Origin of the sequence: Rhizorhabdus sp., from assembly GCF_018006725.1 — a bacterium.
Taxonomy (GTDB): domain Bacteria; phylum Pseudomonadota; class Alphaproteobacteria; order Sphingomonadales; family Sphingomonadaceae; genus Rhizorhabdus.
Map to the genome: position 1 here is coordinate 1 of NZ_JAGMXV010000001.1, position 106,292 is coordinate 106,292.

At 65.9% G+C, this 106,292-nt stretch carries 105 protein-coding genes and 1 riboswitch; of the genes, 55 read left to right on the forward strand and 50 right to left on the reverse strand.

The features are described from left to right. Nucleotides 1-69 precede the first annotated feature (69 nt). Nucleotides 70-903 carry a pyruvate, water dikinase regulatory protein gene (locus KAY22_RS00005; protein ID WP_296618537.1) on the reverse strand — a complete coding sequence of 278 codons (834 nt, stop codon included), beginning with the start codon at nt 901-903 and terminating at the stop codon, nt 70-72. Nucleotides 904-1,227: 324 nt separating this feature from the next. On the opposite strand from KAY22_RS00005, the gene hemE reads away from it, so the two are divergent. The 4 genes from hemE (at nt 1,228) to KAY22_RS00025 (ending at nt 5,240) form a co-directional block, all read left to right on the forward strand. Beyond that, nucleotides 1,228-2,262 carry a uroporphyrinogen decarboxylase gene (hemE, locus tag KAY22_RS00010; protein ID WP_296618539.1) on the forward strand — a complete coding sequence of 345 codons (1,035 nt, stop codon included), beginning with the start codon at nt 1,228-1,230 and terminating at the stop codon, nt 2,260-2,262. 11 nt (nt 2,263-2,273) lie between these two features. Continuing rightward, nucleotides 2,274-2,720 (forward strand): CopD family protein, encoded by a 447-nt coding sequence (locus KAY22_RS00015; RefSeq protein ID WP_296618542.1) that lies wholly within the window; start codon nt 2,274-2,276, stop codon nt 2,718-2,720. A gap of 190 nt (nt 2,721-2,910) precedes the next feature. After that, nucleotides 2,911-4,167, forward strand: coding sequence for a transcription termination factor Rho (gene rho, locus KAY22_RS00020; protein ID WP_165323420.1), 1,257 nt, complete (start codon nt 2,911-2,913; stop codon nt 4,165-4,167). Nucleotides 4,168-4,301: 134 nt separating this feature from the next. Beyond that, entirely contained in the window at nt 4,302-5,240 is a 939-nt protein-coding gene (locus tag KAY22_RS00025; RefSeq protein ID WP_296618548.1) for a cyclase family protein, read from the forward strand. A 13-nt stretch (nt 5,241-5,253) separates the two neighbouring features. Here KAY22_RS00025 and KAY22_RS00030 read toward each other — a convergent pair whose 3' ends face one another. After that, nucleotides 5,254-5,763 carry a protein tyrosine phosphatase family protein gene (locus KAY22_RS00030; RefSeq protein WP_296618551.1) on the reverse strand — a complete coding sequence of 170 codons (510 nt, stop codon included), beginning with the start codon at nt 5,761-5,763 and terminating at the stop codon, nt 5,254-5,256. 15 nt (nt 5,764-5,778) lie between these two features. After that, nucleotides 5,779-5,859, reverse strand: a riboswitch (ZMP/ZTP riboswitch). 49 nt (nt 5,860-5,908) lie between these two features. After that, nucleotides 5,909-6,595 (reverse strand): YggS family pyridoxal phosphate-dependent enzyme, encoded by a 687-nt coding sequence (locus KAY22_RS00035; protein ID WP_296618553.1) that lies wholly within the window; start codon nt 6,593-6,595, stop codon nt 5,909-5,911. A gap of 22 nt (nt 6,596-6,617) precedes the next feature. On the opposite strand from KAY22_RS00035, the gene KAY22_RS00040 reads away from it, so the two are divergent. After that, the gene (locus tag KAY22_RS00040; RefSeq protein ID WP_296618556.1) at nt 6,618-7,178 is read left to right on the forward strand and encodes a thiamine phosphate synthase; all 561 of its coding nucleotides are present in this window, start codon (nt 6,618-6,620) and stop codon (nt 7,176-7,178) included. A gap of 9 nt (nt 7,179-7,187) precedes the next feature. Here the strand turns inward: KAY22_RS00040 and KAY22_RS00045 are convergent, their stop codons facing one another. Beyond that, on the reverse strand, nt 7,188-7,925 hold the full coding sequence (locus tag KAY22_RS00045; RefSeq protein ID WP_296618560.1) for a porin: 738 nt from the start codon (nt 7,923-7,925) through the stop codon (nt 7,188-7,190). Nucleotides 7,926-8,223: 298 nt separating this feature from the next. Between KAY22_RS00045 and KAY22_RS00050 the strand changes: the two genes are divergently transcribed. Genes KAY22_RS00050 through holA form a run of 4 tightly spaced genes read left to right on the forward strand, consistent with a single transcriptional unit; the run spans nt 8,224 to nt 12,713 of the window. Next, entirely contained in the window at nt 8,224-8,667 is a 444-nt protein-coding gene (locus KAY22_RS00050) for a DUF3576 domain-containing protein (protein ID WP_296618562.1), read from the forward strand. A 19-nt stretch (nt 8,668-8,686) separates the two neighbouring features. Continuing rightward, nucleotides 8,687-11,194, forward strand: a complete 2,508-nt coding sequence (gene leuS / locus KAY22_RS00055; protein ID WP_296618567.1) for a leucine--tRNA ligase — start codon at nt 8,687-8,689, stop codon at nt 11,192-11,194. Continuing rightward, entirely contained in the window at nt 11,191-11,697 is a 507-nt protein-coding gene (gene lptE, locus KAY22_RS00060) for an LPS assembly lipoprotein LptE (RefSeq protein WP_296618569.1), read from the forward strand. Before leuS ends, lptE begins: the two co-directional genes overlap by 4 nt. Further along, the gene (gene holA, locus KAY22_RS00065; protein ID WP_296618572.1) at nt 11,694-12,713 is read left to right on the forward strand and encodes a DNA polymerase III subunit delta; all 1,020 of its coding nucleotides are present in this window, start codon (nt 11,694-11,696) and stop codon (nt 12,711-12,713) included. Before lptE ends, holA begins: the two co-directional genes overlap by 4 nt. 152 nt (nt 12,714-12,865) lie before the next feature. Here holA and KAY22_RS00070 read toward each other — a convergent pair whose 3' ends face one another. The 6 genes from KAY22_RS00070 to KAY22_RS00095 are packed head-to-tail and all read right to left on the reverse strand — an operon-like array spanning nt 12,866 to nt 18,676. Further along, the gene (locus tag KAY22_RS00070; protein ID WP_296618575.1) at nt 12,866-13,768 is read right to left on the reverse strand and encodes a ParB/RepB/Spo0J family partition protein; all 903 of its coding nucleotides are present in this window, start codon (nt 13,766-13,768) and stop codon (nt 12,866-12,868) included. Then, a complete protein-coding gene (locus KAY22_RS00075) occupies nt 13,765-14,544 on the reverse strand; it encodes an AAA family ATPase (protein ID WP_296618576.1) in 780 nt (259 codons plus the stop codon). Before KAY22_RS00075 ends, KAY22_RS00070 begins: the two co-directional genes overlap by 4 nt. Continuing rightward, nucleotides 14,541-15,203, reverse strand: a complete 663-nt coding sequence (gene rsmG / locus KAY22_RS00080; protein ID WP_296618579.1) for a 16S rRNA (guanine(527)-N(7))-methyltransferase RsmG — start codon at nt 15,201-15,203, stop codon at nt 14,541-14,543. Before rsmG ends, KAY22_RS00075 begins: the two co-directional genes overlap by 4 nt. Beyond that, nucleotides 15,200-17,074, reverse strand: coding sequence for a tRNA uridine-5-carboxymethylaminomethyl(34) synthesis enzyme MnmG (mnmG, locus tag KAY22_RS00085; RefSeq protein ID WP_296618582.1), 1,875 nt, complete (start codon nt 17,072-17,074; stop codon nt 15,200-15,202). The genes rsmG and mnmG overlap by 4 nt, the downstream gene beginning before the upstream one ends. 56 nt (nt 17,075-17,130) lie before the next feature. Continuing rightward, complete coding sequence (gene mnmE, locus KAY22_RS00090) at nt 17,131-18,444, reverse strand: tRNA uridine-5-carboxymethylaminomethyl(34) synthesis GTPase MnmE (RefSeq protein WP_296618584.1); 1,314 nt, start codon at nt 18,442-18,444, stop codon at nt 17,131-17,133. Beyond that, nucleotides 18,434-18,676, reverse strand: a complete 243-nt coding sequence (locus KAY22_RS00095; RefSeq protein ID WP_296618587.1) for a DUF6489 family protein — start codon at nt 18,674-18,676, stop codon at nt 18,434-18,436. The genes mnmE and KAY22_RS00095 overlap by 11 nt, the downstream gene beginning before the upstream one ends. Nucleotides 18,677-18,740: 64 nt before the next feature. Between KAY22_RS00095 and KAY22_RS00100 the strand changes: the two genes are divergently transcribed. Genes KAY22_RS00100 through KAY22_RS00110 form a run of 3 tightly spaced genes read left to right on the forward strand, consistent with a single transcriptional unit; the run spans nt 18,741 to nt 20,907 of the window. Further along, complete coding sequence (locus KAY22_RS00100) at nt 18,741-19,220, forward strand: methylated-DNA--[protein]-cysteine S-methyltransferase (protein WP_296618590.1); 480 nt, start codon at nt 18,741-18,743, stop codon at nt 19,218-19,220. Next, on the forward strand, nt 19,217-19,915 hold the full coding sequence (locus tag KAY22_RS00105) for a dienelactone hydrolase family protein (RefSeq protein ID WP_296618593.1): 699 nt from the start codon (nt 19,217-19,219) through the stop codon (nt 19,913-19,915). The genes KAY22_RS00100 and KAY22_RS00105 overlap by 4 nt, the downstream gene beginning before the upstream one ends. 14 nt (nt 19,916-19,929) lie before the next feature. Further along, a complete protein-coding gene (locus KAY22_RS00110; RefSeq protein WP_296618595.1) occupies nt 19,930-20,907 on the forward strand; it encodes a quinone oxidoreductase in 978 nt (325 codons plus the stop codon). Nucleotides 20,908-20,916: 9 nt separating this feature from the next. On the opposite strand, the gene KAY22_RS00115 is transcribed toward KAY22_RS00110, so the two are convergent. The 4 genes from KAY22_RS00115 to KAY22_RS00130 all read right to left on the reverse strand — a co-directional run bounded on the left by KAY22_RS00115 (nt 20,917) and on the right by KAY22_RS00130 (nt 24,511). Beyond that, a complete protein-coding gene (locus KAY22_RS00115) occupies nt 20,917-21,867 on the reverse strand; it encodes a hypothetical protein (protein WP_296618598.1) in 951 nt (316 codons plus the stop codon). 21 nt (nt 21,868-21,888) lie between these two features. Next, a complete protein-coding gene (locus KAY22_RS00120; protein WP_296618601.1) occupies nt 21,889-22,362 on the reverse strand; it encodes a DUF2383 domain-containing protein in 474 nt (157 codons plus the stop codon). A 145-nt stretch (nt 22,363-22,507) separates the two neighbouring features. Beyond that, nucleotides 22,508-23,572, reverse strand: coding sequence for a choice-of-anchor A family protein (locus tag KAY22_RS00125; protein WP_296618603.1), 1,065 nt, complete (start codon nt 23,570-23,572; stop codon nt 22,508-22,510). Nucleotides 23,573-23,860: 288 nt separating this feature from the next. Then, nucleotides 23,861-24,511, reverse strand: coding sequence for a YjbE family putative metal transport protein (locus KAY22_RS00130; RefSeq protein WP_296618606.1), 651 nt, complete (start codon nt 24,509-24,511; stop codon nt 23,861-23,863). A 121-nt stretch (nt 24,512-24,632) separates the two neighbouring features. On the opposite strand from KAY22_RS00130, the gene KAY22_RS00135 reads away from it, so the two are divergent. Further along, complete coding sequence (locus tag KAY22_RS00135; RefSeq protein ID WP_296618609.1) at nt 24,633-25,793, forward strand: hypothetical protein; 1,161 nt, start codon at nt 24,633-24,635, stop codon at nt 25,791-25,793. 9 nt (nt 25,794-25,802) lie between these two features. Here KAY22_RS00135 and KAY22_RS00140 read toward each other — a convergent pair whose 3' ends face one another. Both KAY22_RS00140 and KAY22_RS00145 read right to left on the reverse strand, forming a co-directional pair. After that, nucleotides 25,803-26,714, reverse strand: a complete 912-nt coding sequence (locus KAY22_RS00140) for a zinc transporter ZntB (RefSeq protein ID WP_296618611.1) — start codon at nt 26,712-26,714, stop codon at nt 25,803-25,805. Beyond that, entirely contained in the window at nt 26,711-27,484 is a 774-nt protein-coding gene (locus tag KAY22_RS00145) for an NAD(P)-dependent oxidoreductase (RefSeq protein ID WP_296618795.1), read from the reverse strand. The genes KAY22_RS00140 and KAY22_RS00145 overlap by 4 nt, the downstream gene beginning before the upstream one ends. A gap of 82 nt (nt 27,485-27,566) precedes the next feature. Here KAY22_RS00145 and KAY22_RS00150 point away from each other — a divergent pair, with 82 nt between their 5' ends. Further along, on the forward strand, nt 27,567-28,562 hold the full coding sequence (locus tag KAY22_RS00150; RefSeq protein WP_296618797.1) for an aldo/keto reductase: 996 nt from the start codon (nt 27,567-27,569) through the stop codon (nt 28,560-28,562). 23 nt (nt 28,563-28,585) lie between these two features. On the opposite strand, the gene galU is transcribed toward KAY22_RS00150, so the two are convergent. The 4 genes from galU to argH all read right to left on the reverse strand — a co-directional run bounded on the left by galU (nt 28,586) and on the right by argH (nt 32,464). Continuing rightward, nucleotides 28,586-29,455, reverse strand: a complete 870-nt coding sequence (gene galU / locus KAY22_RS00155) for a UTP--glucose-1-phosphate uridylyltransferase GalU (protein ID WP_296618614.1) — start codon at nt 29,453-29,455, stop codon at nt 28,586-28,588. Nucleotides 29,456-29,465: 10 nt separating this feature from the next. Continuing rightward, nucleotides 29,466-30,737: a diaminopimelate decarboxylase gene (gene lysA / locus KAY22_RS00160; protein ID WP_296618616.1), complete on the reverse strand. Its 1,272-nt coding sequence runs from the start codon at nt 30,735-30,737 to the stop codon at nt 29,466-29,468. A 99-nt stretch (nt 30,738-30,836) separates the two neighbouring features. Then, nucleotides 30,837-31,091 (reverse strand): hypothetical protein, encoded by a 255-nt coding sequence (locus tag KAY22_RS00165; RefSeq protein WP_296618618.1) that lies wholly within the window; start codon nt 31,089-31,091, stop codon nt 30,837-30,839. Continuing rightward, complete coding sequence (gene argH / locus KAY22_RS00170) at nt 31,088-32,464, reverse strand: argininosuccinate lyase (protein ID WP_296618621.1); 1,377 nt, start codon at nt 32,462-32,464, stop codon at nt 31,088-31,090. The genes KAY22_RS00165 and argH overlap by 4 nt, the downstream gene beginning before the upstream one ends. A gap of 16 nt (nt 32,465-32,480) precedes the next feature. Between argH and KAY22_RS00175 the strand changes: the two genes are divergently transcribed. After that, complete coding sequence (locus KAY22_RS00175) at nt 32,481-33,029, forward strand: TlpA disulfide reductase family protein (protein WP_296618624.1); 549 nt, start codon at nt 32,481-32,483, stop codon at nt 33,027-33,029. A gap of 127 nt (nt 33,030-33,156) precedes the next feature. After that, complete coding sequence (locus KAY22_RS00180; protein WP_296618627.1) at nt 33,157-34,227, forward strand: AI-2E family transporter; 1,071 nt, start codon at nt 33,157-33,159, stop codon at nt 34,225-34,227. Between the two features lie 37 nt (nt 34,228-34,264). On the opposite strand, the gene KAY22_RS00185 is transcribed toward KAY22_RS00180, so the two are convergent. After that, a complete protein-coding gene (locus tag KAY22_RS00185; protein WP_165323448.1) occupies nt 34,265-34,642 on the reverse strand; it encodes a VOC family protein in 378 nt (125 codons plus the stop codon). A gap of 143 nt (nt 34,643-34,785) precedes the next feature. On the opposite strand from KAY22_RS00185, the gene KAY22_RS00190 reads away from it, so the two are divergent. After that, nucleotides 34,786-35,571: a class III extradiol ring-cleavage dioxygenase gene (locus KAY22_RS00190; RefSeq protein ID WP_296618633.1), complete on the forward strand. Its 786-nt coding sequence runs from the start codon at nt 34,786-34,788 to the stop codon at nt 35,569-35,571. A 155-nt stretch (nt 35,572-35,726) separates the two neighbouring features. After that, the gene (locus KAY22_RS00195) at nt 35,727-36,509 is read left to right on the forward strand and encodes a sulfite exporter TauE/SafE family protein (protein ID WP_296618634.1); all 783 of its coding nucleotides are present in this window, start codon (nt 35,727-35,729) and stop codon (nt 36,507-36,509) included. Nucleotides 36,510-36,611: 102 nt separating this feature from the next. Here the strand turns inward: KAY22_RS00195 and KAY22_RS00200 are convergent, their stop codons facing one another. After that, complete coding sequence (locus KAY22_RS00200) at nt 36,612-36,956, reverse strand: PilZ domain-containing protein (RefSeq protein ID WP_296618637.1); 345 nt, start codon at nt 36,954-36,956, stop codon at nt 36,612-36,614. A 383-nt stretch (nt 36,957-37,339) separates the two neighbouring features. On the opposite strand from KAY22_RS00200, the gene KAY22_RS00205 reads away from it, so the two are divergent. Genes KAY22_RS00205 through KAY22_RS00220 form a run of 4 tightly spaced genes read left to right on the forward strand, consistent with a single transcriptional unit; the run spans nt 37,340 to nt 39,509 of the window. Continuing rightward, nucleotides 37,340-37,642 (forward strand): YggT family protein, encoded by a 303-nt coding sequence (locus tag KAY22_RS00205; RefSeq protein ID WP_296618640.1) that lies wholly within the window; start codon nt 37,340-37,342, stop codon nt 37,640-37,642. A 26-nt stretch (nt 37,643-37,668) separates the two neighbouring features. Continuing rightward, nucleotides 37,669-37,956: a DUF167 family protein gene (locus tag KAY22_RS00210; RefSeq protein WP_296618643.1), complete on the forward strand. Its 288-nt coding sequence runs from the start codon at nt 37,669-37,671 to the stop codon at nt 37,954-37,956. Next, entirely contained in the window at nt 37,953-38,846 is an 894-nt protein-coding gene (gene folD / locus KAY22_RS00215; RefSeq protein ID WP_296618646.1) for a bifunctional methylenetetrahydrofolate dehydrogenase/methenyltetrahydrofolate cyclohydrolase FolD, read from the forward strand. Before KAY22_RS00210 ends, folD begins: the two co-directional genes overlap by 4 nt. A gap of 21 nt (nt 38,847-38,867) precedes the next feature. Continuing rightward, nucleotides 38,868-39,509, forward strand: a complete 642-nt coding sequence (locus KAY22_RS00220) for a MarC family protein (RefSeq protein ID WP_296618799.1) — start codon at nt 38,868-38,870, stop codon at nt 39,507-39,509. A 21-nt stretch (nt 39,510-39,530) separates the two neighbouring features. Here the strand turns inward: KAY22_RS00220 and KAY22_RS00225 are convergent, their stop codons facing one another. Continuing rightward, nucleotides 39,531-41,345 (reverse strand): AcrB/AcrD/AcrF family protein, encoded by a 1,815-nt coding sequence (locus tag KAY22_RS00225; RefSeq protein ID WP_296618650.1) that lies wholly within the window; start codon nt 41,343-41,345, stop codon nt 39,531-39,533. Between the two features lie 273 nt (nt 41,346-41,618). Here KAY22_RS00225 and KAY22_RS00230 point away from each other — a divergent pair, with 273 nt between their 5' ends. The 3 genes from KAY22_RS00230 to KAY22_RS00240 are packed head-to-tail and all read left to right on the forward strand — an operon-like array spanning nt 41,619 to nt 43,755. Continuing rightward, nucleotides 41,619-42,035, forward strand: a complete 417-nt coding sequence (locus KAY22_RS00230) for a GtrA family protein (protein WP_296618651.1) — start codon at nt 41,619-41,621, stop codon at nt 42,033-42,035. After that, nucleotides 42,032-43,024: a glycosyltransferase family 2 protein gene (locus KAY22_RS00235; RefSeq protein WP_296618654.1), complete on the forward strand. Its 993-nt coding sequence runs from the start codon at nt 42,032-42,034 to the stop codon at nt 43,022-43,024. Before KAY22_RS00230 ends, KAY22_RS00235 begins: the two co-directional genes overlap by 4 nt. Next, nucleotides 43,024-43,755: a class I SAM-dependent methyltransferase gene (locus tag KAY22_RS00240; protein WP_296618656.1), complete on the forward strand. Its 732-nt coding sequence runs from the start codon at nt 43,024-43,026 to the stop codon at nt 43,753-43,755. Before KAY22_RS00235 ends, KAY22_RS00240 begins: the two co-directional genes overlap by 1 nt. Here KAY22_RS00240 and KAY22_RS00245 read toward each other — a convergent pair. From KAY22_RS00245 to KAY22_RS00260, 4 genes are all read right to left on the reverse strand, one after another. Next, nucleotides 43,683-45,299, reverse strand: coding sequence for a hypothetical protein (locus tag KAY22_RS00245; protein WP_296618659.1), 1,617 nt, complete (start codon nt 45,297-45,299; stop codon nt 43,683-43,685). The genes KAY22_RS00240 and KAY22_RS00245 overlap by 73 nt on opposite strands. Before the next feature lie 72 nt (nt 45,300-45,371). Then, complete coding sequence (locus KAY22_RS00250; protein ID WP_296618661.1) at nt 45,372-47,180, reverse strand: hypothetical protein; 1,809 nt, start codon at nt 47,178-47,180, stop codon at nt 45,372-45,374. Nucleotides 47,181-47,196: 16 nt separating this feature from the next. Continuing rightward, nucleotides 47,197-48,747, reverse strand: coding sequence for an NAD(P)/FAD-dependent oxidoreductase (locus tag KAY22_RS00255; protein WP_296618664.1), 1,551 nt, complete (start codon nt 48,745-48,747; stop codon nt 47,197-47,199). A gap of 76 nt (nt 48,748-48,823) precedes the next feature. Next, complete coding sequence (locus tag KAY22_RS00260; RefSeq protein WP_296618667.1) at nt 48,824-50,452, reverse strand: histidine kinase famiy protein; 1,629 nt, start codon at nt 50,450-50,452, stop codon at nt 48,824-48,826. A gap of 214 nt (nt 50,453-50,666) precedes the next feature. Between KAY22_RS00260 and KAY22_RS00265 the strand changes: the two genes are divergently transcribed. Continuing rightward, a complete protein-coding gene (locus KAY22_RS00265; protein ID WP_296618669.1) occupies nt 50,667-52,967 on the forward strand; it encodes an FdhF/YdeP family oxidoreductase in 2,301 nt (766 codons plus the stop codon). 7 nt (nt 52,968-52,974) lie between these two features. Here KAY22_RS00265 and KAY22_RS00270 read toward each other — a convergent pair whose 3' ends face one another. Together KAY22_RS00270 and KAY22_RS00275 are read right to left on the reverse strand one after the other, a co-directional pair. Then, nucleotides 52,975-55,917, reverse strand: coding sequence for a PAS domain-containing protein (locus KAY22_RS00270; protein WP_296618672.1), 2,943 nt, complete (start codon nt 55,915-55,917; stop codon nt 52,975-52,977). Between the two features lie 215 nt (nt 55,918-56,132). Beyond that, complete coding sequence (locus KAY22_RS00275) at nt 56,133-58,448, reverse strand: TonB-dependent receptor (protein ID WP_296618675.1); 2,316 nt, start codon at nt 58,446-58,448, stop codon at nt 56,133-56,135. 185 nt (nt 58,449-58,633) lie between these two features. On the opposite strand from KAY22_RS00275, the gene KAY22_RS00280 reads away from it, so the two are divergent. After that, on the forward strand, nt 58,634-59,482 hold the full coding sequence (locus KAY22_RS00280; protein ID WP_296618678.1) for an SDR family NAD(P)-dependent oxidoreductase: 849 nt from the start codon (nt 58,634-58,636) through the stop codon (nt 59,480-59,482). Nucleotides 59,483-59,508: 26 nt separating this feature from the next. Here KAY22_RS00280 and KAY22_RS00285 read toward each other — a convergent pair whose 3' ends face one another. Further along, nucleotides 59,509-60,747, reverse strand: a complete 1,239-nt coding sequence (locus KAY22_RS00285; protein WP_296618681.1) for an MFS transporter — start codon at nt 60,745-60,747, stop codon at nt 59,509-59,511. A gap of 159 nt (nt 60,748-60,906) precedes the next feature. Between KAY22_RS00285 and KAY22_RS00290 the strand changes: the two genes are divergently transcribed. Then, nucleotides 60,907-62,463, forward strand: coding sequence for a glycosyltransferase family 39 protein (locus KAY22_RS00290; protein ID WP_296618684.1), 1,557 nt, complete (start codon nt 60,907-60,909; stop codon nt 62,461-62,463). 47 nt (nt 62,464-62,510) lie between these two features. Here KAY22_RS00290 and KAY22_RS00295 read toward each other — a convergent pair whose 3' ends face one another. Next, on the reverse strand, nt 62,511-63,728 hold the full coding sequence (locus tag KAY22_RS00295; RefSeq protein WP_296618687.1) for an argininosuccinate synthase: 1,218 nt from the start codon (nt 63,726-63,728) through the stop codon (nt 62,511-62,513). A 147-nt stretch (nt 63,729-63,875) separates the two neighbouring features. On the opposite strand from KAY22_RS00295, the gene KAY22_RS00300 reads away from it, so the two are divergent. Then, nucleotides 63,876-64,334: a hypothetical protein gene (locus KAY22_RS00300; protein ID WP_296618690.1), complete on the forward strand. Its 459-nt coding sequence runs from the start codon at nt 63,876-63,878 to the stop codon at nt 64,332-64,334. A 196-nt stretch (nt 64,335-64,530) separates the two neighbouring features. Next, a complete protein-coding gene (locus KAY22_RS00305) occupies nt 64,531-65,157 on the forward strand; it encodes an EF-hand domain-containing protein (protein ID WP_296618692.1) in 627 nt (208 codons plus the stop codon). A 55-nt stretch (nt 65,158-65,212) separates the two neighbouring features. On the opposite strand, the gene KAY22_RS00310 is transcribed toward KAY22_RS00305, so the two are convergent. From KAY22_RS00310 to rlmN, 3 genes are all read right to left on the reverse strand, one after another. Further along, complete coding sequence (locus KAY22_RS00310; RefSeq protein ID WP_296618695.1) at nt 65,213-66,439, reverse strand: cyclopropane-fatty-acyl-phospholipid synthase family protein; 1,227 nt, start codon at nt 66,437-66,439, stop codon at nt 65,213-65,215. A gap of 135 nt (nt 66,440-66,574) precedes the next feature. Further along, the gene (locus tag KAY22_RS00315; protein ID WP_165323471.1) at nt 66,575-66,757 is read right to left on the reverse strand and encodes a hypothetical protein; all 183 of its coding nucleotides are present in this window, start codon (nt 66,755-66,757) and stop codon (nt 66,575-66,577) included. Continuing rightward, the gene (rlmN, locus tag KAY22_RS00320; protein WP_296618699.1) at nt 66,757-67,965 is read right to left on the reverse strand and encodes a 23S rRNA (adenine(2503)-C(2))-methyltransferase RlmN; all 1,209 of its coding nucleotides are present in this window, start codon (nt 67,963-67,965) and stop codon (nt 66,757-66,759) included. The genes KAY22_RS00315 and rlmN overlap by 1 nt, the downstream gene beginning before the upstream one ends. A 133-nt stretch (nt 67,966-68,098) precedes the next feature. Between rlmN and KAY22_RS00325 the strand changes: the two genes are divergently transcribed. The 3 genes from KAY22_RS00325 to KAY22_RS00335 all read left to right on the forward strand — a co-directional run bounded on the left by KAY22_RS00325 (nt 68,099) and on the right by KAY22_RS00335 (nt 70,344). After that, nucleotides 68,099-68,278: a hypothetical protein gene (locus KAY22_RS00325; protein WP_296618702.1), complete on the forward strand. Its 180-nt coding sequence runs from the start codon at nt 68,099-68,101 to the stop codon at nt 68,276-68,278. Between the two features lie 101 nt (nt 68,279-68,379). Then, nucleotides 68,380-68,778, forward strand: coding sequence for a hypothetical protein (locus tag KAY22_RS00330; RefSeq protein ID WP_296618706.1), 399 nt, complete (start codon nt 68,380-68,382; stop codon nt 68,776-68,778). A 153-nt stretch (nt 68,779-68,931) separates the two neighbouring features. Further along, nucleotides 68,932-70,344: a methyl-accepting chemotaxis protein gene (locus KAY22_RS00335; RefSeq protein ID WP_296618710.1), complete on the forward strand. Its 1,413-nt coding sequence runs from the start codon at nt 68,932-68,934 to the stop codon at nt 70,342-70,344. Nucleotides 70,345-70,409: 65 nt separating this feature from the next. Here the strand turns inward: KAY22_RS00335 and KAY22_RS00340 are convergent, their stop codons facing one another. From KAY22_RS00340 to KAY22_RS00350, 3 genes are all read right to left on the reverse strand, one after another. Continuing rightward, nucleotides 70,410-70,991 carry a hypothetical protein gene (locus KAY22_RS00340; RefSeq protein WP_296618712.1) on the reverse strand — a complete coding sequence of 194 codons (582 nt, stop codon included), beginning with the start codon at nt 70,989-70,991 and terminating at the stop codon, nt 70,410-70,412. A gap of 17 nt (nt 70,992-71,008) precedes the next feature. After that, complete coding sequence (locus KAY22_RS00345; RefSeq protein WP_296618714.1) at nt 71,009-71,647, reverse strand: hypothetical protein; 639 nt, start codon at nt 71,645-71,647, stop codon at nt 71,009-71,011. A gap of 447 nt (nt 71,648-72,094) precedes the next feature. Further along, on the reverse strand, nt 72,095-72,643 hold the full coding sequence (locus KAY22_RS00350) for a DUF4272 domain-containing protein (protein ID WP_296618717.1): 549 nt from the start codon (nt 72,641-72,643) through the stop codon (nt 72,095-72,097). A gap of 37 nt (nt 72,644-72,680) precedes the next feature. On the opposite strand from KAY22_RS00350, the gene KAY22_RS00355 reads away from it, so the two are divergent. Continuing rightward, nucleotides 72,681-73,142 carry a hypothetical protein gene (locus KAY22_RS00355; RefSeq protein WP_296618719.1) on the forward strand — a complete coding sequence of 154 codons (462 nt, stop codon included), beginning with the start codon at nt 72,681-72,683 and terminating at the stop codon, nt 73,140-73,142. Between the two features lie 96 nt (nt 73,143-73,238). Beyond that, complete coding sequence (locus tag KAY22_RS00360) at nt 73,239-73,829, forward strand: hypothetical protein (RefSeq protein WP_296618721.1); 591 nt, start codon at nt 73,239-73,241, stop codon at nt 73,827-73,829. 46 nt (nt 73,830-73,875) lie between these two features. Here the strand turns inward: KAY22_RS00360 and KAY22_RS00365 are convergent, their stop codons facing one another. The 3 genes from KAY22_RS00365 to KAY22_RS00375 form a co-directional block, all read right to left on the reverse strand. After that, complete coding sequence (locus KAY22_RS00365; RefSeq protein WP_296618722.1) at nt 73,876-75,651, reverse strand: AMP-dependent synthetase/ligase; 1,776 nt, start codon at nt 75,649-75,651, stop codon at nt 73,876-73,878. An 82-nt stretch (nt 75,652-75,733) separates the two neighbouring features. After that, a complete protein-coding gene (ggt, locus tag KAY22_RS00370) occupies nt 75,734-77,440 on the reverse strand; it encodes a gamma-glutamyltransferase (RefSeq protein WP_296618726.1) in 1,707 nt (568 codons plus the stop codon). Between the two features lie 68 nt (nt 77,441-77,508). Further along, nucleotides 77,509-78,543, reverse strand: coding sequence for a quinone-dependent dihydroorotate dehydrogenase (locus tag KAY22_RS00375; protein WP_296618728.1), 1,035 nt, complete (start codon nt 78,541-78,543; stop codon nt 77,509-77,511). 308 nt (nt 78,544-78,851) lie between these two features. Here KAY22_RS00375 and KAY22_RS00380 point away from each other — a divergent pair, with 308 nt between their 5' ends. From KAY22_RS00380 to dapD, 12 genes are all read left to right on the forward strand, one after another. Further along, nucleotides 78,852-79,256: an SUF system Fe-S cluster assembly regulator gene (locus tag KAY22_RS00380; RefSeq protein ID WP_296618729.1), complete on the forward strand. Its 405-nt coding sequence runs from the start codon at nt 78,852-78,854 to the stop codon at nt 79,254-79,256. Nucleotides 79,257-79,260: 4 nt separating this feature from the next. Continuing rightward, on the forward strand, nt 79,261-80,733 hold the full coding sequence (gene sufB / locus KAY22_RS00385; RefSeq protein ID WP_296618732.1) for a Fe-S cluster assembly protein SufB: 1,473 nt from the start codon (nt 79,261-79,263) through the stop codon (nt 80,731-80,733). 276 nt (nt 80,734-81,009) lie between these two features. Then, nucleotides 81,010-81,753 carry a Fe-S cluster assembly ATPase SufC gene (gene sufC, locus KAY22_RS00390; RefSeq protein ID WP_296618734.1) on the forward strand — a complete coding sequence of 248 codons (744 nt, stop codon included), beginning with the start codon at nt 81,010-81,012 and terminating at the stop codon, nt 81,751-81,753. A gap of 157 nt (nt 81,754-81,910) precedes the next feature. After that, nucleotides 81,911-82,993: a SufD family Fe-S cluster assembly protein gene (locus KAY22_RS00395; protein WP_296618736.1), complete on the forward strand. Its 1,083-nt coding sequence runs from the start codon at nt 81,911-81,913 to the stop codon at nt 82,991-82,993. After that, nucleotides 82,990-84,204 carry a cysteine desulfurase gene (locus KAY22_RS00400; RefSeq protein ID WP_296618739.1) on the forward strand — a complete coding sequence of 405 codons (1,215 nt, stop codon included), beginning with the start codon at nt 82,990-82,992 and terminating at the stop codon, nt 84,202-84,204. Before KAY22_RS00395 ends, KAY22_RS00400 begins: the two co-directional genes overlap by 4 nt. Beyond that, entirely contained in the window at nt 84,201-84,710 is a 510-nt protein-coding gene (locus tag KAY22_RS00405) for an SUF system Fe-S cluster assembly protein (protein WP_296618742.1), read from the forward strand. Before KAY22_RS00400 ends, KAY22_RS00405 begins: the two co-directional genes overlap by 4 nt. Before the next feature lie 26 nt (nt 84,711-84,736). Beyond that, nucleotides 84,737-85,099, forward strand: coding sequence for an iron-sulfur cluster assembly accessory protein (locus KAY22_RS00410; RefSeq protein ID WP_296618745.1), 363 nt, complete (start codon nt 84,737-84,739; stop codon nt 85,097-85,099). Nucleotides 85,100-85,235: 136 nt separating this feature from the next. Further along, entirely contained in the window at nt 85,236-85,874 is a 639-nt protein-coding gene (locus KAY22_RS00415; RefSeq protein ID WP_296618749.1) for a cytochrome b/b6 domain-containing protein, read from the forward strand. 9 nt (nt 85,875-85,883) lie between these two features. Then, nucleotides 85,884-86,408 carry a hypothetical protein gene (locus KAY22_RS00420; protein WP_296618751.1) on the forward strand — a complete coding sequence of 175 codons (525 nt, stop codon included), beginning with the start codon at nt 85,884-85,886 and terminating at the stop codon, nt 86,406-86,408. Further along, the gene (locus tag KAY22_RS00425) at nt 86,405-87,097 is read left to right on the forward strand and encodes a VIT family protein (protein WP_296618753.1); all 693 of its coding nucleotides are present in this window, start codon (nt 86,405-86,407) and stop codon (nt 87,095-87,097) included. Before KAY22_RS00420 ends, KAY22_RS00425 begins: the two co-directional genes overlap by 4 nt. A gap of 64 nt (nt 87,098-87,161) precedes the next feature. Then, complete coding sequence (locus tag KAY22_RS00430) at nt 87,162-87,830, forward strand: pyrimidine 5'-nucleotidase (protein WP_296618755.1); 669 nt, start codon at nt 87,162-87,164, stop codon at nt 87,828-87,830. 11 nt (nt 87,831-87,841) lie between these two features. Beyond that, nucleotides 87,842-88,666 carry a 2,3,4,5-tetrahydropyridine-2,6-dicarboxylate N-succinyltransferase gene (dapD, locus tag KAY22_RS00435; RefSeq protein WP_296618758.1) on the forward strand — a complete coding sequence of 275 codons (825 nt, stop codon included), beginning with the start codon at nt 87,842-87,844 and terminating at the stop codon, nt 88,664-88,666. Between the two features lie 120 nt (nt 88,667-88,786). Here dapD and argB read toward each other — a convergent pair whose 3' ends face one another. Together argB and KAY22_RS00445 are read right to left on the reverse strand one after the other, a co-directional pair. Continuing rightward, nucleotides 88,787-89,692: an acetylglutamate kinase gene (gene argB, locus KAY22_RS00440; RefSeq protein ID WP_296618760.1), complete on the reverse strand. Its 906-nt coding sequence runs from the start codon at nt 89,690-89,692 to the stop codon at nt 88,787-88,789. 78 nt (nt 89,693-89,770) lie between these two features. Beyond that, nucleotides 89,771-90,427: a queuosine precursor transporter gene (locus tag KAY22_RS00445; protein ID WP_296618763.1), complete on the reverse strand. Its 657-nt coding sequence runs from the start codon at nt 90,425-90,427 to the stop codon at nt 89,771-89,773. 102 nt (nt 90,428-90,529) lie between these two features. On the opposite strand from KAY22_RS00445, the gene KAY22_RS00450 reads away from it, so the two are divergent. From KAY22_RS00450 to KAY22_RS00460, 3 genes are all read left to right on the forward strand, one after another. Next, nucleotides 90,530-91,786 carry a nucleoside transporter C-terminal domain-containing protein gene (locus KAY22_RS00450; RefSeq protein WP_296618766.1) on the forward strand — a complete coding sequence of 419 codons (1,257 nt, stop codon included), beginning with the start codon at nt 90,530-90,532 and terminating at the stop codon, nt 91,784-91,786. Between the two features lie 63 nt (nt 91,787-91,849). Beyond that, nucleotides 91,850-92,071 (forward strand): hypothetical protein, encoded by a 222-nt coding sequence (locus KAY22_RS00455; RefSeq protein WP_296618769.1) that lies wholly within the window; start codon nt 91,850-91,852, stop codon nt 92,069-92,071. 53 nt (nt 92,072-92,124) lie between these two features. Next, complete coding sequence (locus KAY22_RS00460) at nt 92,125-92,883, forward strand: MerR family transcriptional regulator (protein ID WP_296618771.1); 759 nt, start codon at nt 92,125-92,127, stop codon at nt 92,881-92,883. Between the two features lie 31 nt (nt 92,884-92,914). On the opposite strand, the gene rpoN is transcribed toward KAY22_RS00460, so the two are convergent. The 6 genes from rpoN to KAY22_RS00490 all read right to left on the reverse strand — a co-directional run bounded on the left by rpoN (nt 92,915) and on the right by KAY22_RS00490 (nt 98,080). Then, on the reverse strand, nt 92,915-94,453 hold the full coding sequence (rpoN, locus tag KAY22_RS00465; protein WP_296618773.1) for an RNA polymerase factor sigma-54: 1,539 nt from the start codon (nt 94,451-94,453) through the stop codon (nt 92,915-92,917). 23 nt (nt 94,454-94,476) lie between these two features. Then, nucleotides 94,477-95,253 carry an LPS export ABC transporter ATP-binding protein gene (gene lptB, locus KAY22_RS00470; RefSeq protein WP_296618775.1) on the reverse strand — a complete coding sequence of 259 codons (777 nt, stop codon included), beginning with the start codon at nt 95,251-95,253 and terminating at the stop codon, nt 94,477-94,479. A 158-nt stretch (nt 95,254-95,411) separates the two neighbouring features. Beyond that, nucleotides 95,412-95,924: an LptA/OstA family protein gene (locus KAY22_RS00475; RefSeq protein WP_296618777.1), complete on the reverse strand. Its 513-nt coding sequence runs from the start codon at nt 95,922-95,924 to the stop codon at nt 95,412-95,414. Nucleotides 95,925-95,944: 20 nt separating this feature from the next. Beyond that, nucleotides 95,945-96,622 carry an LPS export ABC transporter periplasmic protein LptC gene (gene lptC / locus KAY22_RS00480; protein WP_296618779.1) on the reverse strand — a complete coding sequence of 226 codons (678 nt, stop codon included), beginning with the start codon at nt 96,620-96,622 and terminating at the stop codon, nt 95,945-95,947. A 42-nt stretch (nt 96,623-96,664) separates the two neighbouring features. Then, entirely contained in the window at nt 96,665-97,282 is a 618-nt protein-coding gene (locus KAY22_RS00485; protein WP_296618780.1) for a ribonuclease D, read from the reverse strand. A 36-nt stretch (nt 97,283-97,318) separates the two neighbouring features. Then, nucleotides 97,319-98,080 carry a TerC family protein gene (locus tag KAY22_RS00490; RefSeq protein WP_296618782.1) on the reverse strand — a complete coding sequence of 254 codons (762 nt, stop codon included), beginning with the start codon at nt 98,078-98,080 and terminating at the stop codon, nt 97,319-97,321. Nucleotides 98,081-98,456: 376 nt separating this feature from the next. Here KAY22_RS00490 and KAY22_RS00495 point away from each other — a divergent pair, with 376 nt between their 5' ends. Beyond that, the gene (locus tag KAY22_RS00495; protein WP_296618784.1) at nt 98,457-99,269 is read left to right on the forward strand and encodes a cold-shock protein; all 813 of its coding nucleotides are present in this window, start codon (nt 98,457-98,459) and stop codon (nt 99,267-99,269) included. A gap of 94 nt (nt 99,270-99,363) precedes the next feature. On the opposite strand, the gene msrB is transcribed toward KAY22_RS00495, so the two are convergent. Further along, a complete protein-coding gene (msrB, locus tag KAY22_RS00500) occupies nt 99,364-99,852 on the reverse strand; it encodes a peptide-methionine (R)-S-oxide reductase MsrB (protein WP_296618801.1) in 489 nt (162 codons plus the stop codon). A gap of 86 nt (nt 99,853-99,938) precedes the next feature. Here msrB and queG point away from each other — a divergent pair, with 86 nt between their 5' ends. Both queG and KAY22_RS00510 read left to right on the forward strand, forming a co-directional pair. Then, entirely contained in the window at nt 99,939-101,087 is a 1,149-nt protein-coding gene (queG, locus tag KAY22_RS00505; RefSeq protein WP_296618787.1) for a tRNA epoxyqueuosine(34) reductase QueG, read from the forward strand. 37 nt (nt 101,088-101,124) lie between these two features. Beyond that, the gene (locus KAY22_RS00510) at nt 101,125-101,997 is read left to right on the forward strand and encodes a 3-hydroxyacyl-CoA dehydrogenase NAD-binding domain-containing protein (protein WP_206335947.1); all 873 of its coding nucleotides are present in this window, start codon (nt 101,125-101,127) and stop codon (nt 101,995-101,997) included. 34 nt (nt 101,998-102,031) lie between these two features. Here KAY22_RS00510 and KAY22_RS00515 read toward each other — a convergent pair whose 3' ends face one another. Continuing rightward, a complete protein-coding gene (locus KAY22_RS00515) occupies nt 102,032-103,450 on the reverse strand; it encodes a short-chain fatty acyl-CoA regulator family protein (protein WP_296618789.1) in 1,419 nt (472 codons plus the stop codon). A 133-nt stretch (nt 103,451-103,583) separates the two neighbouring features. Between KAY22_RS00515 and KAY22_RS00520 the strand changes: the two genes are divergently transcribed. Together KAY22_RS00520 and bktB are read left to right on the forward strand one after the other, a co-directional pair. After that, complete coding sequence (locus tag KAY22_RS00520; RefSeq protein WP_296618790.1) at nt 103,584-105,116, forward strand: acyl-CoA carboxylase subunit beta; 1,533 nt, start codon at nt 103,584-103,586, stop codon at nt 105,114-105,116. 30 nt (nt 105,117-105,146) lie between these two features. Further along, on the forward strand, nt 105,147-106,292 hold a 1,146-nt coding region (bktB, locus tag KAY22_RS00525), incomplete at its 3' end, for a beta-ketothiolase BktB (RefSeq protein WP_296618793.1).

A 106,292-nucleotide genomic window follows, 5' to 3' on the forward strand; every position in this document is an offset into this window, starting at 1 on the left:
CGCCGGCCGCAGACAGCATGGCGCGACGCGAGGTCGACTGGGAGGCGAGGATCAGACGGGGCGGGGCCATCAGGCGTCCTTGACCTGATCGCGCTTGGCTGCCCGATCATTGGCAAGGTTGATGATCGCGGCGGCGGTTTCCTCGATCGATCGCCGGGTGACGTCGATCACGGGCCATCCCTGATCGGAGAATATGCGCCGTGCGAAGGCCAGTTCGGCGACGACCTTCTCATGGTCGACATAGGCCGTCTCGGGCGACTGGTTGAGCGACAGCAGCCGGTTGCGGCGAATCTGGATGAGTCTATCGGGGCTGGTGGTCAGCCCAACGATCAGCGGATGGACAAGCGAATAGAGCGAGGGCGGCGGCGGGGATTCGACGACCAGCGGGACGTTAGCCACCTTGTAGCCGCGATTGGCGAGGTAGATCGAGGTCGGGGTCTTCGACGAACGCGATACGCCGGTCAGGATGATATCGGCTTCTTCCCAGTCTTCAGGGATCAGGCCGTCGTCATGCGCGATCGTGTACTGGATCGCCTCGACCCGCGCGAAATAGGCGGCGTCGAGCATGTGCTGGCGTCCGGGCCGGGCGAGCGCTTCCTGCCCCAGCAGCTGCGAGAGCGCCTCGATCACCGGGTCGAGCGCCGACACACTCGGCAGACCAAGGGCATGGCAGCGCGATTCCAGCCGCTTGCGGATGTCGTTGTTGACCAGGGTGAAGATCACCAGTCCCGGCCGCTGCGCGATTTCGAGCAGGATCCGATCGAGATGCCCCTGACTGCGCACCATCGGCCAGAAATGCTTGATCGTCTCGACTCCCTCGAACTGGGCGAGCCCCGCCTTGGCGATGTTCTCGAGCGTCTCGCCGGTCGAATCCGACAGAAGATGGAGATGGAGGCGGATCATGATCCGCGCCGCCGGGAAGCGAAGCGGAAAGGATCGGGGACGAGTCTGTGGAAAAGCATGAGGATCGGGCTAGCGGAAGGCTGGGGACGCTTTCAAGCGCTGCGTTCATCCCCGCTGACCGGGCGATCGTCCCTTGATTCATCCACAGCATCCGCAATCCCGGTGGTCCCTGTGGATAACGGGCATGGCGCGAATGACTCGCGGACTCGGCGCGAGTCCCTGTGAGTCAAGCTGTTGGCAATTGCAGCGGTTGTGAATAAACCCCGGATCACACGCCCCTACAACAGCTTCAATTTCTCTTTAAAAGAATCAGAAAGTAATAAGATGGCCGCCCAGCCTGCCGAAACGCGCCCCCTGCTCTCCGTGCTGCGCGGCGAACGTCGTGACCCGCCGCCGGTCTGGCTGATGCGGCAAGCGGGACGCTATCTGCCCGAATATCGCGAACTGCGTGCGACGAAGGGCGGATTTCTGGCACTCGCCTACGACAGCGACGCGGCAGCCGAGATCACGCTGCAGCCGATCCGCCGCTTCGGATTCGACGGCGCGATCCTCTTTTCCGACATTCTCGTGATTCCCCATGCCCTGGGACAGGATCTGCGCTTCGAGGCCGGCGAAGGACCGCGGCTGTCGCCGACGCTGCTGGACACGACGCTGGACGCGCTGACCGAGGCCCCGGAACGTCTGCTGCCGATCTATGGCACGATCGAGCGCGTGCGCAGGCAACTGCCCGCCGAGACGACCTTTCTCGGTTTCGCGGGCAGCCCATGGACGGTCGCGACCTATATGGTTGCCGGCCAGGGCAGCAAGGAGCAGGCCGAGGCACGGCGTTTCGCCTATCGCGATCCGTTGGCCTTTGCCGCGATCATCGACAGGCTCGTCGAGGCAACGACCGACTATCTGTCGCGCCAGATCGAAGCCGGCGTGGATGCCGTGCAGTTGTTCGACAGCTGGTCCGGGAGTCTCGCACCACGCGAATTCGAACGCTGGGTGGTCGCGCCGACCACCGAGATCATCCGCCGGCTGCACGCTCGTCATCCCGGCACGCCGATCATCGGCTTTCCCAAGGGTGCCGGCGGAAAGCTTCCGGCCTATGCTCGCGAAACCGGTGTCGATGCGGTTGGACTCGACGAGACGGTCGATCCTGTCTGGGCCAATCAGGTCCTGCCGGAAGGCCTGCCGGTACAGGGCAATCTCGATCCGCTCCTGCTCATTGCCGGCGGCGAAACGCTCGATGTTGCGGTGGATGCCATAAGGGCAGCTTTCCCCGATCGCCCACATGTGTTCAATCTCGGCCACGGTATCCAGCTCGACACGCCGATCCCCCATGTCGAACGGCTGCTGGCACGGATCAGGGGTTAAGGGACGCGACCATGCTGCTCGGTTTTCTCGGCAATGCTTATCTCTGGGTCAAATCCGCCCATCTGATCTTTGTGATTTTCTGGATGGCGGGGCTTTTCATGCTCCCGCGCTTCTTCATCTACCATCATGCCGCGACTCCCGGCTCGGCGGAGGATAGGGCGTGGATCGATCGTGAGCGGCGGCTGCGGTCGATCATCCTCAATCCGGCGATGATCCTGGTCTGGCTGTTCGGGCTGATGCTTGCCTTCGACCAGGGCCTGTGGGGTACCGCCTGGTTCCATGCGAAGTTCGCGACGGTAATCCTGCTGTCGGGATTCCACGGCTGGGCTATCGGCTATGGCAAGAAGATGGCGGCCGGCCATCGGGCGCCTTCCGACAAGGCGCTTCGCCTCATGAACGAGATTCCGGGCATAGCCACGGCGATCATCGTCATCCTGGTGATCGTCCGTCCCTTCTGAATCGGAAGAACAGAGGCTCTGTTCCCGCTGGTCGGGCGCTTGACTTGGCGCGCGGCCGCGCTTAGGTCCGCCTGTAGAACAGCACCGCCGTCCGAGCGGAAAGCCTTTCTCCTGTCCAGAGCCGAAGCGGCCCTCTCCATCGCCGCCGCCGATTCTCCCATTCTACGCCCAAAGACTCAGGATTCCGTCGATGCACCTGAAGGACCTCAAGAAGAAGAGCCCCGCCGATCTCGTCACCATGGCGGAAGAGCTGGGCGTCGAGGGCGCATCGACGATGCGCAAACAGGACCTGATGTTCGGCATCCTCAAGGTCGAGGCCGAGAATGGCGAGCAGATCATGGGTGAGGGCACGATCGAGGTGCTGCCCGACGGCTTTGGCTTTCTCCGCAGCCCGGAAGCCAATTATCTCGCCGGGCCCGATGACATCTATGTCTCGCCGAACCAGGTGCGCAAATTCGGTCTGCGCACCGGCGACACGGTCGAGGGCGAGATCCGCGCGCCGAAGGATGGCGAGCGCTATTTTGCGCTGACCCGGCTGATCTCGATCAACTTCGACGATCCCGACGTCGTCCGCCATCGCGTCAATTTCGACAATCTGACGCCGCTCTATCCCGAGCAGAAGCTGACCCTCGACACGCTGGACCCGACGGTCAAGGACAAGTCGTCGCGGGTGATCGACATCATCGCGCCGCAGGGCAAGGGCCAGCGCGCACTGATCGTCGCGCCGCCGCGTGTCGGCAAGACGGTGCTACTCCAGAACATCGCCAAGGCGATCACCGACAATCACCCCGAGGTGTTCCTGATCGTCCTGCTGATCGACGAGCGCCCCGAGGAAGTCACCGACATGCAGCGCTCGGTGAAGGGCGAGGTCATCTCCTCGACCTTCGACGAGCCGGCGCAGCGCCACGTCCAGGTCGCCGAGATGGTGATCGAGAAGGCGAAGCGCCTGGTCGAGCACAAGAAGGACGTCGTGATCCTGCTCGACTCGATCACCCGTCTCGGACGCGCCTACAACACCGTCGTGCCGTCGTCTGGCAAGGTGCTGACCGGCGGTGTCGACGCCAACGCATTGCAGCGTCCGAAGCGCTTCTTCGGCGCCGCGCGCAACATCGAGGAAGGCGGTTCGCTCTCGATCATCGCCACCGCGCTGATCGACACCGGCAGCCGCATGGACGAGGTGATCTTCGAAGAGTTCAAGGGCACCGGCAACTCCGAGATCGTCCTCGACCGCAAGGTCGCCGACAAGCGCATCTTCCCGGCGATGGACGTCGGCAAGTCGGGCACCCGCAAGGAAGAGCTGCTCGTCGACAAGGGCAAGCTGTCCAAGATGTGGGTCCTGCGTCGCATCCTGATGCAGATGGGCACGATCGACGCGATGGAGTTCCTTCTCGACAAGATGAAGGATTCGAAGACCAACGAGGATTTCTTCGACTCGATGAACTCCTGAGCGACGGGTCGCCCGGCCGACCCTCCGCCGTCTTTTCATCGCCAGAGATCGATCGCGCTTGCCTCCAGCACGGCAGAGCGTGAAGATCGCTGTCGGAGTCCCGTCGAACGGGACCGGGGAGAGGAGAGCAAGGCATGGCAACCGAGGCCTGGGACAGACTGGCCGAACGGCTTCGGAACTGGGGCCGGTGGGGCCCTGAGGACGAGCGCGGCACGCTCAACCATATCGGTCCCGAAGCGCTGCGCCGCGGCGCGGGCGCGGTTCGCCAGGGCAAACTGTTCGCGCTCGGTCTCAACTATGACTCGAATGGCCCGCAGATCGGAACATTCCGGTCCAACCCCGTGAAATATGTCACCGACCTGTTCACGCCGCTCGCAGAGGGCAGCGACGTCCAATATTGCGACGACGTCATTCATATGTGCCTGCAGGCCTCGACCCAGTGGGACGCCTTTGCGCACATGCATTATGGCGGGCAGCTCTATAACGGTCTCGACGCGCGCAGCCATGTCGATGCACGGCATGGCGCGCATCGCTGCGGGATCGAGCATCTGGCCCTGCCCGGCATCAGCTCGCGCGGCGTGCTGCTCGACATTGCCAGGCTGAAGGGCATGGAGATGCTCCCGCGCACCTATGTCATCACCCCCGATGACATGAACGCGGCCTGCGAAACGGCAGGGGTCCGCATCGAAAAGGGCGATATCATCCTCGTGCGCACGGGCATGATCCGGCTGTTCACCGACACGGGCGACGCCCATGCCTTCCATGGTGCGCAGGCCGGTCTCGGCGCCGATGTCGTCGAATGGCTGCACGACCATGATGTCGCTGCGGTTGCCGCCGACAATATGGCGGTCGAGGCGCTGGGGATCGAGCCCGATCCGCGCTATGATGTCCCCCTGCCCGTCCATATGCTGGCATTGCGCGACATGGGCATGCCGCTGGGTGAGATCTTCAATCTCGAGGCGCTGGCGGCGGATTGCGCGGCCGACAAGCAATATGATTTCCTGCTGTCCGCGCCCCCTCTGCCCGTAACCGGCGGGTTCGGCTCCCCGGTCAATCCGCAGGCGATCAAATAAGGGCTGTCAGGGTTCAGTCGCCCGGAGGGCTATAGTCCAAGCCCGCATAGCTGTGCGGAAGCGCTTCGTCTTCAGGCCGGCGGATAAAGGCTGCCCAGACACCACCGGGACGCCAGATGCTTTCAAGGCGGCGCGCAGCTGCGGCTTCATCCATGCCTGACTCGAGTGCCCGCCGGTAGAAGAAGGCCGATACCCTGGCATTGAGGATGCAATGGACATGGATGGTGCGGCCTTCCAGCCTGTCGATCAGCCGGTTGAAGTTCCGGAAGTCGTCGTCCGTCGGAGCGGCGAAATCGACCGAGATATGGTGATAGCGCATGTTCAGGGCAGCGACGCTGGTGGCTTCGTCTTCCAGTGCATCCTCATGGCTGTGCAGGGCGAGATTGACGATATCGTCGATCCCCAGTGCTGCGAGGAGTACAAGCTGTTCTTCGGTGGGCTGGCCGGACGTTGTCAGGCGCTCGTCGAGCCGCCGCCAGGCGCGGATCGAAACCGGGTCGTTGCTGTCGACTATTGTTACCATGGGCATCACTCCTTTCGATGATGCTCAGGCGAGCGGCGGACTCAGCCCGCGCTTCCCGATGGTGATCCATCCTCGTCGCCAGTCACGCGGTCGACAGACTATGTCAGACCGGTTTTTGCATGGCTAGGTGACAAAGACAAAAAGCTCAGCCGCGTTCGCCGAACAGGGCCGTGCCGATCCGGACATGGGTCGCGCCGAGCATGATCGCGGTCTCGAAATCCGACGACATGCCCATGCTGAGCCCGGTCAGGCCATGCCGCGCAGCCAGCTTCGCCAGCAGCGCGAAATAGGGTGCGGGTTCGACGTCGAGCGGGGGAACCGCCATAAGTCCCACGACGGGAAGGCCGGCGTCGCGCGCCCGGGCGAGGGTTGCGGGCAGATCGGCGATGGCGCAACCGCCCTTCTGATCTTCCTCACCGATATTGACCTGGACGAAGCAGTCTGGCCGCCGACCCTGCCGGTCCATTGCCTTGGCCAGCGCGTCGATCAGCGAAGGGCGGTCGACCGAATGGATCGCATCGAACAGGGCGACGGCCTGCTCGGCCTTGTTCGACTGCAGCTGCCCGATCAGGTGAAGCTTGAGTCCGTCTGTCCCGCGCAGTTCGGGCCATTTCTCTTCGGCCTCCTGCACCCGGTTCTCGCCGAAGCACCGGTGGCCGGTGGCTATCAGAGGGTTGATGGCCGTCGCGGGCTTGGTCTTCGACACGGCGATCAACTCGATGTCGCTGGCCTTCCGGTCGGCCAGCGCGGCGGCATGGGCGATCCGGGACAGGATCGCGTCGACGCGCTGCTGAGCGGGGAGGATCGCGGCGGTGGTGGTGCTATCGGGCATGGGCTTCGCTATAGAAGCGCCGATGACGCCCCGCCAGCCCGAGCTGCCGCATCTGTGGTTGATGACCGACGAACGGCTCGGTGACGGGCTGGTCGAGGCGATCGATCGGCTTCCGCGCGGTTCCGGAGTGATCTTCCGACATTACAGCCTGCCGGTTGCCGAGCGGCGGGCGCTGTTCGAAGCCGTCCGCCGGCGAATCCGACGACGGGGGCTGGTCCTGTTGCTGGCCGGAGACGAGCGCATGGCCCGGCGTTGGGGGGCGGATGGAGCCCATCACCGACAGCCTCATGCCCCGCGCTTCGGGACCGCTCCCGTCCATGATCGGCGCGAGATCCGGGCTGCCGAGCGCTCGGGCGCCGCTGCGCTCCTGCTTTCGCCGCTCTATGCGACCCGTTCCCATCCCGGTGCGTCGGCTCTTGGCCGGATGCGCTTTGCCGCATTGCTGCGCGCGACGCGGCTGCCGGTGATTGCCCTTGGCGGCATGACGGCACAACGCGGCCGCCAAGCGCGCTTGCTTGGTGCAAGGGGTTGGGCGGCGATCGATGCTTGGGGCGGATCGTCAGGCGGCAAAAAGCGCGGCTGACGCCGGCAATCAGAAGCGGAAGGCGGTTCCGACGTAGACCGACTGGCTGTCGCGACGCTGGTCGCTGGTCAGGTCGGTGTGGTCACGCTGGCTCTTGTAGCGAACGCCACCTGAAAGCTCGAGATTCTTGGTGAGCGAGAAGGAGCCGCCCAGATCGACCGAGAGCGCTTCCTCCGGTCCGCCGAGATTGGTTGCTCCGGTTGCCTTTTCGGTACCGAACAGCAGGCGGGTGCTCCACTTGGAGCGCGAATAGCTGACCCCGATGTCCGCCATCTGGCGGGTATCGGGAATGGTGCCGCCGTCGATGCGCGCGAAATCGCCCGACAGGGTGAAATGCTTCCAGCCCACCGACGCACCGAGACTGTAGGCCGTAGGTGCCAAGCCCATGTTGAGCGCGGTGGTGTTCGGAATGGTGATCGTCGACCCGGCGAGCGTGGTGTTGCTCGAGGTGCCCGGCTTGGACGAGCGGGCGCGAATGGCGACCGTCACCGCGCGCTTGCCATTGCCGCCCGAGGGGGTGAAGCGGAAGCTGGGTTCGGAGAAGCTGCCGCCGACGCGGTCGAACAAGGCGGCCTGACGGGGATCCGACGCGGCCGGTGTGAAGAAGCCGATACCACGGGCTTTCTTGCGGTCGACCTTGACCTTCGGAGTAGCGGGAGTCTTGGCGGCTTCGACGGGCACAGACAGGACTAGCGACGCGAGAAGCGCCGTGCCCATCATCCTTGCCGTGACCCCCTTGACCATCATCCTGCCAAACCCGGACTTATCTCTATGTCAGACGGTTAGCACCCGATCGGAGTCGATGCCAGCCGGCTGCGGCGAAAGTCCGTCCCTGTTGCACAGACTCCACAGCCGCCGAACGCCTGTAGAGGCATATCTGTTTCAGATCGATGAATCTTACCGTGCGTTGGGAGCAACGAGCGGTTCGCGCCGGCTGGCATCTCGCCGGAACGCCTTGTTCGGCGGGCAAAGACATGTTGCCCGGTGGGGGCATGTGTCTATAACGGCGCGCAACGCCTTTTCGAGCCCCAAGGACTTGCCTGACATGATCCGTCGCCCCTGCCGTACCGCGATCGCCCTTGCCCTCGTCGCCTCGCTGGCGGCCTGTGGAGGTGGACGCAACAAGGCGCAGCTCGCATCCGACGTCGCGGCAGCCAAAACCACCACGATCGGCATCAACACCTATTTGTGGAAGGCGTCGCTCGAGGCGCTCAGCTTCATGCCGCTGCTGCAGGCGGATTCCAACGGCGGCGTGATCGTCACCGACTGGTATGTGAACCCGAACCAGCCCGCCGAGCGGATGAAGGTGACCGTGACGATCCTCGACGCCGATCTGCGCGCCGATGCCGTCCGCGTTGCGCCGCAGCGTCAGGTGCTGTCGAACGGCAATTGGGTCGACACGTCGGTCCAGGCTGCAACCGCGCAGAAGCTGGAAGACATCATCCTGACCAAGGCCCGAGACCTGCGCCGCGCGACCATCGCCGGCTGAAGAAGAAGCGAAAGATCAAGTGAACGCGCGTTTCAACCATTTGAAGGCCGACGCGCACTGGCAGCGCGTCTGGGAAGACCGGCAGACCTTTCAGGCCCGCGACGACAGCGAGCGGCCGAAGAGCTATGTCCTCGAGATGTTCCCCTATCCGTCGGGGCGCATCCACATGGGCCATGTGCGCAACTACACCATGGGCGACGTGCTCGCCCGCTTCCGTCGGATGAAGGGCTATGAAGTGCTCCATCCGATGGGATGGGACGCCTTCGGCATGCCGGCCGAAAATGCCGCAATGGAGAAGAAGGTCCATCCGGGTGACTGGACCCGCGCCAATATCGCGGCGATGCGGGAGCAGCTGAAGCGGATCGGCTTCGCGCTCGACTGGAGCCGCGAACTCGCGACCTGCGAGCCTGATTATTATGGGCAGGAACAGGCGCTGTTCCTCGACCTGTTTGCTTCCGGCCTCGTCTATCGCAAGGAATCGGCGGTCAACTGGGATCCGGTCGACATGACCGTGCTCGCCAATGAGCAGGTGATCGACGGTCGCGGCTGGCGCTCGGGCGCCCTTGTCGAGCGGCGCAAGCTCAGCCAGTGGTTTCTCAAGATCACCGACTTCGCCGATGAGTTGCTCGACGGACTGAAGACGCTCGACCAGTGGCCCGAAAAGGTCCGGACGATGCAGGAGAACTGGATCGGCAAGTCGCAGGGGATGCGCTTCCGCTTCACGCTCGATCGCCCGGTCGGCGATATCGACGGCTTCGAGGTTTTCACGACCCGGCCCGATACGCTGTTCGGCGCGAGCTTCGCGGCGGTCGCCCCCGATCATCCGATCGCGCAGGCTCTGGCGGCGGACGATGAGGCGCTGCAGGCGTTCATCGCCGACTGCAAGCGCACCGGCACTGCGGCCGCCGAGATCGAGACGGCAGAGAAGAAGGGCTATGACACCGGCCTGACCGTGGCGCACCCGCTCGATCCGACGTGGAAGCTGCCGGTGTTCGTCGCGAATTTCGTGCTGATGGAATATGGCACGGGGGCGATCTACGCCTGTCCGGCGCACGACCAGCGCGACCTGGACTTTGCCCGCAAATATGCGCTGCCGGTCAAGCGCGTCGTGGCACCGACGCCCGAGGAAGCCGATGCGCCGATCGGCAACGAGGCCTATGTGGGCCCCGGCCGCATCGTCAATTCCGACTTCCTCGACGGCCTGTCGGTGGAAGAGGCCAAGGCCGCCGTGATCGCACGGGGCGAGAGCGAAGGCTGGGGTCAGGGCACCACCGTGTGGCGCCTGCGCGACTGGGGCGTTTCCCGGCAGCGTTACTGGGGCACGCCCATCCCCATCATCCATTGCGAGAATTGCGGCCCGGTTCCGGTCCCGCGCGAACAGCTGCCGGTGGTTCTGCCCGAGGATGTCAGTTTCGACATTCCCGGCAATCCGCTCGATCGCCATCCGACCTGGAAGCATGTCGATTGCCCGTCCTGCGGCAAGCCGGCGCGGCGTGAGACCGACACGCTCGACACCTTCGTCGATTCCAGCTGGTACTTCATCCGCTTCGCCAGCGCACCGGGCGACAAGCCGTTCGACCGCACGGTGGCCGAGCAATGGCTGCCGGTCGGTCAGTATATCGGCGGGGTCGAGCATGCGATCCTGCATCTGCTCTATGCCCGCTTCTGGACGCGCGCGCTCGAGCGGATCGGCAAGATCTCGGTCAAGGAGCCCTTCACCGGTCTCTTCACCCAAGGGATGGTCACCCACGAGACCTACAAGAGCCCGGACGGCCAGTGGCTGAGCCCGGAAGAGGTTTCCAACGGGGTGGTCGTCGCCACGGGCGAGCCGGCGACGGTCGGACGCATCGAGAAGATGTCCAAGTCCAAGAAGAACGTCGTCGATCCTGGCCCCATCGTCGAACAATATGGCGCCGACGCCGTCCGCTGGTTCATGCTGTCGGACAGCCCGCCCGAGCGCGATCTCGAATGGACCGAGAGCGGGATCGAAGGTTGCTGGCGCTTCGTCAACCGTCTGTGGCGGATGACCGACGTTGCGGAAGCCGCGCAGGGCGAGGACAAGGACCTCGACCGCAAGTTGCACCGTGCGATCGCCGGCATCGCAACCGATATCGAGGCGCTGGGCTTCAACCGCGCCGTCGCCAAGGTCCACGAACTCGCCAATGCGATCGAGAAGGCACCGCCTTCGGCGAGCCGCGCCGCAGCGGCGCGGACCCTCGTCCGCCTGATCGCGCCGATGGTGCCGCACCTCGCCGAGGAAGCGTGGGCGCGCATGGGCGAAGAAGGCCTAGTCGCCGATGCGGCCTGGCCCGACCACGATCCCGCGCTGCTCGTCGACGATGAGGTCACCATTGCGGTGCAGGTCAACGGCAAGCTGCGCGACACGCTGACGGCGCCAAAGGGCATGCCGAAGGACGAATTGCAAAATCTGGCGCTCCAGTCGGAGAAGATCGTGAAACTTCTCGAGGGCGCAGCGCCCAAGAAGGTGATCGTGGTTCCCGACCGTCTCGTGAACATCGTCGCATGAGGCCCCTCGCCCGCCTGGCGCTTCCGCTCGCGCTGGTCGCCGGCCTTTCCGCCTGCAGCCTGCGGCCGCTCTACGTCGATGGCGGCGCCGGCAGCGTTGCCAGCGCCCTCTCCTCGGTCGAGGTGTCGGCGATCGGCGGCCAGAGCGGCTGGCTGGTCCGCAACGCGCTCAACGATCGCATGCACCGGCAGGGCGAGTCCGCTGCGCGCTATAAGCTCGAAGTCGAACTTGACGACGACATCACCGGTTTCGGTACCCGGCTCGACAATACGATCAGCCGCGAGCGTCGTACTCTGCGCGCGCGCTACCGGCTGATCGATGCCGCCACCGGCTCGGTGCTGCTCGATCAAACGGCTGCGGCCGATGCCGGCATCGACGTGACCCAGTCGGATTATGCGACGCTGGCGGCCGAACAGACCGCGCTCGAACGCATGGCAGATCGGCTGGCAGACCAGATTGTGGCGCGCGTCGCCACCTATGCCGGCCGCAGCACGAACCGGTGAAAGCCGACGCCGGACAGATCGCGCGGGCCCTCGACAAGGGAGACCCGTCCGTCCGGCTGTTCCTGCTTTACGGGCCCGATGAATCGGGTTCGCGAGCGCTCGCGGCGCGGCTCGACAAGGCGATGGGGGGCGATGCCGAGCGGATCGACCTGACCGGCAGTCAGATCAAGGATGACCCGGCGCGGCTTGCCGACGAGGCGGCCTCGATCTCTCTGTTCGGCGGCGCGCGCCACATCCGCGTCGACCCGGCCGGCGACGAGATCATCGACGCGGTCGAGGCGCTGCTCGAGGCGACGTCTGCCGGCAATCCGGTGGTGGTCGTGGCGGGGAACCTCCGCAAGGACGCCAAGCTGGTCAAGGCGGCCCTCGCCTCTCCGCTGGCGCTCGCCTTCGCCTCCTATCTGCCGGAGGGCCGGCAGGCGGACCAGGTGGCGGTTGAGATGGCTCGCGAGCTGGGCCTGCGGCTCGATCCGCGCACGGCTCAGTCGCTGGTGGCGGCGACCAATGCGGACCGGGGTCTGATCCTGCGCGAAGTCGAGAAGATTGCGCTCTATCTCGACGCCACCCCCGAGAGCCCGAAGGAACTGGACGCCGAAACGCTCGCAGCGATCGGTGCCGAGAATGACGAAAGCGACGTGGCGGCTATTGTCGATGCCGTCATGGGCGGACGCCCCGATGTCGCAGCAGCCGAGCTCGCCCTGATCGGACCAACCGAGGCGATCGGAGTGGTGCGGGCCGTTCTCCGGAAACTGGCCATGATCACTCCGCTCCGTGCCGAAGTCGCTCAGGGCCGGACGATCGAAGCGGTCATGGCAAGCAGCGGCAAGGCGATCTTCTGGAAGGAACAGAAGAGCGTGGCCGGGCTTCTTCAGCGCTGGTCGCCGGAACGGATTGCTGCGGCCACTGAGCGTCTGGCGGGCTTGGAGCGCGCTTTTAAGCGTTCGGGCTCGGCGGGCATGGTGCTTGTGACCGAGGAGTTGCTGACGATCTCACGGGCCGCTGCTGCGCGTCGGTAGTTACGCCCTGGATTCAGCGACTTGCGTTGACTCTCAATTATTCCGCAAAACGTTCTTCGCAAATTCTCTTAAAGAGAATTTCGCAACTTCGCAGATTGTCGCAAGTTTTGCAGATCGTGCGAACAGGCCGTTGTGACGCGGTCTGAGCTTGTTCAGATTGGTTCTCCGCTCAACCGCTGGCAGACGAGGTCGAGCTGGTCGAGGGTCGAATAGCCGATCGACACTTTTCCGCCCTTCTCCGTATGTTCGATCTGAACCTTGAGACCCAATATGTCGCCGATCTGGCGTTCGAGCGCCTGAATGTCGGCGTCGACGACCGGCGGCGCAGCGGGAATAGCGGCCGCGCGGCCATCGGCTTTCCCTGCCGGCCGCGCTTTCTTCGCCAGCGCTTCGGTGTCGCGGACCGACAGGTCCTGGCTCACCACCTGCTCGGCCAGCGCTTCGGCATCGGGCGAGGTGATCAGCGCGCGGGCATGACCCATGCTCAGACGTCCGTCCGCCAGGAGGGACCGGACGCTTTGCGGCAGGTCGAGCAGCCGCAACAGATTGGCGACGTGGCTGCGCGACTTGCCGACCAGCTTGCCCAGCGCTTCCTGGGTGTGGCCGAAGTCGGTCACAAGCCGCTGATAGGCCTCGGCTTCCTCGATCGCGTTGAGGTCCTGCCGCTGTACATTTTCGACGATGGCGAGTTCCAGCGTCTCGCTATCCGAAAGCTCACGGACAATCGCCGGGACCTCGTGGATCCGGGCCCGCTGCGCCGCCCGCCAGCGGCGCTCGCCGGCGATGATCTGATAACCGCCGCTCGACGGGTGTGGACGCACCACAATCGGCTGCAACAGCCCACGCTCGGCGAGCGAGCTGGCGAGATCGGCCAGCGCCTCTTCGTCGAAATGTCTGCGCGGCTGATCGGGATTGGGCGTGATTGCGGCGACTGGAAGCATCTGTATGCCGGCAGGGCGTGGTGCGCCGGGAGCCAGAGGCTGTTCCGACGCTACTTCGCCGAGCAGAGCGGACAGGCCGCGCCCCAAACCGCGGCGGGGAGCGTCGGCGCTCATGCTGCCTGTGCCTTCTGAGTCAGTCGGGTGATGCATTCACGGGCGAGCGAGATATAGGCCTCCGATCCAGGGCAGCGATGATCGTAGATGAGGGCAGGCACGCCGTGGCTGGGTGCTTCCGAAAGGCGCACGTTGCGAGGTATGACCGTCTCGAAGACGACCTCTCCCAACACGCTGCGCACATCGGCTGCGACCTGTTCGGACAGCCGGTTGCGGCGGTCGTACATCGTCAGGGCCACGCCGAGGATGGAGAGCTGAGGATTGAAACGCGCCCGCACGCGCTCGATCGTCTGGAGCAACTGGCTCAAGCCTTCCAGCGCAAAGAACTCGCATTGCAGCGGGACGAGCATCATGTTCGCGGCCACCAGCGCGTTGACCGTCAGCAAGCCGAGCGACGGGGGGCAATCGATCAGGCAGACGTCCCAGCGATTCTCTTCCTGAGCCAATGCATCATGAAGACGATGGGTGCGCTTCTCGACCTCGATCAGCTCGATCTCGGCACCGCTCAGGTCGACCGTCGCAGGGACGATGTCGAGACGCGGGATCTGCGTCGGCACGACCGCTTCGGCTAGGGTACAGTCACGACGGAGCAGTTCGTAACTGCTGCTGCCGCGAGCGCCGCGATCAATTCCCAGACCGGTCGATGCGTTGCCCTGCGGATCGAAGTCGACCAACAACACACGCCATCCCGTGGCAGCAAGCGCGGTCGCGAGATTGATCGCCGTGGTGGTCTTTCCCACCCCGCCCTTCTGGTTCGCTATGGCGATCCGGATCATCTACGTCCCTTTGATCGAGGCTTGGACTTCGGTGCGTTCCGGATAGGCGAGACTTTGGATGCGACGATGATCGAGGCTTCCGGGTCTGTGCTGCTCGGAACGATGTTGAAATCACCCTGCCATGTTCCTGTGACGGCTTCCAGTTCCGAAGCAGCACTGCGTCCTTTCGGCAGCAACCAGACCGTGTCCGGCCGGGCAAAAGGCTGCGCTAGAGGCAACAGGCGATCGAGCGGCGCGAAGGCGCGGGCACTGATCACGTCATGAGGGGATGGTTCGAGCGTCTCCAGGCGTGCACCGGCTACGCGGACCCGATCGGCAATTCCAAGCTGTTCGGCCATGAAGCTCAGAAAGTCGATCCGCTTCCTGCGCGATTCGACGAGCGTCACTTGCATCGTGTCGCGCAGCAGCGCGATGACCATGCCGGGAAAGCCGGCCCCGGAACCGAGATCGATCCATCGCGTCGCACGTTCGGGTGCCAACGGAAGCAGCTGGGTCGAGTCGAGGATATGTCGCACCCAGATATGATCGACGGTCGATGCCGCGATCAGATTCTGCCGGCTCATCTCATCCGTGACGAGGACGATCAGCTGATGGAGCTTTTCGACTGTTTCACGTGGAACAGTGGTGGCGATCGCCTCGCGGGCTTCGTCCTCCGTCACGCGGCCAGCTTCCTTGCATAGACCATGATCGCAGCAAGCGCTGCAGGCGTGATGCCCCGTATGCGCCCCGCAGCGGCGAGATCATCAGGACGGGCGGCATTGAGCCGTTCGATCATTTCGTTCGAAAGACCGGCAATGTGGGCATAGCTGTCAATATTGACCAGAGATAGCGCCTGATCCCGCTTCAGCCGGGCAATCTCCTCATCCTGCCGTTCGAGATAGGGCGCGTAGCGGCAGTCCTCGATGAGCTCGGCACGAACCGATGGAGCGATCTCCCCCCAGCGCGGAATCACCGCCAGAACATGGTCGTCACCGACATCCGGGTAACGCAGCCACTCTGCCATGGTCCGCTTGCTATGGTCGGGTGCAACGGTAGCGCCAGCTTCGATCAGCTGATGCGCTGTGGCGACCGAGACATCCAGCTGGATTCGACCGGTCATACGCTCCGCTTCGCGCTCCGCGAACCAAGCCCTGCGTCCGGGTCCGATCACACCCAGCGTCTCGGCCCAGCCCGTCAACCGGGTTGCGGCGTTATCGGCGCGGAGTCGGAGGCGATACTCAGCGCGGGCGGTCAGCATCCGATAAGGTTCGGACACACCCTGCAGGGTGAGGTCGTCGACCATCACGCCGATATAGCTGGAGGCGCGGTCGAAAAGGACGGTCGTCGAACCGGCAGCAAAGGCCGCAGCGTTCATCCCCGCCACGAGACCTTGTGCGGCGGCTTCTTCATAGCCGGTCGTGCCGTTGATCTGCCCGGCGCAGAAAAGGCCCGGCATGGCGCGCAACGCCAGCCCCTGGGTCAGGCTGCGGGGATCGATATAGTCATATTCCACGGCATAGCCTGGCTGGACGATCTCGACCCGCTCCAGCCCTTCGACCGTACGGAGCATCGCAAGCTGGACGTCTTCCGGCAGCGATGTCGACACGCCATTGGGGTAGATCAGCGCATCGCCGAGCCCTTCGGGTTCGAGGAAGATCTGGTGCCCGTCGCGATCGCCGAAGCGGTGAACCTTGTCCTCGATGGATGGACAGTAGCGCGGACCGGTCCCCTCGATGACTCCGGAGAAGAGCGGCGACCGGTCGAGGCTGTTGCGGATGATGTCATGGGTTCGCTGGTTGGTGCGCGTGATTGCGCAGGCAAGTTGGGGTACGGAGCGAGCGCCATGAAGCGAAGAGAAGGTCCAATGGCCATCGTCCGATGGCTGGCGATCGAGCCCGGCCCAGTCGATCGTGCGACCGTCGAGCCGGGGAGGCGTACCGGTCTTCAGCCGTCCCAAAGGGAGATCCAAGGACCGTAGCTGATCGGCGAGGCCCAAGGCTGCGCCTTCGCCGACTCTCCCGCCGGCGCAATTGGTCATGCCGAAATGCAGCTTTGCGTTGAGGAAGGTTCCCGTGGCGAGAACGACGGAACGCGCATAAAGCTGCCTTCCGTCGGCCAACCGCACCCCGCATGTTTCACGTGGAACATTGCTCAGGATGAGCGACTCGACCGATCCTTCGACGATCTGCAACGAGCGCAGCTCAGCCAGCAGTTCATGCACCGCAATGCGAAAAAGCTGCCGGTCCGCCTGGATGCGCGGCCCCTGCACGGCCGACCCCTTGCTGCTGTTGAGCATTCGGTAATGGATGGCGGAGCGGTCGGCTGCACGGGCTATAATGCCGTCGCAGGCGTCGACCTCGCGAACCAGATGCCCCTTGCCGAGGCCGCCGATCGCCGGATTGCACGACATGGCGCCGATCATATCCCGGCGCATGCTCACCAACGCAACCGATGCACCCATGCGCGCAGCTGCAGCCGCAGCCTCGCATCCAGCATGTCCGCCGCCGACGACGATGACGTCGAACCGGTCGATTTGATCCGCTCTAAGCATGCCGCCGCGCTATCGCAGCGCTGCTATCAAGTCAAAAGCGTTCCACGTGGAACAGCCTATTTGCCTATGCAGAAACGTCCGAAAAGCGCGTCGAGCATGTCCTCGGTTCCGGCCCGACCGGTGACCCGATTGATCGCAGTCCGCGCCATGCGCAGCGCCTCGGCGACTAGGAGCGGATCAGTCTCCGCCTTCGCGAGCTTCAGCATAGCCGACAGATGTTCGATACCGTCCCTCTGCCGCCGGGAAAGCGCGACCTCATCCTCACGCGGCAGCAGAGCGATCGCCTTGGTCACCAGCAGCTCGGTCAGTTGGTGCATGCCCTGCCCTGTGTGGGCGGACAGGGTAAGGTCCGCCTTATCCGCTTCCTTAAACTCTGCCTCGTCCGACCGGGCAGCAATCCTTACCGACCCCGCGGGGGCCTCGCCAGCTTCGCCAAGCCAGAGCAGGATATCCGCACTTTCGATCGCTTGCCGGGCGCGCGCAATGCCGATCGCCTCGACAGCGTCGGCTGCGGCTTCGTGGAGGCCCGCCGTGTCGGTCAGGAGAAAGGCTATGCCCCCTATCGATACCGGCACTTCAACCAGGTCGCGCGTCGTTCCGGCGATCGGCGTCACGATCGCTGCCTCGCGTCCTGCAAGTGCATTGAGCAACGTGGACTTGCCGGCATTGGGCGGCCCGGCGAGAACGACCCGGATACCGTCGCGGAGGCGCTCGACCGGAGGGCGATCGCACCACCCTGAGACATCTCTCGATAAACGTTGGAGCTCGGCCGTGAAGGCCTCGCCAAGGTCGGGCACGTCCGCCTCATCCTCGAAATCGAGGACCGCTTCGACTCGCGCGGATAGAAGGAGAATCTGCTGGAGCCAGTCGGCGAGTTTGCGACTTAGCGCCCCGTCAGCCAGCGCGAGCGCATTACGGCGCTGGGTTTCGGTCTCGGCCGTCAGCAGGTCGCCGAGCGCTTCGGCTTCCGTCAGATCGATACGCCCATTGGCGAAGGCGCGGCGGGTGAACTCGCCGGCTTCCGCCGCGCGTAGTCCCGATAGTTCGCCGAGCGAACGTAGCACGGCGGCCACAACCGCCCTGCCCCCGTGGACGTGAAACTCGGCCATATCTTCCCCGGTGGCGCTGGCGGGCCCGGGAAGCCAGAGCAGCAGTGCCTGGTCGAGCGCACGTTGGTCGATCGGGTCGACAATAGTGCGGAGCGAGGCGCGCCTCGACGCAGGCCTTGGTCTTCCGCCGAGCAGCGCGTCCATCGCTTCTCCCGCCCGGGGACCGCTGACACGGATCACCGCGACGCCTGCCGGTGGCGATCCGCTCGACAGGGCAAAGATGGTCGCGGCGTCTGCGGCGCTGTGCGGGCTATTTTCCACCGCTGCCGGTGCGACCGATCTGGTCGAACATCGAACGCCACATGTTCATCCCCGCTTCGCCCATCGGCATCCAGTTGCGCATCATCTGATCGACCGCGTCGGGTGTAATGCCCTCCTCGATCATCTTCTTCATCTTCTCGATATAGACGTCATGAACCACCGAGAGGTCCGGAAGGCCCATGAAACGGCGCGCTTCCTCCGGCGTGCAATCGACGTCGACGGTGATCTTCATGCGCGGCTCCAAGGGTCATTGAAACGTCGATATCCATGGCTAGAGTCTCCGCAGGCGCATGTCCATGACCATCCTCTCCGCCCTTTTGGCTTCTCCGCTCGGACCGATTCTGATCGAGGGTGACGAGCGCTGTCTGCACCGCATCATCATCGGTGGCGAACGGGGCGGTCCGGAGATCGAGAGGGTTGATCCCGCCTCGCCAACCGGCCGCGCAGCGATGCAGCTTAGGGCTTATTTCGACGGCGCTTGCGAGATGTTCGATCTTCCCCTTGCACCCGCCGCAACACACCGGGGGGAAGCCTTGCGGCAGGCGATCATTGCCATCCCATGCGGTGCGTCGCTCAGCTATGGCGAGGTGGCACGGCTCGCCGCGTCGAGCCCCCGGGCCATCGGCCAGGCTTGTGCCCGCAACCCTTTTCCAATCGTCGTTCCCTGCCATCGAGTGCTAGGGAATGGCGGCGCGATCGGCCAGTATTCGGCCGGACATGGCGTAGCCACCAAGCTGTGGCTGCTCGAGCATGAGAGACGAGGAGGACTGCTGTGAAAAGCTACACCGAGATCAAGACCCTGACCGGGGACGAGGAGTTTCTCGCTTATACCTCGCAGCCGACATCGGAGCCGAAGGCAGCGATCATCGTCATCCAGGAGATTTTCGGTGTCAATGAAGGCATCCGCATCAAATGCGATGCCTGGGCAAAGCTCGGCTATCTCGCCATCGCGCCCGATCTGTTCTGGCGGATCCGTCCGGGCATCGAGCTTGATGCCGATGTCGAGCCCGAACTGCAGGAGGCCTTCGGCCTGTTCGGCAAATTCGATCAGGAGGCTGGCATCCGTGATATCGAAGCCACCATCCGCGAAGCGCGCCGCATGGTTGGCGGCCGGAAGGTCGGCGCAGTGGGTTATTGCCTGGGTGGCCGCCTCGCCTTCATGACCGCCGCGCGCACCGACATCGATGCGAGCGTCGGCTATTATGGCGTCGGGATCGATGGGTTGCTCGGTGAGGCGCATGCCATCGCCCATCCGCACGCCCAGCATATCGCCGGGAACGACGGCTTCGTCCCAAAGGATGCGCAGGCGCGGATGCATGCCGGACTCGACGATCATCCGAAGGTCACGCTGTGGGACTATGAAGGGGTCGACCACGGTTTTGCGGCGACGATGGGCAATCGCCGGGTCGAGGACGCCGCCCAACTGGCCGATAGCCGGACCGAGGCTTTCTTCGCCGACCATCTCGCCTGAAAGTTCAATCCCCGATGTCCGATTTCCGCCTCGTCGCCCCCGCCTTCGGCGGGCCCGAAGTCATCGAAGCCGTGGCGCTTGAACCCACTGCCGTGCCCCCCGGCAAGGTCCGGGTCCGCCACAATGCGGTAGGGGTAAACTTCATCGACACCTACCATCGCACGGGGCTGTATCCACAGCCCCTGCCCGCAGGACTCGGTGTCGAGGCTGCGGGTGTGGTCGAGGCGGTGGGCGAAGGCGTCAGCCGCTGGCAGCCTGGCGACCGGGTGGGCTATGCTATCGCCGCGCCCGGCAGCTATGCGAGCTGGCAGGATGTCGATGCAGCCCGGCTCCTCGCTTTGCCCGACACGATCGACGACGAGACCGCCGCCGCTATCCTGCTCAAGGGGCTGACGGTCGAAATTCTCGTCAATGGCTGCGCTCATGTTCAGCCCGGCCAGAGTGCGCTGGTCCTGGCGGCGGCCGGCGGCGTCGGTCGTATGCTCGTCCAGTGGCTAAGCGCTATCGGGGTGCGGGTCATCGCCCATGCAGGGTCGGCGGAGAAGGCCGCCATTGCCAGTGCGCTTGGTGCAAGCACCTCGATAGATTGCCCATTCGAGGATCTTGCCGCCACTGTGCGGGCAGCGAATAGCGGCAAGGGCGTGGACGTGGTGTTCGACGGCGTCGGCGCCGACAGTTGGACCGCATCGCTCGATTCGCTTCGGCCGCGCGGGCTGATGGTGAGCTTCGGAAATGCGTCGGGGCCAGTCGCGCCGTTCACGCCGCTGGAACTCGCCAAGCGCGGCTCGCTCAGTGTCGTCCGGCCGCGCCTCTACGACTATATCGCCGAGCGGTCCGAACTGGAGGCTTCCGCCGCTGCGCTGTTCGCCATGGTCGGCGACGGCCGGGTGAAGGTCGAGATCGGGCTGCGGATGCCGCTCGCGGAGGCTGCGAATGCGCACCGGGCACTCGAAGGGCGTGCGACCACGGGTTCAGTCATCCTCACTGCCTGACCGGGTGCGCTATTGAGAACGCCCCGCTCCGCCGAAAATGGGGTCTGTGGCGAATGGGGATTGTGGCCGCATCGGGGGAAGCTGGGGTGTGACGAGCAGGGTGATGTCGGGACGTTCCTCCACGACCCCCTGGATCATTGTCATCAATTGTGGGGTAAAATAGCGGCCATAATTGAAGCACTCGGCGGGCATGTACCGCGATACCGGCTTGGGCTGATCGCAGAGATAGCCAAGGTGAATGCCGATCGCAGCGCCGAGCCGCTCATCATAATACATGCCTCCCGACGACCCCGACTCGGCATTGGCGGACGTGGCGAACAGCGCTGAATCGTCACTGATCGAAGGACCATTCGCATCGAGCAGATCGATGCGGAGCTGGGCTCGCGGGAAGCGGTCGATCAATCCCCGACTGTCATGGAGAATCTGCGATTCGCGTACGTCCGCGCGAAACGCCAGCAGGCTTATCGTCTTGCGCGCCTGAAAGCGGGTCTGGCGCAAAGTCGGAAGGACGGCGCCCTCCGCGGGGCGGTTGAGCCGCAAAAGCGCAAAGTCGAAGCTGCTGTCGAAGCGATGACGAGTGTCGGCCCAGGGAGACAGGACATAATCGATCGTGAAGATGTCCCGGACCGTTTCGTCACGGTTGAACAGAACGAAGATGCATTCCTTGATGGGCAACAGGAGCGGGGTCTGGCGGAAGGGCGGCGCCGGCACCTTGTAAAAGGCATGGGCGACGGTGATGGCCGTCTGGTTGTTACCGACGAGCCAGGCGGTGGCGATATGCGTGATGCCGGGAATCGCCGGGTCGATGCACTCGAGGCGTCCGACCGAGTCGAACGCATCACGCGGACCGGTACGACCGGCAAGACTATGCTCGTTTGGATCGACAGTGAAGATGATCGCCTGACCTGCCGAACTGGTCAGGATGAGAAATGCTACCGCCCATCCGATCGCACGCAGCACCCATGCCCCCATGGCTCTGCGTTACGGGTGCCCTGGCGAGGGGTGCTGGCCCCTTTCGATGCGCTTGCGCAAGGCTGCGAGTTCGCCGATCGACGATTGCACGTTGCGGTAGAGGGTGGCGATGATGTCTTCGATGTCCGGCGGCAGCGTTCCTGCGTCGCGATGAGCCTTGCGGATATGGTCGGCGAGAAATCTTTCTCCTCGCAGTAGTTCATCGACGGCTGACTGCTCTCCGTTCAGCAGGGCCGCTTTCAGATCGAGGAAAAGCCGGTGTGCGCTGCCCAGCAATGTACCGTGCAACTCGGCATGACCGCCATGAGCCTCGATTGCCCGACGCAGAGCCGTTGCGAGCCGCTGCCTTTCCAGGGCGTGCATCTCGCAATAGCTGTACCAGCCGAAGCCGTGGGTGTGAGACGCGATGTGCTCATAGCCCGCGACGCTGTCCATCACGGTTTCCACGAGAGCAGCGATAGACGCGTGAACCCGCTGAGACATAACGGAACGTCCTCCGACGACGTTTGTCCAACAACGGTCGCATCAAATCAATTCAGGACAATTCCTGTTAACTATGCGGATTGCACGTAAAAAGGGCCCGGCAGACAGCGGGCCCTTACATCATGTTCGAGGCGGCCTCTGCGGTTCATGCCGCTTGCGGGAGCATGCCCCGCCCGCGCCGGGCGCGCATGGCCGCTCCGATCAGACCAAATCCCAGGATCAGCATCGCCCAGGTCGACGGCTCCGGTGCAACCACCGGGTTGCTCGTGCTGGACAGGCTGGACAGATCGCCCTGGAAATAATTGTTGTGAATCTCACCATTGGCATTCTGGCGGACGTTATTGCCGATCACCGTGCCATCGATATTGCCGCTGTTGCCGCCGGTAATATCGGCGAAGACGCCGAGGATCGAGCCGCTGAACTGCCGGCCGATATCGACCGTGGTCGCCTCATAGAAGTTGAACAGCACGCGGTTGTCGCCGGTGAAGCGATTGAAGTTGCGATTGAAGTCGATGTCGGTTCCGGCGACGTTGATCACCAGCGTGGCATTGGTCGGCAGGGTGATCTGCAGCTGCTGGTTCGAATTGCCTTCGAACATGGCCTCCGACCAGTTGAGCACGTTGAGGCCACTGTTGGCGACGGTGATCATCTGGTTGTTGCTGTCGCCTCCGACCGTCACGCCCGCCGTATTGGCGAGGGTTGCGAGATTCTGGCTGAGGCTGGTCAACGAGGCTTTGATATCGTTGGTCTGCGCGTTGATCGTGCTCGCGAAATTGGCGCCGCCATATTGGAAGCTGGTGTTGTTCGCGAAGGCGCTGTTGGATCCGCCATAGGTCACGACATTGTTGCCGTTGTTATTGAAATTGCCGCTGACCGACCCACCGACGGCGATTCCGCCACCCGCGTTGACGCTGCCGGCCATCTGCGCGCTGCCGCCGACGGTCAACGCGGGCGTGCCATATTGGCTCGCGGGAATATTGTTGTTCTGGATCGTGAAATTGCTGCCCGCCGTGAAGCTTCCGCCGACATAGACCCGGCCATCGACATGGTTGTACGACTGGAAATTGTTGAACGAGACGACGTTCCATTCCTTCATCGCAGCGATGCCCGTCGAGATCGACTGCCCGACCAGCGCAGCCTGCGCCGCTCCTGCGGACAGGATAGCCAGAGCTCCGGCAATGACCATGGGAAGCTTGAGGAACGGACGCATTACGATACTCCACGGCGTCGGTTGCGAGGCAGGGCCCCATCCATGCGTCCAGCCGATAGCCGATCCAGCGGAGGATTTCCAGTAACAAATACGGTGACCGGCTCAATTCCATGGTGTTGCAGTTGTAAAAAACTCCGACACTTATTGCTGGAAAACAATTCACGAAGTAAAAATCCAGAAGTTCTCGAATAAAGAAGGCAAAATAACGTAAACTATTGCAACGGTGAGGGCCAAAAAAAAGCCCCCGCACCGGAATGCGAGGGCCGTTATGCGGTCAGGGTGCCCCGCTCAGGCGAGCAGCGGCGCGACTTGATGCCAGCCCTCCCAAATCATCTTGATCGCGACATAGACGATCACGAGCAAGCCGACATAGGCGATCCAGCGATAGCGCTCGATATATTTCGCGATCACGTTGGCGGCGATGCCCATCAGCGCGACCGACAGCAACAGGCCAATCACGAGGATACCAGGATGCTCACGTGCAGCGCCAGCGACGGCCAGAACATTGTCGAGGCTCATCGACACGTCCGCCACTGCGACCGCCCAGGCAGCGCCGAGGAAGGTCTTGGATTGCGGGATGCCGTCATGTTCGGTCGGATCCTCGCCGGCCGCCATTCCCGAATGGCGGATTTCGCGGAACATGCGCCAGGCCACCCACAGTAGCAGGAGCCCGCCCGCGAAGACCAGCCCGACGATGCTCATCAACATGCTGACCGACACGGCGAAGACGATCCGCAGTACCAGCGCCGCGATGATACCGATCAGGATCACCTTCCGTCGCTGGTCCGGTGGCAGGCCGGCTGCGAGCGCGCCGACGACGATCGCATTGTCGCCGGCGAGCATGATGTCGATCATCAGCACCTGCAGGAAGGCCGACAGGGCCGCCGGGCTGGTGATGTTCGCGAAATCCGCGACGATATGGTTCCAGAGTTCGAGCATGTGACCTCAGTAGCCGAAACGCCATTTCTGTCGAGACTGTTCCGGGCGCGTCTTGCATAGTGTCGGCTTGCGGGCCATGGCGCGCGACACTTCTCCTTCCGGGACTTGGATGCCGTCGAACATGGTGGCTCAGCGCGATCGCCCTTTCCGCATATGTTTCCTGTTCAATGCCCAGCGTCACCAGATGCTGCACGGCCTGTCGACCGCCGCCCTGCTCGGGCGGCGGGACGACATGGACGTCACCATCTTGTCCCCGTCCACCGGGCATATCGATTATGCCGGTTGGCTCGTCGAGCGCTTGGGCGGCAGTTCGATCCACTATGAGCGCCTCCAGTCATCCTTGCTCGAATCGGCGCGGCGGCTGACCGGCTCGTCGGTTCCGCCGAAGATCCTGACGCTGGTGGTTCTTGCCCATCGCCTCCGACATTTCGATGCGATTGCCCTGCCCGAACGAACCTCGATCGTCCTGAAGCGCATGGGCGTGCGGCATCCGCGCTTCATCCACCTCGATCACGGCGCCGGGGATCGGGCCGCGGGCTTCGATCCGCGCATCCGGCTGTTCGATTTCGTCCTGATGGCAGGTGCCAAGCATCGCCGGCGGATGCTGCGCGAGGGGCTGATCCGTGAAGGCGCGCATGCGGTGGTCGGCTATCCGAAATTCGAGGCGGCAGACGCCGCGCGCGATCCCGCCTGGACGCCCTTCCCCGGCGACCATCGTCCGGTCGTCCTCTACAATCCCCATTTCTCCGAACTGGGGTCCTGGGAGCGGATGGGCGCAAGGCTCATCGCCGCCTTCGCGGCGCAGGATCGCTACAATCTGATCGTGGCCCCGCATGTCCGCCTGCTCGACGGTCAGCGTGCACGGGCGCGGTGGCAGCCGTTGTTCGACGGCTATCGCGGCCATCCACGCATATATGTCGACCCCGGCAGCGACCGTTCGATCGACATGAGCTATACGAGTCTTGCCGACCTGTACGTCGGCGACGTCAGCAGCCAGGTCTATGAATATCTGCGCGAGCGGAGGCCGTGCCTGTTCCTCGATGCCCATGGCGTCGACTGGCGCGAGGACGAGAATTACGGGCATTGGCATTTCGGCCCGGTCGTCGGCGCGGCCGCGGACCTCATGGCTGCGGTCGACCAGGCCTTCGCGTCGCACGGCGCCTATCGCGACATTCAGGATCGGGCCTATGAGGAAACCTTCGACGCGCGGGGCGAAAGCGGATCACAGCGCGCCGCCGACGCCATAGCAGCCTATCTCCACAGCCTGCCCACGGCTGGCTGAGGCCCATCCTCAGACCCGGAACCAGCGGGCCGCGACGAAGGCCAGCCCCACCGCCAGCCCTACGAACAGGCTGAACCCCGTCACGACCCAGAAGGAGGCGGGATGATGGGCATAGGGTATGCCGTCGACATTCATGCCGAACAGCCCGGTGACGAAGGTCAGAGGCAGGAAGATCAGCGCGACGATCGCGACGATCAGTGACCGGCGGTCGATCTTCTCTGCGCGCAGGTCGGTGATCTGCTCGTGCAGAAGCGCCGACCGCTCGCGCACCGCCTCGAGCTCCTCGCTCATCCGCGCGAACCGGTCTGCCGCTTCGCGGAGGTGGACCCGGTCGTCATCCTCCAGCCAGTCCTGCGGCAGCTGCGCCATCGCTTCCAGCGCCTGTCGCTGGGGCACGATGAAGCGGCGATAGCCGATCGCAGCCGATCGCGCGCGGGCTATGTGGCGGCGGAGATGAAGCGTGTCGCCCGACAGGGAGAGCTCGCATTCGTCGACCTGGTCGCCGAGATCGGCGACGACCGGATCGAGCCTGTGGCTGATCTCCAGCGCCAGAGCGGCGATCAGATCACCGGGATCGCAATAGGCCCCCTGCTCCATCCGCTGACGCAGTTCGTCGAGCCCCGCCAACTGGCGAAAGCAGACCGAGACGACGCGCCCCCGCTCGGCCCACATGCGGATCGAGACGAGCGCATCGCCGTCGTCATCGGGGTGGAGGCGCAGGCCGCGCAGATTGATCAACACGCCCTCGCCCATCGACTGGCAGCGGGGCCGGGTTTCCATCGCCAGCAGATTCTGGCGCACGGTATCCGGCAGTGCCATGTCGGCTCGGTCGAGCGCGGCCGACGCCTCGTTCTCGCGGCCGTCTATGTGAACCCAGCGGAACGGCGCCACATCCTCGCCGATCGACCATCCCGGCGTCATCGCACCCTCTCCAGATCGAGCGACAGGCCGGGGCCCGGCGCGGATGGAGGCGCATCGCAGGCCATACGCTCGGCATCGGCGCGGGCGCGGTGAAGGATGGCGGGGGCGATATCGGCGCGGTGGAAGATGCGATCGGCCTGGCCCAGCAGCCGGGCTTCGCGCAGCGTCAGATCGTCGGGATGATCCGAACGGAGCCGGATACGCACGAGCCGGTCACCGACCTCGGCGGCCTCGGCCTTGAGCCAGTGCTCGACCGAGGCTGCGGCGCCGTCCCGAAAAGGATCGATCGGCCCGCCTTCCGCCAGCCCGGCGTCTATGGCGCGTCGTCGGTCGTCGGGGGCCGGCCATCGGCGGCGGATCGCCTCGCGGCCTTCGTACAGCGCGTCGGCGAGCCGCCCCAGCCCGGCGGGCAACAGCGTCTCCAGCCGCTGGCGCAGCACCTTGCCCAGACCGGCGGAGCGGCCACCGGTGCCGATCGCGACGATGACCGGATCCCGGTCGACGATGGCGGGCGTGGTGAAGTCGCACAGAGCGGGCCGGTCGACGACGTTGACGAGCAGGCCGCGCGCCTTGAGCCGGGCCGCGACGGCGTCTCCCTCCTCCGCATCCTCACAGGCGACGAAGGCGATCCGGGCGGCACTGTCATCTTCGCCGACCGGGATCGCTCCGGCGCGCTCGATCAGCCTTCGCTTGGCGTCGGCGGCCGGCCCTTCGCCGATCAGGATCACGGGACGTCCTTGCAACGACAGGAAAAGCGGCAGGCTGTGCATGATCCGCTTGTCGCCCGCACCGCCCATTTTGCCAAGCCGCTTCCGCCGTGGCAGACCCGCTTCAGGACAAGAGGAGATAATGATGCAGGCGAAGCGCGCAGTCGGCCCCTTTTCGGTCAATCCCATGGGCCTGGGCTGCATGAGCCTGAGTGCTGCCTATGGACCCCAGCCCGACGAAGCCGAATCGGAGCGCCTGCTGCATCGTGCGCTCGATCTGGGCGTCGACTTCCTCGATACGGCGGCGATCTACGGCAACGGGCATAACGAGACCCTGGTGGCCCGCACGCTGAAGGCGCGCCGCAGCGAGTTCGTCCTCGCCTCCAAGTGCGGGTTTCGCATCACGCCGGACAATCCGCGCGCCGTGGACGGATCGCCCGCCTCGATCGCGGAGACGCTCGACAAGAGCCTCCAGCGGCTCGGCCTCGACCATATCGACCTTTATTATCTTCACCGGCCCGACCCCAAGACCCCGATCGAGGAGTCGGTGGGGGCGCTGGCGAAGGCGGTCGCGGCGGGCAAGATCGGTTCGATCGGCCTGTCGGAATGCTCGGCCGATCAGCTGCGCCGCGCGCATGGCGTTCATCCGATCGCCGCGCTCCAGACCGAATATTCGCTGTGGACGCGCAACCCCGAGATCGCGGTGCTCGATGCCTGTCATCAGCTCGGCACGACCTTCGTTGCCTTCTCGCCGGTCGGGCGTGGTTTTCTGGCGGGGGCGATGGCGCCGGGCTGGCAGCCGGCCGAAGGCGATCTGCGCGGGACGATGCCGCGCTTCCAGGAGCCCAATCTCAGCCATAATCTGGAGCTTCTGCGCCAATTCGCGGATATCGCGGCCGAGCTGGGCTGCACCCCGGCGCAGCTGTCGATGGCGTGGCTGCTGCACCGCGATCCGACGCTTGTCCTGATCCCCGGCACGAGCAGCATCGCCCATCTGGAAGAGAATATGGGCACCGTGGACGTGCGGCTCGACGCCGGGCGGATGGCCGAGCTCGACGCGCTGATCAACGAGCGGACGGTGGCAGGCAGCCGTTATGGCCCCGCCATGCAGGCGACGGTGACCACCGAGGAGTTTGCCTGAGGCCGCGGCGAGCGGCCGCCGCGTCAGGCCAGCGTCTTGAGGAAGGCCCGGATCGACTCGCGCAGTTCGGGCCGTTCGAGGGCCAGCGCGATATTGGCCTGGATGAAGCCGGCATTGTCGCCGCAATCATGCCGCTCGCCGTCGAAGGTCAGCGCGTGGAAGGGCTGGGTACCGATCAGCTTGGCCATGGCGTCGGTCAGCTGGATCTCCCCGCCCGCGCCACGCTCGCCCTTGTCGAGCAGCGCGAAGATTTCGGGCTGGAGGATGTAGCGGCCGACGATTGCGAGGCGCGACGGTGCGGTCCCCGCCGCAGGCTTCTCGACCATGCGGAGAACCTCGGTCACGGCGCCTTCGCAGGCCCCCGGATCGACGATGCCATAACGATGGGTGTGTTCGTCGGGCACTTCGAGCACCGCGACGACATTGCCGCCCTTGGCGTCATAGGTTTCGACCATCTGCTGCAGGCAGGGGGCCGCCGGGTTCCAAAGAAGCTCGTCGGGCAGCAGCACGGCGAAGGGCTCGTCGCCGACCAGGTCGCGTGCGCAGGCGACGGCGTGGCCGAGGCCCAGCATCTGCTGCTGGCGGATGAAGGCTGCATGGCCGGGCGTCAGCCGGGTGGCTTCGAGCCGGTCGAGGAATTCGGTCTTGTTCTTGGCCGCCAGATCGCTTTCGATCTCATAGGCGGAGTCGAAATAGTCCTCGATCGCATATTTGTTGCGACCGGTGACGAAGATCATCTGCTCGATGCCGGCAGCACGGGCCTCGTCGACCGCATATTGGATCAGCGGGCGGTCGACTACCGGCAGCATCTCCTTGGGCACGGCCTTGGTGGCCGGCAGGAAGCGGGTTCCGAAGCCCGCGACCGGGAAGATCGCCTTGCGAACGGGTTTCATCTTCTCTCCCTCAGATCCACGGCGGAAGCTGGTCGGCGGCGATCAGGGCCTCGATCGGCTGGCGCTCGCGCACCACCGCCCAGTCGTCGCCTCGAACCAGCACCTCGGGGGTCAACGCGCGGCTGTTATAGGTGTTGCCCATGGTCGCGCCATAGGCGCCCGCCGTCATGAAGCTCACCAGATCGCCCGGCTCGACTGCATCCATGACGCGCTTCTTGGCGAAAGTGTCGCCGCTTTCACAGATAGGGCCGACGATGTTCGCCGTCATGTCGGCACCGTTCGGCGTAACGCTGCGGATATCGTGCCAGGCGTCGTAGAGGCTCGGCCGCATCAGATCGTTCATCGCGGCGTCGACGATCACGAAAGGATCGGTCACGCCCTGTTTCACCCGGATGACTCGGGTAAGCAGCACGCCGGCATTGCCGACGATCACGCGGCCCGGCTCGAACAGCAGGCGCACGTCCCAGCCCGCCGTCACCTCGCGCACCATCGCGCCATAAGCGGCGGGCAGCGGCGGGACGGGCTTGGCGGGATCATAAGGCACCCCGAGCCCACCGCCGAGGTCGGCCGTGACGATCGCATGGCCGGCGGCGCGAAGATCGGCGATCAGCGCGCCGATCTTCTCGAAGGCAGCACGCGACGGGGCGAGATCGGTCAGCTGGCTGCCGATATGGACCGCCACGCCCCGCACCGTCAGGCCGGGCAGTTCGGCTGCGCGGGCATAAGCGGCAAGCGCGCGGTCATAGGCGACGCCGAACTTGTCCTCCGACCCGCCGGTCGAGATCTTGGCATGGGTGCCGGCGACGACATTAGGGTTGATCCGGAAGGCGATCGGCGCCTCGACGCCCAGGGCGGAGGCGACCTCCGACAGCATTTCGGCTTCGGGCTCGGACTCGATGTTGAACTGGAAGATGCCCTCGGACAGGGCAAGCCGCATCTCGTCGGCAGTCTTGCCGACGCCGGAGAAGACGATCTTTTCGGCAGGAATGCCGGCCGCTCGGGCGCGCAGCAACTCGCCGCCCGACACCACGTCGGCGCCGAGGCCGAGGCCGGCGAGCGTCGCCAGCACCGCCTTGTTGGGGTTGGCCTTCACCGCAAAGGCGATCAGCGGTCCTTGCGGTCCCGATTCGACCTGCGCCAGCGCCTCGCGGAACACCGCGACATGGCGGGCGATCGTCGCCGAGGAATAGACATAGACCGGAGTGCCGACCGCCTCCGCGATCGCCGGCAGCGGCACGCCCTCGGCATGCATCACGCCGTCCTTCAGCTCGAAATGGTCCATCTCGTCCCCGTTGTCGCGCGAGCGGGCCATGCCCGCAAAAGGCCGCAGGCCGGGTTCGGCCGGCAGCGGCTATGTGGTTGTCCTCTGCCGGAGCGGCGATCAGCCCGGCGGCGGCAGATTGAAGCGGTCGTCCGGCCGCTCTTCGGAACGGCGCAGCACGTCGTCGCTGCGCACCGGCCGCGATTCGACCGGCGGGGTCAGCAAGTCCTGCACCGTCGGCTGGGTCGCCGCCGTCGCCGGCTTGGGCGGCAGGGCCTGACCCTCCGGCGGCCGCAGCGCGTCTCGCTTGCCGCATCCGGCGAGCAGCAGCAGCGCGATGGCAGCGGCGCCGGCGGCGTAGCGGCGCGCGCTCATGCCGCCAGTCCCAGGCGTGCCTTGGCCTCTGCGATGCGCAGGCGCACCTGTGACGGCGCGGTGCCGCCATGGCTCGACCGGCTCTCGACCGAGGCATCGACCGACAGCGCCTGATAGACGCGCTCGTCGATCCGCTCGTCGATCGATTTCAGCGCCTCGATCGGCAGCTTGTCGAGCGCCAGCCCCTCGCGTTCGGCCAGCTTCACGGCGGTACCGGTGATGTGGTGCGCCTCGCGGAAGGGGATGTCGGCGACGCGGACCAGCCAGTCGGCGAGGTCGGTCGCGGTCGAGAAGCCTTGCTCGGCCGCCTGGCGCAGGCGTGGGGCGACGAAGGTGGCGGTTTCGATCATCCCGGTCATCGCCGCGATCGACAGGGCAAGCAGGTCGTGCGCCTCGAAAACGGGCGGCTTATCGTCCTGCATGTCCTTCGAATAAGCGAGCGGCAGGCCCTTCATCGTCATCACCAGCGCGGTCATGCAGCCGGCGATGCGCCCCGAATGGCCGCGCACCAGTTCCGCCGCGTCGGGGTTGCGCTTCTGCGGCATGATCGAGGAGCCGGTCGAATAGCTGTCGGGCAGCTTGACGAAGCCATAGGGCTGGCTCGCCCAGATGATGAACTCCTCCGCCAGCCGCGACAGATGCAGGCTGAGCTGGGTCGCCGCCATCAGATAGTCGAGTGCGAAATCCCGGTCGCTGACCGAATCGAGGCTGTTGTCTGTCGGGCCTTCGAAGCCCAGCGCTTCTGCGGTCCTGTGCCGGTCGATCGGAAAGCCGGTGCCCGCGAGTGCTGCCGCGCCGAGCGGGCAGCGGTTGAGCCGCTTGCGCGCGTCGGCGAAGCGGCTGCGGTCGCGGCCGATCATCTCATAATAGGCCATCAGATGGTGGCCGAGCGTTACCGGCTGGGCGACCTGGAGATGGGTGAAGCCTGGCATCACGCTGGCGGCATGCTCGTCGGCGCGTGTCACCAGCGCGACCTGCAGCGCCTGAAGCCCGGCATCGACCGCGTCGATCGCGTCACGGACCCACAGCTTGAAATCGGTCGCGACCTGGTCGTTGCGCGACCGTGCGGTGTGAAGGCGTCCTGCGGGCGCGCCGATCAGCTCCGCCAGCCGGCCCTCGGTCGCCATGTGGATGTCCTCCAGCGCGAGGTCCACTGGTACGCCCTTCTCGGCATATTCGGCGGCGACCGCGTCCAGGCCGCGGGTGATCTCGGCGGCGTCGGCGTCGGTCACGATCTTCTGCGCGGCCAGCATGGCGACATGCGCCTTCGACCCGGCGATGTCCTGTTGCCAAAGCCGCTTGTCGAACGGGATCGAGGCGTTAATCTCGCGCATGACTGCAGCGGGGCCTTCGGCGAAGCGCCCTCCCCACATCTTGTTGGAGTTGTTCGTGCGGCCGTTGATTGCCTGTCTCCTCGCTCTGGCGCTGGCCGCCTGCGATAGTAAACCCAAGGACGCCCCGCAAGGCGGCGTTCCCGCCGAATCCGTGGGCCGCGTCGATATTTCGCAGCGCGGCAAGGAAATGCCGGCCATTCCCTTCGCCGATGAGAAGGGCGGGCCTGCGACGCTCACCCAGTTTCGCGGCAAGCCGCTGATGGTGAACCTCTGGGCGACCTGGTGTGCGCCTTGCGTCGCCGAAATGCCCGCGCTCGACCGCATGGCGCAGGAGGAAGACCGCTTCCGCCTGATCACGGTCAGCCAGGATCTTGAAGGCGCCAAGGTGATCGGTCCCTTCTTCGATCAGAAGGGGTTCAAGGCGCTGACGCGGCATTCGGACCAGCAGAATGTCCTGATGCAGGCGCTCGGCACCGAGACGCTGCCGACCACCGTCTTCTACGACGCGCAGGGCAAGGAGCTGTGGCGCGTCTATGGCGCGATGGACTGGAATGGCGCGCCGGCGAAGAAGCTGATCGCAGACGCCGTCGCGCCGGCCAGCTGATCCGCATCCGCACGTAATCCCCCTTGGCGGCGGGAAAAGATGCGCCCGATGGAACCGTCACGAAAGCCGTGGCATTTTGCCTGACAGGAGCGATCCCCGAAATCGGGGGTCCGGGCGGGAGTGACGAATGGACGCGGGGGAACAGAAGCCGATTCGCTATGAGCAGGGGACGTTTCTGCTGATCGTCCTGCTCGTCAGCCTGGGCTTCGCGGTGGTGATCGCGCCGCTGTTCGGGTCGATCCTGTGGGCGCTGGTGCTCACCATCCTCTTCTATCCGGTCAACAAGGCCTTGCAGCGGCGTATGCCGGGCAAGGAAGGGTGGGCAGCGTTTCTTACCCTCTTGCTGATCACGGTGATCGTCGTGCTGCCGGCGCTGTTCCTTGCCTCGGCGCTGATCGATGAGTTGCTGAGCTTCTATGCGAAGATGCAGTCGGGGCAGATCGATCTGGCCCAGCTGTTCGGCCAGATGACGGCGGCGCTGCCCGATTGGGCCGAGAATCTGCTGCGACGTTCGGGCTGGACCGACTTCGATCAGGCGCGGCGCCAGCTGACCGAAGCGCTCAGCGGCAGTTTCGGCGCGCTGGCGGGACGGGCGCTTCTGGTCGGGCAGCAGGCACTGCATTTCACGCTGATCATCGGCGTGATGCTTTACCTAGCCTTCTTCCTGCTGCGCGATGGCGAGCAACTCGGCAAGTCGGTGGTCGAGGCCGTGCCGCTCGAACCGCATCAGCGCAATGCGCTGGTCCGGAACTTCATCGTGGTGACCCGCGCGACGATCAAGGGCAGCATGGTCGTCGCCATCGTCCAGGGCGCGCTGGGCGGCGTGGCGATCTGGGCGCTGGGGCTTGAGGGCGCGCTGTTGCTCGGCACGATGATGGGTATCGCCTCTTTGATTCCTGCCGTGGGCGCCGGTCTCGTCTGGGTGCCGGTTGCGCTTTACCTGCTTGCGACGGGCGCGGTGGTGAAGGCGATCATCCTGGTCGGTGTCGGGGTGCTCGTCATCGGCATGGTCGATAATATCCTGCGCCCGATACTCGTCGGCCGCGACACGCGCCTGCCCGACTATGTCGTGCTGATCACGACGCTGGGCGGACTGGAGGTGTTCGGGATCCACGGCCTGGTCGTGGGGCCGGTGATCGCGGCGATGTTCATCAGCGTCTGGACCATCTTCGCCGACGCCCGCTCCCGCGAAGCCTGAAGCAGGTCCCCGGCACCGAGGTGCCGGGGAGCCCCCCTCAACCCATGCGGTGCAGAGCGCAGAGCTTGTTGCCGGCGGGGTCGCGCAGATAGGCGAGATAGAGGTCGCCCATGCTGCTGGGACGCACACCGGGCGGATCCTCGCAAGCGCTGCCGCCTGCGGCCAGACCGGCGGCATGCCAGGCATCGGCCTGTTCGGGACCGGAAACCGAAAAGCCGATCGTGCTGCCATTGCCGGGACCGGCGGGCTCGCCATTGATCGGCTTGGTGATCGCGAAGATGCCGGTGGGCGTCATCCAGAACACGCGGTCGTCGCCGCCCGCGCCCGGGGCGACGCCCAGAACGCCGAGAATGGCGTCGTAGAATTTCTTGGATGCCGCGATGTCGTTCGCACCGAGCATGATGTGGCTGAACATGAAATGTCTCTCCTTGTGCCGGCGACCCCCCGGCCGCCGCGCGGCAAGGATTGGCACGGACTTCGGGACCTGTCGATGACCCCTGCGGGGAAGATCGGGACAGCCGCCTTGCAATGCTCGGCGGGCCGACCGATCTTCTGCGCATGACGATGCCCAGCCTTTACATCCCGCATGGCGGTGGCCCCTGTTTCTTCATGGACGATCCGCAGGGCATGTGGACGGGGATGGAGCGCTTCCTGCGCGATCTGCCGGGCCTGCTGCCCGAACGGCCGCGCGCGATCCTGATCGTCACCGGCCATTGGGAGACCGAGGGATTCAGGCTGACCGGTACCGTGCGGCCCGACCTCATCTTCGACTATCATGGCTTTCCGGAGCACACCTATCGCTTGCGCTATCCGGCGCCGGGCGATCCTGCGCTGGCCGAACGCGCGGCGGCACTGTTGCGCAACGCCGGGCTGGCCGCCGGCGTCGATCTCGATCGCGGCCTCGACCACGGCGCCTTCGTGCCATTGATGATCGCCTTTCCCGATGCCGACATACCGGTGGTCGAAATGTCGCTCGACCGGGGGCTCGATCCGCTGCTCGCGGCACAGGCCGGCGCGGCGCTGCAGCCGCTGCGCGACGAGGGCGTGCTGATCGTCGGGGCGGGCATGAGCTTCCACAATATGCAGGCCTATCGACAGGCCGGAGCGGCAGACCCTTCGCGCCTGTTCGACGACTGGCTCGGCGCGGCGGTCGAGGGGCCGGCCGAGGGGCGTGCAGAACGGCTGGCCGGCTGGGCAGAGGCCCCGGCCGGACGCTACGCCCATCCGCGCGAGGAGCATCTGCTGCCATTGATGGTGGTGGCGGGTGCTTCGCAGGGGCCGGGGAAGAAAATCTACGGCGAGCCCGTATTGGGCACGATGATATCCGGCTTCCGCTTCGACTGATGTGCCGGCGCGCGGCGAAGTCGAAGTTTCTCTTGCGTCCGGCGAAGAAGAACTGGCCCGCTCGCGCCTTGTCGATTAATTTGATTGAGATAAGGACGGAGGCATAGCGGGGACGGCATCCGGCCTATCGTCCGATGCAGGGGAGAAAAGCTGCCATGTTCGTGTTGCCCGAACTCACGATGGAGCAAGTCCACTCGATCCTGCCCTTCATCGGGGTCGGCTTCGTCGCCCAGCTGGTCGATGGCGCACTGGGCATGGCGTTCGGCGTCATCACCAACACCCTGTTGGTCAGCGTGATGGGCGTGGCTCCTGCGCGCGCCTCGGCCAGCGTCCATCTGGTCGAAAGCTTCACCACCGCCGCCTCGGCGGTCAGCCATGTCTATCATCGCAATATCGACTGGAAGCTGTTCAGCCGGCTGGTCGTGCCAGGCATGCTCGGCGGCATCACCGGAGCCTATATATTGTCCAACATCGACGGCTCGGTCGCCCGCCCCTTCGTCATGGCTTATCTCACGGGCATCGGCTTCTATCTGCTATGGCGGGCATGGCGGATGAACCATGGTGGCGTCTACAAGGCGGCAAAGGTGGTCGAGCCGCTGGGACTTGCCGGCGGCTTTCTCGACGCGGCCGGCGGTGGCGGCTGGGGCCCGGTGGTCACGTCCAACCTGCTCGTTCAGGGGACCGAGCCCCGTTACACGATCGGTACGGTCAACACCGTCGAGTTCTTCCTGACGACGACCATCTCGCTGACCTTCATCCTGACGCTCGGCCTCGAGGCCTTCTCGATCGCGGCAGTCGGTCTCATCATCGGTGGTCTGCTGGCGGCACCCCTCGGAGCGATTCTCGCGAAGAGGATCGAGGCCAGGCGTCTCATGCTGCTGGTCGGCATCGTCCTGAGCGCGACCAGCCTCTACAGCCTCTGGCGTGCGCTGCACTAAGGCAGCGGCGCGTTACGCAATGCTACACATACTGGATCCCCGGCGGCATCCTGTCCGCTGCAGCGCGCTGGCCTGAGCACCGCCGGCGGAAGGATCTGGGACTTACGCCGCCAGGATCGATTGCAATTCCTGTGGGCCGAGCGGCTGGGCAAACTTGACGCCGATCGACCGGCCCTCCGCCCACATCACCCGGCCGAGCCGTTCCAGGCGCGGCCAGTGCAGCCAGACCAGATCGCGGATAGCCTGCGCCTCGGGCAGTTCGATGCGCGCGCCGCCGGACGAAAGATCGAGCACGCGCACCGGCACCATCTCGCCGCCCGACATGACCGTTCCGAAGATCAGCGTCTCGACACGCTCGCTGCGGCGCCGGTCATCGTCGTTCGCTTCCGACTGGCCGGTGATCCGGGCCAGAGCGTGGCGGGAAATATCCTTCAACCGTTCGAGCATCCGTCTCAATTCCCGCGGATATCGCTGATCCGCCGCTGTCGTTCCTGTTGATGCTCCCATCGCATTGAGCGGGCGCGGGGCGCCATTCGGGGTTACCCGCAATCCTTTGCGGATTGTACGGACGAGAGGCGGTGACGCGCTAAGCTATCGGTTCCCAGCGTCGCGTCAGATGACGATGATGATCCCGAGGACAGCAAGGAAGTGCTGGCCAGTCTGCGCCGCGCTGAGGACCTCAAGAATCTCGCCGAGGCGCTGGGCCTGCCGGATCGCGTGGGTTTCTTCGACTCACGGACGACGTGGGCCGGCTCTGACGGTTGCCCCATCGCCCGCACGTCCTTACATCGGGCCGTGATGCCATGAGGGTCATTCGCGAAGGGGCTTAGATGCTGGTTCTCCTGTTGCAGATCGTGGACATGCTGCTGGGCGTGTTCACCTGGATCGTGATCATCCAGGGAATCATGTCCTGGCTCGTCGCCTTCAATGTGATCAACACCTATAACGACTTCGTCCGGCAGGTGCTCTTCGCGCTGCAGAAGATTACCGAGCCCGTCTACCGCCCCGTGCGCCGCATCATGCCCGACTTCGGCCAGCTCGACCTGTCGCCACTCGTCGTCCTGCTGCTGATCTATATCGCGCGGATGGTGATCGGTTACGGCATCGTCCAGGCCGCCTCGGCGGGCGTCTGACGGTCTGGACTCATACGGCGGACGGATTGAAGCTCGCCGTCCGCGTCACGCCGCGCGCCGGCCGGGACGCGATCGAAGGGATCGCGCGGGGAGACGACGATCGCGGCTGGCTCATGGTCAAGCTCTGCGCGGCGCCCTCCGATGGCGCGGCGAATGAGGCGCTCGTCCGGCTGCTGGCCAAGGCGCTGGGCGTGGCGCGCCGGGACGTGACTCTGGCCAGCGGCGCCACATCGCGTCTAAAGAGGCTCGACATACGGGGTGATCCGGCGCGTCTCGCGGCCGCACTCGAAACCATCGTCAGGGACAAGGCATGAGCGCGGACATCATCGACGGCAAGGCATTCGCGGCAGGGCTGCGCGGGCGTGTAGCGGCGCTGGTCGGCCCGTTCCGCGATCAGGCTGGTCGCGCGCCGGGCCTCGCGGTGGTGCTGGTCGGTGAAGATCCCGCGAGCCAGGTCTATGTCCGCTCGAAGCACAAGGCGACCGTCGAAGCGGGGATGGAGAGCTTCGAGCACCGCCTGCCCGCCGATGCGACGCAGGACCAGCTTCTGGCACTCGTGCGCCAGCTCAACGAGGACGACCGGGTGGATGGGATTCTCGTCCAGCTGCCTCTGCCCGCTCCGCTCGACGAGCAGCAGGTGATCGCGACGATCGATCCCGACAAGGACGTCGACGGCTTTCATGTCGTCAACGCCGGACGGCTGGCGGTGGGCCAGCCCGGCTATGTCCCCTGCACGCCCCTCGGTTGCCTGATGCTGCTCAAGGACCGTATCGGCGATCTGTCGGGCCTGAACGCTGTGGTAATCGGTCGCTCGAACATTGTCGGCAAGCCCATGGCCCAGCTGCTGCTGGCCGAAAGCTGCACCGTCACCGTCGCGCACAGCCGCACCCGCGACCTCCCCGAGGTCGTCAAGCGCGCGGACATAGTCGTCGCGGCGGTCGGCCGCCCCGAAATGGTGCGCGGCGACTGGATCAAGCCCGGCGCTGTGGTGATCGACGTCGGCATCAACCGCGTGCCCGGCGCGGAGCCCGGCAAGACCCGGCTGGTCGGCGACGTCGCCTATGACGAGGCGGCGGCGGTGGCTTCGGCCGTCACGCCGGTACCCGGCGGGGTCGGGCCGATGACGATCGCCGTCCTGCTCCGCAACACGCTGGTCGCCGCGCATCGCCGCACGGGCGTCGCGCTGGCCCCGGACGCGATCTGAATGTCGCTGTTCGAGCCCGACATGCTCGCGCTGTTCCTGTCGGCTTTCGTGACCCTGTTCGTGGTCATCGACCCGCCGGGCTGCGCGCCGATCTTCGCCAGCCTGACGCGCGACGCACCGCATGGGCAGCGGCGTTCGATGGCGATCCGCTCGACCGTGATCGCCACCGTCCTGCTGCTCGTCTTTGCGCTGGTCGGCGAGAAGTTGCTGGCGACTTTGGGCATCAGCCTCGATGCCTTCCGCATCGCGGGCGGCATCATGCTGTTCCTGATCGCGCTGGAAATGGTGTTCGAGAAGCGCACCGAGCGCCGCGAGGGCCGCGCCGACGAGATCAGCCGCAAGGCGGCCGAGGAGCGCCGGCCAATCGAGGACATCTCGGTCTTCCCGATGGCGATCCCGATGATCGCCGGTCCCGGATCGATCGCGACGGTGATGCTGCTCGTTTCGCGCAGCCATGGGCTGCCGCAGACCTTCGTCGTGCTCGCCGCGCTTGCCGCCGTACTGACTCTGACCTTGGTTGCGCTGCTCGCCGCCGGGCCCCTGATGCGCGTGCTGGGGCCGAAGCTCGAAGCGATGATCACCCGCGTGCTCGGCGTGCTGCTCGCCGCGCTTGCCGCGCAATTCGTGATCGACGGGATCAGGACGTCGTTCGGCGTCGCCTGACCGCAAGGGTCGGGCTATCTCTCAGCGCACCATCTTCCAGAGCCGGAAGGGCGAATTGGCCGGAAGTTCGACCGGTTCCAGCCAGTCGGGCACCGCTCCATCGATCAGCTGGCTGTAGAAGCCCTGCGGCGCGCGTGCGCGGTAGATGGTCGATTCCGCCATGCCGGGGCAGAGCAGCAGCATCGTCGCACCCCGCCGCCGCATGACCTCATGCGCCACTTCGGGCGACGTCGCGCGGAAGGCGTGGTGGACGTCGAGGATCGCAGCGCCATTGCGATGATAGGGGCCGGCCACCGCGCTATGCTTCGTGATCGCGATCAGGCGCGGCCCCAGATCGACGAAGGTCAGCATCGTCGCGCCAGGCAACCTGTCCAGCTGGGCGAGCGCGGGCAAGGTCACGCAGCGGCGCGGCTTGCCTTCGGTGCGGGCGACGACCTTCGCGCGCTTCTGCTCCTTGGCCGACTTGGGCAGCATCGCGGCGAACTGAGCCAGCTGACCCGAAAGCGCGAAGAAGACGAGCAATGTCCCGCCGACGCGGACGAGCGAGGAGCTCGAATCGAGCAGGCGCGGCAGCAGCAGCCAGCCGAGCCAGGTCGCGCCGAACACCGCCAGCAGCTGCGCCTGCGGGCCGAAGCGCGACTGCCAGCCGAGGCCGGCGGTTGCCAGCAGGCTGAGCAGCGCCAGCGTCGCCCAGACCGGCCCGGCGGCGGTACCGCGCGAGCGCCAGGCCGCCAGCATCGCGCCGATTGCCCCTATGATCGGCAGCCAGCTCGTCTGCAGGGCGTCGCGCCAGGGCTTGGCGTAGATCGGCTTGACCTCGCGGATGTGCGAGAACCAGAGCTGTTCGAGCTCGGGCGAAATCGCCTCGGGCCGTCCCAGGCATTGCGGGAAGCTGACCGCGTAGAAGCCGGCAATGGCCGCGCCAGCGAGGAACAGCAACGCCAGCCGCAGCATCCGGCGGTCGCCGCGCAGGAAGCTGAGCGCGGTCATCAGCGCCGATGTCAGCAGCAAGGTCGACAGATAGACCGGCGACAGGACGTCGCAGACCATCGCGCGATTGTCGTTCGAGGCGAAGGCGGCGAAGCCGATCGCGCAGCCACCGCCGAGCGACACGGCATAGCTGCGCAGCCGCTGGGCGTCGTCGGGCGCGCCGATGATCGCCCAGCGCAGCGCGATCGACGCGCCCGCCACCGCCATCAGCGGGATCAGTTCGAGGCCGATGCTGAGCGAGAAGGCACTCGCCGCCCCGGCGAGCACACCGCCGCGCCGGGCGGACGGGTCGGCGATCCCCGCCACCACGATCAGCAGCGACGCCAGCTGCCAGCCATGATGGTCGATGCGCAGCGGCATCCACATGAACAGGGTCGTCTGCGCGCACATCAGGATTGCGAAGGCGACCGGATAGGCGCGGGGGTGGATGATGCGGCGGGTCGTGATCACCAGCGCCCACAGCGCGGGAGCGAGCGCCAGCATCGGCGCGACCGCGACCGCGATCCGCTCGGCGGTGAACGCGCCGAACAGCGGCTGGAAGAGCAGGATCAGTCCGGCGATGGGCAAGTCGACGATCCGCGACCAGTGGACGTTCAACCCCTCGGGCGGTGCCAGCTTATACTGGCGCAGGTCGAACCAGCCCTGCCCGCCGAGCCAGGCCTTGACCTCGGCGAGGCGCAGATTGTCATCGGTGTCGCTGAGCGCCAGCCAGCGGATCTGGCCCCATTTATAATAGAGGAAATAGACGCAGGTGCCGAGGAAGAGCAGCCAGATCATGCTGCGCCAGTGCCGTTCGATCCACGCCATCATGCGGTCTTCGAAAGCGGTCTCGGGCTGGTCCTGCATCGCGCCCGCTTAGGACGAGCTTGCACCTGCCGCAACGGCCTTGGCGCTCCTTCGCAAGGCTCGTTGCGCTATTGTTAGGCTGGCGTTCAGCTTCGGAATGCTGTGTTTCCGGTCATCCGGAAACGGACACGCGGGGATCGGACTGGCAATTTCCACCCCACGGGAGGCGCTCCTTCGGGGTTCCCTTGCCCCGGGGAGCGTGTTCCTCCCTCGTCGGCGTCTCCTATTGCGGACCGCTTGTCGCTTCTGCGCTTTTGTGGAAGAGCGCGACCGATGTCCGACATCCCGATCCTGTCCCGCGAGCGCATGGCCCTGCTCGGCCAGTTGGTGCGCTATGGCGTCACCGGCGCGCTGGCCTCGGTCGTCAACATCGGCATCTATCACGCGCTGGTGCAGCTGGCGGGGATGCACCCCAATCTGGCCTGGACCTTCGGCTTCGTCGGGGCCGCCGCGACCGGCTATGTCATCCATGGCAAATGGAGCTTTCGCGGCCATGGTTCGCGCGACCGGCAGACGGTCCGCATCCTGCGCTTCGCGATCGTCTCGCTGATCAGCTTCGCACTCAACAGCCTGTGGGTCTGGTTGCTGGTCCAGCATATGGACCTTCCGATCTGGGCCCCCTATCCCCTGGTGCTATGCGTGACCCCGCTTCTCGTCTTCTGGCTGAACCGCCAATGGGTGTTCGAATGAGCACTCTGCCTTCTTCGACGCCGCTTCTGTCGGTCATCGTTCCCGTGAAGGACGAGGAAGACGCGGTTGCGCCCTTCGTGACGCGCATGTCGCGGGTGCTCGACGCGCTCGTCGATCCCGAAGGACGGACAATTGCCTGGGAAATCCTGTTCGTCGACGACGGCAGCAGCGATCGGACGATGGCGGCGATTCTGGTCGCGCATGAGGCTGATCCCCGCGTGCTGGCGCTTTCCCTGTCGCGCAACTTCGGCAAGGAAGCGGCGCTGTCTGCTGGCATCGACAATGCGCGCGGCCAGCTGGTCATTCCGATCGACGTGGACATGCAGGACCCGCCGGAGGTGATCGGCGAGATGATCGCCAAATGGCGCGAAGGTTATGACGTGGTCTATGGCGTGCGCCGCAACCGCATGACCGACAGCCTGCCCAAGCGGCTCACCGCCGATCTTTATTATCGGGCGCACAACTGGCTGTCGAAGGACAAGATTCCCGAACATGCCGGCGACTTCCGCCTGCTCGATCGCCGCGTCGTCGAGGTGATCAAGCGGATGCCCGAGCGCAACCGCTTCATGAAGGGGCTGTTCGCCTGGTCGGGCTTCCGCCAGACGGCGGTCGAATATGACCGCGCCGAGCGCGCCGTCGGCACCACCAAGTTCAACTATTGGAAGCTGTGGCAGCTGGCGATCGACGGGATCACCTCGGCCTCGACCGCGCCGCTGCGGGTCTGGTCCTATGTCGGCGCGCTGATCGCGGTCATCGCCTTCGTCTATGCCGTCTTCATCGGCGTCCGCACGCTGATCTATGGCGCCGACGTCGCCGGCTATCCGTCGCTGATGGTCGCCACCCTCTTCCTCGGCGGCGTCCAGCTGTTGTCGCTCGGCATCCTCGGCGAATATGTCGGTCGGATCCTCGTCGAAACCAAGAAGCGGCCGATCTACATCGTCCGCGACCGGATCGGCTGCCCCGATCCTGAAGCCAGGGACCGTGCCTGATGGACCGCGCCGCCTATGACCGGATGGCAGAGATCGACAAGGACCATTGGTGGTTCGTCGCGCGTCGCAAGATCATCGCCGCGCTGATCGAGCGCCACCGTCCCAAGGCCGGACCGCTCCGCATCCTCGAGGTGGGCGCCGGCACCGGCTCCAACCTCGCCTTGCTCCAGCGCTTCGGCAGCGTCGATGCGATCGAGCCCGACGACGATGCGCGCGCCTTTGCCGAGCAGCGTAGCGGCCTATCGATCAAGGGCGGCTATCTGCCCCATGTTCCGCTCGACGATGGCGCTTATGACCTGATCGTGCTGCTCGACGTGCTCGAACATATCCCGCAGGACGTCGAGGCGCTCGCCTATCTGCGGACCAAGCTGGCGCCGGGCGGGCGCATCCTCGTCACCGTGCCGGGGGCGCCGTGGATGTGGAGCGCGCACGACGTCGCCCATCATCATCAGCGTCGCTATACCGGACGGCAGCTGCGCGAGACGTTCCAGCGCGCCGGCCTGGCGCCGCGCTTCCTGTCGCATTTCAACACCCTGCTCTTCCCGCTGATCGCGCTGGTGCGCCTGATCGGCAAGGTCACCGGCAAGGAAGGCGGCGACGATGCGATGCCGTCGCGCCCCGTCAATGCCGTGCTGACCGCCCTGTTCGGGGCGGAACGTCACTGGGTGGCGAGCTTGAGCATGCCCTTAGGCGTGTCCATCGCGATCGTTGCCGCTCCGACGATGCGATAGAGCGCGCCGCGCTCGCCGCCGTCCCAGACCAGCTTCAGGGTCGGGTCGTTGACCGGCCAATGGTCGCGCGACGCGTTGATCAGCCAGAGATAGTCGAACGCCTGCCGTGGAAACAGCGCCAGCGAACTTTCGATGCTGCGCGCCCAGCGCGCACGGCAATGGCGCGGGCGCATCACCTGGGTCGGATCCTCGGCATAGCCCTTGGCCGGGGCATAAGCGATGCTGAGCAACTGTGCGCCGGGCATCGTCCACTGGCCGTTGACGAAGGCCTCGCGCCGCACGATCGCCATCGCGCCGAGATGTTCGAGACGGGGGGACTCCCAGCGCGACAGGCACGGCAGTTCGACCAGAGCGAAGACCCGGCTGTGGCGCTCGACATGGTTGAGTGCCTTGAGCTGGCTTTCCTGAAAGTCGGAAAAGGCCGCGAAGCGGTCGGTCGATTGCCACACGCGGACGCCGAAGATCAGCAGCGCCAGGATCGCGACGGCGTTCAGCGCCGTCCGATTGGTGAAGCGCGGGACCAGCCCGATCACGCCGACCGCGATGACATAGGGGGCGAGCCGCATGTCGGCATAGGCCGAACCGATCACGATACGCGGCATCAGCACATAGGCGATCACGAGGACGAGCGTCGCCACGCCCAGCGTCCGCCGCATGTCGAAGCCGATCTGCCGCCAGCCGATCGTCGTCAGCCCGAACAGCACCAGCAGGATCAGCCCGCCGACCAGAGTGATGTCGAACGTCATCCAGTGGTTGCGCAGCGACGAGATCAGATAGACGTACTTCGCCTTCCAGTTGAACCAGTCGGTCGTCTGACCCTGGACGTCGCCCGATCGCCAGGCAATCATCAGCAGCATCGGTGGGGCGAGCGGCAGGCAGTGGAGGCTGCCCCGCCACAGTGATTCAAAGAAGCTGCGGCCCTCGACGTCGCGCATGCGGACGATCTCGGCGGCGAAGGCGAGCAGGCCGAGCACGCCCCAGGCAAAGCCGTGCGCCAGCCAGATCAGGCAGCCGAGCGGCAGGAAGATGATCGCGCGCAGCCGGATCCGGCTCATCCGCGCGAGATAAAGCCAGAGGGCGAAGGCGTTGAGCGCCAGCGCCATGGCGAAGACATAGTTGATGAAGCCCCACTGGAAGGGCCAGCAATAGGCGAATGGCAGCACGAGACCGGCGGTCGCCGGCAGCCGGCCATGGACCTCGCGCGCGACCAGCAGCAGGCCGGTGACCGTCAGCGCCGGTACCGACATGACGATCAGCTTCACGCCGAGTTCGAGCCCGAACAGCTTGGACATCGGGATGATCAGCAGGTCGACGCCGAGATTGCCCATCAACGCCCAGCGGAACCGATAATATTCGGTCAGCAGCGGCGAGGAGGGGTCGGCAAGTTCGACGCGGTAGCGGCCCATATGGCCCATCAGATCGACCAGCGGCGGCACCGGCGGATGAAGCAGCGGCACGACCGACAGCAGCGCCACGAGGACGATGTACCAGCTGCTCGTCCACCAGCCGGACGGGGGCGTTACAGGCGGAGTGGACCGAAACATCGCGAATCGGCCTTATGTCGCGCGGCGGGCGACGGCAAGGGGGCAGCGACCGGCGGCGGAACCGCCTTTGCTTCAGTCGACACGCTGCCAGAGCTTGAGGGAGCTGCCCTTGAGCGGCACCGGACGCAACCACGGCGGCGGCTTCCCGGCCAGCAGCAACGCCATGAGCCCGAGAGGAGCGGCCTTCGCATAGATGCCGGCCTCACTCCCCGCCGGGTCGATCAGCAGCAGGCGCATCGACCGATCCACCATCAGGCGGTGGGCGACTTCAGGCGGGCCGGTGAAGGCGTCGATCACGCGCCGCATGGCCGGCGCCCCGCGATGGTGGCCGCTCGCCGCATAGCTGTGCGGCGTCAGCAGCAGCAGGCGAGGTGTGAGGTCGAGTCCGGTCAGCACCCGGCTCGGTGGCAGCTGTGCCAGACCGGAGAGCCCTGTGCAGGGGGCGAAACAGGAGCGACCCTGCGTAGCGCCTGCTACATCCTGCGTCGTGGTACCGGTGGGGCGGAGTGCCAGCAGGCCTTCTCCCGCAATCATCGCGCCGATCGGCGACAGCGCCATGATCGCGAACGCGCTGCCGGCGATGCGAACCGCGGACAGGCGCTGCCGCCCGATCCGGTCGAGCGCTCGTGCCAGCAGCCACGCCGCGCCCGGAAGTGCGCAGGCCTGCGCAAAGCCGCCGGTACGCTGGACGAGCAGCGACAGCAGAAAGGATCCGCCGGCCAGCGCCAGCATCGTCGTCCAGTTGCGCATGGCGGCGGTTTCGCGCCGCGCCGCGCGCCATGCGAGCAGGCTGCCGCTGAGGCCGACAAGCGGGAAGAGCAGCAGCAGCATGGCGTTGCCCGGCGCCTGCCGCCATATCGGCAGGCCTTCGGGGACATTTTCATACCAGAAGCGGCGGACGACTGGGTCGAGCTGGCCGAAGGGGCCGGAAAGACAGGCCGGCGCCGTCGTCATCAGCAGGGCGCCGCCCAACGCTGCTGCGGCGGTAAGAAGGAGCAGCTTCGGCCTCGGGCCTTTGTTATCTGCCCACCACCCTCCCATTCCCGCCAGCAGCGGCGTCGCCGCCAACGGTCCCAGCCAGGCGGGGCTCACCGCGTCGCACCAGGGGCGCGACCAGGCAGCGAGATCGTGGGTGGCAGCGAACAGCGCGAGCGTGCCCCCGCCGAGCGCGAGGGCGAAAGCGGGGAAGCGGCCGCCCCCCTCGCCTGCGGTCCAGCGCAGCGCCAGGAGCAGGCCGAGCAGACCCGCCATCGGCAGTGCCTCGAGCGAAACGGCGAGCCACAGGGCCGTGGCGATGCCCGACAGCAGCCCGCCGCGCACCGCCTTGCGATCGAAGGCCGCAGCGATGGCGGTCATACCGAGCATCGTCTGCCAGCCATGATGGTCGATCCGCAGCGGCAGCAGGTGGAACAGCATGAGCGGGGCGGTGGTGCCCAGCATTGCGGCGAGCAACGCGGTGCGCCGGTCCGTCAGACGTGCGGTCAGAAGAGCGATGGCGCCAAGAAGTCCACCCAGCGTGATCAGCGGGATGACGACCGCCGCGAGCCGTTCCGCCGCACCGATCCCGATCAGCGGCTTGGCAAGCAGGATGATCGCGGCGAGCGGCAGGTCGACCAGGCGCGACCAGTGCATCGGCACGCCACCCGGCGGATCGATGCGATATTGGGTGACGTCGAAAAAGCTCTGCCCGCAGAGCCAGTCGCGCACTTGCTGCAGCCGCAGATAATCGTCGGGGTCCCACATTTCGAGCGGACCGACATGCGGCCATGCCATGGCGGTCAGGATGGAGCAGGCGAGCAGCCACAGCGCGACCACGCCGAGGACGAGGCGCGGGCGCGACAAGGCGTACTTCGCCTCCGGGTCATCGGCTAGGGCCGCCATGGCGGTTCGATCGGGATCAGGCGGCCTTGCGGCCCGGCAGGCGGGTCGGCACCTGCCGCTCGGAGGCCAACGCCGCCTTCACGCCAACGGCGTCGGTCGGCCCTTCCTCGCCCTCGCGTCCGGCCTCGTGATATTCGGCGTCTTCGTTGACCGACCAGACATCGTGACGGCGCCTGCCGGCGGCGATGTTCCGCGCGGTGAGCATCGCCGTCATCATCGCATGGTCCTGATTGTTGTAGCGATGCATGCCGTTGCGGCCGACGAAGTGGAGGGTCGGATAGCGGCTCTCCAGCTCGGTTCGGACCGCCGCGACATTGTCGGCATAGGCATCGTCATAGACCGGATAGGCCTTTTCCTGCCGCACCACCGCGCCGCCGACGACTTGCCTGGGATCGCACAGGCCCAGTTCGGCCAGCTCGCGCTTGGCGAGTTCGATCAGCGCCTCGTCGGACGAGGACCAGAGCCCGTCGCCCTCGAAGCAGAAATATTCGAGGCCGACACAGGCGAGTGCAGGGTCGGGCACCATTTCGGGCGACCAGCTGCGGAAATTCTGGATGCGGCCGACCTTCACCCGGTCATCGTGGATATAGATCCAGTTGTCGGGGAACAGGTCCTCCGACCGGATCATCAGCGCGACCGTCAGGAAGTCGCGATAGCCGAGCGACATCGCCTGCGGCAGGCTTTCGGGCAGCGGATGCAGCCGGGTGGCGAGTTCGCGCATCGGCGCCGAGCTGATCACATGATCGGCCGTCATCAGGGTCAGCCGCCCGGCCTCGTCCATCGCCGCGATCCGCCACAGGCCAGCGGTCTCGTCCCACGACAGCTGGTGAAGCCGGTGCCCCATCAATAGGCAATTGCCCTGTTCGAGGATGCGGTCGCGGGCCGCGTCCCACATCATGCCGGGGCCCTTGCGCGGGTAACGGAAGCTTTCGAGCAGCGTCTTGGCCTGCATCCCGTCATTGGGCTTGCGGTTGAGGCCCAGCGAGCGGCGGATGCCGTCGAGCACCGCCTTGCCCAGGCTTAGCCCCTTGATTCGTTGCGCGGCCCAGTCTGCCGACATCTCGCTGCACGGCATGCCCCAGACCTTCTCGGTGTAGGTCTTGAAGAAAATGCCGAACAGGCGCGACCCGAACTGGTTGACCACCCATTGTTCGAAGCTGCGCACCTCGCGATGCGGGAACAGCTTCCAGCGGAAGAAGCTCGCCATGCACAGGGTCGACTGGATCAGCCCCAGATTGCGCAGCGCCTCGAAGGCGCGCAGCGGATAGCTATAAAATTTGCCGCGATAGAAAATGCGGCTCATGCGCGGCCGCTCGATGAAGTCGTCGGGCAGCAGCTCGTTCCACAGGTCGACCACCTCGCGCGACTTGGAGAAGAAGCGGTGCCCGCCGATGTCGAAGCGGAAACCGCGATGCTCGACCGTGCGGCTGATTCCCCCGACCTGCTTCGCGTCCTTCTCGATCAGAGTGACGGTAAAACCCTGCTTGCCGAGCAGGTAGCCCGCCGTCAGGCCCGCCGGCCCCGCCCCTATGATCGCGACGTCGACATGATTGGTGGCGCGGGCCATGTGGATTCCCCGGAAATGCTATCAGGGAAGCCATGGAGGCTAAGTCGTTAGAACATGGTTAACGGCGTTGCCACCTTCAGCCGACTCCGGTCGGGCCGTCCATCACGATGCGAATTTTCGTTGCAAGGTCCGAGCGTCGATAAGGCTTGTTGAGGATGTCGAACTCGTCGGCTCTCACGTCGATCCGTTCGAGCGCGGTCTCGGCGTAACCGGTGGTCAGCAATATCTTGAGATGCGGGCGGTTCCTGCGTGCCTGGCGGGCGAGCTGAACGCCGTTGAGCCGCCCCGGCATCACCAGGTCGGTGAACAGCATGTCGATATCCTCGTCACTGTTCAGAATCTCGATCGCCTCCATCCCGTTGGGGGCGCGCAGAATGCGATATCCGAACTCCTCGAGCACGTCCTGCGCATAAGCGGCGACGTCGGGCTGGTCTTCGACCAGCAGGATCGTCTCGGCGCCCCGGGCGCGCTCGCCTCGCCGCGAGGGGCGGCTTCCTTCGGGTTCGATCGGGCCGTCCTCGCACGGGAACAGCAGGCGGACCTTCGTCCCGGCCCCTTCGTCGGATTCGACCAGCAATGCGCCGCCCGACTGGCGCGCGAAGCCATAGACCATCGACAGACCCAGGCCGGTGCCCTTGCCCTGTTCCTTGGTGGTGAAGAAGGGTTCGGTAACCCGCGACAATATGTCGGGGCTCATGCCGGTGCCGGTGTCGCTGATCGTGAGCTGTGCGTAATGGCCGGGGGGCAGCTGGGCGAGAGTAACGCTGCCGTCGCGCACGGCCACGGTTGCGGTTTCGATAGTGATGGTACCGCCGCCGGGCATCGCATCGCGTGCGTTGATCACCACGTTCATGATGGCGAGTTCGGCTTGGGTCGTGTCGATGCGGGCGTTGCAGGCATGGTCCGAGAAGCGGCTTTCGACCTTGACCTGGTCGGGCAGCGTGCGCTCGATCACCGGCATGAGCTGTTCGATCATCTCGTTGACGTTGATGATCCGCCCGTCGAGCCGCTGCTTGCGCGCGAAGGCGAGCATCTGCTGGGTCAGCGAACTGCCGCGCTCCGCAGCCTGCGAGATAGCCTCGACCTGACGTCGCGCCTTGGCGAAGTCGAATCGCTCGGGCTGTTCGAGCCGGTTCTTCAATATGTCGGAGAAGCCCTGGATCACGGTCAGGAGATTGTTGAAATCATGCGCGATCCCGCCGCTCAGCTGGCCGATCGCCTCCATCTTTTGCGCCTGGCGCAGCGCGTCCTCGGCATCGCGTCGGCGGCTGACGTCGAGCTGCGACCCGAAATAATAGATGAGCTTGCCGTCGCGATCGAACACGGGGGAGACGAACAGCGCGTTCCAGAAACTTGCGCCGCTCTTCTTGTAGTTCAGTATCTCGACGGCGGTTTCGCGGCGTTCGGCGATCGCGCGGCGGACCTCGGCCACAGTGTCCCGGTCGGTGTCGGGACCCTGCATCAGCCGGCAATTCTTCCCGATCAGTTCCTCGGGGGTGTAGCCGGTCATGTTCAGGAAGGCCGGATTGGCGAAGACGATCGGATGGTCCGGCGCGTGCGGGTCGGTCACGATCATGGGCATGCGCGTCGCCCGCACCGCCGCGAAGAAGATCGCGTTGTGCTCGTCGCACATGTCCGGATTGGCGCCTGCGCTCTGCAGGGGGGCGGGGCCGCCGGGGGGCATGTCCGAACGATCGTGCGTCACATATCCTCGCTGTATATCGGAGCCCATTACGCCGGGCCCGTTCTGAACGTTCAAAGTCCCCAATGGTTCAGCGGCTTGCTCCGCACCAAGGAACAGGTAGGTTCGGATGGAGGGCGCCGGAACAGACGATTGGCGCCGCTTGTTCCGCCTTCGTGGCGTAGGATCGGGATGTCCCGCTGAGGCGATGGCGGACCAGTCGAGGATGAGGTGCAGCATGGCGGACGACCAACCGGCAGAGGCGGCCCTCACCGCGCCGACAGTGGCGTATAGCGGACCGGTAGGTGGCTGGGGCTCGGTGCGCGGGATGATCGGGACGCTCAGATCGTCCGGTGCAGGGGCGGGGGCGCTGGCCACGCTGGCGGACCTCAACAAGCCCGGCGGAACGATGTGCACTTCCTGTGCCTGGACCAAGGTTCCCAATCCGGGCCTCGTCGAATTCTGCGAAAATGGTGCCAAGGCCACTTTGTGGGACCTGACCGGCGACCGGTGCACGCCGGACTTCTTCGCAAAGCACCCCGTATCGGAGATCGCAGACTGGTCGGACTATGATCTGGAGCGGGTCGGCCGGCTCACTCATCCGATGCGCTACGACGCGGCGAGCGATCGCTATGTCGAGACCGGCTGGGGCGAAGCCTTTGCCGCGATCGGCGCCGAACTCCGGCGTCTGGAGCCGAAGTCGACCACCTTCTATGCTTCGGGCAAGGCCGCGCTCGAAGCCTCCTACCTCTATGCACTGTTCGCTCGCGTCTATGGGCACAACAACCTGCCCGACAGTTCGAACATGTGCCACGAGACGACCTCGGTCGCGCTCAAGACCGTGCTGGGTACGCCGGTCGGCACCTGCACCTTCGACGACCTCGCGCATTGCGACGCCATTTTCTACGTCGGGCAGAATCCCGGCACCAATTCGCCGCGTATCCTCCACCCGCTCAAGGACGCGGTCGATCGCGGCTGCCGGATCGTCGCCTTCAATCCCCTCAAGGAAAAGGGGCTGATCGCCTTCGCCGATCCGCAGAGCCCCGCCGACATGCTGCTGGGACGATCGACGCCGATCGCCAGCCATTATGTGCAGGTCCGTCCCGGTGGGGACATCGCCGCGCTGACCGGGGTGGCAAAGCACGTCCTGGCGCTCGATGCCGAAGACCGGTCACGCGGGGGCGCGGGCCTGCTCGATCGCGCTTTTCTGGACGAACATTGCCACGGTTTGGCCGACTGGCTCCGCTTCGTCGAGCAGAGCGACTGGGCCGATATCGAGCGCCAGTCAGGAGTCGGCCGGGCGGAGCTGGAGACGGCGGGCGCCATCTATGCGGCCTCCGAACGGGTCATCGGTATCTATGGCATGGGCCTGACCCAGCATGTCCACGGGTCGCAGGCGATCGGTGCGCTGGTCAATCTGTTGCTGTTGCGCGGCAATGTCGGGCGGAAGGGCGCGGGGTGCCAGCCCATCAGGGGCCACAGCAATGTCCAGGGCCAGCGGACGGTGGGGGTCACCGAAAAGCCCGAGCTCGCGCCGAACGAGAAATATCGCGAACTGTTCGGGTTCGAGCCGCCGATGGACAAGGGCCACAATACGGTCGAGTTCCTCGAAGCCTTGCTCGCCGGCGAAGCGCGGGGTTTCATCGGCCTCGGCGGCAATCTGGTGCGGGCAGTGCCCGACCAGGATCGTGTGGCCAAGGCGTGGCGCGGACTAGACCTGACCGTCCATGTCGCGACCCGGCTCAACCGGACGCATCTGTTGCCGGGGCGTTCATCCTGGCTGCTGCCCTGTCTCGTCCGGGCAGAGGAGGATGTTCAGGCCAGCGGCCCGCAGCAGGTGAGCATGGAGGACAGTTTCAGCCATATCCACGGCTCGATCGGCCGGCGGGCGCCGGCCAGCCCGAATCTGCGCTCGGAGGTCGCGATCGTGGCCGGCCTCGCCAAGGCCGCGCTCGAGCCGAGCGACAGGCTGCGCTGGGATGCTTGGATGGCGGATTACAGCCTAATCCGGGAGCTGATAGCCCACACCTGGCCGGACCAGTTCGCCGACATGAACCGACGGATCAACGAGCCCGGCGGCTTCTATCGCGGCAACAGTGCCCATGACCGGATATGGAAGACCGAAAGCGGCAAGGCACAGTTCACGCTGCCCACGTCGCTCGACAGCGCCGATCTCGCCGATCGTCCCGGTCGCTTCCGGCTGATCACGCTCCGGTCGAACGACCAGTTCAACACGACCGTCTATGGCATGTCCGACCGGCTGCGAGGGATCGAGGGCGACCGTATGATCGTGATGATGGCACCCGCCGACATGGCCGCGATGGGGATCGAGAAGGGGCAGCGCGTCACCCTGGTCGGGGACGCGGCCGACGGTATCGCCCGGATGGTCGAGGGGCTGGCGGTCATCCCCTATGATTTGCCCCGCGGCGCACTCGCCGGCTATTTTCCCGAGCTCAACCCGTTATCGCCGCTGTCGCGTCACGACCTCGCTTCGGGTACGCCCGCCGCCAAGGCGATCCCGGTTCGCATTCTCGCCTGATCGTCGGTCAGCCGCCCGACCGGTCGGCCATGATGTCCTGAATGCGCGCGGCCAGCGTGTCCATGGGGAAGGGCTTGGTGAGCAGGGCCATGTTCGGCGCCAGCTGTCCGTTGCCGATGACCGCATTCTCCGCATAGCCGGTCATGAACAATATGCGCAGATCGGGGCGGAGCTGCAGCGCCGCGTCGGCGACCTGGCGTCCGTTCATCCCATTGGGCAGGCCTACATCGGTGATCAGCAGATCGATATGCGGGGTGGCGTGAATCGCGGCGATGGCGCCGGCACCGTCGGCGGCCTCGACCACATTATAACCGAGCTCCTCGACGACCTCGACCACCAGCATCCGCACGGTCGGCTCGTCATCGACTACCAGCACGCAGCCGGCGCCCCGTTCGGCCTGGGCGAGGGGAGCGGTCGGCTGTGGACCGGGGTCGCCATCGGCAAGCGCGCTTTCGGCGTGGCGCGGCAGGTATATGCACATCGTCGTGCCCAGTCCCGCCTCTGTATAGATGCGCACCTGCCCGCCCGATTGACGCGCGAACCCATAGATCATCGACAGGCCGAGTCCCGTCCCCTCGCCCATCGGCTTGGTGGTAAAAAAGGGATCGAAGGCGCGCGCGGCGACTTCGGGCGGCATGCCCGTACCGGTGTCGGTGACGCAGATCGACACATATTGGCCGGGATCGAGATCGCGTTCGCGAGCGCTGCGCTCATCGAGCCATTTGTTGGCGGTCTCGATCGTGATCCGCCCGCCCTGCGGCATGGCGTCGCGCGCATTGATGCACAGATTGATAATGGCGTTTTCGAGCTGGTTGGGATCGACCAGCGTGGTCCACAGCCCGGCCTTCCCGACCGTCTCCACCGTGACTTCGGGGCCGACCGTGCGGCGGATCAGCTCTTCGAGGTCGAAGATCAGCCGGTTGACGTCGGTCGGCTTGGGATCGAGCGTCTGTCGGCGGGAGAAGGCGAGCAGTCGGTGGGTCAGGGCGGCCGCACGCTTCACCGCACCCTGGGCGGCGATCGAATATTTCTCCAGCTCGTACACGCGACCCTGGGCGATGCGGATCTGCATCATCTCCAGCGCCCCCGATATGCCGGTCAGCAGGTTGTTGAAGTCATGCGCCAGGCCGCCGGTCAGCTGGCCGACCGCTTCCATCTTCTGCGACTGGCGCAACGCCTCCTCGGCCCGGTCGCGCTCGGCCGCCGTCGCGGCGACTTCTGCCTGCAGGCCGATTTTCTCGCGGTGGAGCTGGCGTTCGACGGCCTTCCGTGCCGAGACGTCCTGCATCGCGCCAACCATCCGGATCGGCTTTCCGGTCATGTCGCGCAGGACATATCCCCGATCGAGCACATCGGCATAGCTGCCGTCGGCCCGGGCGAAGCGATATTCGTCGGTCCAGTCCGTCCCCGCAGAGGAATCGATCACGGCATGGATGCTGCGGTCTATACGATCGCGATCCTCAGGGTGAATGCTGGCGATCCACCACGCCCCGGTGGGCTCGACCTCGCTCGGTCGATGGCCATAGGCGCGCTGCAGCGCCTCGTTCCAGATGACGGTGTCGGTTCGGAAATCCCAATCCCACACCGCATCGTTCGTCGCCCGTCCAGCAAGACGGAGGCGCTCTTCGACTTCGCGAAGCGCGGCATTGGCCAAGCGGTCGCGGGTGACGTCCTGGACCGTACCGATCAGCCGGATCGGTCGGCGCCCGTCGAAAAAGGCGAGGCCGTGCGCCGAAACATGGCGCAGCCTGCCATCGTCAATGCCTATGGTGCGATACTCGACCTCGAACTCGTGGCTGCCGTCGGGATCGAGCGATGCCACCACCGCCTTGTGCGCGCGCTCGCGGTCGTCGGGATGCAGGCCGGCGAGAAAAGTCGTCTCGTAGGATACCTCCTTGCCGGGGCTGACGCCGAACAGTTCGCGACAGCGATCATCCCATTTCAGCGTCTGCTCGCCGGGCCGATAGTCGAATCGGCCGAGCCGCGCTGCGCGGGTCGCCAGTTCGAGCTCCTCGCGGCTGCGCTCAAGCGCCCGCTCGGTGCGACGTCGTTCGCTGATATCGTAAAACAGCACGGCGACGTGATGCTTGTCCGGGTCGTCGATCCGATAGGCGCTGACGAGATACCATCGATCGTCGAGTTGCTTCGCAGGCAGTTCGATTTGCGCAGCCCGTCCGCTGCGCGCGACCTCGCCGTAGAAGTCGAACCAATGCTGTTCGTGCTGCGGCGCGATCTCGCGCATCCAGCGCCCGGATGCGTTGGCAATGCCCGTATATTGTTCGAAGGATTCGTTGACCTCGAGGAAACGGTAATCGAGCGCTTCCTCCTGCTCACCGAACGCCATTTCGATGACGCAGAAACCGGCGTCGATCGAGTTGAACAGACTGCGATAGCGATGTTCACTAAGACGCAGAGCCTCCTCGCTGCGCACACGGTCGGCGGCTTCGCGAATGCGCACCGCGACATCCTCGACCAGCGCGACCTCGGCTGTTTCCCAAATGCGCGGGGCCTGCATGTTGACGTAGAGCAAACTGTCCAGTTCGCCATTGCGCATGATCGGGCAGACGATCGCCGCGCGCGTGTCGATGGCCGCCCAACTCCGGTCATGCCCCGCACTCAGCGGATGGGTGGTCACATCGTCGAGGATCAGGGTTCGGCCTGCGCGCAGCTCTGCCATCAGCGCGTCGCCATAGCCGTCCATGGGACGCAGCCGGCCCTGAAGATTTTCAAGCCGTCCGCCTGAATCGGCCTCTATGCGGCTAAGGCCGCCGTTCATGCCGAGAGTCGCAAAGCCGCAGCGATCCGCGCCGAGACGATCGGCGAGCATCTGTGACGCGGCATCAAGAATGGCCTGTGCGTCGGTCAGACCGCGCAGCCTGTCGAGAAAGGCGAGCTGGAACGCCTGTCTTGCGAGCAACTGCTCGCGGCTCAACTGTTCCGATCTCGGCATTCTTCCCCCAACGACCACGATCCACGGCGGTTCCCGCCAGCGGGGGTAGCACCGACGGAACCGTCATGGGAGCCGACGGACGGGTCGGCCTGCGCCACGTCTGCGGCGAGCGGTCGCAAGGAAAATGCCTCGTGCGCGAGATTGTTCCACCGCCGGGATGAAGAAGGGCCGCCCCCGCGAACGGAAGCGGCCCCCCTTGACCTGCAACCCGCCGATCAGAATTCGGCGGTCAGCCTGGCGCCCCAGGTGCGGGGGCGGTTGAAGATCGCCGTCGCCAGCGAGCCGAAGTCGGTTGCGAAGCTGTAATAGCGATTGTTGGTCAGATTTTCGCCGAACAGCTGGGCGGTCAGCTTCACATTGTCGCCGGCCGGAATGTCCGACAGGATCACCCGTGCCGACAGCTCCTTCTGGGTTCCGGTCCGGAAGCCCTGCAGCGTGGGGGCGAGCGAGTCGATCACCGCCAGCCGTGCGCTGCTCTTGGTCGAATAGTCGACCCGGAAGGTCGCTACGCCCATCGGCATGGGCGAGGTCTTCACCTGTGCCCCGACATGGGTCGACCATTTGCTCAGATAGGCGAAGTGCGCGGTCGAACCCACGTTGGTCACTACGCCGCCGACGATCTGGTTATATTCCTTATATTTGGGATCGACATAGCCGACGTTACCGTCGAGCTGGACATGCTCACCCAGCAGCAGCGCGCCTTCGAGCTCGAAACCGCGATAGCGTGCCTTCGCCGCGTTCACGATGAAATTGGTGCGCGTGACGCTGTTGAACTGGTTGACCTGCAGATTGTCGTAATCGATCTGGAAGACGTTGCCGTCGAAACGCAGATGGCGATTGAGCGCCGTCAGCTTCCAGCCCAGTTCGTAGGTGATAGCCTTTTCGGGATCCCAGCCGGGAGACCCTGGTGCCAGCGCGTTGAAACCGCCGGCGCGGAAGCTGGACGCGATCCTTCCATAGGTCATGAAGCCGGGAACCCAGCGATAGCTGATCGAGCCGCTATAGCCGAAATTGCCCCAGTCGTTCTTGCCGGTCTGGTTGGTGGTGGTGGTCGTGGTGGTGGTCTGGACGATACCGGTGTCGATCTTGCGCTTGTCCTTGGTGTAGCGGCCGCCCAGCGTCACTTCGAGCTTCTCGTCGAGCGAGGCGGGCTTCCACTTCACCTCGCCGAAAGCGGCGTAGGACCGGGTGGTCTGTTCATAGGTCACGCTGCGGTCGAGACGGATCCAGGCTGCGCCGACGGGGGAGTTGAGGACGGTGGTGACGTTTTCGTTCACCTTCTCCCACCAATAATAGAGGCCGAGTACATATTCGAAGTCGGCCAGGTCGCCGGCGACCTGGAACTCCTGACTGAACTGTTTCTGCTTGCCGGGGTTGGTCGGCGCGGCGTGGACGCTGATCGGCTCGACCCGCTGCGCGGGGTCGCGCGGGTTGAGCACCGTGCCGAGAATGTAGCTGCCGCCCAGATAGTTGCGCAGATGCTGATCGATCTCGGCATAGTTGCTGATCGACTTGAGCTGCGCGGTCTCGGCAATCGGATAGGTGAGCGTCAGCGTGTCGCCCCAGCTCTTGATCACCGCATTGCCCTGTACGCGCGGATCGCGAAAGCTCAGGTCGAGCGCCTTGGGGCTGAGCACCAGCGGCGGACCCGAGGGGTTGGCTGCCGCAGAATTGGTATAGGCGGCGACCGCCGCCGGGGTTCCGCCGATCGCCTGCCACGCGGTGAAGGACACGTTGCGGGCATAACGGAAGCGATTGTCGATCTCGAGGTTGCCGAGCGAGCCCGCCAATGCGGTGGTCAGGCCCAGATCCTTCTCGTTGCCGCCCCAGTCGGATTTTGACAGGCCGGGCGTGCGGACCCAGCCGTCGCGATTGCGCCAGTTGGCGGCGATCTTCAGGCGCCAGTCGGACTGACCGATCGCGCCGGTCTGGAGAACGCCCGAGAGCATCTTGTCGTCGTAACGGCCATAGCCGACGGATATCTTGGCGCTGGGTTCGTCGGTTGGCGCCTGCGTGACGAGCATGATCGCGCCGCCGGTGGTGTTGCGGCCGAACAGCGTGCCCTGCGGCCCGCGCAGCACCTCGACCCGTTCCAGATCGGGCAGGTCGAAGGCGGCGCTGGTCGCGCGCGGCGTATAGACCCCGTCGACATAGAGGGCGACGGCGGGTTCGGTGTAGAGCGTTGTGGACAACGTGCCGATACCGCGAATGAAGACGACCGGCGCATTGGCGCTGCCCGACCCTTGCGTGATCTTCAGGTTGGGCGCGAGGTCGGCGAGCGCGCTCAGCCGGGTGAGCACGCGTTGCTCGATGTCTTTGCCACCGATGGCGGTGATAGGAAGCGGCGCGGTTTCCGCCCGCTCCGCCCTACGGCGCGCCGTTACGATGATGTCGGCGAGGCCGCCCTGGTTGGCGCCGGTGTCGGCCTGATCCTCGGCCATCGCCGGGACCGACAAGATGCCCAGAAAAGCCGCGGACAGTGCGGTTCCGCCGCGAAGTGCGGACGTGATTCGACTCCTGGTAGCTTTCATCTTCCCCTCCTCCTCTCGGCGCGTCCTTGCAGGGCGTCGCCTTTCTCCTGTGCCGGCAGCCGGCCGGCCTTGCTTCACATCGCTTCTGCCCGGTCTCTCGCCGCCGTCGATGATCGCACGATTGACAACCTATCAATCATGGTAATCTTATCAAGAATAAACATAGCAACGATGAGAGGCTGGACATGAAGGATTTCAAGGGGCGCGTGGCCGTCATCACCGGGGCAGCGAACGGCATCGGCCGGGCGCTGGCGCAGCAGCTCGCGGCGGAAGGTGCGCGGCTGGCGCTCATGGACATAGAGGCGGATACGCTGGAGAAGCTGCGCGCCGAACTGTCCGGTCGCGGCGCCGACGTGTTCGCGCGGGCGTTCGACATTGGCGACTGGGAGGCCAGCGAAGCCTTCGCCAGGGACGTGCTGTCCCATTTCGGCACCGTAAACCTGGTCATCGCCAATGCCGGGGTGACGACGGTCGGCCGACCGGCGGTAACGCTGTCGATCAACGACTGGCGCTGGGTGCTCGGCACCAACCTGTTCGGGGTGATCCACGCGATCCAGCCCTTTCTCCCCACGCTGATGGGCCAGGAAGGCTCGCACATCGCGATCACCGCCTCGGGCGTCTGCTCCTTCACCGGCGTCGCCCTGAACGGACCCTATTGCGCCAGCAAGGCCGCCGCGATCTCCTATGCCGAGACGCTGTACCGCGAACTGGCGGCGGCCAATCCGCCGGTCGGCGTCACCGCGATCTGCCCCGGCACCACCCTCGCGACTTTTCAGCGCTCGGAAGAGCGTCGCCCTGCCCACCTGCCCGATCTCGCCGAATCCGATCCGATCCCGCCGGTCTTCCGCGAGATGCTGGCCAAGATCAGGGCCGATGGTCTCACTTCGGAAGAGGTAGCGCGCCAGTCGATCGAGGCGATCCGGGAAAATCGCTTCTATGTGATCACCCATCCCGAAAATGGGCATATCGCAGCGGCGCGGGGCAATGATGCGGCGGCGGCGCGCAATCCGTCGGTCGGATTGCCGGGGTCCTGAAGACCGGTCCGGGCGGGGCGTCGCGATCAGGCGACACCCGCCGGGGCGGGGGTCGACTTCGAACGCAGCCCCGAAACCAGCGCCACGATGCAGCCGGCAAGCGTCAGCAGCCCCACCCAGGTGATCGCTGTTCGGAGCCCGAACAGGATGATCACCGGACCGAGGACCAGCGGATTGATCGCATCGGCCAGGAACTGGCAGCTGACGACCAGCCCCGCCGCCTGACCGCGCAGATCGGGGCGGGCGCGCTGGAGCAGCAAATTGCTCTGATAGGGAAAGAGCAGCCCGTTGCCGATGCCGAGCAGTGCCAGCCCGATCGCGGCGGCGGCCATGTCCTGCGCGCGGGCGAACAACAGCAGGCCGCCGCCGATGATCGCAAGGATCGCGAAGGGCAGCAGCCCCATGCCGATCAGGCGGCGCGCCACCGGGAACAATATGGCCGTGACGAAGATCAGGGCCTGATTGATGCCCATCATCTGCGCGCGGCCCTGCGCGCTGTCGATACCGATCTCGGCGAGCAGGAAACTCGACTGCGAGTTGGTCGTGAAGGCGGTCATGTTGACCAATATGACGAAGGCGAAGACCGGCCAGAGCGCGGCGAGCCCGCGCCAGTCGCGTCCCTGCGCGTTCGTCTCCCGTGGTCCCTGAGCAGATGGCGCAGAGCAGGTCGCGACCAGAGCGAACATCAGCCCGGCAATGACTGGGAAGAGCAGGAAGGAGGAGTGCCAGCCATAGGCGTCGGCGATCCGGCCCGATGCGATCATGGCGACGATACCCAGCGCGGCGGCGCCCGCGACCGACCAGCCCAACACGCGCGGACGCATCGCCTCCGGCACCCGCTCGCCGACCAGCGCGGTCGAGGCGGCGGCGATGACGGCGGCCACGATCCCGATCAGCAGCCGCGAGCCGACGAGCAGTGGCAGGCTCAGGCCATAGCCCGAAACGCCGATCAGCCCATAAGCGACGAGCCCGCCGAGGAAGACCGTGCGCGGCTGGAAATGGCGGAACAGGAAGCCAGCGCCGAAACCGCCGAGCACGAGCCCCAGCATCGGCATGGCGATGAGCATCTGTACCGCCACCGCTACGTCCGACCCGCTACCGCCGCCGCCCATGTCGCGGGCGATGTTGGGCAGGACGGGAATGACCACGGTCAGCATCGCGCCGACCAGAAAGGATCCGAGGGACAGGGTCGCAATGCCCACGAGGGTACGTGGCGACATAGGCGCGCGCGGCGCCCGCTGTTCGTCGGGCGGAACGGCCACCATCGACACCCCTCCATGATCTGACGGCCGTCTGTCGCGGCTCGACCCTAGCGATGACATGCGGGCCGCAGGCGTACCCGCCCAATATCGGCATTGTTCCGATCGCGGCATGCGAACGGCGTCCCCCTCTGGCGCGGGTAGGGTCGACTGGCCTATGCGCCGATGATGACATCATCGGCACCCGCTCGCTTTCTCTTCTGGCCGTTGTTGCTGGCGATCGCCCTGCTGGCGCTGTGGGCGCGCGGCTGGGGCATCTGGCTCGAGCCGATGTGGCTCGACGAGGCCTACAGTGCCTATGCCGCTGCGCAGGGCTGGGATTTTCTTTGGCACGTCGTTCCGCGCTACGAGACGCACCCGCCCTTTTACTATTCGCTGCTGCGCGCCTGGACGCTGCTCGCGGGAGACGGGCTTGTCGCGCATCGGCTGCTGGGGCTGGTCTGCGGAATGCTCAGCCTGCCGTTGATCGGGCTGGCCGCTGCCCGGCTGGCCCGCATCGCGGGTGCAGATTGCCGGCTTGTAGTGCTTGCTACATTGCTTCTGGTCGCAGTTTCGCCGGTGGTCGTCGAAATGACCCGCGAAATTCGTCCCTACCCCGCGATGATCCTGACCTATGCGGGCGCCTGTCTGGCGCTGCTCCATCTCGCGGAACGGCGCGAAGCGGGGCTGCCGCTCTTCGGCCGGGCCTATCTGGCCTATCTCGGCTGCACCGGGCTGATCCTGTGGCTGCACAATCTCGGACCGCTCTATGCTGCAGCGCTGGGCCTCGCCCTGCTCTGCGTGATCCGGCTGCGGAGGATGGCGAAGGCCGACTGGCTCTGGCTGGCTGCCGGAGGGCTTCTGGTGCTGGCCATCTGGCTTCCGGCCCTGTTCATCCTGCTCGATCAGGCGCCCGAATGGATCAAAGCGACCTGGCTGCATTTTTCGACCCGTGACCTGTGGCGCCGCGCGACGATGCTCTACACCGGCCCGCGCGACGACATGCGCGCGGCGGCGGCGATCCTCCTGCTCCTCGGTGGGGCGCTGCTCTGGCGCGTGCCGCGCGGACGTCCGCTGCTTGCCGCGCTGGCGATCCTTGCCTTCCTGCCGCTGCTCCTATCTCTGCTGATCTCGGCGACCATCACGCCGGTCTTCATCGTCCGGACGATGACCGCGCTCGCGACGCCGGCGCTGCTCCTGATGGGGCTGGGGATCGGCTGGAGCCGGGGCCGTTTCGGCTGGCTGCTGCCTGCGGCCGCGCTCGGCTGGCTGGCGATTGCCCAGTTCGGCATGGTCGCTGCGACGCGCGCGCATCCGCAGGGCGACTGGTATCGTGCCGTGGCCTGGCTGCAACCGCGCTTCGAACGTGGCGATCAAGTCTTCGCCTATCCGAACGAAGGCGCCCTGCCTTTCGACCGCGCCGCGCGTGATCGGGGTCTGGCGATGCCCAGCCGGCCGATCCCGACGGCGATCCCGACGCTGAACCCACCTCCGGGCAGCTGGTATGTCAGCGGATCGCGCGGGGTGCCGTCGCTCGACCGCGCCCATCTGCGCCTGATCGCGCAGGAGCCGGCGACGCGGGCGGTGCCGACGATCTGGCTGCTGCGGCTGGGGCCTTGGGCCTATGACAAGGGAGACGTCTTCCTCGAGGAATTGTCGCGCGGGCGGGTCGAGGTCGGGCGCTATCGTGAAGGGCCGATCGATATTGTCGGTCTGCGCCGGGCCGATCTCACGCCCGAATAACAGAGGTCAGATGGGCGGCGGCGCCCGGAAGTGCCGCCGCCTGAAACTCAACGCCCGTCGCGACGGCCGAGCAGACGAAGCCGCAGCGCGTTGAGCTTGATGAAGCCCGCCGCGTCGCGCTGATCATAGGCGCCGGCATCGTCCTCGAAGGTGACGACCTTCTCGGAATAGAGCGTGTTCGGCGACTTGCGGCCGACGACATAGACGCCGCCTTTGTAGAGCTTGAGCCGGACGGTGCCGGTCACCTTTTCCTGGCTGTGGTCGATCGCGGCCTGCAGCATCTCGCGCTCGGGCGAGAACCAGAAGCCGTTGTAGATCAGCTCGGCATAGCGCGGCGCCAGCTCGTCCTTGAGGTGCGCGGCGCCGCGGTCGAGCGTGATCTGCTCGATACCGCGATGGGCGAGGTGGTAGATGGTGCCGCCCGGCGTCTCGTACATGCCGCGCGACTTCATGCCGACAAAGCGGTTCTCGACGAGATCGAGGCGGCCGATGCCATGCTTGCGGCCATAATCGTTGAGTGTCTCGAGCAGCGTCGCCGGGCCCATGCCGACGCCGTTGATCGCCACGCCGTCGCCGCGCTCGAAATCGATCGTGATGAATTCGGGCGCGTCGGGCGCGTCCTCGGGATTGACGGTGCGCGAATAGACATAGTCGGGCACCTCCTCCCACGGATCCTCGAGCACCTTACCCTCAGACGAGGTGTGGAGCATGTTGGCATCGGTCGAGAAGGGCGACTCGCCGCGCTTGTCCTTCGGCACCGGGATCTGGTGTGCTTCGGCGAAGGCGATCAGCGCGGTACGGCTGGTCAGGTCCCATTCGCGCCACGGTGCGATCACGCGGATGTCGGGGGCGAGGCCGTAATAGCCGAGCTCGAAGCGGACCTGGTCATTGCCCTTGCCGGTCGCGCCATGGCTGACCGCATCGGCGCCGACCTGGCGGGCGATCTCGATCTGGCGCTTGGCGATCAGCGGCCGTGCGATCGAGGTGCCGAGCAGATACAGGCCTTCGTACAAAGCGTTGGAGCGCATCATCGGGAAGACATAGTCCCGCACGAATTCCTCGCGCAGGTCGTCGATGAAGATGTGATGATCGGGCACGCCCATCAGCCTGGCCTTGGCGCGCGCCGGCTCCAGCTCTTCGCCCTGGCCCAGATCGGCGGTAAAGGTCACGACCTCGCACTGGTAGGTCTGCTGCAGCCATTTCAGGATGACGCTCGTATCGAGCCCTCCCGAGAAGGCCAGAACCACCCGCTTCACGTCGCTCATCTCGATCTCCAAGCCGCATCAAAGGCGCGGCGCCCTTGCCATGCGGGGCGCTGCCATTCAAGCTGATAGCGTTCTTCCATGGCGGAGCAGTGTCGGGTGTCGTCTCTTCGGTGGCTTTTGTCGGTAGCGGCGGCGGGGGTGTCCGTCATGGTGGCCATGACGTCCGCCGCCCACGCCCAGCAATTGCCGATGACCCGCGAGGGGCTGGACAGTGCCGTCGGGCAATATTTCGCCGGCGCGGATCGCAATCGCGACGGGCGGCTCGATCGGGCCGAGACCGCCGACGCGCTCGGGTTGGCGCGAAGCCTGCTCACCGCTCGTCGCGATGTCGAACCCTTTCTCCTGGAGCAGTCGCCGGACGGGCGCGTTCGTCTTTCGCTGAATGCGAATGGGCCGCTCAGTCAGGGCGGTGTGGCCGATCTTCTCTACCGCGCTGCCGACGGTGACGGCGATGGCACCCTGTCGCTGGCCGAAGTGCGCGTCCTGGCCCGCGCGCGATTCGATGCGGTCGATCGGGACCATGATGGAATATTGGACGAGAAGGAACGCGAGGCGGCGGAAGAGCAGCTGAATGCGGCACAATGGTTACTGGGCAGAATATCCTGAACAAAGGTTCAGAAAAAACCCTGAAAAGCGGCCGTATATTTCAGTCTCGACATAATGATTTCAGCCGAGAACTACGGCTGCAAGTTTCGTCCTTCAGAAGGCATCACAGGACGGCCCGGCATTTCCCCCTGTTTTTGCCGGGCCGTCCACCCTTTTCCCGTCTTCGGACGTTTGGATCGCAGGAAGGATGCAGAATATGACCAGGACAAGATTGATCGGCGCGACCGCACTTGTTTCCATGCTCGTGGCGGGGGCGGCGGTTGCCGCGCCCGGCCGGGACGGACCGCCGAAGCCGCCTACCACCCGCGCCGAGGCGCAAGCTCGTGTGGGTGAGATGTTCAAGCGCCTCGACGCCAATGGCGACGGCTTCGTCACCAAAGCGGAGATGGATGCCGCGCGTGCCAAGATGCGCGAGGCCTTTGCCGAGCGTCGCGAGGAGCGCCGCGGCGAAAAGTTCGCCAAGCTCGACAAGGACGGCAATGGCAGTGTGTCGAAGGACGAGTTCCTCGCACCCCCGCCGCCGCGCGGTGAAGGCGATGCACCTCGCGGTCGACACAAAGGCATGAAGCGCCATCATGGCGGCATGATGATGGGCGGTGGCGGCTTCTGGTTCGACCGGGCCGACGCCAACAAGGACGGCAAGGTCAGCCTTGCCGAGGCGCAGTCGTCCGCGCTTGCCATGTTCGACAAGGTCGACAGCAACCGGGACGGAACGATCAGCCCGGACGAGCAGCGCGCGGCGCGCGACGCCATGCGCGCGGATTGGAAGGCCAAGCGCGGCGAGCGCGGGCCGGATGCTCCGCCCCCGCCCCCGCGCGGCTAAATCTGGCGGCCATGAATGAGGAGGGCCCGTGATCCGGCGCGGGCCCTTTTTCGCGTCAGCGCGGCAGGCGGCGCTCGGTGTCGATCATATAGTCGCGCGTGATCGGCAATGTCCGCCGGTTGCGGACGTACTGGATCTGATAGTTGCAAAGATTGCCGTGGTAGAAGGCGGCCCGCGCTCCTGCGAGATAGAAGGTCCACATGCGGTAGAAGCGCTCGTCATACAGCGCCACGATCGCATCGCGGGCGGCGACCGTGCGGTCATACCAGCGGTCGAGCGTCATGCCGTAATGCAGGCGCAGCGTCTCTACGTCGGTCACGATCATCCGCGCCGGCTCGCTCGCGGCGACGATCTCGGACAGGGCCGGATTATAGCCGCCGGGAAAGATATATTTGAGGGTGAAGGCGTCGGTCTTGCCCGGCACGCCCAGCCGCCCGATCGTGTGGAGCAGCATTACCCCATCCTCGGTCAGCAGGTCGCGGCACTTGGCGAAGAAGGTCTCATATTGCGGCACGCCGACATGTTCGAACATGCCGACCGAAACTATCCGGTCGAACTTGCCCTCCAGCGCGCGATAATCGATCAGCTCGAACTTCACCCGGTCCGACACGCCGGCATCCGCCGCACGCCGGCGGGCGACCTTCAGCTGTTCCTCGGACAGGGTGATGCCGAGCACGTCCACATCGGCGGCGCGGTTCAGGTAGAGCGCCATGCCGCCCCAGCCGCAGCCGATGTCGAGCACCCTCTGGCCGGGGCTCAGATGCAGCTTGGCGGCGATATGCGCCTTCTTGTCGGCCTGTGCTGTGTCGAGATCGACGTCCGGACCCGTGAAATAGGCGCAGCTATATTGGCGATCGGCGTCGAGGAAGAGATCGTAGAGCCGGTCGTTGAGATCATAATGATGCGCGACGTTGGACTTGGACCGCGTTGCCCAGTTTACGCTCTGGATCACCGCGCGCAGCCGGTCGCGCACGAGGTGGCGGAAGGTGCCGCGCAACGTGATGCGGCCCTCTTCCCAGCGGCCATTGGCACGGACGAGGTCAACCAGATCGCGGATGTCGCCCTGCTCGATTACGAGGCGGCCTTCCATGAAGGCTTCAGCCGCATGCAGGTGCGGGTTGCAGGCGATGAAGGCGGGCACGCCCCGGTCGACGAAGCGGATCGTGACCGGCTTGAGCGCCGGATCGGGTGTGCCATAATGCCGCGCTTCCCCGTCGGCGAGGATGATCGTCATCTCTCCACGCTTGAAGAGATGGCCGGCAAAACGGTCGAACAGGGACATGGGTCAGGGCCTCCAGCGGCCCCATAAAACCGTCCCAAGGCGCTATGCGCAAGGGGCGGGCTGGTTAAAATAGCGTAATAAAGCGGCGGAATATCCGAGGCTTGGTTGCGTAGTCCGCCCCGCCGACGGCGGCGTTCAGCGCAGCTTGGCGATCGAAAGACCGTCGGCCTTGGCGCGATCCTTGGTCGATTCCTCCGACCGCTTGAGCGCCTTGGCGATGGCCTTCAATGCCATGCCTTTCTTGGCGAGGGTGTGGAGCTTCTGGACCTCGTCGGTTGTCCAGGGCTGGCGATGCCGTTCGAAGCGATCGCCCGACATCAGCCCAGCGCCGCCTGCTTCTCGGCGGCCATGCGATCCAGTTCTGCGCGGCTTTTCTTTTCGGACGCCGACTTGAGCTGACCGCAGGCGGCCATGATGTCGCGCCCGCGCGGGGTGCGGACGGGCGCGGAAATGCCGGCCTTGAAGATGATATCGGAGAAGCGCGCGATCCGCTCGGGATCGGAGCAGTCATAGTCCGCACCCGGCCAGGGATTGAACGGGATCAGGTTGACCTTGGCCGGCAGCTTGTACTTGCGGATCAGCCGGACGAGTTCGTGCGCGTCCTCGTCGCGGTCGTTCTTGTCCTTGAGCATCACATATTCGAAGGTGATCCGCCGGGCATTGTTCGCACCGGGATAGTCGGCGCAGGCCTGCAGCAGTTCCTCGATGCCATATTTGCGGTTGAGGGGGACGATCTCGTCGCGCACCTCCTTGGTGATGGCGTGGAGCGATACCGCCAGATTGACGCCTATCTCCTCCCCCGCGCGCGCCATCATAGGCACCACGCCTGCGGTCGACAGGGTGATCCGCCGCTTCGACAGGGCCAGGCCGTCGCCGTCCATCACCAGCTTGAGCGCGTCGCGGACATTGTCGAAATTGTAGAGCGGCTCGCCCATCCCCATCATGACAATGTTGGTGAGCATGCGGCCCTCCGGCTGGGACGGCCATTCGCCCAATGCATCGCGCGCCAGCATCACCTGCCCCACGATCTCGGCGGGGGTGAGGTTGCGGACCAGGCGCATCGTTCCGGTGTGGCAGAAGCGGCAGTTCAGCGTGCAGCCCACCTGGCTCGACACGCAGAGTGTGCCGCGATCGGCGTCCGGGATGAACACCATCTCATAATCCTGGCCGTCGTCCGAGCGGAGCAGCCATTTGCGGGTGCCGTCGGTCGAGACCTGCGCCTCGACAACGTCGGGGCGCGAGACGACGAAGCGTTGCTCGAGCCAGGCCCGCATATCCTTGGCGATGTCGGTCATCACCGCGAAGTCGGTCGCGCCGCGATTGTAGATCCAGTGCCACAGCTGCTTGGCGCGCAGCTTGGCCTGGCGCGGTTCGAGCTGGGCGGTTTCGAGCGCCATGCGCAGATCGTCGCGCGACAGGCCGAGCAGGTCGATCCGGCCGTCGCTGCGCGGCTTCAGATCGCGCGGAACGGGCACAGGATCGATGTGGCCGGGAATCGGCATGGCGACAGGCTGCGGGTGATTCATGGAGGGCACATAGGCGATTCGGCCGCATTTTGCCACTGCGCCAGATTTCCCGTTCCACATACATCACGGATTTAGGAACAATACTAATCGTTCCCCGGTCGGTGGGCCTGCATCCTGCGCCCCAGGAAAGAGCATGGACCGAATCGACATCATCGCCTTCTTCAATCTGCGCCGCGCCGAGGAGGAGCGGCTCAAAGCTGCGCGTACCACCTCGCTGCGGGCGCGGGAGGCGCATCTCGAGATGGCCAGGATGTTCGAGGATCGTGCGCAGGAGGTGCGCGCCGCCGAAGCGGCCGACGCCCGTCCCGCCTGACTCCGCGCACCGACAGACGCTCCGTCGCGCGCATTTTGCTTCCGCACCGCCCTGCAGGCTGTATAGCGGCGCGTCGGAACCGAGCCCCACGGAGAGACGAAGTGACCAGATCCGCTGCCGAGGTTATGCACGACGTGATCGTCGCCGCCGTTATCGATGGTCTCGGCGCCTTGCGTACGGCATCGAAGGGGGTGCCCAACGCGCTGTTGCGCGACCTGGCGGCGATTCATCCGAACACTACCTTCAAGGATCTGCCGACCGATCTGCAGGCTTCGATCCAGACCAGCGTGCGTTCGGCTTTCACCAAGCTGCAGTCGGAAGGCTATACCGTGCTCAATCCCAAGGTCGCCGGCGTCAGCCCGCGCCCGCCGCGCCCTCAGGGGGCGGTGTCTTCGGGGCGCGGACCGGGTGGACCGGGACGGCCCGCCGGCGCGCGTGATCAGCAGCGCCGCCCGCGTCCGGATCGCGCGCCGTCGGGAAAGCGACCGCCACAGAAATAGCGCCCGCGATTATCGATTCCTTTCATTCCCGTAACCAGCGACATGTACCAAGGTACAGGTCGGATAACGGGGGTTCGTTTTGGCGCGATTCATCTTTCGCAAACGATGTCTGACGTATAACCGCCGTCAGGGAAAACATCGGTGGGGGTTGCGATGCTCTGGTTTGAAAAGCATCTGCCTGTCAGGCGCAAATTGTCCGTGGCCTTTGCGAGCATCATCGCAATCCAGGCCATTCCGTCTCTGCTCTTGGCGATGACGTCGTGGGGGCGTCCGCTATTCGGCCTCGCTTATGGCGGGGCCCTGTTGATCTTCGGGGTTGCGGTGCTGGCGACGGGACTTGCCGTCGCCTTCCGCAAGGCGACCGCCGACCCCTATGTAGCCACCGTGGTGCGCATGGAAGCGCTGGCCGATGGCGATCTCGACACGCCGGTCGACTATGTCGACTATGAGGATTGCGTCGGCCGCATGGCCCGCGCCATGCACAAGTTCAAGGAAGCGGCGCTGGCTCGCATTCGCGCCGAAGCCGAACTGCGCGCCTCGACGCAGCAGCAGGATGTCGTGGCCTCGCTCAGCGAAGGGCTCCGCAATCTCGCTGCCGGCAATTTCGGACATCGGCTGTCGAAGCCCTTTCCGACCGAATATGAAGCGGTCCGGATCAACTTCAACGAAGCGGGTGACGCGCTTCAGGCGGCGATCGGCGAGGTCAACGAGGCCGCCCAGCGAATTCGGACCGGCTCAGCCGAAATCAGCCAGGCATCCGATGACCTGGCACGCCGGACCGAGGGTCAGGCCAGCTCCATCGAAGCCACCGCGCTGACGATGGAGCAACTGGCCACGGTCGTCCGCAGCTCTGCCAAAAGCGCGGCGGAGGCCGAGAAGGTCAGCGCCACCGCACGGGTCAGTGCCGAGAATGGCAGCGACGTCGTCCGAGACGCCGTCCGCGCCATGGGCGCTATCGAGAAGTCGAGCCAGGAGATCGCGCAGATCGTGACGGTCATCGACGGCATCGCCTTCCAGACCAATTTGCTCGCCCTCAACGCCGGCGTCGAGGCGGCGCGGGCCGGCGATTCGGGCAAGGGCTTTGCCGTGGTCGCCAACGAGGTCCGCGCTCTTGCTCAGCGATCGGCGGACTCTGCGAGCGAGATCAAGTCGCTGATCGAGAAGAGCGCCCAGCAGGTTAAGCAGGGTGTGGAACTCGTCAGCCGCTCGGGCAAGGCATTCGATACGATCCTCGAAGGCATCGGGACGACCTCCTCGCTGGTGCGCGACATTGCCGGCTCGGCAACCGAACAGGCCGAAGGGATCAGCAAGGCGAACGTCGCGGTCTCGGAGATCGAGAAGGCCACCCAGCAGAATGCCGCGATGGTCGAGGAGGCCAGCGCCGCCGCCCGCAGCCTGTCGTCCGAAGCCGATACGCTCGGCCGGCTGGTGCAGCGCTTCGGCTTCGCCGAGCAGTCGACGCCGATCGCCCGGCCGGCTCGCAGCGCTGCAACTCCCCGGCCCCGCTTCCAGGGCAACGCCGCGTTGAAAGCGATCCCGGAGGCCGACGACTGGCAGGAATTCTGACCCGACGGGTCAGACCGGTTTGATGACGGGCGGGGCCGTCTCACGCAGGTCCGCCCGTCTTCGATTCAGGCGAACGGACCTTTCCCGGGTTCGCTCCAGGCGATGCGCCCCAGGCTCAGCAGCACCAGCCCGCACAGCGCCGCGACGCTATAGGCGTTGAGCCGGAAGAAATCGGAATATTGGCTGGCATCGAAGCGGCCGAACGGCGCGCCATAATGGTCATGGAGCAGTGCCGCTCCAGCCGCCGCCGCCCAGATGCCGATCGTCCAGCGCCGTTCCCCGCCGCGAAAGGCGAGCAGGCCGATCAAGGCACAGGCGATCAGGAACAGCTCGACTCCCGAGGCCACTCCGAAGGCCTTGGCGCTGATGACGCCATTACCGATCCCCACCAACGGAAGCATGGCCCGGCCCGCTGCCGCATTTGGCCGCGCGACGGCCGGCACGGCGAGGAAGAAGGGGGTCGACAGGAAGGTCCAGACGGACACCCACCAGTCGCCGCCGACGGCCCAGAGCAGATAGAGCGGATAGACGGGCTGGTTCGACGCCACTGCCAGCGCTATCCAGTTGCACGATTCGGCACGCGGGTCGGGATGCGCCGCATAGCTGCGCAAACGGCCGAACAGGCCGGTCGGCCTGGCTGGCGGCACGTCCCCGGACGGATCTTTCATCGCTCGCCGATCAGGTCGGGAAAGCCATAGCTCTGCGCCACCAGCATCGTGTGGGTCCCCGCGACATGCGGCGCGACCTGCACCACCTCGCGCGTGTAGCGAAGCAGGTTGTAAGGATTGCGATATTGCGCCGAGATCAGGATGTCGAAAGCGTTGGAGCCGTGGATGATGCTGGCGTTGACGAGCAGCAGCGGCAGCTTGCCGTCGTCGAGATTGGCCGAGATCCAGCCGCGCGAACGGCGGACGATCTCGCGCACGATCGCCTCCTGGCTCGGCTCCTCGCCCTCGCGGCGTGCCTCCCAGGCCAGCCGCTCTTCGCGCAATGAGCCGAGGTCGACCGATACGGCGATCATCCCCTGTTCGGGCAGCTGCACCTTGTCGGCATAACCGCGCGGCCAGAGAAGCTCGCCCACCGTGCCGTCGCTGACCATGCGCGTCAGCGTCCGCGCCGCAGCCTGTCGCTCATGTTCGCTGAGCGCTTCGCCTTCGGTCCGGCCATGGACTGCGGCCAGCGCCGCGCTGTCGAGCAAACCTTGCCGATCGTGCAGACGCGGGAACTCGGACGCTATCGCGCGCAGTATCCGCTCCGAAGCTGCTGCGGGGCGCTCTTTGCCTGATTCGCCGTCGTTCTTCATGCGCCCCCCACAGACATGCTATTTTGGAACCTGCCAATCGAAAAGGATATCGAAGCCTCTTCTGCTTCCCACTGTATGATGCAGGCAGTACAGTTAGCTCATGAGCCTGTCCATCGCGACCGTTCCCGGCGGCCAGGGGGCGGTCGATCACTGACCGAGTGTCGGGTTGCGCAACGCGCTATCGTGGCGAAGACCAGCGAGTCACCGCGCTTTCTACCGTCTGAGTTGCCCGGAATTCAGACGCTTTGCCCTTTTCACCGCCTCTGCTGCAACCGCTCCCGTCGCCAGAGCGACGGTCTTCTGAACGTCGTTGGAGCCGTGCCAGAGTTTGCCTGCGACACCATAAGCGGGCAATGGCCCGCGGGCCATTCCCTACATGTAAAGAACATAAAAAGAACAAATGTTAGAGGGCTACTAATGGCGGGGTTGCAAGCGCGCCGCCGCCGTTCAACTCCAGTCGATCCGATCGGGATTGATGATCCATTGGAGCGCGATGGAACGGCCCTCCGCGACATAAGCGATCACAGCCTGCCCTTCATCCTCCTCATTCTCTGCCAGCATGCGGTCGGCGGCGCGCATGAGCGCGGTTTGCCGCTCGGCGAGTGCCGCGATCTCCTTGGCCGGGCGCAGGGTCGATGTGCGAATCTCTTGGGCGGTCCGCTCTCCACCCGGTGGCATCATCGAGACGATCGCCGGGAGATCGGCTTCGATCTCGGTGGGTTCTTGCGAGATCGGCAGGTCGTAGAGGCCGAGCGCCCAGAGCAGCGCGGCCAGACGTTCGATTTCGATCGCTGAACGATAGCGCTGCTCGTCCGGCAGATCGTCGATCGTGAGCAGGTCGGCTTCGGACGGCGTCAAGTCCGCCAGTTGCTCTTCGACGAGCCAGTCGAGCAGGGGGTCGCGGTCGGCGCCATGGACGGCCAGCACCACGGCCGACAGGACGAGCGCCCGCGTTACCACCTCTGGCCTGGGAGCGGACCGCGATACCGCCGTCACCGCGCAGCAGGCGTCGGCCCTGCGCCCGGACCATCAGTTGAAAGGCGGCGCCGGCGAGCGCATCCATCGTCTCCGCCGCACGCGCGGCAAGCGCGTCGTCATCGTCCGCCTCGAACAGGCCATCGGCAAAGGCAAGGATGCGGGCGCGGGTGTCATCGAAGGATCGGGCGGGTCCGGGCGTGAGCATCACCTCGGCCGGCGCGTCATCGTCTTTCGCGCGGCCGAACTGCCACCATTTGCGCGCTACGGGCGCCCGTTCGACGACCCCCGTCACGGTCCAGCTGCGGCCAGCAGAATCCACGATCTCAAGGTCGAGATGACGACCGCGTTCCGACAGCCAGCCGGTCTTGCCGCGCAGCAGCCCGATTGCCTGAAACGGCATGGGGTCGTCATCGACAGGAAAGCCCAGCACCGGAAAGCGGATGTCCGCGTCCATCAGTCCCACCGTCATAGCCGCCCTCCGAATCGGAACATAGTAGGAACGATAACGACAGAGTGAAATTATTCCAGACAAGAGATGTGGTTCCCGGACCTGCTTGTCGGGAATGGTGCAAGGCCTGCGGAACGCTGCCGATCCGCAGTCCGTTATGCCGCCATGCGCAAGCTATCCGTCCATCATCTCCTTCCGGTTCTGCTGCTCGTCGGTTGCAACGACGCAGGCACGGACAACGTCACCACGGCATCCGCTATCGATACCGACCACACTCGACAGCCACCTCCGTCTGACCGTGCGGCGGCCGACATTTCCAATGCGGCTTCGGATCTGCCATCGGCTTCCCCCCATCCACTCGACGACTATCCGAAGCCCGCTGCTGATAACCCGATCGAGCGCGACGCACTTGCAGTGTTGCAGGGCTTCGCCCGGACGCTGGAGCAAGGGTTTTACGACAAGGCCTGGACCATGTTGGGTGAGGCAGGCCAGCGAACTTGGAGCCGCACCGACTTCGACCGCCTGTTCGCCGACCTTCGGGAGAGGAAGGTGGGTGTGCTCGAGGGCAGGACGGAGGGCGCCGCCGGGTCATCCTATTATACCGCGCCGATCATCGTCAGCGGCCATGACCGCGATGGTCGGCCAATACGCTATGAAGGAGAAGCCGTGCTGAGGCGGGTCAACGATATTGACGGCGCCAGCGCTGCGCAGCGACGCTGGCATTTCGAACGGCTGACGCTCGACTGGACCCACTGAGGCCGCTCGCCTCGCGGGCGGTGATATCCGGCCCGTCCGAAGCGGCTCAAGCCCGGTACAAGGCGTCCAGCCGGTCCCCATAGACGGCGCGGATCGCGTGGCGGCGGTTCTTGAGCGAGGGGGTCATCTGTTCGTTCGCGATCGAGAAGGGCTCGTCGGCGATGACGATGCGACGGATCTTCTCGATCACCGACAGGTCGACATTGACGCGGTCTACCGCTGCCATCAGCGCGCGATGCAGATCGACATTGTCGCGCAGCTTCGCCAACTCGGGGGACAGGCCGCGTTCGGCGGCCCAGCCCGCCAGCCATTCCTGGTCGGGGACGATCAGTCCGACGATATAGGGGCGGCGGTCGCCCGAGACCATCGCCTGGGCGATCTCGGGCTGGAGCGTCAGCATGCCTTCCAGCTTCTGCGGCGCGACATTGTCGCCCTTGTCGTTGACGATCAGGTCCTTCTTGCGGTCGGTAATCTTGAGCCGGCCCTTCTGGTCGAGATGGCCGACGTCACCGGAGTGGAGCCAGCCGTCTTTCAGGACGCGCTCGGTCTCGGCCTCGTTGCGCCAATAGCCGGCCATCACCAGCTCGCCCCGGATCAGGATCTCGCCATCCTCGGCTATGCGGACCTCGACGCCCTTCATCGGCGGGCCGACCGTGTCGAGCGCGATCCCGGCCTTGGGGCGGTTGCACGAGACGACCGGACCGGACTCGGTCTGGCCATAGCCCTGGAGCAGGGTCAGGCCGAGCGAGGAGAAGAACTGGCCGACCTCCGGGTTGAGCGGGGCGCCGCCCGATACCAGCGCCTTGATGCGGCCGCCGAAGCGCTTCTGCACCTTGGGCTTGAGCAGCAGGTCGATCGCGAGCTTATAGGGATAGTCGGCCAGGCGCAGCCTGTCGCGCGTGCCGAGTTCGAGCGCCTTGTCGAGCAGCTTCTGGCCGATCCCGCCCTGCTTCTCGACCGCCTTGATCAGGCGCGCGCGCAGCATCTCGAACAGGCGCGGGACTACGACCATGATCGTCGGGCGGACCTCCTCGATATTGGCGGCAAGCTTCTCCAGCCCCTCGGCATAATAGATCTGCCCGCCGAGCCCGATCGGCAGGAACTGCCCGCCCGAATGTTCATAGGCGTGGCTCAGCGGCAGGAAGGACAGGAAGACCTCGTCGTCCCAGCCGAAATCGGCCTGGATGATGTCGAGGCAGCCTTCGACATTGCACAGGATCGCGCCGTGATGCTGGCGTACGCCGCGGGGTGCGCCGCCGGTGCCGCTGGTGTAGATAAGGCAGGCCAGATCCTCCCGCCGCATGTCGAGGGCGCGGGCGGCAGCGGCCTGCACATCGGCCGCCGGATCGCCGGCCAGCGAGGCGAAGTCGAGGGTGCGGACAGCGGTCTGCGGCATCGGCTCCATGCCGATCAGAAATTCGCAGGTCGACGAACGGACGATCGCCGGCAGCAGCACCTGCGCCAGCTTCGCGGTCGAGACGATCGCCGCGCGGGCGCCGCTATTCTCCAATATATGGGTGTGATCGCGCTCGGTGTTGGTCGTGTAGGTCGGCACCGTGACGCAGCCGGCAGCCATGATCGCCAGGTCGGCGATGCAGAATTCTGGGCGGTTCTCGGAGACGAGGACGACACGGTCGCCGTCCTTCAGGCCCTGCGCGCGCAGCGCGGCGGCGAGCGAGGCGACGCGGCGGGCGACCTCGGCCCAGCTCAGCGTCTGCCATTGGCCTTCTTGCTTGGCCCAAAGGAACGGGGCCTCGCCCTTTTCCGCCGCGCGCGTGAAGAACATGGTGACGAGGTTGGGAAAACGCTCGAAGCTACGCATTATCTCTCCTGCCCCGGCGGATCTGGCCGCTCTCCAGCGGGGTATAACGCCGAATCCGGCCTTTGCACCCGCTTACTGTGGCTTATTGTGACAGGGCGACGCCCGGGCTGCGGGGGTCGGCCGCGCCGGTCCAGCCCGTCCTGGTGCGTTCGAGGATGGTCAGCTTCGACGGGATGTCGCCGACGCTGACCGTTTCGCCCAGCTGCGTGAGGGCAGGCACCAGCGCCTCGAGCGGGCTGTTGCGTTCGACCACGAGCGCGGGACCCCGGAAGAAGATATTGGGCAGCGCGATCGCCTGCTCGGCGGGCAGGCCCCAGTCGATCGTTCCGATCATCGCCTTCAGCGCATGCATGATGATCGTGCGCCCGCCGGCCGAGCCGAGGGCGAGCCACGGCTTGCCGTCCTTGCCGTAGACGATCGTCGGCGCCATCGAGGACAGGGGGCGCTTGCCCGGCTGGACATGGTTGGGGACGAGGCGGCCCTTGTCATAGGGGTCCTCGTTGAAGTCGGTCAGCTCGTTGTTGAGGAAGAAGCCGCCCGCGACGAGCGAGCTGCCGAACGGCCCCTCCACCGTCGAGGTCATCGAGACGATGTCGCCGCGATCGTCGACCGCGACGAAATGGGTAGTGCCCTGCTCCGCGGGGGCTTTCGTCATCGCCAGCGGGGTCGCGCCCGGCGGGGTTCCGGGTGGGTAGCTGCCGAGCGTCTTGTCGGGCGAGATCAGCTTCGACCGCTCGGCCAGATAAGCGGGGTCGAGCAGGCCGGCGACCGGCACCTTCACGAAATCGGAATCGCCGAGCCAGGCGTCGCGGTCGGCATAGGCCAGCCGCATCGCCTCGCCGATCAGATGCCAGGCGACAGGCGAATCCTTGCCCAGTTTGGCGAGGTCGAAGCGTTCGAGCATGCCGAGTATCATCAGATCGGTGATCGCTCCCGACGACGGCAGGCCCATGCCGCAGATGCGATGGCCGCGATAGCTGCCGCAGACCGGCGCACGCAGCTTGGCGCGATAGGCCGAGAGGTCGCCGACGGTCAGCGTCGTGGGGTTGCGTTTCGACCGGCCGACCGCCTGGCTGATCTGGCTGGCGATCTCGCCCTTGTAGAAGGCATCGGGACCCTTGGCGGCGATCATCCGCAGCGTTGCGGCCAGAGCGGGATTGCGCACCGTCTCACCGGTGGTCAGCGGGCGACCGTCCTTCCAGTAGATGGCACGCGCCTCGGGGAAGTCGGCCCAGAGCTTCTCGAACTGCTTGAGGCGATAGGCGAGGGTGCCCTGCACCGTGAAGGGGCCGGGTGTATTGTCGGGCAGCAGCGTATAGCCCTGTTCTGCCAGCCGGATCGCCGGTTCGAACAGCTTGGCCCAGGGCAGCTTGCCCCAACGCTTGTGGGTTTCCGCCATCAGCGCGATGTTGCCGGGAATGCCGACCGAATAGCCGCCGGGCACCGCCTGCATGTAGGGGAGCGGCTTGCCGTCGGCGCCGAGGAAGCGGTCATGCCCTGCGGAGGCCGGGGCGGTCTCGCGCCCGTCGATCGTCTCCAGCTTGCCGGTCCTGCCGTCATGATGGAGCAGGAAGCCGCCGCCGCCGATGCCCGAGGACATCGGCTCGGTTACCGTCAGCGCGAGCATGATCGCCATCGCCGCATCGGCAGCGCTGCCCCCCTTGCGCAATATCTCCTGACCGGCGGCAGCGGCGCGCGGTTCGGCGGCGGCAACGGTGCCGGATTCGGCGGTGACGGGCGCCAGCAGAAGGGCGACGGCGGCGAGAGCGGGGAGGGCGCGGTGCAGCATGGCCGCGAGCTTAGAGCCGGATCAGGCCCGGCGGAAGCGCTTTGCGCGTGGCCGTGGCGGCGGCAGGATCAGCCTTGGCCGACGGCCTCGGCGACCGACGCGAATCCGTCGCGTTCGAGCAGCTGTGCCAGCCCTTGGTTGATCCGGCGGGCAAGGCCGGGGCCCTCATAGACCAATGCAGAATAAAGCTGCACTAGGCTCGCGCCGGCGCGAATGCGGGCATAGGCGTCTTCGGCCGAGGCGATCCCGCCAGCGGCGATCAGCGGCATCGTGCCGCCTGTCGCCCGGCGGAAATCGGCCAGCCGGCGCGCCGCGAGATCGCGCAGCGGGGCGCCCGACAGGCCGCCGGTCTCCTGCGCATGGCGTGAGCGCAGTGGCGGCCGCGAGATGGTGGTGTTCGACACGATCAGTCCGTCGAGGCGATATTCGCCTGCGATCTCGGCAATGTCGTCGATGTCGGCGGGCTCGAGATCGGGGGCGACCTTCAGGAAGACCGGCGGGCCGCCGGCAGGGCGCGCTTCCATCACGGCGGCGAGCAACTCGGTGAGAGCGCCGCGGTCCTGCAGCGCGCGCAGCCCCGGCGTATTGGGCGAGGAGATGTTGACCGTCAGGTAGCGCGCCACGCCCGCCATCACGCGCACGCCATTGGCATAATCGGCGATGCGGTCGGTGGCGTCCTTGTTGGCGCCGATGTTCACGCCGACGATGCCGGGCCGCTCGTTGCGGCGGAGCAACCGCTCGAAAGCCGCCGCCTGGCCGCCATTGTTGAAGCCCATGCGATTGATCACCGCGCGGTCCTCGACCAGCCGGAACAGCCGGGGGCGGGGGTTGCCCGCCTGCGGGAAGGGAGTGAGCGTGCCGACTTCGGCAAAGCCGAAGCCGAGCGACAGGATCGCGTCGGGGACCTGCGCATCCTTGTCGAAGCCGGCGGCGAGGCCGACGGGATTGGGAAAGCGCAGCCCCGCCACCGTGCTGGCCAGGCGGGGATCGTCGACCGGCGGGGCGCCGTGCGGCTTCAGCCGCAGCGCCCGGATCGTCGCCCGGTGTGCGCGTTCGGCTTCGAGGGTGAACAGGAGCGGGCGGAGGGCGGCGTAGAGCGACATGGCGGCCGCTTAGCGCGCCCTGTCGTCGGCGTCATGCCCAACTTGCCGATGGCGCCCGTCGACAGGCGAAGAATGTGCAGCCTGCGGGAATAATGTCCCCGCAGCCGCGTATATCCGCTGCACGCCCTCGATCGAGGGTAGGCGATCCCCACCCGGCTGCGTACGGCCCCCCCGAAGCAGCCGGACCGAGCCGCCCTGCCTGCCCCAAGAGGCGGGGCGGTTCACCCCACTTTCCCTTGACGTTGCGTGGGCGAGCGCCCATTTGCCCAATCGGATCGAATCAGTCCGATTGGAAGCGAAACCCCGCGATGCGCCTGTCCAGCCTTGCCGACTATGCCGTCGTGATGCTGTCCGCCGCCGCCCGGCATGGGCAGGGCGAAAGGCTGACCGCGACACTGCTGTCGGACGAGACGGGCGTGCCCCTGCCGACTGCGCAGAAGCTGATGGGCCGGCTGGCGCAGGCCGGGCTGCTGGTCTCGGCGCGCGGCACCGGCGGCGGCGTTCGCCTGGCGCGCGATCCGGCGGCGATCAGTCTTGCGGACATCATCGAGGCGGTCGAAGGGCCGATCGCGATGACCGCCTGTGTCGACGACCATCGCCATGACTGCAGCCTCGAAGGCGCCTGTCGGGTGAAACCGCACTGGTCGGTCGTCAACAACACCATTCGCGGCGCCCTGGGCGGCGTCAGCCTCGAAACCCTGTCGAGGGCATGAGATCATGAGCGACCTACGCAACAAGGCGGCCCATGAGGCCGCGGACCGCGCCTCCAATTACGAGTGGGGCTTCACCTCGGAGATCGAGCAGGACTTCGCGCCCAAGGGGCTGAGCGAGGACACCGTCCGCTTCATCTCGGCCAAGAAGAACGAGCCCGAATGGATGCTCGAGTGGCGGCTGAAGGCCTATCGCCACTGGCTGACCATGACTCCGCCCGACTGGGCGAAGCTCAACGTGCCGCCGATCGACTATCAGGACGCCTATTATTATGCGGCGCCCAAGAAGAAGGAGACGGTGTCCAGCCTCGACGAGGTCGATCCGGAAATCCTCAAGGTCTACCAGAAGCTCGGCATCCCGATCGAGGAGCAGAAGGTGCTCGCCGGGGTCGAGGGCGCGCGCAGGGTGGCCGTCGACGCGGTCTTCGACAGCGTTTCGGTGGCGACGACCTTCCGGGCCGAACTGGAGAAGGCGGGGGTCATCTTCCGGTCGATTTCCGAGGCGATCCGCGAATATCCCGATCTGATCCGCAAATGGCTGGGCAAGGTCGTGCCGATGCACGACAATTATTTCGCGACGCTCAACTGCGCGGTCTTCTCCGACGGCACCTTCGTCTACATTCCGGAGGGTGTTCGCTGCCCGATGGAGCTGAGCACCTATTTCCGCATCAATGCGGAGAATACGGGTCAGTTCGAGCGCACCCTGATCGTCGCCGACAAGGGCAGCCACGTTTCCTATCTGGAGGGCTGCACCGCGCCGATGCGCGACGAGAACCAGCTCCACGCTGCCGTGGTCGAGCTGGTCGCGCTCGACGATGCCGAGATCAAATATTCGACCGTGCAGAACTGGTATCCGGGCGATGCCGAGGGGCGCGGTGGCATCTATAATTTCGTGACCAAGCGCGCCCTGTGCCAGGGTCGCAACAGCAAGGTCAGCTGGACCCAGGTCGAGACCGGCAGCGCGATCACCTGGAAATATCCGAGCTGCGTGCTGGCGGGCGAGAACAGCGTCGGCGAATTTTATTCGGTGGCGGTCACCAACAACCGCCAGCAGGCCGACACCGGCACCAAGATGATCCACCTCGGCAAGGGGTCGAAGTCGACGATCGTGTCGAAGGGCATTTCGGCCGGACGCAGCGACAACACCTATCGCGGCCTCGTCCGCGTGGCGCTGACCGCCGAGGGCGCGCGCAACTTCACCCAGTGCGACAGCCTGCTGCTGGGCGACCGCTGCGGGGCGCACACCGTTCCCTATATCGAGGTGAAGAACCCCTCGGCGCAGATCGAGCATGAGGCGACGACCTCGAAGATCAGCGACGACCAACTGTTCTACGCGATGTCGCGCGGGCTCGATCAGGAGGCATCGGTGGCGCTGATCGTCAACGGCTTCGCCAAGGAAGTGCTGCAGCAGTTGCCGATGGAATTCGCGGTCGAGGCGCAGAAGCTGCTCGGCATTTCGCTGGAGGGGTCGGTTGGCTGATATGTCCTCCCGAGCCGGTATCGAGCGCCCCATCACCCCTCCCCTTCAGGGGAGGGGCCGGGGGTGGGGCCTCGTCGCTGGGCGGGCCGATTTGAGGCGTAATCCAGAGGGTGTTGGCGTGTCGGTCCGCGACGCGCCGCAACAGGCGGCGAGCCGCGCGGATGGGCCCCACCCCAACCCCTCCCCTGAAGGAGAGGGGCTTAAGAACTTCGGGACGCAGCTTCTCCTATATACCGCATCCGAAACAGCGACCTCCTTTTCATTCGAGTGCAAACCATGCTGAAGATTGAAAATCTCCACGCCGAAATCGACGGCAAGCCGATCCTCAAGGGGCTGACCCTGTCGGTCGGGCCGGGCGAGATCCATGCGATCATGGGCCCGAACGGTGCGGGCAAGTCGACCCTGTCCTATGTCCTCGCCGGGCGGCCCGGCTATGAGGTCACCGAGGGCAGCGTGTCGTTCCAGGGCGAGGACCTGCTGGAGAAGGCGCCGCACGAGCGGGCCGCCGCCGGGCTGTTCCTCGGTTTCCAATATCCGGTCGAGATTCCGGGCGTGTCCAACGTCCAGTTCCTGCGCGAGGCGCTCAACGCGCAGCGGCGCTTGCGCGGCGAGGAGCCGCTGTCGGGCGGCGACTTCCTCAAGCGCGCCCGCGCCCAGGCCGATGCGCTGGGGCTGAACATGGACATGCTCAAGCGGGCGGTGAATGTCGGCTTTTCGGGTGGCGAGAAGAAGCGCAACGAAATGGTGCAGATGGGCATCATCGACCCGGCGATGGCGATCCTCGACGAGACCGACTCGGGCCTCGACATCGATGCGTTGCGCACGGTCGGCGAGGGCATCAACATGATCATGCGCAAGCCCGACAAGGCGGTGCTGCTGATCACCCATTATCAGCGCCTGCTCGACTATGTGAAACCCGATTTCGTCCACGTCCTCGCAGCCGGGCGGATCGTCCGCACCGGCGGCGCCGACCTCGCGCTCGAACTCGAACGCGAAGGCTATGGAGCGATCGCGGCGTGACCACGACGATCCAGATCCTCCCCGGTACGGGGAGGGGGACCATCCGCAGGATGGTGGAGGGGAGCTGCGACCTCCCGGCCATCGCTGCCGACATGGTTCTGCATTGCCCCTCCACCGGCTTTGCCGGTCCCCCTCCCCGTTTCGGGGAGGAATGGGCATGAGCCTTTCGCTTCCCTCCACGCGGGACGAGGCGTGGCGCTGGTCGGACCTGTCGGGTCTCGAAGCACTGGTGTCGCAGTCGAAGCGCGATGTCGCCGTGGACGTTGCCAGCCTGTGGATCGGCACTGGGCCCCGGCTGTTGTTCGTCGATGGGCGTTATGAGGCCGAGGGCAGCCGCCCTGGCCCGGTAGTGGTCGGCGCGGTCGATGCGGCGTCCGCCCATCCGCTGGGCCGGCTCGCGCAGGGCAATGGCTGGGCGCTGACCCTGGACAAAGATGCCGTCGCGGGCGCGCCCCCGATCGAGATCGTCCATGTCGCGACCGGCGGGGCGAACCATGTGCCCGCCAGCATAGAGCTTGCCGAGGATGCCCATGCCTCGATCGTCGAGACCTATGTCGGCGACGGCTGGGCGAACCGGCTGACCCGCATCGCGCTGGGTCGCTCGGCGCGGCTGATGCGGGCGATCCGGATCGTGCAGGAAACGGGCTTCGTCTCGCTGCGCGACGAAGCCCGGCTCGATGCCGGCGCCAGCCTCGTCACCACGCTGCTGGGTGGCGGTGGAGCGGGAACGCGGCTCGACGCCGAGATCCGCATCGAAGGACCGGGCGCCTTCGCCGAACATGGCGGCGCACTGCTGGCGCGCGGCGAGCAGCGCCATGACGCGGCGGTCGTCGTCCATCATGGCAGTGCCGAGGGCACGAGCCGCCAGCTGTGGCGCGCGGTTGCCGACGATCGCGCGACGACGAGCATGGCGGCACGGGTCGAAGTGGCGCGCGACGCGCAGAAGACCGACGGCGAGCAGAGCCTGCGCGGGCTGATGCTCAAGCGCACCGCCACGGTGAACCTCAAGCCCGAGCTGGAGATCTTCGCCGACGACGTGAAATGCGCGCACGGCGCCACGGTCGGCGAACTCGATGCGCAGGCGCTGTTCTACATGACCTCGCGCGGGATCACCCCCGATCGCGCCCGGGCGCTGCTGACCCAGGCCTTCATCGCCGACGCGCTGTCGCGGATCGGCGACGAGGCCGTGCGCGAGGCGTTCCAGGCGGATGCCGAGGCCTGGCTGGAGGAGAGAGCATGAACGCGATCGCCGATATCGCGAAGATGAGCCGCCGGGCCGACTTTCCGGGGCTTCCCGAGGGCTGGCATTATCTCGACACCGCCGCCACGGCGCAGAAGCCGCAGGCGGTGATCGATGCCATCGCCCGGGCCTATGGCGAAGATTATGCGACGGTCCATCGCGGCGTCTATCGCCGCTCGGCCGACATGACGATCGCCTATGAGGCGGCGCGCCAGCGGGTCGCCCGCTTCGTCAACGCTCGCAGCAGCGACGAGATCGTCTTCGTTCGCGGTGCCACCGAGGCGATCAACCTGGTCGCCCAGAGCTGGGGCGTGTCCACGCTCAAGGCCGGCGACCGCATCCTGCTGTCTCAGCTCGAACATCATTCGAACATCGTCCCCTGGCAGCTGCTGCGCGAGCGCACCGGGATCGAGATCGACGTCTGCCCGTTGACCGCCGATGGCCGGATCGACCTCGACGCGGCCGAGGCGATGCTGACTGATCGGCACCGGCTGGTGGCGCTCGCGCATGTCTCGAACGTGCTCGGTTCGACGCTCGATGCGCGTCGGGCGGCCGATCTGGCGCACCGCGTCGGAGCGAAGATCCTGATCGACGGTTGCCAGGCGGTCCCGCGCATGACCGTCGACGTGCAGGCGCTCGACTGCGACTTCTACGTCTTCTCGGGCCACAAGCTCTATGGCCCGACCGGCATCGGTGCATTGTGGGCGCGGGGGGAACTGCTCGACGCGATGCCTCCCTATCAGGGGGGCGGTTCGATGATCGATCGCGTCACCTTTGCGGCGACCAGCTGGGCGCCGCCGCCGCAGCGGTTCGAGGCGGGTACGCCGAACATCGTCGGTGCGCTGGGGCTTCATGCCGCGATCGACTATGTCGACGCGATCGGGCTCGATGCGATCGAGGCGCATGAGCGCGCGCTCGTCGCGAAGGCGCGGGACGCGCTTTCGGCGATCAACAGCGTGCGCCTGTTCGGCCCCGCCGACTCGGCCGGCATCGTCAGCTTCGCGATCGAGGGGGTGCATCCCCACGACATCGGCACCATATTGGACGAGGAAGGCGTGGCGATCCGCGCGGGGCATCATTGTGCCCAGCCGCTGATGGACCATCTCGATCTACCGGCGACGGCACGGGCGAGCTTCGGTATCTATAATGACGAGGATGACGTCGCCGCTCTGGCGCGCGGGATCGAACGTGTGACGCGGATATTCGGATGATGAATGAACAGACCAACGACAGTGGCAAGATCCTGACCGAGGAGGTCGAATCGGTGGCGCCACCGCCCCGCGCACGGGTCGACCTCGACGCGCTTGAATCGGGCGGCGAATCGGACGGGCAGGGGGAGCCGGCTCGAAAGCCCGACTATCTCGACGGCTTTCTTGCCCAGCGGCCACCGGCGGCCGCGGCCGGCGAACCGGGTGGCGAGATCTATGAGGGTGTCATCGAAGCGCTCAAGGAGATCTTCGATCCCGAGATTCCGGTGAACATCTACGATCTCGGACTGATCTATGGCGTCGAGGTGGCGGACAATGCCCATGTCGTCGTGACGATGACGCTGACGACGCCGCACTGCCCGGTCGCCGAATCGATGCCGGGCGAGGTCGAGCTGCGCGTCGGCGCGGTGCCGGGGGTCGGGTCGGCCGAGGTCAACCTCATCTGGGATCCGCCCTGGGATCCGCAGAAGATGTCCGACGAGGCCAAGCTCGAACTGGGAATGCTCTGAACGCCCCTCTGGGGATGGAGACCGTAATGACCACGACCACGACACCCACCCGCGCACGGCCCGCCGCGCTGATCCTGACGCCGTCAGCCGAGGGGCGCATCGCCAAGCTGATGGCGACGGCACCCGATGGCGCGGTCGGCGTGAAGCTGTCGACCCCGCGCCGGGGCTGCTCGGGTCTCGCTTATTCGGTCGATTATGTGACCGAAGCCGATCCGTTCGACGAGAAGATCGAGACGCCCGGCGGGGACTTCTACGTGGACGGCGGCTCGCTGCTCTATCTGGTCGGCTCGACGATGGACTGGGTCGAGGACGATTTTACGGCGGGCTTCGTTTTCCAGAACCCCAATGCCAAGGGCATGTGCGGCTGCGGCGAGAGCTTCACCGTCTGATCCGCTCCGGCTCCGGGCGAGGGGGCCGGCAGCGGCCGTAAGCGGCTGCTTATCGGGGCGCCGGTAAGCGCCCTGCCAATGGTGTCGAGCGGTGTCCCGGCAGAGATGGTTTCCTGCACTGCACAGGAGACCGCCGATGACGACGAACCATCAAGACGAGGCCCGGGAAACAGCGCTGCGACCACGCCGCTGGGATCCGGTGGTCAAGCTCACCCATTGGTCGATCGTCGCAGCGATCGTCGCCAATGCCCTCTTCACCGGAGAAGGCAGCTACACCCATATGCTGGTCGGCTATGGCCTGGCCGCCCTCCTGGCCCTGCGGCTCCTCTGGGGCCTGGTGGGCCCGGCCGAGGCGCGATTCACGGCCTTTCCGCCAAGCCCCCGCCGCGCGATCGCCCATATCCGTGAAATCGCCAGCGGGGACCGCAAGCCTCATCGTTCGCACAATCCGCTTGGGGCGCTGATGGTCTATGCCATCTGGGCGACCCTGCTGGTGATCATCGCGAGCGGCGCGATCATGACCGGCCCCGACATCGCCGGTCCGGTCGCGATGGCTGACGCGACCCCGTCGACCCAGGCAAGGGCGTATGACGAGGAAGCCGAAGATGGGGACGAAGCCGGCGGAGAGCGGGAAGAAGGCGCGCTCGGCGAGGTGCACGAGGCAGCCGTGACGCTGCTCTATGGATTGATCCTGCTCCACATCGCCGGGGTCCTGTTCGAAAGCCGCCGGCAGGGGCGGAACCTGGCGCTGGCGATGTTGCCGGGGCGGGGCTAGGCTGTCGCCATGCCCCGCGCCAGACGAGCACAGCTGCACCGCAGGACCATCGCGACGACGCTGGTGGTGGCGCTTCAGGCTCTCGCGACGATGCTGTTCCTGCTGGACCTGCTCGGCGATGTCGCGGCTGAAGGATGGAGCACCCATCTCGCGGTGGAAGCCGCCGCCGCTGCGGCTCTTGTCGCGGGGGTGGTGGCCGGTGCGCTCCAGATCCGCGCCCTGATCGAGCGGGCGCGGCAGGACGATCTCGCCGTGGCGCTCGCCCGCGGCACCGTCGCCGCGCTCGTCCGGCTGCGCTTTGGGGAATGGCGCCTGACGCCCGCCGAGGCGGATGTCGCGCTGTTTGCGCTGAAAGGCGCCGACGTCGCCGAAATCGCGCGGTTGCGCGGCGCAGCCGAGGGCACGGTGCGGGCACAATTGTCGCGCATCTATGCTAAGGCCGGGGTCGGAGGCCAGTCGGCGCTGGTGGCATCCTTTCTGGATGACCTGCTCGACCCGGAGCCCCATTCTGCGGAGAAGGACGGGATCGCATGAGGCGGCACAAGGAAGCACATCTGGTGGCGCGGATCGGCTGGCTGCGCGCCGCTGTGCTGGGCGCCAATGACGGCATCGTTTCCACCGCCAGCCTGATCCTCGGCGTGGCCGCGTCGGGTGCCGACCGGCCGGCGGTCCTGGTCGCGGCGATGGCCGGGCTGGTTGCCGGTGCCATGTCGATGGCGGCGGGCGAATATGTGTCGGTGAGCTCGCAGGCCGACACCGAGGCTGCCGATCTCGCCCGCGAGCGCGCCGAACTGGCGACCGATCCCGAAGTGGAGCGCAGGGAGCTGGCGGCGATCTATGTCGGGCGTGGGGTCGATGCCGACACGGCCGACAGGGTCGCTGCGCAGATGATGGCGCACGATGCCCTCGGCGCCCATGCGCGCGACGAACTCCACATCACCGACGTCACTGCGGCCCGCCCGGTGGTCGCCGCGCTGGCATCGGCCGCGACCTTCACCGCCGGGGCGCTGTTGCCGGTGCTGCTCGCGGCATTGCTGCCGATGGCCTGGATGGTCGTGGGCGAGGCGGCGGGCTCGATCCTCTTCCTGGCGGTGCTGGGTGCGCTTGGCGCGCGCGCGGGCGGAGCGGCGATCGGAAGGCCGGTGCTGCGTGTCGTCTTCTGGGGCGCGCTTGCGATGGCGCTGACCGCCGGTATCGGACGACTGGTGGGCACGGCGGTCTGACGGCAGGCGGGGCGACCTGCCTGTACGGTTGCCACCCCCTGTCCAAGCGGCTACTCGCGCGGCCATGGACGCAGCGCTTCGCCACATCGACGCCTGGATCTTCGATCTGGACAACACGCTCTACCCGGCGTCGGTAGATCTGTTCGGGCTGATCGACGTGCGCATGGGCCTCTATGTCCAGCGGCTGCTCGGCGTCGATCCGGTCGAGGCCAAGCGCATCCAGAAGCAGATGTTCCGCGAGCATGGCACCACATTGTCGGGACTGATGCAGAGCCACGGGATCGACCCGCACGAATTCCTCGCTTTCGTTCACGATATCGAGATGGACGTGCTGTCGGAGGATCGCCGCCTGGTCGACGCGATCGCGAAGCTGCCCGGCCGCAAGCTGATCTTCACCAATGGCGATGCGGACTATGCCGGCCGGGTGCTGCAGAAGCTGGGTCTTTCCAAGAGCTTCGAGGCGATTCACGATATCCACGCCTGCGCCTATCAGCCAAAGCCCCATGTCGCGAGCTATGCGTTGATGGTCGAGGCCTTCGGGATCGACCCGCGCACGTCGCTGTTCGTCGAGGACATGGCCCGCAATCTGAAGCCGGCCAAGGCGATCGGCATGACCACCGTATGGGTCAACAACGGCTCCGAATATGGCGACCACGAGGCCGACCACAGCTTCATCGATTATGAGATTCGCGATGTCGGGCACTGGCTCGACGAACTGACAGCCACGCTTTGAGGGGAAACGACATGAGCGCCGATCTGCAGCAGATCATCGAAAAGGCCTGGGACGAGCGCGAGGGCATCGGCTTCTCGACCAGGGGCGAGGTCCGCGACGCGGTCGAGACTGCGCTCGGCCTGCTCGATTCGGGCGAGCGGCGCGTGGCCGAGAAGGGCGAGGGCGGCTGGACCGTCAACCAGTGGCTGAAGAAGGCGGTGCTGCTGTCCTTCCGCCTCAACGATATGGAGCTGATCCCCGGCGGCCCCGGCGGCACCAGCTGGTGGGACAAGGTCCCTTCGAAGTTCGCGGGATGGAGCGAGGCCGAGTTCCGCTCCGCCGGCTTCCGCGCGGTGCCGGGTTCGATCGTCCGTCGCGGCGCGCACATCGCCAAGGGCGCGGTGCTGATGCCCAGCTTCGTCAATCTCGGTGCCTTCGTCGGCGAAGGCACGATGGTCGACACCTGGACGACGGTCGGCAGCTGCGCGCAGATCGGGCGCAACGTCCACCTGTCGGGCGGCGTCGGCATCGGCGGCGTGCTCGAGCCGCTGCAGGCGGGCCCCGTCGTGATTGAGGACGACTGCTTCATCGGTGCACGCTCGGAAGTGGCCGAGGGTGTCGTCGTCGAGCAGGGCGCGGTGCTGTCGATGGGCGTCTATCTCGGCGCCTCGACCAAGATCGTCGACCGTGCGAGCGGCGAGATCTTCATCGGCCGCGTGCCGAGCTATTCGGTGGTCGTCCCCGGCACGCTGCCCGGCAAGGATGGCGGCCCCGGCCTCTACTGCGCGGTGATCGTCAAGCGCGTCGATGCGCAGACCCGGTCGAAGACCGGCATCAACGAGCTGCTGCGCGACTGAGTCTTGTGACGGCCCTCCCTTTCGTGGGAGGGACGCCGTTGTGGGGTGCGCAGGAACAGCTCGCTATCGCTCGCACCCGCCCCTTTCCCCTCCCTTGAAAGGGAGGGGCTTACTCTTTTCTCAGCCCATGCCGATCAGGGTGCCGGCGCCGCGCTTGGTGAAGGCCTCGATCAGCATGGCGTGGGGCACGCGGCCGTCGAGGATGACGGCGGCGTCGACCCCGCCTTCGACCGCGTCGACGCAGGTTTCGAGCTTCGGGATCATGCCGCCCTGGATCGTGCCGTCTTCGCGCAATTCGGCGATCCGGCGCGGGTTGAGTTCGCGGATCAGCTGCTTTTCCTTGTCGAGCACGCCGGCGACGTCGGTGAGCAGGAACAGGCGCGCGGCGCCCAAGGCGATCGCGATCGCGCCGGCCATGGTGTCGGCGTTGACATTATAGGTCTGGCCGTCCTCGCCGATCGCGATCGGAGCGATAACGGGGATCATGCCGGCCTTGGACACGGTATCGATCACGCGGCGGTCGATGTCGGCCGGCTCGCCGACGAAGCCGAGGTCGATGACCTGTTCGATGTTGCTGTCGGGGTCGCGCCGCGTGCGGCTGACCTTCTCGGCGACGACCATGCGGCCGTCCTTGCCCGACAGGCCGACTGCCCGGCCGCCGGCCTGCGATATCCAGGAGACGATCTCCTTGTTGATCGAGCCGCACAGGACCATCTCGGCGATCCGCGCGGTCTCCGCATCGGTCACGCGCAGGCCATCGACGAAGCTGCTCTCCACGCCGAGTGTCTTGAGCATCCGCCCGATCTGCGGGCCGCCGCCATGGACCACGACCGGGTTGATCCCGACCGCCTTCAGCAGGACGATATCCTCGGCGAAGTCGCGCGCCGCCTCGGGATCGCCCATGGCGTGGCCGCCATATTTCACCACGAAGGTCTCGCCGGCGTAGCGCTGCATATAGGGCAGCGCCTCGGTGAGGGTCTCCGCCTTGGCGAGGAGGATCGGGTCGGGGCTGTGATCGGTCGACATGGCGCGCCCCTTAGCGGAGGCGGGCTCCGGGATAAAGCATCGCGTTGAGCTGGCCTCGCCTGGCGGACCTGCGTTCGGTCAGCCGCGCGCGTCGATCCGGCGGCCGGCGGCGACGAAGGCGGTGATCAGCGGGGGCACCAGCACGATCGACAGGACGACCTTGGTCAGCATCTGCCCGCCCATCAGGCCCAATATCTCACGCTCGCCGTAGAAGCTGATGGTGATGAACATGATCGTGTCGGCAATCTGGCTGATCACGCTGGCGATCATTCCGCGCAGCCAGACGAAGCGTCCGACGCCGCTGCCCTTCAAACGGTCGAAGATCAGGACGTTCAGCGTCTGCGACAGGCCATAGGAGATCAGGCCGGCGATCATCATCCGCGCGCCCTGGCCGACGACGATCGGGAACGCCTCGACCGCAGGCGGATACATGCCGGGATCGGTCGGCAAGGCGAGGACGAGCTGGATCAGCAGCGCCGATATGATCAGCGGCAGGAAACCCCAGCGGACGAGCGAATCGGCTACGGTCCGCCCATGCAACTCGGCGACCGCGCTGCCCATGACGACGAGCAGCAGGAAAGCGAAGATGCCTGCCTCTACGGCCAACGGGCCGAGCGCCACCTGCTTCACTCCGAGCACCCCGGCGATGCACACCATGCCGCCGTAGAAGATCGAGATGATGAAGAGCGAGCGGGGCGGGCGGGCGTCCTGCGCCGACGGGGTGGGGGCGGTCATGCCGCACTGCTACCGGCTTTGCGGCGGCGGCGAAAGAGCGCTTGACCGGCGCCACACGCTCGACAAGGTGGGCCTTTCTTCGCGCGTTGGGGATGTTTCCGGATGACGAAATGGCTGACCGGGCTGGCCGGCATCGTGCTGATCCTGCTCGTGGCGGTGGCGCTGTCGTCAGACCGGAAGGCGATCCGCCTGCGCGTCGTCGGGTCGGCCTTCGCGCTCCAGGCCGGCATCGCCGTGCTCGTCCTCTACGTTCCCTGGGGCCGCGCGCTGCTCGGCGGCATGGCGGCAGGCGTGTCGAGCCTGCTCGGCTATGCCCAGTCGGGCACCGACTTTCTGTTCGGTTCGCTGGTCAAGCCCGAGATCGGCGGCAACAGCTTCGCGCTCGCCGCCCTTCCCGTGATCATCTTCTTCGCCTCGCTCGTCTCGATCCTCTATTTTCTCGGCATCATGCAGTTCGTGATCCGCTGGGTCGGCGGCGCGATCGAGAAGGTCACGGGCGTATCGAAGGTCGAGTCGCTCTGCGCGGCGGCCAACATCTTCGTCGGGCAGAGCGAATCGCCGCTCGTCATCCGCCCCTATCTGGCGGGCCTCGCCCCGCATCAGATGTTCGCAGTGATGGTCACCGGCATGGCGGGCGTCGCCGGAACGATCCTGGCGGCCTATGCGGCGATGGGGATCAGCGTCGACCTGCTGCTGGCGGCGAGCTTCATGGCGGCGCCAGGCGGCCTGTTGATGGCCAAGATCATCATGCCCGACCCGATCCTACCCGAGGACCGGTCGGCCGACGCATTGGAGGAAGAGGCGATCGCCATCGCCGAGGCGAATGAAGAGGGAGAGCGGCCCGACAACATCATCATGGCGGCGGCGCTGGGTGCGCAGACCGGCGTGCGGATCGCGGTCTCGGTCGGTGCGATGGTGCTGGCCTTCGTCGGCCTCGTCGCGCTGGCCAACGGCTTGCTCGGCCAGGCGGGCGCGCTGTTCGGCTATCCGACGCTGAGCTTCCAGCAGATATTGGGCTTCATCTTCGCGCCGATCATGGTCCTGCTCAACATCCCCTGGGAGCAGGCGCAGATCGTCGGTGGGCTGTTCGGCGAGAAGGTCACCCTCAACGAGTTCGTCGCCTATATCCATCTCGGCCAGATCAAGGACACGCTGAGCCCGCACAGCGTCGCGGTGACGACCTTCGCCTTGTGCGGTTTCGCCAATTTCTCCTCGATCGCGATCCAGATGGCGTCGGCCGGCAGCCTCGCCCCCAACCAGCGCCCCGTGATAGCGCGGCTGGGCGTCAAGGCGCTCGTCGCCGGCAGCCTCGCCAATCTGATGTCGGCGGCGCTGGCGGGCCTCCTCATCGCCGCCTGAACCCGATCCCGCCTGCTGCGTTACGCCTTTATCGTCTCGCAGGTTTCAGTAGGGAGTTCGGACATGAAATGCGCATTGGCGATCGGCGCGGCCCTGATCGTGGCGGTTCCGATCATGACCCTTCCCTCGGGCAGGACGGGGGCCGCATCTGCCGCCGATGCGGTACCGCTCGATCTGTCCACTCTGGACGCGGGCGGAGCGCCGACGACCCGTGAAAAGCCGCTGCGCGCGAAAGCTTCGACAATCGGGGGGCTGGGTCAGCTCACCGGCCTATCGAAAGGCTGAGCCTCGTCTTTGCGGCTTGAACTTGACCCCGGGTCAAGCGCTACTCCGCCGCCATGGAGCCGATTCTCGACATCGCCACCGTCGCCCGCAAAACGGGCGTCACCTCGCGTGCCCTGCGTTTCTATGAAGCGCGCGGTCTGATCCGTCCGCTGCGAACCGCCAGCGGACGCCGCGCTTACGGTGCGGGCGAACTGGCCCGGCTGGACGCCATCCTCACCCTGAAACGTGCCGGGTTCAGCCTTTCGGTGATCGCGGCGATGCTGTCGGACCGAAAGGCCGACCTGGGCAAGCAGGTCGCCGCCCGGCTGGCGGAAGTCGATCTGCGCGCCGCCGAGATCGCCGAAACCCGGCTGCTGCTCCAATCCTTATCGTCCCGCATCGATCGCGGCGAGACGATCGACGTCGCGACCCTCTGCTCGCTGATCAGACGCGGAGATGAAAAGATGAGCGAAGACAAATGGCAACCGGTGCTGGACCGCTTTTACAGCGTTGAAGAGAGACAGGCATGGGTGGACAGCGCGACCCGGATGCCCGACGGTTTCGACCAGCAGGCCTATGCCGAGACGTGGAAGGATCTGGGCGCGAGGATCGAGGCTGCTTTGCCGCTCGACCCGGCTGGCGCGCGGGCACAGGCCTATCTCGCCGAATGGCGCGCGCTGCTCGAGCCGTTCGCCCGGGTGGCCAGCCCCGAGATGATGGCGGGAGCGGAGCGCCTGTACGATCGGATGGACGAGTGGCAGGGGGAGGTCGCCTCGCCCTTCTCCTCGCGGGTCTGGGCGTTCGTCCAGGCAGCGTCGGCGGCCGAGGGCTGACCGCCTGCAGATGAAAGCGGTGTAGCGCCCGCTACGCCGCTTTCATCGCCCGCTGACGCCGGCGCTGGACCGACGAACCCAGGCCGATCGCTTCGCGATATTTGGCGACGGTGCGGCGGGCGAGGTCGAAGCCTTTGTCGCGCAGCAGTTCCACCAGCTTGTCGTCGGACAATATGTCGTCGCCTTCGGCCGCGATCAGCTTGGCGATCTGGCTTTTCACCGCCTCGGCCGAGACAGCGTCGCCGCCATCGGCGGCGGCCACGCCCGAGGTGAAGAAATATTTGAGCTCGTGCAGGCCGCGTTCGCAGAACAGATATTTGTTCGAGGTCACGCGGCTGATCGTCGATTCGTGCATGCCGACCGCATCGGCGATCGTCTTCAGCGTCAGCGGGCGGAGATGTTCGACGCCGTGCAGGAAGAAGGCTTCCTGCTGCTTCACGATTTCCTGAGTCACCTTGACGATCGTGCGCGCGCGCTGGTCGAGCGCCTTGACCAGCCAGTTGGCCGAGGCGAGGCATTCGCCGAGCCAGGCCTTGCTGCTCTTGTCCTGCGGGCCGCTCGACAGCTCGCTATAATAGCTACGGTTGACGATCAGCCGGGGCAGGCTGGCGCTGTTGAGCTCGATCGCCCAGCCGTCGCCCTTGCGGCGGACGAAGATGTCGGGCGTCACCGGTGCCGCCGGTTCGCCGCCGAAGCGCAGGCCCGGCTTCGGATCATAGCCGCGCAGCTCGCGGATCATGTCGGCCATGTCCTCCTCGTCGACACCGCATAGCCGGCGAAGTTGGGGGATGGCACCGCGCGCCAGCAGATCGAGATTGTCGATCAGCTTCGCCATGGCGGGATCATAGCGATCGGCGTCGCGGGCCTGGAGCGCGATGCATTCGGCGAGCGAGCGGGCGCCGACGCCCGTCGGGTCGAGCGTCTGGATCACCGACAGAACGCGCTCGACGTCGAACAGCGGCACGTCGAGCGCCTGGGCGATATCGAAGGTCTGGCCCTCGAAATAGCCGGCCTCGTCGATCAGGTCGATCAGCCGGACCGCGATGGCGAGGTCGGCGCCGGACAGGAGCTCTCCGGCCTGCGCGAGGAGATGGTCGTGGAGCGACAAGCCTGCCGACGCGCTCTCGCCGGGATCGGGCGCGTCCTCCGACAGCCCTCCGGAGGCGCCTTGTACGCCGAGCGATCCGTCCATGCCCTGAAGCGAGTCGCTCGGGCTGTCATGGTGAAAGGTTTCGGACGCATAATCGACGTCGAGCGGGGCGTCGGCGACGCCATCTCCTGCCTCGATCAGCCGGTCGGCTGTCGGCGCATCGTCGAAATCGCCGAAGCCGTCGGGGGCCTCCCCGCTGTCGCTGCCGTCGAAGTCGGTTGCCTCGAAGCTGTCGGTCGCGTCTCCGCCATCGCTGCGTTCACCGCCCGATTCGAGCAGCGGATTCTTCTCGACCTCCTCGGCGATGAAGGCCTCGATTTCGAGATTGGACAGCGCCAGCAGCTTGATCGCCTGCTGAAGCTGCGGCGTCATCACCAGCGACTGGCTCTGCCGCAGATCGAGGCGGGGCCCCAGTGCCATGGTTCAGAGCGCCGGTGGCATCGTCAGAGCGAGAAGCCCTCGCCCAGATAGAGGCGACGGACGTTCGGATCGGCGACGAGCGCGGCCGGGCTGCCCTGGAACAGCACCTTGCCGTCATAGATGATGCAGGCACGATCGACGATGTCGAGCGTCTCGCGGACATTGTGATCGGTGATCAGTACGCCGATGTCGCGGCTCTTGAGGTCGCGGACGAGATCACGGATGTCGGCGATCGAAATCGGGTCGATGCCGGCGAAAGGCTCATCGAGCAGCATGATCGACGGATCGGCAGCCAGCGCGCGCGCAATTTCGCAGCGACGCCGTTCGCCGCCCGACAGCGCCATCGCCGCCGAATCGCGCAAATGGGTCAGGTGAAACTCGTCGAGCAGCGAATCGAGTCGCTCTGCGCGCTGCTTCTTGTCGGGCTCGACCAGTTCGAGCACCGCCATGATGTTCTGGCTGACAGACAGGCCACGGAAGATCGAGGTTTCCTGCGGCAGATAGCCGAGTCCCAGAATCGCGCGCCGGTACATCGGCAGGGTGGTGATGTCGTCGCCATCGAGCAGGATGCGGCCGGCGTCGGGGCGGACGAGGCCCATCACCGAATAGAAGCAGGTCGTCTTGCCCGCGCCATTGGGGCCGAGCAGGCCGACCACCTCGCCGCGCGCGACGTCGAGCGAGATGTCGCTTAGCACCTGCCGCCGGTCATAGCTTTTCGCGATCGACACGACCGACAGACCGCGCACGACGCCGGTGCCGTCGTAGCCGGCAGGACGTTCGAGGGTGGCAGAGTCGGTCATTATAGGATCATCCCGGCGAAGGGTTCGCGTCGCGCCTGATTAGACGAGCGCGCTGCCCATGGAAACTGGCAAGCTTCGTGCATGGATATTTTTGACGGCGGCCCGTGGAGAGGCCGAGGCGAGGCGCGCAAGGATGATCGAAAAAGCCCCGCCGGGCGTCAGTTCTGCGACCGCGGCGGGGGCGTGAAACGGCCGGTCACGCGACCGCCGCCGCTGCCCGAACTGCCGCCGTCGAGCGAGGCCTGGCCGCTGTTCATGTTGATGACCAGCCGGTTGCCCCTGGTTTCGCCCTTGCCGGCGCGGCTGACGGTGACGCCGCCGATCATCGTGACGAGGCGCGAGCGCAGGTCGTAGATCGCATATTGCGAGCGTGCGGTTTCGGTCGCCGTGGTCAGAACGACGCTGCCCGAAGCATCCATGCGGTTGACCTGGGTCTGGTTGGCCGAGGTGTAGTTGATCGTGACGCGGGCGGCGCGCAGCGTCATGTCGCCCTGCTTCACCTCGACATTGCCGGTCAGGATCGCCCGGTCGCTCCGATCCTGAAGTTCGATGCGGTCGGCGGCGAAGTCGACCGGAGCATTGGCGTTGTGATTCTTGAGCGAGGTCGCGGTCTGGGCAGCGAGCGGAAGCGCAGCCAGCGACAGCGTCGCGACCAGCAGCTTTTTCGCCATTCGAGCCCGTACGACCACGCTCAACCTCCGTTCTTCGCCCGCGCGGGCGCCTTGGGCGCTGCTGTGGCGCTTCGCTGGTCGATATGCAAGCGCGCTCGGCCTTCGAGTACCACGACACGGGCGTTCAGGTCGGCGGTGAAGCGGTCGCCCGAGAAGGTGCCGACGTTCATCCGGCCGTCGACCGGTCCCTCGCTAGCCACCTTGCGGGTCTTGAGGTCGATCCCGACGTCGCGCGTTTGGATATTATAGCCGTCGGCGGAGTTGAAATGGACCGGACCGTCGATGGCGACCTTCTCGCTGTCCATGTCATAGCGGCCATTATTGGCGACGATCCGGGCAGGGCCTTCCGGAAGCTGGATCTGCGCAGCGAGCTTCTGCATCCGCACCACCGGATCGCGCGAGGTGGTCTGCACCGCCGAGCCGGCCGTCAGCTGAAAGGCCTGTCCCTTCGCGTCCTGGCCACGATAGGTGGCCGTGGTCACCCGCATACGCTCGCGCGCAACAGCTACGCGGTCCTTCGACAGGACGAAGCTGATGTCGCGTCCGACGGTCAGTGGGGCGATGGCCAGCAGGATCACCAGTGCTCCGACCGCAACAGGCAACACCAGGCGCAATATCCCGATCAGCCGGTCGTGCCGGCTGCCGCTGGCAGCCCAGAGCTGGCGCTGGCTGCGGACACGGTCGGCGAGTTCGGACATGCTTCGGAGCTCCGTCAGGCGTCGGCGCGGGCGCGCCGGCGATCAGACATGCGCGAATATGTCGACTTCCGGCCAGCCGGCGAGGTCGAGCTCGGCACGGGCCGGAAGGAAGTCGAAACAGGCCTGGGCCAGCGCGGTGCGGCCCTCGCGGGCCAGCCGCTCGTCCAGGATCGTCCGCATCGCGTGCAGATAGCGGACGTCGGAAGCCGCATAGTCCTTTTGCGCCTCCGACAGGTCGGGCGCACCCCAGTCCGAAGACTGCTGCTGCTTGGACACGTCCTGACCGAGCAGTTCGCGGACCAGTTCCTTCAGACCGTGGCGGTCGGTGTAGGTGCGGATCAGGCGCGAGGCGGTCTTGGTGCAATAGACCGGGGCCGCCATGACGCCGATATAATGCTTGATCGCAGCGAGGTCGAAGCGGGCGAAGTGATAGAGCTTCAGCCGCTCGGGATCGGCCAGAACCGCGCGCAGATTGGGGGCCGCATAATCGCTGCCCGGGGCGAAACGGACGAGATGCTCGTCGCCGCGCCCGTCCGAGATCTGGACCAGGCAGAGCCGGTCGCGCGGGGTGATCAGCCCCATCGTCTCGGTATCCACCGCGACCGGGCCGGGGCCCAGCGCGCCCTCGGGCAGGTCTTCCTGATGCAAATAGACTGTCATCGCGTCGCCATAAGGCGCGGAGCGACCGAGGGCAACTTACTTCCCCGCCTGGTCCCGCGCCGCTGCGAGGCGTCGACGCCGGTTTCGCTGGACCATGTTGAGCGCTTCGACGCCCGCCGAGAAGGCCATGGCGGCGTAGATATAGCCCTTGGGCACATGCACCCCGAAGCCTTCGGCGATCAGCGTCATGCCTATCATGAACAGGAAGGCCAGCGCGAGCATGACGATCGTAGGGTTCTTCTCGATGAAGCGCGACAGCGGACCGGCAGCGGTCATCATCGCGATGACGGCGGCGATCACCGCGACGAACATGATCGGGACATGGTCGGTCATGCCGACGGCGGTGATGATCGAGTCGATCGAGAACACCAGGTCGAGCAGGATGATCTGGAAGATCACCGCGCCGAAGCCGAGACCCGGCTTCTTTCCGTCGAACATCTCGCCTTCGTCGTCCTGGTCGACATTGTGGTGAATTTCCTTGGTGGCCTTCCACACCAGGAAGAGGCCGCCCGCGATCAGGATCAGGTCGCGCCACGAGAGCGGCTGCCCGAACAGCTCGAACAGCGGACGGGTCAGGGTGACGATGAACGCGACCAGACTCAGCAGGGCCAGGCGGAGCACCAGCGCCAGCGAGATGCCGATCATCCGGGCCTTGGCGCGATATTCGTCGGGCAGCTTGTTGGTCAGGATCGAGATGAAGATCAGATTGTCGATCCCGAGCACCACCTCCATCGTGACCAGCGCCGCCAGCGCGGCCCAGTTGGCGGGATCGGCGAAGATGGCGAAGATGTCCGACATGATGTCCTTGCGGATTGGGGGGGATTCGCGGCCGGTAACGTATTCGCCTTCGCGAAGGTTCCGCACACGTAAAGACCGCAGCCTTTTGCCCGGAGCGACTCGGGGGATCAAGGCCCCTGAGAGAAAGGGGCTGGCGCTTGCGTTTCATGGATAATCTACGAAAATACGGTAACATTTTCGGTCTGTCGGCCTTTTCGACCGAATTGACGTGAGCTGAACGGGCCCGATCACATGAAAGCGCTCGCAGTATCGCCCTCTTTGCTTTATGTCTGTTGGATGGCGCGGATGGTTTTTGCGTGCCGGAAGGATGACGTGCCCACGCCCGGCGCCACGTCCTTTCGTTGAATGGGGCGAGATTCGGGAAGAATTGCAAGGCATGGGTTTCGATAGAGGTAGGCGCGGTCCGCGCGGCGGCAGGGACAAGCGCGATGGCTTCGGTGACGACAGCTTCGGCGGTTACAGCGGCGGCGGCGGCGGCTATGGTGGCGGCGGTGATCGCTTCGGCGGTGGCGGCGGCTACGGTGGTGGCGGCGATCGCTTCGGCGGTGGCGGCGGCTACGGCGGCGGTGGCGATCGCTTCGGCGGCGGCGGTGGCGGCTATGGCGGCGGCGGCGGCGGTGGTTTCCGCGGCGGCGGTGGCGGCTTCCGTGGCGGCGGTGGCGGTGGCGGCGGCATGCCGGCCCAGGTCATCGGCGAAGGCAAGGGTGTCGTTAAGTTCTTCAACGGACAGAAGGGCTTCGGCTTCATCGTTCGCGACGATGGTGGTGAGGACGTTTTCGTTCACATCTCCGCCGTCGAGCAGGCCGGTCTGACCGGTCTCGCCGAAGGGCAGCCGCTCGAATTCACCCTCGTCGATCGCGGTGGCCGCATCTCGGCAACCGATCTCAAGATCGACGGCGAGCCGATGGCCGTCGAAGAGCGCGGTCCCCGCCCGGCACCAGGTGCCGGAGCCGGTCCGGCCCGTCAGCTCACCGGTGAGAAGGCCAGCGGCACGGTCAAGTTCTTCAACGCGATGAAGGGCTTCGGCTTCATTCAGCGCGATGACGGACAGCCCGATGCGTTCGTTCACATCTCGGCCGTCGAACGCGCCGGCATGACGAACCTCAACGAAGGCGACCGCCTCGAGTTCGAACTCGAAGTCGATCGTCGCGGCAAATATGCTGCGGTGAACCTGTCGCCGCTCAGCTGATCTTCGGACCAGCGAGACAAGATCGGCCCGGCTTCCTGTGGGAGCCGGGCTTTTCTTTTGGCTGATGCAGGAGAGCGAAAGCCTGCGGTCGGGTTTACGCCTTTTTCGGCACGAAGCGCATCGCGACGCCGTTCATGCAATATCGCTTGCCGGTCGGCGGCGGGCCGTCGTCGAAGACATGGCCGAGATGACCGCCGCAGCGGCTGCAATGCACCTCGGTCCGCGGATAACCGATCTTGTAGTCGGTCGTGGTGCCCACCGCACCGGGCAGGGGGCGGAAGAAGCTCGGCCAGCCGGTTCCGCTGTCGAACTTGGTGAGCGACGAAAAGAGCGGCAGATCGCAGCCCGCACAGACGAAGGTGCCCGATCGCTTCTCCTTGTCGAGCGGGCTGGTATAGGCGCGTTCGGTCGCCTGCTCCCGCAGAACGGCATAGGCGGCCGGACTGAGCTTCTTCCGCCATTCGGCCTCGCTCATCGTCACCGCGAAGCGCTTGCCGGGGGCCGAGAAGGCGCGCCCGCCCAGAGCTGCGCCGATGACGGTAACGACGCCCGCGCCGAGCAGCATCCGCCGATCGATCATGATTTTGTCTCCTCTCCCACAGATATGGGCATAGCGAAGATACGCGACAAGCATGGCCCAGGTTACGTTCGCCGCCTAAAGAAGCGTCGATGACCCTCGATCCGAACGATCTGCGCGATGCGATCCGGGCCCAGGCAAAGGCGCTCGGCTTTGCAGCCTGCGGCTTCGCCCGGGCCGATGCCGCACCCGAAGCGGCGGAGCGTCTGGACCGCTGGCTCGAATCGGGCGCCCATGGATCGATGGGCTGGATGGAGGCCCGGCGCGACCAGCGTGCCCGGCCGCAAGCGCTGTGGCCCGACGCGCGCAGCCTGATCATGCTCGGCATGAGCTACGCCCCGAAGGAAGATCCGCTGCGGCTGGCCGCTGCACCGGGCGTCGGCCGCATCTCGGTCTATGCGCAGGGCAGCGACTATCACGACATCGTCAAGAAGGCGCTCAAGGCGCTGGCGCGCTGGCTGGTCGATCGGGCGGGCGGCGAGCTGAAGGTGTTCGTCGACACCGCGCCGGTGATGGAAAAGCCGCTCGCTGCCGCCGCCGGGATCGGCTGGCAGGGGAAGCACAGCAACCTCGTCTCGCGCGACCATGGCAGCTGGCTGTTCCTCGGCGCGATCATGACCAGCCTCGACCTGCCCCCCGATCCGCCCCATGGCGACCGGTGCGGCAGTTGCGACGCCTGTCAGCGGGCCTGTCCGACCGATGCTTTTCCACGACCCTATGTTCTCGATGCGCGACGCTGCGTCTCCTATCTGACGATCGAGCACAAAGGGCCGATCCCCCATGATCTCCGCGCGGGGATCGGCAACCGCATCTATGGCTGCGACGATTGTCTGGCTGTCTGCCCGTGGAACAAGTTCGCGGAAGCCGGGGCCGCTAACCGCGCCTTTGCCGCGCGCGCCGAACTCGCTGTGCCCGCGCTTGAAGACCTGCTCGGCCTCGATGATGCCAGCTTTCGCGCCGTTTTCGCGGGCTCGCCGATCAAGCGGATCGGTCGCGACCGGATGATGCGCAACGCGCTGGTGGCGGCCGGCAATGACGGGGGCGCAGGGCTGGCGGTGCCGGTTGCGGTGCTCCTGGACGACCCTGCCCCCGAGGTCCGGGGCGCTGCAATCTGGGCGCTCGCGCGCATCGATCCAACCCGGCTCTCGGCCGAAGCCGGCGCCCGCCGGGACTATGAAAATGACCAGCAGGTCCTGAACGAATGGGATGTTGCGATTGCGAAGGCGTCGGAGCGGGGATAACAGCCACGCCGAGTCAGTGAAATCGGGAGACAGGATGATGGTGGATATCGTCGGAGTGGTCGGCGCGGGGCAGATGGGCGCAGGTATCGCGCAGATCGCCGCACAGGCCGGAATCAAGGTGCTTCTCTCCGACGTGTCGCTCGAGGTCGCGGCCAAGGGCAAGGCCGGCATCGTCAAGCAGCTCGACCGCGCGGTGGAGCGCGGCAAGCTCGACGCCGCCAAGCGCGACGCGACGGTCGCCCTGCTCGAGCCGGTCGCCGATCTGGAGCCGATGCGCGCCGCCGACCTGATCATCGAGGCCGCCACCGAGCGCGAGCCGATCAAGCGGACGATCTTCGACAATATAGGCAAGGTGCTCGCGCCCAACGCGATCCTCGCCACCAACACCTCGTCGATCTCGATCACGCGCCTGGCGCAGGCCGCGCCCGATCCGGCGCGCTTCATCGGCATGCACTTCTTCAATCCCGTGCCGCTGATGCCGCTGCTCGAGCTCATCAAGGGGCTCGCCACCGGTTCGGCCGCCGTCGAGATCGCCGAAGAGTTCGGCCGCAAGACCGGCAAGACCACCATCCTCGCCGCCGACAGCCCCGGCTTCGTCGTCAACCGCATTCTGCTGCCGCTGCTCAACGAAGCCTGCTTCGCGGCGGGCGAGCGTCTGGCCTCGATCCCGGACATCGACGCCGGCATGAAGCTCGGCTGTGGTCACCCGATGGGTCCGCTGACGCTGGCCGACATGGTCGGTCTCGACACGATCGTCGAGGTGCTCAAGGTCTTCCAGGCCGATTTCGGCGATCCGAAATATCGCCCGGCGCCGATCCTGGTGAAGATGGTCGAAGCCGGCTGGCTTGGCCGCAAGACCGGCAAGGGCTTCTACGATTATTCGGGCGAGACTCCGGTCCCGTCCTTCTGATGAAAAGCAGGGCGCGACCATGCGGTCGCGCCCGTCAGGCAAGCCGATAGGGGACAACGTCGCGATTGTCGGCGTCGACCGTGATCGGCTGCCCCGCCGGGGGAAAGGCCCGCTGGTCGCAATGCGGCCGCGGGCAAAGCCGGCAGGAAATGCCGATCGGGGTGGCAGCACCCAGATTGGCGACGTCCAGCGCATCGGCATAGATGAAGTCGCGCGCATGCTCGACCTCGCAGCCCAGCGCGACCGCGAAGCGACGCGGCGCCCGGGTGAAGCTGCCCGATGGCTTCACCAGCCCCTTGGCCATTGACACATAGCGGACCCCGTCGGGCATCTCGGCCAGCTGGACGAGAATGCGGTCGGGGATCGCCACCGCCTCATGCACGATCCACAAGGGACAGGCGCCGCCGAAGCGGGCGAACTGCAGACGCGTCGCCGAGTGCCGCTTGGTGATGTTGCCGGCCATGTCGACCCGGCAGAAGAAGAAGGGGATGCCCCGCTCGCCGGGCCGCTGCAGTGTCGACAGCCGGTGGCAGGCCTGTTCGAAACTGACCCCGAAGCGCTGGCATAGCCGGTCGATGTCGTGGCGCAGCGTCCGCGCCGTTTCCCGGAAGCGGCCATAAGGCATCAGCAGGGCGCCCGCTGCATAGTTGGCGAGCCCGACCGACAGCAGGGGATGCGCCTCATCCGCGCGCATCCGTGCTTGGGCAGCGACGGCGGCGATCTGCCAGCGGAACTCAAGCTGAGCCAGCTGGTGCGCCATCGTGAAGCGCCGCGTTTCGGGCGGCTGGGCCGAACCGATGGTGAGCAGGCCGCGTGCCCGGTCGAATCGGCGCAGCATCCCGCCATCGTCGGCGGCGATCACCGTATCGACGCCATGGCGTTTCTTCAGCGCATGGGCGAGCAGCGCCTCGGGCAGCGGTTCGGCGTCGAATTCGTTGGCCAGTGCTTCGGCCGCACGGTCGATATTGTCGACATAGTTGCCGGCTTCGTGAAACCAGTCACGGACCTCTTCCCAGGGCAGCCGGTCGTCGCCGGGAACGCCACTGGCAAAGCGGTCGTCGTTGAGCTGCAGCCGTTCCTCCGCGCGGCGCTTGGCATCGTGCAGCCGGATGAACTGGTCGGCGAACAGCGGCTGTTGCTCGATCAGCCGGTGCAGCGCTTGGGGCTCGACCCCCGCCCCCGCAAACAGGGGATCGGCGAGCGCCTCGCGCACGCCGGCAAGGCGCCGGTCGCTGTCCTCGGCGGCGTTGTTGGCCCAGTCGATCGGGAAGGCGGTTGCGAAGGCCTCGTTCACGGCGGGCGTGATCGGGCGGTCGTCATTCTCGAGCTGGGACAGATAGGACACCGACAGGCCGACGCGCGCGGCCATCGCCGCCTGGCCTAGCCCGACCTTCTGTCGCAGCTGCTTCAATTCGTGGCCCGCAAACAGGCGGGTACCGGCTCGCCGTGCCATGACTCCTCCCGAAACTCGCCTTCACCTATTTGCAAACCAGTAATTCGCAAATCCGCAAGTTCACATTTGCCTTATCGGCGAAAGCTTGGAAAGGGGGGCGCCACTACGAATCCGAAGGGAGCATTGGACCCAAATGCTGGCGATCCTGCAGAAGCTCGAGGAAAAGCGCGCGGCGGCGCGGCTCGGTGGCGGACAGAAGCGCATCGATGCGCAGCACGCGAAGGGCAAGCTGACGGCGCGCGAGCGCATCGAGGTGCTGCTCGACGCAGACTCGTTCGAAGAACTCGACATGTATGTCGAGCATAATTGCACCGACTTCGGCATGGAGGCCGAGCATATTCCGGGCGACGGCGTCGTCACCGGTTCCGGCACGATCAACGGCCGCCTCGTCTTCGTCTTCAGCCAGGACTTCACCGTCTATGGCGGCGCGCTGTCCGAACGCCACGCGCAGAAGATCTGCAAGATCATGGACATGGCGCTGAAGGTCGGCGCCCCCGTCATTGGCCTTAACGATTCGGGCGGCGCCCGCATCCAGGAAGGCGTGGCCTCGCTCGGGGGCTACGCCGAGGTGTTCCAGCGCAATATCCTCGCCTCGGGCGTGGTGCCGCAGATCAGCGTGATCATGGGCCCCTGCGCGGGCGGTGCGGTCTATTCCCCGGCGATGACCGACTTCATCTTCATGGTGAAGGACAGCTCGTTCATGTTCGTGACCGGCCCCGACGTGGTGAAGACCGTCACCAACGAGGTCGTCACCCAGGAGGAACTGGGCGGTGCGGTGACGCACACCACCAAGACCTCGGTCGCCGACAACGCGTTCGAGAACGACATCGAGGCGCTGCTGAGCGTGCGCGACTTCGTCGATTTCCTGCCGCTGTCGAACCGGCATGAGCTGCCGACCCGTCCGACCGACGATCCCTGGGATCGTCTGGAGCCGAGCCTGGACACGCTGATCCCCGACAGCGCGACCAAGCCCTATGACATGAAGGAGCTGATCACGAAGGTCGTCGACGAGGGCGACTTCTTCGAGGTCCAGCCCACCCATGCCCCGAACATCGTGATCGGCTTCGGGCGCATCGAGGGCCGTCCGGTGGGTATCGTCGCCAACCAGCCGATGGTGCTGGCGGGCGTGCTCGACATCAATTCGTCGAAGAAGGCCGCGCGCTTCGTCCGCTTTTGCGACGCCTTCGACATTCCGATCGTGACCTTCGTCGACGTGCCCGGCTTCCTGCCCGGCACCGCGCAGGAGCATAACGGCATCATCAAGCATGGCGCCAAGCTGCTCTTCGCCTATGGCGAGGCGACCGTTCCCAAGATCACCGTCATCACGCGCAAGGCCTATGGCGGCGCTTATGACGTAATGGCCTCCAAGCATCTGCGCGGCGACCTCAACTATGCCTGGCCCACTGCCGAAATCGCGGTGATGGGCGCCAAGGGCGCGGTCGAGATCATCTTCCGCAAGGACATAGGCGACGCTCAGAAGATCGCCGAACGCACCAAGGAATATGAGGATCGCTTCGCCAACCCGTTCGTGGCGGCGTCGAAGGGCTTCATCGACGAGGTGATCATGCCGCATTCCACGCGGCGCCGGATCGCCCTGGGTCTTCGCAAGCTCAAGAACAAGAGCCTCGAAAACCCTTGGAAGAAGCACGACAACATCCCGCTCTGAAGAAGCGGGGTTCATTTGCAGGAACCGAACATGGCCCAATTCGAAGACATTTACATCGTCGGCGGCGTACGGACCGCGATCGGCGACTTCGGCGGCGCGCTGAAGGGCTTTTATCCGTCCGATCTCGGCGGCCTCGTGGCGACCGAGGCGCTGTCGCGCGCCGGCGTGGCGCCGGCCGATGTGGGCCATGTCGTGTTCGGCCAGGTCATGCCGACCAGCGCCAAGGACGCGATGCTCGCGCGCACCATCGCGCTCAATGCCGGCGTCCCGGTCGAGGTGCCCGCGATGACGCTCAACCGCCTGTGCGGCTCGGGCATCCAGGCGATCGTTTCCTCGGCGCAGATGATGCAGCTGGGCGAAGCCACCATCACCCTCGCCGGTGGTGCGGAATCGATGTCGAACGTGCCCTATCATGACCATGGCGCCCGCTGGGGCGTGAAGATGGGCAACAATACCCTCGTCGACGCGCTGGTACAGGGCCTGCAGGACGCGAGCGGTGGCTATCATATGGGCATCACCGCCGAGAATTGCGCCGACCGCCACGGCATCAGCCGCGAGGAGCAGGACGCGCTCGCGGTCGAAGGCCATCAGCGCGCGGCGCGCGCGATTGCGGAAGGGCGCTTCAAGACGCAGATTCTTCCGATCGAGATCAAGACCCGCAAGGGCACGACCGTCTTCGATACCGACGAGCATGTCCGCGCCGAGACGAGCCTCGACACGCTCGCGAAGATGAAGCCCGCCTTCAAGAAGGACGGCAGCGTCACCGCTGCCAATGCTTCGGGTATCAACGACGGTGCCGCCGCGGTCGTGCTGGCGACGGCGGGCGAGGTCGAGAAGCGCGGCCTGAAGCCGCTGGCGAAGATCGTCGCCTGGGGCCATGCCGGCGTCGAGCCCGAATATATGGGCGAAGGTCCGATCAAGGCGGTGCCGATCGCGCTCAAGCGCGCTGGTCTGACGCTTGCCGACATGGACGTGATCGAGGCGAACGAGGCTTTCGCTGCGCAGGCGCTGTCGGTCGCCAAGGTGCTCGGCTTCGACCGCGAGAAGCTCAACCCCAACGGCTCGGGCATCGCCCTCGGCCATCCGGTCGGCGCTACCGGTGCGATCCTGACGGTCAAGGCGAGCTATGAGCTGCAGCGCATCGGCGGTCGCTATGCCCTGATCACCATGTGCATC

Bases quoted from the DNA above. Each gene is read 5' to 3' on its own strand.
- KAY22_RS00005 (WP_296618537.1), bottom strand. From the start codon at position 903: ATGATCCGCCTCCATCTCCATCTTCTGTCGGATTCGACCGGCGAGACG.
- hemE (WP_296618539.1), top strand. From the start codon at position 1,228: ATGGCCGCCCAGCCTGCCGAAACGCGCCCCCTGCTCTCCGTGCTGCGC.
- KAY22_RS00015 (WP_296618542.1), top strand. From the start codon at position 2,274: ATGCTGCTCGGTTTTCTCGGCAATGCTTATCTCTGGGTCAAATCCGCC.
- rho (WP_165323420.1), top strand. From the start codon at position 2,911: ATGCACCTGAAGGACCTCAAGAAGAAGAGCCCCGCCGATCTCGTCACC.
- KAY22_RS00025 (WP_296618548.1), top strand. From the start codon at position 4,302: ATGGCAACCGAGGCCTGGGACAGACTGGCCGAACGGCTTCGGAACTGG.
- KAY22_RS00030 (WP_296618551.1), bottom strand. From the start codon at position 5,763: ATGGTAACAATAGTCGACAGCAACGACCCGGTTTCGATCCGCGCCTGG.
- KAY22_RS00035 (WP_296618553.1), bottom strand. From the start codon at position 6,595: ATGCCCGATAGCACCACCACCGCCGCGATCCTCCCCGCTCAGCAGCGC.
- KAY22_RS00040 (WP_296618556.1), top strand. From the start codon at position 6,618: ATGACGCCCCGCCAGCCCGAGCTGCCGCATCTGTGGTTGATGACCGAC.
- KAY22_RS00045 (WP_296618560.1), bottom strand. From the start codon at position 7,925: ATGATGGTCAAGGGGGTCACGGCAAGGATGATGGGCACGGCGCTTCTC.
- KAY22_RS00050 (WP_296618562.1), top strand. From the start codon at position 8,224: ATGATCCGTCGCCCCTGCCGTACCGCGATCGCCCTTGCCCTCGTCGCC.
- lptE (WP_296618569.1), top strand. From the start codon at position 11,191: ATGAGGCCCCTCGCCCGCCTGGCGCTTCCGCTCGCGCTGGTCGCCGGC.
- KAY22_RS00070 (WP_296618575.1), bottom strand. From the start codon at position 13,768: ATGAGCGCCGACGCTCCCCGCCGCGGTTTGGGGCGCGGCCTGTCCGCT.
- KAY22_RS00075 (WP_296618576.1), bottom strand. From the start codon at position 14,544: ATGATCCGGATCGCCATAGCGAACCAGAAGGGCGGGGTGGGAAAGACC.
- mnmG (WP_296618582.1), bottom strand. From the start codon at position 17,074: ATGCTTAGAGCGGATCAAATCGACCGGTTCGACGTCATCGTCGTCGGC.
- KAY22_RS00095 (WP_296618587.1), bottom strand. From the start codon at position 18,676: ATGAAGATCACCGTCGACGTCGATTGCACGCCGGAGGAAGCGCGCCGT.
- KAY22_RS00100 (WP_296618590.1), top strand. From the start codon at position 18,741: ATGACCATCCTCTCCGCCCTTTTGGCTTCTCCGCTCGGACCGATTCTG.
- KAY22_RS00110 (WP_296618595.1), top strand. From the start codon at position 19,930: ATGTCCGATTTCCGCCTCGTCGCCCCCGCCTTCGGCGGGCCCGAAGTC.
- KAY22_RS00120 (WP_296618601.1), bottom strand. From the start codon at position 22,362: ATGTCTCAGCGGGTTCACGCGTCTATCGCTGCTCTCGTGGAAACCGTG.
- KAY22_RS00125 (WP_296618603.1), bottom strand. From the start codon at position 23,572: ATGCGTCCGTTCCTCAAGCTTCCCATGGTCATTGCCGGAGCTCTGGCT.
- KAY22_RS00130 (WP_296618606.1), bottom strand. From the start codon at position 24,511: ATGCTCGAACTCTGGAACCATATCGTCGCGGATTTCGCGAACATCACC.
- KAY22_RS00135 (WP_296618609.1), top strand. From the start codon at position 24,633: ATGGTGGCTCAGCGCGATCGCCCTTTCCGCATATGTTTCCTGTTCAAT.
- KAY22_RS00140 (WP_296618611.1), bottom strand. From the start codon at position 26,714: ATGACGCCGGGATGGTCGATCGGCGAGGATGTGGCGCCGTTCCGCTGG.
- KAY22_RS00145 (WP_296618795.1), bottom strand. From the start codon at position 27,484: ATGCACAGCCTGCCGCTTTTCCTGTCGTTGCAAGGACGTCCCGTGATC.
- KAY22_RS00150 (WP_296618797.1), top strand. From the start codon at position 27,567: ATGCAGGCGAAGCGCGCAGTCGGCCCCTTTTCGGTCAATCCCATGGGC.
- galU (WP_296618614.1), bottom strand. From the start codon at position 29,455: ATGAAACCCGTTCGCAAGGCGATCTTCCCGGTCGCGGGCTTCGGAACC.
- lysA (WP_296618616.1), bottom strand. From the start codon at position 30,737: ATGGACCATTTCGAGCTGAAGGACGGCGTGATGCATGCCGAGGGCGTG.
- KAY22_RS00165 (WP_296618618.1), bottom strand. From the start codon at position 31,091: ATGAGCGCGCGCCGCTACGCCGCCGGCGCCGCTGCCATCGCGCTGCTG.
- argH (WP_296618621.1), bottom strand. From the start codon at position 32,464: ATGTGGGGAGGGCGCTTCGCCGAAGGCCCCGCTGCAGTCATGCGCGAG.
- KAY22_RS00180 (WP_296618627.1), top strand. From the start codon at position 33,157: ATGGACGCGGGGGAACAGAAGCCGATTCGCTATGAGCAGGGGACGTTT.
- KAY22_RS00185 (WP_165323448.1), bottom strand. From the start codon at position 34,642: ATGTTCAGCCACATCATGCTCGGTGCGAACGACATCGCGGCATCCAAG.
- KAY22_RS00190 (WP_296618633.1), top strand. From the start codon at position 34,786: ATGACGATGCCCAGCCTTTACATCCCGCATGGCGGTGGCCCCTGTTTC.
- KAY22_RS00195 (WP_296618634.1), top strand. From the start codon at position 35,727: ATGTTCGTGTTGCCCGAACTCACGATGGAGCAAGTCCACTCGATCCTG.
- KAY22_RS00200 (WP_296618637.1), bottom strand. From the start codon at position 36,956: ATGCTCGAACGGTTGAAGGATATTTCCCGCCACGCTCTGGCCCGGATC.
- KAY22_RS00205 (WP_296618640.1), top strand. From the start codon at position 37,340: ATGCTGGTTCTCCTGTTGCAGATCGTGGACATGCTGCTGGGCGTGTTC.
- folD (WP_296618646.1), top strand. From the start codon at position 37,953: ATGAGCGCGGACATCATCGACGGCAAGGCATTCGCGGCAGGGCTGCGC.
- KAY22_RS00220 (WP_296618799.1), top strand. From the start codon at position 38,868: ATGCTCGCGCTGTTCCTGTCGGCTTTCGTGACCCTGTTCGTGGTCATC.
- KAY22_RS00225 (WP_296618650.1), bottom strand. From the start codon at position 41,345: ATGCAGGACCAGCCCGAGACCGCTTTCGAAGACCGCATGATGGCGTGG.
- KAY22_RS00230 (WP_296618651.1), top strand. From the start codon at position 41,619: ATGTCCGACATCCCGATCCTGTCCCGCGAGCGCATGGCCCTGCTCGGC.
- KAY22_RS00235 (WP_296618654.1), top strand. From the start codon at position 42,032: ATGAGCACTCTGCCTTCTTCGACGCCGCTTCTGTCGGTCATCGTTCCC.
- KAY22_RS00240 (WP_296618656.1), top strand. From the start codon at position 43,024: ATGGACCGCGCCGCCTATGACCGGATGGCAGAGATCGACAAGGACCAT.
- KAY22_RS00245 (WP_296618659.1), bottom strand. From the start codon at position 45,299: ATGTTTCGGTCCACTCCGCCTGTAACGCCCCCGTCCGGCTGGTGGACG.
- KAY22_RS00250 (WP_296618661.1), bottom strand. From the start codon at position 47,180: ATGGCGGCCCTAGCCGATGACCCGGAGGCGAAGTACGCCTTGTCGCGC.
- KAY22_RS00255 (WP_296618664.1), bottom strand. From the start codon at position 48,747: ATGGCCCGCGCCACCAATCATGTCGACGTCGCGATCATAGGGGCGGGG.
- KAY22_RS00265 (WP_296618669.1), top strand. From the start codon at position 50,667: ATGGCGGACGACCAACCGGCAGAGGCGGCCCTCACCGCGCCGACAGTG.
- KAY22_RS00270 (WP_296618672.1), bottom strand. From the start codon at position 55,917: ATGCCGAGATCGGAACAGTTGAGCCGCGAGCAGTTGCTCGCAAGACAG.
- KAY22_RS00275 (WP_296618675.1), bottom strand. From the start codon at position 58,448: ATGAAAGCTACCAGGAGTCGAATCACGTCCGCACTTCGCGGCGGAACC.
- KAY22_RS00280 (WP_296618678.1), top strand. From the start codon at position 58,634: ATGAAGGATTTCAAGGGGCGCGTGGCCGTCATCACCGGGGCAGCGAAC.
- KAY22_RS00285 (WP_296618681.1), bottom strand. From the start codon at position 60,747: ATGGTGGCCGTTCCGCCCGACGAACAGCGGGCGCCGCGCGCGCCTATG.
- KAY22_RS00290 (WP_296618684.1), top strand. From the start codon at position 60,907: ATGATGACATCATCGGCACCCGCTCGCTTTCTCTTCTGGCCGTTGTTG.
- KAY22_RS00295 (WP_296618687.1), bottom strand. From the start codon at position 63,728: ATGAGCGACGTGAAGCGGGTGGTTCTGGCCTTCTCGGGAGGGCTCGAT.
- KAY22_RS00300 (WP_296618690.1), top strand. From the start codon at position 63,876: ATGGTGGCCATGACGTCCGCCGCCCACGCCCAGCAATTGCCGATGACC.
- KAY22_RS00305 (WP_296618692.1), top strand. From the start codon at position 64,531: ATGACCAGGACAAGATTGATCGGCGCGACCGCACTTGTTTCCATGCTC.
- KAY22_RS00310 (WP_296618695.1), bottom strand. From the start codon at position 66,439: ATGTCCCTGTTCGACCGTTTTGCCGGCCATCTCTTCAAGCGTGGAGAG.
- KAY22_RS00315 (WP_165323471.1), bottom strand. From the start codon at position 66,757: ATGTCGGGCGATCGCTTCGAACGGCATCGCCAGCCCTGGACAACCGAC.
- rlmN (WP_296618699.1), bottom strand. From the start codon at position 67,965: ATGAATCACCCGCAGCCTGTCGCCATGCCGATTCCCGGCCACATCGAT.
- KAY22_RS00325 (WP_296618702.1), top strand. From the start codon at position 68,099: ATGGACCGAATCGACATCATCGCCTTCTTCAATCTGCGCCGCGCCGAG.
- KAY22_RS00335 (WP_296618710.1), top strand. From the start codon at position 68,932: ATGCTCTGGTTTGAAAAGCATCTGCCTGTCAGGCGCAAATTGTCCGTG.
- KAY22_RS00345 (WP_296618714.1), bottom strand. From the start codon at position 71,647: ATGAAGAACGACGGCGAATCAGGCAAAGAGCGCCCCGCAGCAGCTTCG.
- KAY22_RS00360 (WP_296618721.1), top strand. From the start codon at position 73,239: ATGCGCAAGCTATCCGTCCATCATCTCCTTCCGGTTCTGCTGCTCGTC.
- KAY22_RS00365 (WP_296618722.1), bottom strand. From the start codon at position 75,651: ATGCGTAGCTTCGAGCGTTTTCCCAACCTCGTCACCATGTTCTTCACG.
- ggt (WP_296618726.1), bottom strand. From the start codon at position 77,440: ATGCTGCACCGCGCCCTCCCCGCTCTCGCCGCCGTCGCCCTTCTGCTG.
- KAY22_RS00375 (WP_296618728.1), bottom strand. From the start codon at position 78,543: ATGTCGCTCTACGCCGCCCTCCGCCCGCTCCTGTTCACCCTCGAAGCC.
- KAY22_RS00380 (WP_296618729.1), top strand. From the start codon at position 78,852: ATGCGCCTGTCCAGCCTTGCCGACTATGCCGTCGTGATGCTGTCCGCC.
- sufB (WP_296618732.1), top strand. From the start codon at position 79,261: ATGAGCGACCTACGCAACAAGGCGGCCCATGAGGCCGCGGACCGCGCC.
- sufC (WP_296618734.1), top strand. From the start codon at position 81,010: ATGCTGAAGATTGAAAATCTCCACGCCGAAATCGACGGCAAGCCGATC.
- KAY22_RS00395 (WP_296618736.1), top strand. From the start codon at position 81,911: ATGAGCCTTTCGCTTCCCTCCACGCGGGACGAGGCGTGGCGCTGGTCG.
- KAY22_RS00400 (WP_296618739.1), top strand. From the start codon at position 82,990: ATGAACGCGATCGCCGATATCGCGAAGATGAGCCGCCGGGCCGACTTT.
- KAY22_RS00405 (WP_296618742.1), top strand. From the start codon at position 84,201: ATGATGAATGAACAGACCAACGACAGTGGCAAGATCCTGACCGAGGAG.
- KAY22_RS00410 (WP_296618745.1), top strand. From the start codon at position 84,737: ATGACCACGACCACGACACCCACCCGCGCACGGCCCGCCGCGCTGATC.
- KAY22_RS00415 (WP_296618749.1), top strand. From the start codon at position 85,236: ATGACGACGAACCATCAAGACGAGGCCCGGGAAACAGCGCTGCGACCA.
- KAY22_RS00420 (WP_296618751.1), top strand. From the start codon at position 85,884: ATGCCCCGCGCCAGACGAGCACAGCTGCACCGCAGGACCATCGCGACG.
- KAY22_RS00425 (WP_296618753.1), top strand. From the start codon at position 86,405: ATGAGGCGGCACAAGGAAGCACATCTGGTGGCGCGGATCGGCTGGCTG.
- KAY22_RS00430 (WP_296618755.1), top strand. From the start codon at position 87,162: ATGGACGCAGCGCTTCGCCACATCGACGCCTGGATCTTCGATCTGGAC.
- dapD (WP_296618758.1), top strand. From the start codon at position 87,842: ATGAGCGCCGATCTGCAGCAGATCATCGAAAAGGCCTGGGACGAGCGC.
- argB (WP_296618760.1), bottom strand. From the start codon at position 89,692: ATGTCGACCGATCACAGCCCCGACCCGATCCTCCTCGCCAAGGCGGAG.
- KAY22_RS00445 (WP_296618763.1), bottom strand. From the start codon at position 90,427: ATGACCGCCCCCACCCCGTCGGCGCAGGACGCCCGCCCGCCCCGCTCG.
- KAY22_RS00450 (WP_296618766.1), top strand. From the start codon at position 90,530: ATGACGAAATGGCTGACCGGGCTGGCCGGCATCGTGCTGATCCTGCTC.
- KAY22_RS00455 (WP_296618769.1), top strand. From the start codon at position 91,850: ATGAAATGCGCATTGGCGATCGGCGCGGCCCTGATCGTGGCGGTTCCG.
- KAY22_RS00460 (WP_296618771.1), top strand. From the start codon at position 92,125: ATGGAGCCGATTCTCGACATCGCCACCGTCGCCCGCAAAACGGGCGTC.
- rpoN (WP_296618773.1), bottom strand. From the start codon at position 94,453: ATGGCACTGGGGCCCCGCCTCGATCTGCGGCAGAGCCAGTCGCTGGTG.
- lptB (WP_296618775.1), bottom strand. From the start codon at position 95,253: ATGACCGACTCTGCCACCCTCGAACGTCCTGCCGGCTACGACGGCACC.
- KAY22_RS00475 (WP_296618777.1), bottom strand. From the start codon at position 95,924: ATGGCGAAAAAGCTGCTGGTCGCGACGCTGTCGCTGGCTGCGCTTCCG.
- lptC (WP_296618779.1), bottom strand. From the start codon at position 96,622: ATGTCCGAACTCGCCGACCGTGTCCGCAGCCAGCGCCAGCTCTGGGCT.
- KAY22_RS00485 (WP_296618780.1), bottom strand. From the start codon at position 97,282: ATGACAGTCTATTTGCATCAGGAAGACCTGCCCGAGGGCGCGCTGGGC.
- KAY22_RS00490 (WP_296618782.1), bottom strand. From the start codon at position 98,080: ATGTCGGACATCTTCGCCATCTTCGCCGATCCCGCCAACTGGGCCGCG.
- KAY22_RS00495 (WP_296618784.1), top strand. From the start codon at position 98,457: ATGGGTTTCGATAGAGGTAGGCGCGGTCCGCGCGGCGGCAGGGACAAG.
- queG (WP_296618787.1), top strand. From the start codon at position 99,939: ATGACCCTCGATCCGAACGATCTGCGCGATGCGATCCGGGCCCAGGCA.
- KAY22_RS00510 (WP_206335947.1), top strand. From the start codon at position 101,125: ATGGTGGATATCGTCGGAGTGGTCGGCGCGGGGCAGATGGGCGCAGGT.
- KAY22_RS00515 (WP_296618789.1), bottom strand. From the start codon at position 103,450: ATGGCACGGCGAGCCGGTACCCGCCTGTTTGCGGGCCACGAATTGAAG.
- KAY22_RS00520 (WP_296618790.1), top strand. From the start codon at position 103,584: ATGCTGGCGATCCTGCAGAAGCTCGAGGAAAAGCGCGCGGCGGCGCGG.